This is a genomic window from Ignisphaera sp. (assembly GCA_038735125.1).
GTDB lineage: Archaea > Thermoproteota > Thermoprotei_A > Sulfolobales > Ignisphaeraceae > Ignisphaera.
The window spans coordinates 57672-145562 of sequence record JAVYNU010000004.1; the positions used below are offsets into that span (position 1 = coordinate 57672).

Genomic DNA, 87891 nt, shown 5'->3' on the forward strand with positions numbered 1-87891 from the left:
TCTTCAGCTGGCCATCCACGGCATCGGCGACAAGGCTATAGATGTCATTCTAGATATATACCAGGAGCTTCCAAATGCTAAGGCATATAGACATAGAATCGAGCATGCATCTGTTCTTAGAGAAGACCAAATAGATAGGATGGCTAGGCTGGGGATTGCAGCATCTGTTCAGCCGAACTTTGTCATATCTGATTGGTGGGCTTTGCAGAGGCTAGGTGAGGAGAGGATAAGATGGCTATACCCATTCAAGACAATGATTGAAAAAGGAATTGCTGTGGGCATTGGGACAGACAGTCCAGTTGAGCCGGCAAACCCATGGCAGACGATATATGCAGCGGTTACAAGAGGGAAACACGAAAACGTTAGACACTATAAGTACACAGAAAGCCAGAGGCTAACAATTGAAGAGACCCTCCATTACTACACATATGGCTCTGCATACATACTACACGAAGAGGAGAATCTGGGTACTCTAGAGCCAGGGAAGCTAGCAGATTTCATAATCGTTGACAGAGACCCTCTGAAAACAGATGAGAAGGAGTTGAAGGACATAAAGGTTCTAGCCATATACGTTGGAGGAAAGCATATATGGAGCAAACATTAGATCAGACGGCTGCGACAAACACATCACAAATCAGATGTGCCACGGCTCATCACAAGAAGAATAGATGTGGAGACAAGAAATAAACTTTCATTAAACAAAGACAGCGCTTGTTGGAGGTTGCGACAAGGGCTTTGGATTATTTGCCGCGACTTTTACACAATGGTCAAAACCATCAAGTATGCAGAACACAGAGCACCTTTTGTTTATTTAAACTATTTAAACTTATTCAAGAAAAGAGTTTAAATATTTAAATTGCATTCTTCTTAAAGTGTATCGCATAAAGGTGGGTGTTGTTTATATGAGGGTTAGAGACTTTGTGATAGCAATAGTTAATGCCGCTCTATACGCCTTAGTTGGCATAGCAACGACCTTTGGCATTTTTGCTATAGTTGTTGGCGGTGTTAGGTTCTGGCCCTCTGTTTTTGTACCCGCTGTTTTTGCAGAGGTTTTTGGCCCTGTTGTAGGTGGTTTGGGGGCTGCTATAGGGATTTTTATAAGCGATATGGTTGTACATGGAAATGCACTTGTTAGCTTATCTGTAGGTGTTCCAGCAAATTTCCTAGGCTTTTACATTCTAGGTCTTGTTGCGAGGAAGACTAGGAGGGATTCTAAAGCTTTGGGCATTATAGCCATAGCCCTCCAATTCATACCTGTAGCAGCCCTCTACTACCTATACACAATCAAATTCATTGATTTTACAACAGCCCTGGTATTCATATCTGTTGCCATTGTCTCAGGGGCTGGCGTAGCCATATCCATGGTAGTGCTCATGTTTAGAAGGAGAGGCTATGCATACCCGAATGAGTTGCTAGCTTACAGCCTTGGATTGATGATAGGATCTCTCTACATAGGCTTTGGCCTATGGGCTTACACCTATGTAGCTAAACTTGGTATTGCGGGTGTTCCTCCAGAGTTCCAGACCAGAGCACCATTTGCAGCTGCCCTAATGTGGTTTCTATGGACCTACTACACAGAGATACCCTTCATGATATACCTTGCCCCACCAATTGCAAGAGCTGTTGAGGTGTGGTTGAAGAGGTATAGGTGAGAATATTGATGAGGAGAGTAAGGTCAACTGCTTCAGCAGGTATATCAGGGTTCTTTGCACCGCATATAGCCTCAGATCTCAGGGAAACAGGGGCTGTTGGAGGTGGGCTGGGGGTAGCAAAGGCAATAGTTGTCGAGGTGTCTGTGGATCTAAGCCACAGTGACGGGCTTGTGGTTGTGAATAGAATCAACGGCTCTTACATAGATGGTTGCCTAGCTAGATACATAGCTGAAAGGATTTTTGCAATAGCTGGTAGGAAGGGTGGCAGGGTTTACATAGACCAGAGGATATCTGTGCCAATAGGAGGTGGATACGGTTCTAGCGGTGGATCAGCTGTTGCAATAGCCTTTGCACTTGCCAAAGCATTGGATATTCCAATAGACTTCGACGATGTTGCGGAGATAGCACATGAGGCGGATATAGTATGCAAATCTGGTTTGGGGACAGTGGTAGGGGTTCTAAAGCCTTGCGACGGGATTGTCCTGGTATCTAAGCCTGGTGGCCCTAGAATAGCAGAGGTTAGGTGCATACCTATGGAACCAAATCTAACCGCTTTAACAGCTTTCTATAGACCCATACCCAAAAACTCTATACTTTCCAGTTCTGATCACCTAGAAAAGGTGAGGGCAATCGGCTTAGAGACTCTAAAAAGGATAGAGGCTAGCCCAACCCCAGAGAACTTCATTAGAAGCTGCTACCAATTTGCATTGGAAACAGGGTTTCTAACACCAAAAATCAGGCAGGTTATAGAGCTTCTGCAAGAGATTGATGGTGTTATAGGCGCTTCGATGAATATGGTGGGGGAGGCCCTATTTGCAATAGTCTATGACTATGCTGTAGACAAAGCCCTTGAAATCATCGAGAAAACAAGTCCAGTGTGGGTATATAGGTGGAGACCAGGTGTCAACTCTGTTCAGGTCGAGGAGCTCTGGAGACAGTTGTAATCCTGTGGTCCGTGTTGACGATCTGTGGTTTGGATATGGAGAAGAATATGTTTTGAAGGGTATATCCCTACAGATTCGAAAAAGAGAGCTTGTATTGGTTCTAGGCCCCAACGGCTCAGGCAAATCAACATTTTTGAAGGTATTGGCAGGTATACTAAAACCTGTTAGGGGCCATGTATCCCTATGTGGCAGGGATATTACCAGTTTATCTGATACAGATCTAGTGAGGCTTATTGGATATGTGCATCAAAATCCGTGGCTATACATGTTCAACCCAAAGGTCTTTGACGAGATAAGCTTTGTTGCTAAGAACCTGGGTATAGACCATAACACAATAACTAAAAATGTTTTGGATATAGCCACAAGGCTGGATATCATCGACTTGCTAGATAGATCACCATTTAGCTTGAGTGAGGGAGAGGCAAGAAGGGTTGTCTTAGCCTCGGCTCTAATACACGAACCCCCCCTCCTTTTATTGGATGAGCCAACAGCAGGCCTTGACTACGGCCTTAAAAAGAGATTCATAGACATAATCAATAAGCTAAACGATCTACTGGAAACGGCAATTGTTATTGCAACCCACGACACTGATATAATCACTATGTTGCCAAGGGCTAAACTGATAATTCTCAACGAAGGCAGGATCGTTTTCAAAGGTTCTATAGAAGATGCCTTAGATAATCCAAGTATTTTTACCGAAAACAGTTTGGTGATACCAACAGAGGTGGAGCTGGCTAAACGGCTAGGGATTCGTTGGGACAGGGCCGCAGATTTAGATGATCTGCTACTTGAATTAGACAGGTTGAGGAAGGCTCTATGTCGTTAACAAGCATCTACCTGAGGAACTTATCCCAAATTTTTCTGTTCTATTCGGAAAAGAGTCTTCTGGGCAAGCTCCACCCCTTGACAAAAGCAGTTTTAATGTTTGCAGGTATAGCCATAGCCTTTATATGCAACAAGCTAGTTGTGTTGCTGTTTACACTAGCAACTTTTCTTTTAATGGCATTGTTGTCGATTAGTGTAAAGAGGGTGGTTTCTCTAATCACCTCTCTAATGATTTTCATATCGCCGATGATTCTATTCTCATACATCTACTCGATATTTAGATCCATGTCAACAGCATCACTAATAGAATTGTCTATCTCGTTAGCCACAGCCATAGTTAGACTGCTGATAATGTCCCTAGCTTTCTACATATTCTTCATAACAACTAAGCCCCAGTCCATCGCACGTATTCTAAGCAGGATCGGGATTCCATATAAGTATGGCTATGGGTTTGTTATAGCTCTTCGATTTCTATCGGTAATAGCCAGTGACCTGATTGAGATACTGCATATTCAGAAGACGAGAGGGCTTTTCATCAAAAGAAACTTTCTTGGCAGTCTCAGAAGCTCTTTCGCGATTTTTGTCCCGCTGATAATATCGGCGTTGAATAGAGTTGATGAAGTTACTATAGCGCTTGAGGTAAAAGGCTTTGGGTTAGGTGGCAAGAGGGGCTACCTGTATTCAGAGACCTTTGGGTTTAGAGATTCGATTGCTGTGCTTTTGTGTTTCGCCGGACTGGCTATGGCTATTCATTTCTGCATATAACGCTCTTTAGATATTCAATAGACTCCTCAACATTTCTGGCAACTTTGTTGAACTGTTTAGATATTTTGATGTAGATAGGCTCCTTAACTCCGTAGTCCCCTATATTAGTCTCACCCAAAACCTTTAGAGGAGGCCCATAGGCAACCACTTTTCTATTGAGTATTAGAAGCTTTGTTGCAAAGCCCAGCACATAGTCAAGATCGTGCTCGACAACAACTACAGTTGCTTTTCTATCTCTCCAATAGCTGTAGACATACTCGTAGAACTTCTTCTTCGTCATAGGGTCAAGATATGAGCATGGCTCGTCGAGGATAAGTAGCTCTGGTCTCAACGCTATTACAGATGCTAACACAACCCTCTGGATCTGCCCCATCGAAAGCGTGCTAACAAATCTATTCCTCAGACTATCCAACTCCATAACCTCCAGAGCCTCGTCAACTCTTCTACGAATCTCATCAGCCTCCAGACCAGCGTTCTCTAAAGGAAACGCCACCTCCTCTTCAACTGTAAGCGAGAATACTTGGTTAACAGGATTTTGAAGAACAACACCAACCCTTCCAAAAAGCTTGTTAAAACCATGCTTCAGAACATCCACATCTAAAACCCTGGCATCGCCCGCCACCCGCAGACTTTCTAAAACATCTCTAATACCAAGCAAAACCTTCAGCAATGTTGATTTGCCCCCACCGCTAGGGCCAGAGACAACGACGAAATCCCCACAATCTATAGATAGAGAAATGTTTTCTAAAATCTTAAATCCATTTAGAGCCTCAACAGATAGGTTAGACACCTCTACACAAGCTGCCATAACATGCAAAACCTCAGCTTCTATTGCTACTCCTATGCCTAAATACATCCTCAGACTCAAAATACAGCTTTGAACCGTTTAAAATTTTGATCATCTCACCACTTGTACAGTTGCATTATTTATCGCCTAATATTGTTTTGCCTTGTATATAGTCAAGGCGACTACCACTCCAGCCAAAATGTTCAATGCTGCTAGCGATATTGTTGTGGCAACAGGTTCGTTGAAGAATTTCGAAATTATTGTATATATATACGCTGATCTAATCCCCTCCACAAACTTGTTTATAGCTGTTATCAACTGGATTTCAAGCGGCTTTAAATCTTCGAGGGCACTTGGATAAGGCGTTGAGATAACGACTACAAGGTTTTCTGCATATGAGTATAGCCCCAAAATGGCAAGCATTATTAAAACAACCTTGTTTTCTAATCCAAGTACGAGCGGGGCTATTAGAAGAGGTGTTATTGTTGTTAGGAATCTCGGACCGTAGCAAAGCCCCCCATCCACATCATACCAACTAGAATACACTAAAATTGGAATGGCAATAGAAGCTACATAGACTATCTTATCATATGAACCGAGCCTCTTAAGAGCTTTTGGCATGTAGATAATTGCAAGAATGTAGAGCGGGTATAGAACTAGGAGACTCTTCCTAGGATCTACAAGCAATATGAACAACCCATATGGAATATCAGCTAGGTTGAACCCCTCAACACCTATACTTTTCAAATATATCTGCTCCGGAAACGTGAACATGTTACCTGTTGTATAGGCATTATAGATCAACTGCATCACTATAATTGGAGAGATAGATATTATGTATATGAGAACATATGTAAAGATCCTCCAAAGGCTTTTACGATCCTTCAGATAGTCTCTGATCGTCTTTGCCAAAACAGTTGCAGATGTGAAGAATATTGGTATAAATGTTGAGGGGTCTAAAACAATTGACATAGATGCTGAAAAACCTGCCAAAACAGCCCAAGGCTTTCCACCACCGCTACAGAGCTTGTTTAGCGACAGTATGTAGAGCATGTAGAAAAGTGTTAGAGGGGCCTGCGGAAAAACATGTGTTGAATATATGTATAGAGGTCCTGCCAAGCCATTGACTATAGCCACAGCAATAGCTCTTCTACTATCTCCGAAAATCGTTTCATAAAGTTTTGCAGAGATGTAAACTGATAGAGAGCCGAGGAAAGCCATTGCAAAGCCTGCAACTATCAAATCCTTTGCATTGAAAACGTCTGCTAGCTTCATCGGTATAGCAAGAACAATTCCAAGGCCTAGAGGGCCGACAAAAACACATCTACCATTAACATAGACTACATCAGCCCATCTATCAAAGCAGATCCAAGACTCAATATAAGGCAATGCACTAGTTATGCTTCTGGCAAGAGCCATAGCACCTATGGTATAGGGAGTATAGAAGACAGCATTAACAGAGAGAACATACAAGGCAAAAACCATGAGAATAACAAGCACGGTTCTAAATCCATGTCGAGAAACCTTTTTGATGATTATACCACAGATCAACGCCATCACTTTACAGAAAACGCTAAGGACTACTACAATTGCTGAGCAATAAAAGACTTAGTTATTTTAGGATGGAGCTTACCTACATATGCTTTTCAATAAAATTAGTCGGATTGAACCTCTAATCAATGCTTCACCTGAAATCTATTAACTTTGACATTTCTCTACAATCTTCAAAAGCTTTGAACAATGTAATCGGTTGTTCTATGACCACAACACCTTCTTTATATCTATCCTCAAAACATTTTTCGGAGTTTTTTCATCGAAGTTCATAACCCTTATCCCAATGGGCTCTGATATGGCGCCTATATACTCTCTAACCAGGTTTCTTATTGTTTTCAGATCCAGTTCCTCCTTTGATATTATTATCGGTGCTTCAAACCTTGCTTCATCTGGCGCTCCAACAACTATAACGTCTTTCCCTAGCTTCTCTCTCAAAATCTTTTCCACAGCACCTGGACTAAGCCTATAGCCACTCACCTTCATTACACCATCTCTTCTTCCGAGAACAAATACTGTGAAGTCTTTCTTCATATATGCATAGTCTCCTGTTCTGTAAAAGCCATCTTTCCAACTATCGAAGAATTCCTTCGGTGCTTCAACCGACATTGAGGGCCACGGCTTTCTCAGTACAAGCTCTCCTATAGAGTCTCTAATACTGTTTCCATGTTCGTCGACAACATCTATGTCGAAGCCCGGTATAGGCCTTCCAACAGATCCTGGCACAACTGGGGTGAATGTATAGTTTATCAGGTTTCCCAGCACAAATGTTGCTAACTCGCTCTGTATATACATGTTTAGAACTGGTATTCTGCCGGAGAGGCTCTCAGGCACAGATGTTATCATGGTCGTACCCCCAGTTCCTACAACGCTGTATGTCCACCACCAAACATCTTTCTCAAGAGGCTCTGCAGTTATGAGGATAGCTTTTAGCGTGTCTATGTTATGTGCCTTGACATGCTGGTCCCCAGCCTTGCTAAGCATTCTTAGTGCAGATCCTGTTGTCAGAAACAATGTCACGGCATACCTCTCTATAATATCCCACCATCTGTCGATTGATGGGTAGTCGAAGCTTCCTTCATATAGAACGATTGTTGAGCCTATCATTAGAGGGCCAAAAACAACGTATGTTATCCCTGTTATCCACCCAGGCCACACAGTACAGAAGTATGTGTCGTGAGGTCTCAAACCAATCCATCTGCTAGTAGAGTATGTCTGCACAAGGTATCCGCCAACACCATGTGTAATAGGCTTGTAGCCATCCTCATATGCTATGTGAAGTCCGAAGAGGGGGTGATCAGAAGGCCCTACAAAGTTATCTACTCTTTCTCCGCCAAGACTCTTCAGGCTATCGAAACTCATCTCGCTTTCCATAAGCTTGGCAGATCCAACTCTCTCTATAACCACTGTAGAACATCTATGCTTAGCATATTCAATTGCTCTTCTAACAGTTGAAACTGTGTCTATTACTCTGCCCCTCCTATAGAACCCATCGGTTGTAACCAACAGCCTTGGTCTCCTAGAGGCGATTCTGTTGCCAAGCTCGTAGAATCCGAAACCAGTGAAAACAACTTCAAATGGAGCTCCAATCCTCATGGAGGCTAGTATTAAAGCTATCGACTCTATTGTGGGTGGAACATAGAACATCACCCAATCCCCAGCACCAATGCCAAGACTCTTCAAAGCACTCGATAGCTTCTCGACTAGGTTGTGTAGACTCTCATAGGATATCGCCTCCACATCCCCCTGCTCACTCTCCCATATAATAGCCGGTTTACCCCATACCCATGTATCTTTATGTCTCTCTACAACATTGTGATAAGCACTTATCTCTCCACCAACAAACCACTTCACGTGTGGTGGCACGCCATCTACTATACTTCTCCACGGCTTTGCCCATACAAGCTTCTTTGCCTCCTCACCCCAGAAACCAGCTACATCACCTACACTCCTCCTGTAAACAGCTTCATACTCTCTGACATCTACATATTTCCACTTCGTTATAGGCGGTACTATAGATTCATCGCTGTATAGCTTCTCTAAAACCTTTTCAAGCAACTTAACCACACTACATAATAACTACCTGTGTGTATGGCTGGACAATGTCTCTAAAGGTGTACAAAAGGCTTTTATCCTCATAGTGAATTGGTATGGCGATAAATGGTCTAAGGCTCTTGACTACCTCTAGAGCCTCCTCGGGGCATAAAACATTTTTGCATCCAATTGGAATAAATAATATATCTATTTTAATATTAATATCTAGAACCTCTGGAACGAGGTCTGTGTCACCCATGTGATAAACCGTTATGTCATTGGTTTTCACGATATATCCAACTCCAAGCCCTTTTGGATGTGCAACCTCTTTACCTTCACCAATGTTGTATGCATCAATAGCTTTGATCGTGAATTCACCAAGAATAATTGTGTCGCCGGGCTCAATTCTGTGTAGTCCTATTGATGGAGAGACTGTTTTTCTGACATCTATCTTCTCTGTTCCTGGGAAGTGCCTGGGGTGCAGATGTGTGTACAGCAGATAGTTACAGCCATCCACATTTGCAACATCTATACATAGAGTCTCATTGTTTGTAGCAATCCTCACACCTGCAAACCCATCTCTGGAAACAGTTGTGGAGCCTATCCTAAGTCTCCTCAAGACCATGTACCTTGATCAGCATATTCTTGGCACTAGCTCCCCTCTTGGAGGCTCCAAAATTCTGTAGCCACCAACACTTGTTTTCATGAGTACATAGCCTTTGAATTTCTCGCTTGATCTAACCTCTCCAACGATCCTAGCGTTTTCAAAGCCAAGACTCTTCATATACTCGACAACCTCGTCAGCCACAGCGGGGTCTACCGAAAGTACCGCCACACCCTCTGACGCCAGATACAAGGGGTCTACGCCAAGCATTTCGCAGTATCTCTTCACAGAGTCTCTCACAGGTATAGAAGACTCTTCAACAACTATCACAGTTCCGGTTCTAGAAGCCCACTCATTTAGTATACCAGCCAAACCACCTCTTGTTGGATCTCTAGCAGCATTTATGTGATTAGAGAACCTCTCCATGAGTGGCAGCATGAGTCTTGTAAGTGGCTTTGCATCGCTTTTAAGAAGACCTTTCCCAAGTTCTTCAACATTCTTCTCCAAACCCATTTGAAGAAGCATTATAACGGCTCCGTGATCACCAACAAAATCGCTGACAATTATCTTGTCCCCTGGCTTTGGATTGTCAACAATAGGCTTCTTGGTGATGCCTATAGCGGCAGTGGTTATAACTATTTTATCTATACCCCCCTTCGGCATCACCTTGAAGTCTCCGCCAATCAAGGCAATGTTCTCGCTTTTCAGAACATCTATAAACGACTGCACAATTTTCTCGAGATCCTCTATAGGGAAGCCCTCTTCAACAACAATAGAGTCTAGAATGGCTATTGGCCTTCCACCCATCATCAATACATCGTTTATAGAGCCAGCAGCTGCAAGAGTTCCTATGTTGCCGCCTGGAAAGAACGGTGGGTTAACTGTGTATGCATCTATTGAAACCACTATGTAATCCCCAGTTGGAAGTGGTATTACAGCACCGTCATCTAAAACATCTATTCCAAATCCATTGCCAACTCTCTTCAATCTATCCTCAACACGTCTAAATATGAGCTTCTCGAGAATCTCAAATGTTTCTACACCGCCAGATCCATGTGCAAGTAGAACCCTATCCATTTCTAGCTTCACCTCTCAGAGACCTTGCAAGCTCAAGTAGCGTCTCATAAGCTTTTATAACCTCTTTAGCATCCTTACCCAGAACCTCCTCAAGAAACTTTATATGCTCCAAAACACCCTCATCAGAGAGTTTTGATATGACAACACCTGCATGAACAACTACGATATCTCCTCTAGAAATCCTCTCACCTGCTATGCCAATTAAAGCGTCTCTGACAATACCATCGCCATAGTTAACCTTGGCAACCATGCTATCCAAATCAACATCAACAACAACTGCAGGAGAGCCCCAGCACATGATATTAACCACAGACACCCTTTTATCGTAATCTACAATTCAGTCAAAGCAAATAAGTTTTACCAATGTGATTCCTGCAAAGCACAGGATATAAGAAATAAGAATTAGATTGTTAAGGAAAGCTCTTTTGCTATCTCTTCTGCCAAGCCTCCACTTCCAAACCTGGCCCATATAGCGCACGCCCCTTCTAAAGAGACCATGCATGGCCCATACGGCTTATCCGGTGTACACACCCTCATGAATAGTGGGCAATCTGTTGGTTTTGCCTTGCCAAGGGTTACCTCCGCACATCTGCACCCAGGTGGTAGGTCGTATCCCCACTCACCTGGCTTAATCTCTTTTACTCCAAGCTCCTCAAAAGCATCATATCTTCTATACTCTTCTCTCAATCTCAATCCACTTTTCGGTAGAAATCCTATTCCTCTCCAAGCATCGTCAACAACCCTAAACGTCTTCGCAACTATTCTCTGGGCCCTTATATCCCCATGCCATGTAACAGCTCTTTTGTATTCTATAACAGTTTTTGCCTCCCCCTTCACAAGTTGCTTCAATATTTCTAAAATCGATAATAAGACATCTATGGGCTCAAAACCCGATATAACAACTGGTATGCCATAGTTTTCAGAGACTACAGACCAGGCCTTGCCCCCTGTAATTGTCGATACATGCCCAGGTGCGATAACGCCCATTACAGGTGGTTCTGTTGGCTTCTCTCTTAATATCTCTAGGGAGTAGAACATGGCTGGTGGCGTTAGCTTGACAAGACTCATTATCTTGAGGTTTTCCGGTACCAACCCTTTCAAGATTGCTGATGCGTATCCAGGTGCAACGGTCTCAAAGCCTATTCCTATGAACACAGATTCCCTATTGGTTTTTCTAGCATCTTTAATGGCGTCGACAAGACTTGTAACGAGCTTTACAACACCCTCTCCCCTAACCTCGCTTAGAGATTTGTATCCCTTAACACTGTTCAGTGTCCTAAGCTTGTAGGTGTCTCCATAGGTGTAGACGGTTATGCCATCTAATGCAAGTTTTATTGCCTCTTCTATGAAATGTGATGGAGTTACGCAAACAGGGCATCCGGGACCTGCAACAAGTTCTATGTTCTTGGGTACAAGACTTCTAATCCCAAAGTGTGTAACCGTCCATTCGTGTGTTCCGCAAAAGTTCATTATCTTAAATCTAAAGTCCTTTCCATAGATGCTCTCCAAAACCTTGGAGTACTCATTAATCTTCTTGAGTATAGCTTTTACAAGCTCTCTATTCTCTCTAAAAGCCTTCTCAATTTTATCGGCTATGCTTAGGAAGTATCTAGTGCTCTCCTCCATTATTCAGAACCCTCTTAGAGGCTATAACTATTTGACCAAGTGCTATCCCCCCATCGCCTGGGGGAACCTTCCTAGGCAGTTTAACGCTTATCCCCTCACCCATCAAAGCCTCTTTAACCCCTCTCACAATATGTGTGTTTACAGCTGAGCCACCACTCAAAAAGACAGTGTTTACAGTGTTTCTTAGCCCCTTCAAACTCCTCAGCGCTATCATCCCTAACCCGATTCCGAGAGATCTTAGGATTGTCGCTGCCAAGTTGCTCTCCCTCTTATTCTCGTTGCTCAAAACCCAGTTGAGGAGATCGACAACATCTACCACTAGCCTACCATCAAACATTCTTATCCTTGGCTCATAGTCTAGATAGACACCGCCATCAGCTAAAGCCTCTAATCTAATGGGTGGCTCACCCTCATATGTTCTAATGGTGCACACCCTTAGAAGCGCCGAGAACGCATCTAGTGTTCTACCCATGCTCGTCACAATGGCTCCTCGACCACTTTTTGCAAGTATATACGTTATCTCAGCCTCTTTTTCTCTATATGGCAACGAGCTTATCAAATCCCTTTTCTCCAGTATCCTCATAGTCTCCTCCTCGCTGTAGCCAGCCAGCACTAGAAGTGCTATAAGCGGCTTTACTGGGTAGAGAGCTGCTGTGTCCCCACCTGGCAAGACAAATGGCTGTAGACTGCCTGTTCTGATAAAGTCTGTGTAGCTTGCTATCATCACCTCTCCACCCCATATACCACCATCAACACCATAGCCTGTTCCGTCAATTGCTATCCCAACAACCCTCTCATCAACAACACCATGCTCAGCCATGGCAGCTGCTATATGTGCATGGTGGTGCTGAACCTCTGTATACCCAGCTCCAAAATCTTTTGAAAGCTCTATAGCAAGCCTCTTATTATGGTACAGAGGGTGCATGTCAGCAACAACAGCAGCAGGCTTCAGCCCATAGATTTTTGCAAACCACATAAGCTCTCTCCTAAGATCATCTAGCTGAGCAGGTTCATCGACATCCCCTATGAACTGCGTCAATACAACCTTGTTCTCAAACGCCACTGCACCAGCAGTTTGGAGCTCTGCTCCAACAGCTATAGACTCGACCAAATCAAATGGAACCTCTATCCACTCTGGCGCATAGCCCCTAGCCCTTCTGAGAAAAACTGGCTCTCCATCAGCAAATCTTATAACACTATCGTCAACTCTGTGGACAATCTCCCTCTCATGCTCAACAACATAGTCAACAACTTTGCCAAGCTTTTCAAAAACACATTTGATGTTTGTGCACATGGGCTCTCCATGAACATTGCCGCTAGTCATTATTAGAAAACCGTCTGGAACCTCTCTCAGTAGAAGCACTTGAAATCCTGTGTAGGGAAGCATAACACCAACTGTTGAGAGACCAGGTGCAACGTATTTGGATAGCTTGGAACCTCTCCTCTTAGGCAATATAACTATTGGTCTTTGTGGAGACTCCAAAAGCTCTCTAGCCCCGTCGAAAGGCTCTGCAATTTCCTCAACAACACTGTAGTCCCTTGCCATGATGGCGAAGGGCTGTGCTGGCCTCCTCTTCCTCTTTCTAAGCTCCAAAACAACACTGTCATCAGATGCAAGACAGGCTATGTGGTAGCCTCCAACACCCTTGATAGCAACTATAGCCCCTTCCAAGATCTTCTCAACAACAAATCCAACAACATCTTCGACATCTATTCTCCTACCACTAGAATCAAAAACAAATGTCTTTGGGCCACAAACAGGGCAGCTAATGCCTTGTGCATGGAATCTCCTGATATTGTTGTGATCCCTATAATCAGCTTCGCAAGCAGGGCAGAGCTTGAAGACAGCCATAGAAGTGTTTTCCCTGTCATACGGAGTTTTAAACATCATAGAGAACCTAGGGCCGCAATTAACACAGCTATTCCAATAGTATCTATAGAACCTTGTACCAGGGTCTAGAATCTCCCTAACACAATCACTACAAATACCGATGTCGGGGGGTATAATACTCCTCAGAATCTGTATAGACCCACTCTCCCTAATGAAAAACCCTTTGAAGCCTGCCGGCTCAACCCAATCAACAAAAACCTTTTCAATCCTAGCATTAGGAGGCTTCTCAGAGTAGAGCCTATCGAGAAAAACCCTCAAAACATTTTCATCACCTTCAACAAAAACCTCAACCTCGCTACCACCCAAATTAACAACATAACCCCCCAAACCAAGTCCAGTAGCAAGTCTATAAACAAAAGGCCTAAAACCAACACCTTGAACAACACCAACAATTCTAATGCGAAGAGCCTTAACAACCATGTTAAACAATCCCTGTATAAAATCATCATTAATGTTTCATGGATTTGGCGCTTTCCATGCTTCATAACGTGACTACAGCTAATAAGGTTATGGAGAGTCCATGGATTCTCTGGATTCGCAGTCCAAAATTTTATGCATTTCTGTTATGCTACTATACGCTAATGAAAACTTAAAAAGCTTACACTAGATCGTATTGCTAGATCATAATGTTTGCGGAAATAATATGAGGTGTTATTTTTGTCAAAAATAAATCCATTTGTAATGTTTATATTGAAGAGACTGGGTATTATGGTGCTATCCTTTTTTGTTGCATCAACGATAATGTTTTTACTACCTAGGATAATACCTGGAAACCCACTTGCTGTAAAGGTATATCAAATACTTCAACAATCTGCGACAAACCCAGAGATGATTAAGTCTGTGGAGAAGATGCTTATGGATTACTTCAAGCTAAATAGACCATTGTATGAACAGTACTTCGACTTCCTTATTAACTTACTTCACGGGGATCTAGGAAAATCCATAACATATTTCCCACGAACAGTCAACGAGATTGTGGCAATGTATCTCCCATGGACACTCGCCCTGCTTGTCCCAGCAATAATTGCTTCATGGATTGTAGGTAACGTCATTGGTGTGATAGCCGCCATGAATAGGGGGAAGATAGTTGACAAGGTGTTGTTGCCTCTGCTAGCAGCTTTGCAGGGTACGCCAGCATATGTTTTTGGAATGTACCTTGTCCTGCTAGCAGTTGCCACAAAGTGGTTTCCAGCAAGTGGAGCTTATTCACCAAATGTGATACCTTCGTTTTCATGGAGTTTCATAGTTGACTACCTACACCACTATATACTTCCATTCCTCTCAATATTTCTAACATCACTTGGTGGTTGGGGGCTTAGCATGAGGAACATAGCTATACAAGAGCTATCAATGGATTATATGGACTATGCTAGGATAATAGGTCTATCACAGAGAAGAACACAGAACTATCTATTCAGGTTATCGGCTTTGCCGCAGATTGTTGGCCTGGCCATAGTGCTTGGGTGGAGCGTTGCAGGCTCCATAATAACTGAGATTATATTTGCCTATCCAGGTATTGGCAGAGCCCTCTGGACGGCGATACAAGCACAGGACTACATGCTTATCCAGGGATATTTCGTTATATTGATTGGAACTATACTCTTGGCCAACTTCATATCGGAGATAATATTTGCTGTGATAGACCCTAGGGTAAGGTACGCATATGCAGGTGAGTAGTGATGGGCATATTAGCAGATTTGTTTAGAATACCAAAGTTTACTGGAGGGCTAGCAATATTCTTGGCTATTGTAGCCCTCGGCTTGGCGGGTCCCCTAATATACAGGGTTTCTCCAACAGATATTGTGGGACCTAGGTACACCCCGCCATCGCCTGGTCATCCCCTTGGGATAGACGCCCTAGGCAGAGATGTTCTAGCGCAACTCCTATATGGCATAAGAGGCTCTTTACTTGTTGGTGCTGTTGCTGCCGGGATTGCGCTAGGTCTATCACTGGTTCTAGGAACCATGGCAGCTGTATTTGGCGGATTAGTTGATAGGGTGATTATGGTGGTGTCAGAGATATTCATTATCATACCGTCTCTACTCCTCATGATGGTTCTAGCAGCTTATCTGAGACCAGAGGCCAGAAATATATGGCTCGTAGGATTTGTCATCGGCATAACTTCCTGGGGTGGATGGGCAAGGGGATTCAGATCAAGAACTATGAGCATACTACAGTCAGAGTTCATTAAGATGGCTATACTGTCTGGCGCATCTAGAACCAGCATAATATTGAGGGATATCGTGCCAATAATATCGCCATATATATTAGCATCACTCGCAATGCTATTCACATCAGCTATAACAGCCGAAGTTGGTTTAACCATTGTTGGCGTTGGCATGACAAAGGACATTACGCTTGGACTCATACTCTACATAGCACAGCTATATGCAAACATTACACAAGGTATTTGGTGGACAGTTGTCCCGCCTACGTTAGTTATGATACTGATATACCTCTCATTATACCTAGTCGCAATATCCCTAGACGAGTACTTCTCACCAAAGCTTGGAACAGCATGAGGTAGGGACAATGGGATACGCAGTTGAAACAGTTGATCTAAGAGCATACTACATACTTAGGAGAGGCTCCGTCAAGGCTGTTGATGGAGTTAATCTCAGAATCGGTGAGAGAGAGATCGTTGGTGTTGTTGGGGAGAGTGGATGCGGTAAATCAACACTTTCAAGAGCTCTTGCACTAGACTTTGTCCCTCCACTAAAGCTTATTGGAGGAAAAATAATTATTGATGGAGAGGATGTAACTAGTATTCCCATATCAGAGGCTAGAAAGAGGGTTGCAGGTACAAAAATATCTCTCATACCACAGTCAGCAATGAATGCAATTATACCTGTTGCAAGAGTGAGGGACTATATCGTGGATGTTGTAAAGGAGAAGACTGGTATGCCAAAAGAGAGAATATTAGATATGGCTAGAAAGAGATTTGAGGAAATAGGTCTTCCCTCAGTAGCCCTAGACATGTACCCATTCGAACTATCAGGTGGTATGAGACAAAGAGTCTTGATTGCTCTGGCAACACTTCTAAATCCATCTCTTTTAATAGCAGATGAACCTACATCAGCATTGGATGTATCGACACAGAAAATGGTTCTAACAACTCTATACAATGTTTTCAAAATGGGCTTAACAAAGAGCATCATGTTTATAACACATGATATTGCCACAGTAAGGCAAATAGCGACTAGAATAGTTGTTATGTATGCAGGTAAAATAGTTGAGGATGGTCCAACAGAGAATCTTATACATAACCCATTACATCCATACTCCAAAGCACTAATGTATTCAATTCTAACACCAGAGCCAGAGATTAGAAAGAGAGTTGGGCAGACCGGTGGAATTGCAGGTGAGCCACCAAGTCTAATTAATCCACCACCTGGCTGTAGGTTTCATCCTAGATGCCCGTTTGCTATGGATATCTGTAGAAAGGAAGAACCACCTCTGGTAGAAGTTGATAAGAATCGTTTTGTTGCATGCTGGCTCTATGCAAAAAGTAGAGGTGGAAACTTATGAGTACAATTCTAGAAGTAGAGAACTTAACAAAGATATATGAGATTGGATACATAAGGAAAAGACGAATAACAGCTGTTGACAAAGTATCCTTTAGTGTAAGAAAAGGAGAGATAATCTCTTTGGTAGGCGAATCAGGATCTGGTAAAACAACAACTGCTAGAATGATTCTAAGGTTGATTAAGCCTACAAGTGGTGCTATAAAGTTTATGGGCAGAGATATTTGGAGAGATCTAAAGAGCAACTCTGACTTAAGATGGTATTGGAGAAATGTCAATGGGGTTTTTCAAGATCCTTTCTCATCATTCAATCCAACCCATAGAATTAGAGACTTTATGTACAGAGCATTCAATTTGTTTAACGAGAGGCTAGACACTAACGCTAAAGACAAGCTTGTAAGAGAAGCGCTCCAGATGGTTGGTCTAATACCAGATGAGGTTCTGAATAGAAGACCGTTTGAGCTATCTGGAGGCATGAGACAAAGGGTTATGATAGCAAGAATATTTTTGATAAGGCCTATGCTTGTTTTAGCAGATGAGCCAACGAGCATGATAGACGCAACATTGAGACTAGGGATACTAAAACTATTCTCAAAGCTGAGAGAAGAGATTGGAACAGCCATAATATTCATAACACATGACATGGGTTTAGCTTATTATATCTCAGACAGGATAATGATTATGTATAGAGGCAAAATAATTGAGGAAGGAACACCTGATGAGATTGTGAACAGCCCTAAGCATGAATATACGCGCAACCTGCTAGATTCTATACCAAAGCTATACACATCCTGGTTTGGATGACCAATTATCCAATGCAAAACATGATGTAGACTGAATATTAGGTCATGAACTGTTTTTACTTAATAATCTGTTTTTAATGTTAAATGTACAGCTAAAATTTTTAAACCTCTCACAACAGTATGTAGAATTCTAGTAGGTGTGTAGCTTGAGTCTCGGTAAAAAATCATATATGGTAATAGCAACACTAATGGCTCTAGTTATAATAGCATCGACAATTATGATATACGGACAGGCCCAGCAGGCACCCCCAAGACAGGACACAGTTATAATCTCTACGCAGTGGGGAACCCCAAGCGGCTTCAACATCTTGATACCAAACTATGCAACAGGTTCAAACTATTTGATGTACCCAGCTCTCTTTGTCTATGGCCCATATAGCGACGATTTTGTGCCCTACCTTGCAAATAGCTGGAGGTGGGTAGATCCCCTAACACTAGAAATAAAGATTAAGCCAGATGCTTATTGGTGGGATGGTCTGCCTATAACAGCTGATGACGTTAAATGGAGTTTTGATGTAAACAAGCTTTGCAGCACATCATTTAGCTATATATGGAACTATCTATCAAGCGTTGATGCGGTTGACAGCACTACAGTTAGATTTAAGCTAAATCCAAACAATGTTAACTACTTCAGAATAACAGATGTTCTAACAGTATTCGTCTTGCCCAAGCATAGATGGGAACAACTATACAACCAAATGGGCTGCAAGATTGCCACAGACTTCAAAGATGATGACCCAAGTAAAATAGTTGGAGGCGGACCATACAAACTATATTACTATACAGCAGACTCATGGACATTCATAAGAGTTGACCTGCTAGGCATCAAATGGTGGGGCGAGAAATACTTTGGATACCCAGCACCAAAGTATGTTATGCACATAACACCTCAAAGCGATGAGCAAGTAAGGCTTGCCTGGATCAATGGCGAAAGAGATCAGATGTCGCACTTTGTCGATAGGCTCTGGGAGATAATTCAGCAAAATCCAAAGAGAGGTACCTTCGATAACCACAATTGTCCACCATGCTTCTTCGGAGGTAGCGTAGTGTTCTTTGCATTCAACTTGAATAAGTATCCATTCAATGATGTGAGGGTTAGAAAAGCGCTGTACTACGCGTTGCTCGCAAACAATATGGAGGCATTGAAGCAGGCTTCACTAAATGCCTACTCAGGCTATCTCTTGCCAGCAAAGCTCTATCCAGTGCCTATAATACCCGGTATAGAGAGAACCGAGCACTACCTAGCCAAAGATCTTGTAAACGCATTCATGGCCAATGCTACACTAGACAATGCCAAGAAACTTCTTGACGAAGCTGGGATCAAAGACATAAACGGTGACGGCATTAGAGAACTCCCCAATGGACAGCACTTCTCATTCACAATATATGCTGTAACAGGCTGGGTCCCAGTAATAGGCTCTGCAAACATGTTTGCACAGTTCTGGAGAAGCACCCTAGGTGTTGACGCAAACGTTCAAACACTCGATTTCTCAACACTGTGGAATAAGATTGTGCAGGGAGACTACGATTCTGTTTGGTGGATGCACAGCACAAGACTTGGGCCTGCATCGCCATGGGTTAACTTCGATGTTGCCATGGACTCTAGACTACCTAGACAGCCATGGACAGGGCCAATATCTGGCTACAACAATTCAGAGGTAAATGCCATACTTGATCAAATTGGCAGAACATTTGATGATGCACAGAGGATTCAGCTATTCAGAAAACTGCAGGAAATATGGCTTAGAGACCTGCCAATGCTTATCTTAGGACAAGACCCACACTGGTATGAGTATTCAGAGGACTACTGGGTTGGCTGGCCAAACACAGATAGAATAGCTAAGTACGGCTCATTCTATGCAACAACATGGGATCCAGGATTCCTATTCGTACTATACGAGCTAAAACCAGCATCACAGGTAACATCACCAGACATAGACACTGTACCAGCATTCCTAAAGCCACAGAACAGAATACCGGCTGCAAAGTTCTTCGCAGATCTACAAGCTGTTGCAACACAAGCAACAACAACTGCACCACAAACACTACCACCAACACAAGTAGTTTTACCAACACAAACAGTTACAGTTCCATACACGATCACAACAACAGTAAAATCAACAATAACCTCGTTATCAACAACAGTATCTGTATCAACAACAACAATAGCTCAAACAAATTGGACTATGACAACAGTGTTAGCAGTAGTGCTTCTAGTAATCGGAATAGCCATTGGATGGGTTATAAAAAGAAAATAGAACCTTTTTATTAATTTTTTTATTAAATATCGTGTCTATTCTTAATCTGATCACAGAAAATATTTGCTCTCAACTTTGTAAAAAGAAAGTTTAGTGCTATACACCTCCAAGTCTTTTGTTTTTAGCAAAATCTTTGACAATTGGATTTACAGCGTTTGGGGGTTCCTCGCCTCTGAGAACACTTATAACATTCTTGGCGACTGTTATTGCCATAGCTCTTCTACAATCCTCTGTTAGCCATGCTATATGAGGTGTTAGTATAGTGTTTCTAAGTCTAGTTAATTCATCGTCTGATGGTATAGGTTCTACATAGAAGACATCGAGTGCTGCACCAGCTATTTTGCCGTTCTTCAGCACATTTACAAGAGCTTTGTGGTCTATTACGGCACCTCTGGAAATGTTGATTAGGATAGCGTTTGACTTCATTAAAGAGAATTCTCTTTCTCCTAGCAACCCCCTTGTTCTATTGGTTAGGGGAACAGACACAACTATGAAATCAGATCTTTTAAGTAACTCGTCTAGCTGAACATATTCAACTCCTAGTTTATTTTCATGCTCAAGCTTTCTCTCAATGTCGTAGTATACTATTTTGAGTCCAAAGCCCCTGGCCCTCTCAGCTATCCTAGAACCTATTCTGCCAAGACCTATAATACCCAGCGTCTTCCCCTTTAAGCCAACACCAACGAAAAACCTGCTTTCAAATGGGTTCTCAAACCATTTGCCAGACCTAACAAAATCGTCAGCCTCACAAACTTTCCTAGCCAGGCAAAGAAGCAATGCAATAGCATGATCTGCTACAGCATCAAAGAGCTCGTCAACAGGTGTTATGGTAACCCAGATGCCAAGCCTTGTAGCAGCATCAACATCAATATTATCGTATCCAACGCCATGTCTAGCTACAACAAGAAGTCTTTCAGAGCTCTCCAGAACTCTTCTAGTAAATGGCTCTACACCCATAGACACAACAGCATCAAAGTTTCTTATAGCATCGATTAGCTCATCCTCTTTTCTAAGAGGCTTTGAAGCTATAACAACTTCAGCTACATTCCCAAGTATGCTAATACCCTCCTCATGTATTGGAGCTGTTAGCAAAACTCTGGGCCTTCCCATTGCAGTTCACAAAATATGTTGGCAAAAGCTATAGCTTTAAATTTTTGGGGAAATAGCTAGCTAGTGGGTGAATAGATTGTCTAGGCTTAAGAAGATGCTAAAGAATAGAGAAGTGGCGTTAGGAACTTGGATCACTATAGGACATCCAGACGTTGTTGAAGCCATATCGACTCTTCCAATAGATTGGCTCGTATTCGATATGGAGCACGCACCATTAGATATCTCAACACTAGAGATTCTTCTAATGGGTTTAAGAAATCCTGATATAGCCTCTATCGTGAGGGTTCCATGGAACGACATGGTAATGATAAAAAGGGCTTTGGATGTTGGAGCAACAGGTATTCTAGTCCCATGGGTGAATACAAGAGCCGAGGCTGAAAATGTTGTTAGGTTTACTAGGTATCCTCCTGCTGGCATGCGTGGCGTTGGCCCTAGGAGAGCTGTTCTCTATGGCGCTATAAACTTCCTAGACTATTATAAGAGGTTCGAGACTGAGGATCTTGTTGTAGCAGTCCAGATCGAGACTGAAGATGCTTTAAAAAATCTAGAAGATATTGTGAGTGTCAACGGTATTGATGTGTACTATGTTGGGCCGATGGATCTAACAACGAATCTTGGGATACCTACTGAATATGACAATCCAAAATTCATTGAAGCTCTACGCAAAGTTTTGAAAGCTTGTGAAAAATTCGATAAGGTTCCAGGCATACATGCATTCGATGTAGACTCCGCGAAGAGGTTTATTGAAATGGGATTTAGATTCGTGGCTTTGATGACAGATATAAGTATATTGAGAAGCTCTCTTGCAAAGACCATAGAGCTTGTTAGACAAAAACATAATGATGTAGACAAAGGTTTTACACTTGGTATCTAGGTCATGGATGCAACATATCAGATTTTCATCCAGCTTTTTCTAGGTTCTGTTCTGGGCTGGCTGTTTAGAAGCACAGGCCAAAGCAGTTTCATCGGCTATGTTATTGGGGGTTTTGTAGCCTCCCTAATTATGCAACAAGGCTTCAGAAGCTCTTTTGTTTCTCAACTAGATTTTTTGAAGGGCCTTGGCTTAATGCTCTTCTCGTTTGAAATGGGGCTTTCAATAGGTATTGAAAGGCTTACCAAATCTTTGAGCAGAGTTGTCGTTGTTGAAATGGTTGCATATTCCATCATATGGTTTTTAACAGCATTGCTATCTATCGGAACATCTCTAAATACATTCGAAAGGATATTCCTATTCCTAGTTCTAATAGACTGCTCATCAGTAGCCATAAACCTAGTTAGTAGAATAGATGATGATGACATAAGATCTCTAGCAATAGTACAATCAAATTTTGAGGATCTTGCCCAGTTCATAGCATTTTCAATGATCTTCACAGCTGGGATTACAAAACCTGATATCATAGCTATATTAACTGATGTACTTAGGGTAGTAGGGTTAACAGGACTTCTAGCATATATTCTCAACTTAGCTATGAAGAGATCTTATATATGGATCAATAATATGGATAAACTATCCAAATCCATACTGTTTCTCTCAATAGCATTACTATACTCAACTCTTGTTCAAGGCCTTAACCTGCCTACTCTATTTGGAGCATTCATAGCTGGCATTGTGTTATCTAGCTATGTGAGAGGTGATGAAATCAGTATCATGAGTGGTTTGAGAGAGCTTGGACTCCTCCTCTACTTCTCTTCCATAGGAATGCAGATGACAGCCTCTACCTCAGCCAGTTTATTGAATATCATAACATATGGTTTTGCCTATGCGATTGCAGGTGTTCTTACACGATTCATATCTCTGTCCCTTGGTGCACTATTTATTACAATAAGAGCTGATGCCATACCATACTATGCAGCATCTTTACCATCTATTAGTGAAACATCAATAGTATTCGCAGACACACTTATACAGCAAGGTGCTCTAAACCCAGCATTTAAATCCATAACAATTATAACAGTCATTATATCGATGATCCTATCACAAATACTATTCAGTAATGCAAGTAGATTTAGCACAATCTTAACTAGCTTAGTACCACAGAACATCAAAACCTTCTTCATGACACTATCTCATTTGCTTCTAGAGAGTAGTGAAACTTCCATTAAACTTGGTTCAGAGTTAATCAAGTTCTTAATACCATCACTTCTAGCCACATATATTACATACGTAGCTTCTGCAATTCCAATGCCGACGCAAAACATACATATAGGAACAGCTGTGGCAACATCTATAGTAGCATACATTGTTATTGTCATAAACTTCTATAAAACATTGAATTCAATAATAAAGTTCCTGGATCTGAAATTTGAGCAGAGAATTCAAAACTGGAACGTAGTTTCATTGGCATCAAATGCCATAACCATTGTGTTAGTAGTTATATCTATAATTCTTCTCTTTAACGTCACCAATACAATGCTATCCGAAGACTTTGTCCAATCACCATTTCACAGATATCTAGTGGCATTGATTCATGTAATCACATTTATCTTGCTATTCTACCTAATTATAACCAGAATTAGGGTGAAAATACAAAAATCGCGGAATTAGATGACTATGCCCAGTTACATTTTTCGGATTCCTCAACAATTTTCTTAATCTGTGAAACATCCTCAGCAATTTTCTCTATGTTTACACCAACAGATTTTAGACGGGATTTCAAATCCTCTACCTTGTTTTTCAACATGGCGTTTTCTCTCTTTAGCTTCTTAACCTCTTCAAGGTATCAAGAGTTTTAGCTCGCCCTTTACAAGCATTTCATAAGTCTCCCTAACTAGTCTACCAGCCTTTGTCTCCTCCTCAAATGCTTCCTAATTGCCAGTTGTGTAAGCTGGATTGCCAAGGGGCTTCAAATGCCACTACCATAAGCCATAGCCAAAAAGCCTAACCAAAACTGTTCGCTAACTAGAGTAAAAGTGTGTAGAGAACCAGCTAAGCTGATATCAAATTGATATTAACTTTACATACTCTGTATATTATGTGATATACACAGGCCAGAGGCTCGATGCAGGCTCCGCGAAGAGATTTATTGGATGCAATATATCAGATTTGCATTTTCTTTTCTTAAGTCTTCATGTACTCGATCATCTAGAGTACGGCTATTATTATTAGTGAGGAAAAGTTTTATAATATTGTGAGATAAACTGAGGACTGTGTAACAGAAAAGCGTATACAATATCAAAAGAATTGTATCAAATAGACACAATCAGACACTCGGATATACTCACGAGGTGAGACAAGTAAATGGCTAGAGGTTATACCTCTAAAACAGATATATACATGGTTCTTTCTGTAACAACCCTAGTCAATTTTCTAACAGGGTTTAACGCAAGACTTGCTGTTGTTGGTTTGCCATCTATTGCAAGAGATTTAGGTGCTGATATATATCAAATTGTATGGATTGTTCAAGGATATATGCTTGGCTCGACAGTTATTCAACTCATTGTTGGGAGGTTATCTGATTTATTTGGAAGAGTTAGATTATTTAATTTAGGGATAGCAATTTTTGGTTTAGGAGCCTTTATTTCTGGTCTAAGCACTAGTCCAATACTATTAATTGTTTCAAGGTGCATACAAGGTGTTGGAGCTGCATTTTTAATATCATTAACTGTAACAATTTTAACAGATAATGTTCCCCCTAATAGGCTTGCAACATGGCTTGGGATAAACCAAGTCTCTTGGAGGGTGGGGGCACTTCTTGGATTAACTCTTAGCGGTTTTATAATTGATTATCTTGGGTGGAGATGGATCTTCTTAGTACAAGCACCTCTTAGTTTAGCAATTCTTTTGTGGAGTGCTAAGAAGCTTAAGGAAAGGTATAAACCTGTTGAGAAGCCATATATAGACTGGCTTGGATTTACATCATTTACAGCTGCTATTGCACTACTACTCATTGGGCTAACACTCTATGGATATGGATTCTCTAAGTATTCTCTATACACCATGATATCTGGCATTGCTCTACTATTATTTTTCTCTATATGGGAGCTCAACACAGGCCATCCAGCACTAGATCTCAGTATATTTAGGCTATGGCAATTTAGTGGGGGCATAGTCGCTCAGCTTCTATACTCAATAGGTTTCGGAGCATCGATGACGCTTTTAGCCATATACCTCCAATCGGTTAAGGGATTTACAGCTACCCAAACAGGTCTACTTTTGATACCATATGAGCTAAGCTTCTTAGTTTTCGGTGTTGTTGGTGGCAGGCTCTCAGATTCCATAGGCTTTGTTCCAGTTGCAGTTGCTGGCCTTGCTGCTGGCTCAGTAGCTCTCTACATAATTTCTATGGTTTCTTCACTTAATACATTGATTGTCGCAGAGCTTTTACTAGGTGTTGGAACAGGTCTTTTCGTTTCCCCAAATACAAGCTCAATAATGAACTCTGTGCCCCCACATAGAAGAGGCATCGCATCATCTATAAGAACCATATCATTTAATATAGGATTTGCGCTGAGTCTTAATATAGCCGTTCTATCACTAACACAGGTACTGCCATACGAAATAGTTTCAAAGCTAATCACATATGAAAGAGTACAAAACACAAGCGAAAGCAGTCTTTCAATAGAAATATCTATGCTCTCAAAAACAATTAAACACTCATTTAAGGTGCAATCAATTCTAATGGCAATAGCAATACCATTTACAGTTTCGCGCACTAGAAAAAGCCATGAAAAGATAGATACACTTTTTGAAGCATAGTAAAGTAAAATATGTTTTGGATTTAACATAAGAGATTCTTTAAAGAATCTTTTCCATAGTATTCTACCAGAATCTCTTTGTCATCATAAGCATTGATAGTATTGTTGCGTAAAGAGCTATAGAGTCTGTTAAAACGATAAAGGTGTCCCTATAGAATCTCCAGTATAGTAGACCTATTGCGGAGAGCACCAATGTATATAGAGCTGATATCCATATACCTCTATGCTTATACAAGATCATAAAAACGGCTAATACCATAGGACTAAACCATATTACATAATGTGGATATATAAATGGATTTAGCATCACAAGAAGAACTGTTGAGAATGCAGCGGAGATTGCTAAGGCCATGTCCTTACTAGTGCCTTTGTCTGCAAGAAATCTCTGAATGAAAAGACCAGCAACCATGGAGATCACCATTGATGCTATGCTCATGTACTGTATTCTAGGCATTAGAGAAAGTCCCTTGTCAAGTCTTTCAATGTGGAATAGAAACTGGTTTTGCAGAGACCTTTCAAAACATTTGAAAGAGAGCATATACTCTATGCAGAGAGAAACAACAGCTACAATAGCGAAATAACCCAAGGCCTTTTTGATATCCACAGATTTGAGAAAAGCTATGTTTGGTGGCAGGTAGATAAGGGGATAGGTTTTCGCTACAATAGCTAGAGAAAGAAGCAATGCAGATAGGGCGGCACCAAGATTTGAGAGCGTGTATATGGAGAGCATTGATAGGAGGGCTGGTATAGAGTCGAAAAGCCCATACCATGCAGAAGCAACAATCGCCAGCGGGTTTAGGGCCCATAGAAGGCTAGAGGCAATGGCAAGATTCTCATCACCTGTGAACCTTCTGACAACAAAGAAAATTGCTATTGTCAAGAGAGAGTCAAAAAGTATGGAGGCGAACTTATATCCAATAACATTCCAACCAAATATGATGATGCCAATCGATTGTATGGCTGAGTATAGGGGCGGATAGCTATAGTTCGCTAAGCAGTAGGGGGATCCAGTCAATAAAAAACTTCTAGCACCTTCTACATGGGCAAGAATATCTGTGCCGTGAATACCCTGCAAACCAACCAAAACTCTGATAGCAAGCCCTGTGAAAAATATCGCAAAGAGCTTTGTATACAGCTTCCGACTATGCATTGAAACAGCCCATCTCTATTCTAAAACACGAATATTTAAGTTTTGTGAAACCAGAGGCACTGCATAAAGAGCAGGTAAATAAATGAGTTCCTAACTATCCCCAGTCATCTAGGGCAGTTGAGTCAAAATTGCTTGGAGCAATTGGTATTCACATGTTCTTTGGCTATTGTGAAAACTGCTAACAGTGTTCCAATTGACGAGGCTATTAAATATGCTGTTAGTGCTGGTTTCATTGGTGCTGCTACTTTGTATGTGGCAATAACTATTGTTAGTATTGATGTACTTAATGCTTGTCCTAGGAATCTCATGGTTCCTAGGAATGCTGTCGCTGTTGCGTACACCTCTTTTGGTACTCTCCTAACAATCTGTGTTGTGTTTGGAGATGCGAAGAATGCAAAGCCTATCCCCACAACAACCAGTATAGTCATCAAAAGCCATTGCTGTGTGTATACATAGATTGAAGCTCCTATCCCCAGGGTTATCAAGCCCATGCCAAGTGCTACAAGAACTCCAGGATCCCACCTATCTGCTAAGTGCCCTGCTATCGGAGATAGGAGAGTTTGTGCTATGGGTTGTGACAAGAGGATTAAACCTGCTTGCCACGCGCTCAATCCCATCTCTGTTTGGAGGTAGTTGCTGAAGAGTATCGATAATGCAAAGGTAGAGACATAGTTGAATAGCGCAACCAGATATGCCAGAAAAACTCTCTTCTCAAAAATTTGTCTGGCAAAGACCCTTGGATGCTTGTACTCAATGATGAATGTGGCGATGAAGAAGGTGAGACCCATACCAAAAATTGTTGCACCACCAAAACTCTTTATATAAGCCGAGCCTGTTGAGACCATGGCCAAGGAAGCAACAAAGAGAGCTGGTGTTACTAGATCAGGTCTTCTCCCCAAATCCCTTTTGCCGAGATTGATGGATGTGAAAGCCAGAGCTGTGCTTGTCAAAGCTACGAAGCTTACAAAGATAAAGATCGAGGGCCAGCCGAGGAAACTTGTTAGGAAACCTCCTAGAACAGGTCCCAAGGCTGTGCCTATGTAAACAGCAGCGCTGTTTATCCCTATCACAAGACCTGTTCTCTCACGAAACATGCTAGCCAGAATTGCGACGGTTGTTCCAGAGACCATAGCGGCTCCCAAACCCTGGAGACACCTCAAAATTAGAAGAGCTGCAAAATCCTTGATATATGGGATAGCGGCAGAGGTTATGGCAAAGAGAATAACGCCTGAAACAAAAACACGTTCTCTACCAACATAATCAGCTATAACACCTAGGAGAAGAATTGTTGATGCCAAAGAGATTAGAAAGGCATTGGCAAACCAGTTAACTTGAGCCATATCAATATTCAAAGACCTTGCAATAGATGGAAGAGCAATGTTGACAGCTGAAGATATGAACGGAGTTATAAAAGAGGCCATGGTGGAAGAGACTAGAAAGAGTCTTTTCCTAATGGCAAAACCACCTCAAGCAGTTCTCATAATGTTCACCTAAATATATAGATGCACAATTAAACAAATGTTTTAGGACTATATAGAATTCAAATAGAATTCGATAATGTATCCCTAGACATGTCTTTGTCAGCCAATTAGAGAAGTTCTAGTGGGGAAAGTAGGTTTGCTGAGCTAAAGACGATTATTAGTTTTTACAGGGATATTTGTTTTAGTAGAGGTGCTGCTAAGGGGTTTTGGCTATGGGTGCACAAGTTAAAAGGGTTTGGAGAGATGTTGTTGACGGCATCGAAGTCGAGGTTATGGAGTTTAGCGATACTGTGGAGACTGTCGAAAAAGCTTCTATGCTAAGTGGCTATCCAAGATCGTCTATAGTGAAGACTCTTCTAATGAGGGCAGACAACGAGTATATTGTAGCTGTTGTAAGAGGTGATAGAAGGGTTGATGTTGAGAAGATACAGAGGTTGCTTGGAAAAAGGGTTGAGCTTGCCAAAAGCTGGGAGGTCAAACAGGTTCTCGGTGTTGAGGTTGGCGCGGTTACACCATTGTCGCCAAGGGTAAAGTCGTTAAGGGTGTTGATGGATCCTCAGATACTGTCTTTAGACTGTGTTATATGTGGTGGGGGATCTCTAAACAGGTTGTACAAGGTGAGGGTCCAGGATCTTCTGAGATATCTGAATCCCCAAATAGTGGATGTATTCAGGTAGAGCTGGTTTCACAATCCAAGCTCTGCAGAGATGTTCTTCAAGCTCTCTAGTGCTAGGCCTAGAAACTCCTCTAGCTTTAGACCAAGATGCTCTATCTCCATTATCCTGCCTCTGTCAACTCCTTTCGCAAAGTCCTTCGATCTAAACTTCCTCATCAGAGTCTCTAGTCTAATCTCAGAGATCTTTTTATTCGGCATGACAAGTGCTGTTGCTATTATCAGTCCAGATGCATGATCAGAGGCTCTCAGCCCGTGGAGAAGCCTCTTAGCCTTCTCACTTGTTACCACAAATCCGTTGTGTTCGTTGTGACCTGCTATAGCCTGTAAGGCATTGTCTGGGAGAAGACTCTTCAAAATGTTTAGTGCTTCAAGTCCATGTCTTTTCATGTCCCTGTCCACATAGTCGTAGTCTATATCGTGTAGAAGGCCTGTTAACCCCCACAGCTCCTCGTCCTCGCTTAGCCTCTTCGCCAAGTTTCTCATAATCGCTTCAACAGCTATGCAATGCTTTACCATCTTCTCATCTTTGAGATATCTCCTCAAAAGATTCAGTGCCTCTTCCCTTGAAATCATGTTGGACAACCTCTGCTGGGTATAGAACATCGTTTCAGCTAATTAACTCTTTTGCGTAGAAGCTATATCTGATAGTTATGAAAAGTTTTGATATTCCGGGGATTGGCAAGATCACTGTAGAGGAGATTGGTGCTACCTCGGCTAGGGTATGCGCGGATATAGCTGATTATGTAGAGGTCTGCGTTGTTTTGGAGTTGAAGCCTTTGAGAAGCGATGCAGAAAAGATAATCGGCGAGTTGTTTAAAAAGTATGAGGGTATTGTTGTAGAGGGTTTTGTAAAGGGGTTGCAAAATGTTGCTACATTGATTGGGGCTGAGAACAGGGCTAGCAAGTCTATTAATTATATGTGATGATAGAGGGAAGAGCTGATGAGGTGATGACCTCACCCTTTGCTGATAGATCTTCTGAACCTCTTCTTTATGTCTAGGAGAACATCCCCTGTTATCTCAACACCTCTTTGGATTAGCCTATACACCTCTTCCTCGAGGTCAAGCTCTGTGAATATGCCAAGCTCGTTGAGTCTTTTTCTTGCGCATTCAATGCTTTTGCAATTTTCGATGTCCTTCACAACTGGATTCAGTGATGCTACAATAGTTGAGTCTAGAAAGAAGGTCAGTAGATTTACTGGCGATATGAAGACTTCTCTGCTACCCTTTCTAATGGAAGCATAGCCCCAAACACCTTTAGCAGCTAGCAGTGTCGCCCTGCTAGCCTCACTCTCAACAAACTCAAGTATCTTCTCAAGACTCTCAACATCTTCTCTAGTAACACCCCTAGCCCCTAGATATCCACCATGCTCTGTTATGAGCGAAATCCTCTTCAAAACATAGTCTTGGGCTAGCTCCCCATCACCTCCAGGAGAATGAACAGCTACAACACCTTTTAGCTGGGCCACAGCCGCAAGCCCTGTGAAATCTGCTAGAGGACTCCACAAATCCTCTTCAAAACCTGTCGCAACAATATCTCCCCCAACATCAACAGCTACAACAGTTTCGCATCCAAAGTAATTTAACACTTCCTCCAAGCCTTTCCTAACACCGTGGACACCACTTATAAGATCAATAACAGCAATAGGTTCTCCAAGAACCTTAGAGACTCTAGCAGCCTGGAAAACAACCTCTCTACCACCTCTAAAAGCCTTGGAGTTACCATCAACAAACATAGAGAAATTGCCTATGGGTCTGCCTCTAGAGACCTCATCAAATTTAATAGGACCTGGAATAGGATCAACAACAAACCTCTCCCAGACCACACTAGCAACAAAAGATCTTAAACCAAGTCTTCTAGCAGCCAGCGCAAGCATAGACGCTGTCGCAACATCACCTCCACCACCAGCAGCAAAAAACAGTAGACACTTTTTACCGCCGAAAAATAGTTCCAACAAAATCACCAGTCAAATATGGAAACTATAAATAAATAATCTGATTAAGTACGGAAAATAAGCTAAGCACCTAATACAAAACATAGTGTCTCTTCGGCGATGATGTAACAGATAAAAATATAAAATAAAAAAGTTAGTTAATTTTTTATTTGTGTTGTTTGCTACTCGACTTCAGCACTAGTAGTTATTACTCCTATCGATGTTGTTATGACGATGTTTATACTTTTCTCTGATATAGGTGGGACAATGGTTACATTAACTGTTATTGTTTTCTCAGCTCCTGGACCAATATCTACATTCACAGTTTTTGGCGACATTCTCGGCATCATAATACCTATGCTCAATATCTTGACTATGCTATTTCCATTGTTCTTAATCTTTAGGACAAGGTTATAGTTGTAGCCTTTGACGTGTTCTAACTTTGCCTCTTTGACCTCTATGGAGGTGGCTTGCACAGGTGTTGTAGTCTCTTTGGAGGTTCTGATGAGCATGTTGTACAAGGGCTCTAGCTGTGCTTTGATTGTTTGTAGTATTGAGTAGGCTTTGTTTGCAAGTATCAGCGCTGTTACTTTGTTGCCAATGCTATACTGTTTAACGGCTTCGTTGATGAGGTTCTCCGCTGTGTTGATGGAGTTTTCCACCCATTTCATGAAGTTGATATCCATGAATTTGCATTGCGGAGGTGGCGGATAGATCTGTATACACACAACAGTCTTTGACTTGTTTGCCACGTAGTTGTACATCTCCTTTACCTTGGATAACGATTCCTTGGCTTTTTCAATCGTTGTATTGTAAGCCTTTTCAACATCTCTTGCTGGTAGGTTCTTTGGCGTTTCATTTATAACCTCCCTAATGATATTGGCTTTTGCTTTTATCTCTGCTAGGTCAGGCATCCACCTAGCCAAGTCTTCTACACTGGCATTGGCGATTCTCTGCTTTAGTTCCTCAATTCTCTGCAAGAGCTCGTCTATCTGTTTCATGACAGAAGTTGTATTGACCTCTATGGATATGTTCTTCAGGCTCTGCAACTCGTTTTCTAGTTCCTCCAGCTCCTCCAAAGCCTCCTCGGTCTTATTCTCAACGAGTTTTGAGATGACTTTGCTGATGTTCGCAGGTTTCTCAATAGCTATCTGCTTAGAGATGTTGGCGACGATGTTTCTAGCTTCAACAATTTTGCTGATAGCTAATCTAAGTGCTTGCACAGCTGTCTCAGATATGTTGGCTTTCTCAAGCCTCTCAACAGTTTTGTTCAGAATGGCCACAGCTATGTCCAGATGCTGCAAGGATTCCTCCAAGTCCTTTGCCGTACCCCTAGACAGCTCCACAGACGCTATGTTTAGTGTTGCATTGGCGAATCTATGCATCTTTTCATACTCGAACTGCTTTCTAAGCTCCTCTAAACACTTGTTGAACTCTCTTATGTCTCTAGCCCTCGACATGTTGGCTAATACGCTCTCAACAGGTAGTGTAGCATTGTATCTCTTCTCAAGCTCTCTAGCCCTATTCTCAATAGCTGTTCTAAGCCCATTCAAGAACCTCTCCAGAGCAACTCCAACAGCATACGCCTTTCCACCTACCCTAACCTCCTTACTGACATCTGCAAGAGCCTTAGATGCATTGACAACCCACTCTCTAAGCTCATCAACAGACAGCTGAGAGATGTTAACAGCTAGAAGCGCTGATATTTCTGACCTAAGCTCGGCAGATATGTTTAGAGACTGTGCCTTGCCAAGCATCTCCCTAAGTATAATCGCCTTCGCCAAAAGCACTTGATAGGCAATTTTAGTAGCAGTTGTAGTGGCATTTGTCTGACTAGCTTGCTGGGCAACTGCAAATGCCGGCAATGGTCCAAATTGCGGCATTATTGCTAGACCAACCATTGCTATGAAGAGTAGCCCCAACAGAGTTTTTACAGCATTTCTCATTTTTTGCACCTCGATATAGGGATACTGAATTATAGGTTTAATAAGGTCTAACATGAAGCACATGTTTCATTTAGTATAAACAGCTAACAGGTTGCATAAACAGTGAATAAAAGTATGATAAGCTTAACACGTGCTTATCATTGCATAGTTTATGTATAAATATCTTGGGATATGTAAACGTGGGGTTTATATAGAGTATTACACAATTAAAGTAAATGTGGTTAAAGTGTCGATGTTACAGCTTATCTACGAGGGTAAGAGCAAGCGCGTTTATGCTGTTGATGAAGACACCCTTGTGATGGAGTTTAAAGATGATGTTACGGCCGCTGATGGTCTTGTGAAGGCTATTGCCCTAGGCAAGGGTGTTCTAGCCGCTAGAATATCCATGTTTTTCTTCAAACTTCTTGAAGGCACTGGAATCAAAACCCATTTCATAGATTATGATGGTTCGAGAAGAATTAAGGTCAGAAGACTTGAGATGATACCTATAGAGGTTATTGTCAGAAACTATGCGTATGGCTCTCTAATCAGGAGAATGCCTCTTTACAAACCTATGCAAAAACTTGAGCCACCTCTCATAGAGTTTCATTATAAAGATGATGATCTCCACGACCCGCTTATCTTGGAGGAGGATGCTGTGCGGACAGGCATTTTAGACACTCGTGATATCGAAACTATAAAGAGTGTTAGCCTAAAGGTAAACGAGATTTTAACTAGATTCTTCGAGTCAAAAAATCTTAGATTCATCGATATAAAGCTCGAGTTTGGCAGGTCTAGATCTGGGGAAATAATTCTGGCTGACGAAATTTCTGGAGACACATTTAGAGTTGTTGACGAGAATAATAATCATCTTGACAAAGAGGTTTTTAGAAGGACTAGAGATGTTGGTCTTCTTCTAAAGGCCTATCTTCGTCTTGCCGAGGTTATTGGTGTAGGGATAGACAATGTCTACACATCTTATTGAGGTAATCATAACAAATAAGAAGGGGGTTAGGGACCCAGAGGGAGAGACTATACACAAGCACTTGATACTGAGGAGAGGCTATTCAATGGTTTCAAGAGTTAGAACTGGGAAGTACCTATTGCTAGAAGTTAATGCTAAGAATGCTGAAGAGGCTATGAAAATAGTCAAGGAACTCTGTGAAAAACTTAGAATATACAATCCAGTTGTACACGACATAGAGCTGAGGGTCCATGCCTAGGGTAGCCATACTGAAGTTTCCTGGAACAAACTGCGACGAAGATGTTCACCATGTTCTGAGAAATGTTATAGGCATTGAATCCTCTATTGTATGGTACAAAGACTTTGTGCTCAAGGATTGGGACGCAGTTATAATACCCGGGGGCTTTAGCTATGGCGATTGGCTAAGAGCAGGCGCCATAGCAGCTAGAACAAATGCTGTAGAAGAGCTTGGTAATGCCAGATCTAGTGGGGTGCCTGTGCTGGGCATTTGCAACGGTTTTCAAATTCTTGTGGAATCAGGTCTACTCCCAGGCGCTTTACTGCTAAACGAGACAAGCAAGTTTGTGTGTAGATGGGTTAGGACACGTGTTGAGAATCCTAAGGGGCCGTGGCTCAGCCTTGTCAGCGATGGTCAGACACTTGATATGCCTATTGCACATGCTGAGGGAAGGTACTACATAGATAACGAGTCATATAGTGTGTTGGTCAAGACATCTCCGATTATAAGGTATCTACCAGGCTTTAATCTAAATGGGAGTCTCTACGACATTGCAGGAATAGCTACAGAAGACGGTATGATCCTTGGTCTAATGCCTCATCCCGAAAGAGCCTCAGAGGATTTTCTAGCGCCGAGGGGGTTCAAGGCAGGTGGGAGGATAATATTTGAGAGTATAGCACATTCTCTTAAGAGGGGGTGGTAATGCCCCTAACAAATGAGGAGATAGATGAGATTAGAAAAATTCTTGGGAGAGAGCCTACAGTAGAAGAACTGGCAATGTTTGAGGCTCAGTGGAGTGAGCACTGCTCATATAAAAGTAGCAGAATTCTTTTGAAGCTTCTTCCAACAGATGGAAAACATGTTCTTGTCGGCCCTGGAAAAGATGCGCCAGCTGTAAAGATTTTCCGAGACTACGCCATAGTCTTCAAAATTGAGAGCCATAACCATCCATCGGCTGTAGATCCGTACGATGGAGCGGCAACAGGGGTTGGAGGGATAGTAAGGGACATTCTATCCCTTGGTGCAAAACCTATAGCGCTTTTAGACATGCTCTACATGGGCGACCCCAGAGACCCTCACGCAAATTGGCTGATCAGAGGCATTGTCAAGGGTATTAGCGACTATGGAAATAGGATAGGAATTCCAACCGTAGCCGGCGACACATGGTTCGACAGCTCATTCAATACACAGCCTCTAGTCAATGTGGCATGCGTTGGCATAGCAAATATCGACGACCTTGTGCTAGGAGCTCCAAAGCCTGGAGACCTCATCATAATTGCTGGCAATGCTACTGGAAGAGATGGGATACTTGGCAGCAGCTTTGCTTCAAAGCCCCTCTCTGAGGATAGAGACAAGGATATCGGGGCTGTTCAAGTTGGTGATCCTCTCACAGAGAAGCTTCTCATAGACGCTCTACAGTTTTTAGTTAGCAAAAAGCTTGTTAGGTACATTAAAGATCTTGGTGGAGGCGGATTAACAACAGCTATAAGCGAGACTGCTGCCGACCATGGTCTCGGAGCAGTTGTACACCTTGAGAAGCTTCATACAAGAGAGAAGCTGAGCCCCCTAGAGCTCCTCGTTTCCGAAAGCCAAGAGAGAATGCTGATAGTTGTCGACCCATCCAATTCCAGAACCGTTGAAGAGATTATCAAAAGATTTGATCTGCAATACAGCATCATAGGGTATTTCACAGACGACGGGATTATAAGGGTCTATTTCAATGGTAACAAGGTTGCTGAGGTACCTGCAAAAGAGCTTGCAAAACCCAGACCGATTAGAAGAGCTTCAACTCCTCCGCAAGATGCTTTAAAAGGACTAAAACCAATTTTTGTCCCTCCCCCGGAGCCCAAATATGAAGAGGCTATTCTAAAGCTTCTTGCGTCCCCCAACATAGCCTCTAAAAGGTGGATATACCAGCAATACGACCATGAAGTCGGTATTAGAACTGTTGTAAAGCCTGGTTATGGGGATGCAGCTGTTTTGAGGTTGTTGGATGGTAGTAGAAGGGGTGTTGCTGTAAAAGGTGATGCAAACCCCAGATACACATCTCTAGATCCGTTCAACGGAGCAGCCAATTCTGTTGGAGAGTGCTTTAGAAACCTAGTTGCTGTCGGTTCTAAGCCGATTGCAATAGTTGATGAACTCAATGCTGGCAACCCTGAGAAGCCAGAGCAGTTCTGGTACTTCGAGATGATGTTGAAGGGCGTTGCATGGATGGCTGAAGAGCTTAGGCTGCCCGTTGTTGGCGGCAAGGTAAGCTTCTATAACGAGGATCATATGGGGAGACAGGTAAAGCCGACAACAACTATAGTTGGAGTTGGTAGGGTAGACGACATATCCAAAGCAATGACCGTTGAATTCAAAGAACATGGATCAGCCATAGCCATTATAGGTGTTACATACCCTGAGTTAGGTGGGAGCGAATACCTCTATAGATTGTTTGGAATTGAAGAGGGTGAGATACCTAGACCAAGGCCTGTGTCCGAGATCAGGAATGCTAGGTTGATACAAAAAGCTATAAGACTTGGACTAGTCAACGCAGTTCACGATATTGGTGTAGGAGGGCTTATAGCATCCTTGGCTGAAATGGCTATCATGGGCCGACTTGGATTTAGCATCGATGTTGCAAATATCTATGCTAGGGGTGTTCAGAGAATAGATGAGTTGCTTTTCTCAGAAACCCAAGCAAGATATGTTGTTGAGGTTAGAGGAGATAGAGTTGACGAATTCGCCAAATTGGCGAGGAGCATGAATGTTAGGTTCAGTATTATTGGCAGAGTTGTCGACTCCAATAGGATTACAATAACAAGCAATTCTAAGACTGTTGTAGAGATAGATTTGGATAGAGTTGCTGATGTGTACAACAATTCATTGGAAGTGGAGCTAGAGGGCGAAGCATAGATGTGCGGAATAGCTGGCTATATGGGTTCAGGCGATGTGATAACAACAATTCTATCCCTTCTCATAGAACTTCAGCATAGGGGGCAGGAGTCAGCCGGTATAGCTGTTGCTACAAGAGGTGGCGAAATACATAGGGTGGTGGGGAAAGGTCTTGTTGTAGAGGCTCTAAACAATGAGAAAATCTCACAGCTGAGAGGTGTCGACGAGATTGTTGGGGGTATAGGGCATGTAAGGTACTCCACATCTGGTGGATACCTAGACTCGCAGGCCCAGCCAATTCTAGTAGGCGATGAGAATTTTAAAATGGCTGTTGCTTTCAATGGTACAATAGCAAACTTTTTTAGCATGGCAAAGCTCCTCGGGATTGCGGATGCTGATGGAGATGCCAAAGTTTTGACAGCATTTCTATTTAGGCTGGCTAAGGAGTTTGGAAACGATGTTGTCGAGGCTTTGAAGGTTCTTCCACACTATGTTGTTGGGGGATACAGCATTGTCGTATTGACATCTGAGCCGAGGATTGTTGTTGCAAGAGATCCGCATGGGTTTAGACCCTTAGCGATATTGCATACAGGTAGCGATTTCTATGTAGCGTCGGAAACAGCTGCGCTAGATATTGTTACCGGGCATCTGTGGAGGTGGAGAGAGGTTTTGCCAGGCGAGATCATATCTTATGATGGTTCCTCACTCGAGTTCACCAAATCACCAATTTCGACCCCAATATCTCCATGTGTTTTTGAATATGTCTACTTCTCTAGACCGGATAGCGTATTTAATGGGGTTAGCGTCTATGTTGCTAGGGTTAGAATGGGTGAGGAGCTTGCGAAAGCTGCTCCGGCAATGGGCGACGTTGTTGTTCCTGTTCCTGATAGTGGTAGAGCTGCTGCAATAGGTTTTAGCAGAGCTTCTGGGTTGCCGCTTGAGGAGGGCATTGTTGTTAACAAATATGTTGGTAGAGGGTTTATAGCGCCTCCAAGGTCTAGAGAGATCATATCTAGGCTCAAATACGGTTTTATAAAGAGTGTTGTGAGTGGTAGGAGGGTTGTTCTCATCGATGATTCTATTGTTAGGGGCACCACCATGCGGAGTATAGTGAGGAGGCTTAGGGAGACTGGCGCTAGCGAAGTACATGTAAGGGTTGCCAGCCCCCCATTCAGATACCCGTGCTTCATGGGCATAGATGTGGCCTCTAGAGAACAGCTACTGGCTTGGAGGGCAATGGGCTTAGACGAGATTGCAAGGGCTTTGAATGCTGATAGCGTTGGATACAACACTATAGAGGGGCTTAGAAAAGCTGTTGGAATACCTCTGATATGCCATGCCTGCTTCACTGGGCTATACCCATTCAAAGGGCTTGATGCTGATGCCCTAGAAAAGATGTTTATTAGGTGATGTGATATGAGTGGCCTCCTAACTATCTATGCATTCGACGAGCTTTGGAACCTCTCAAATATTCTAAGATATGGATTGATGGCTCTACAGCATAGAGGCTCCCAATACTATGTGGCCTGCACCAATGAGAGTAATAGCCTCAAATGCTACGAAGATGAAGATATTGATGTTGCAAAAAAGATTTCAAGCCATGTGACAATAGCCTCAACCTATAGCTATCAAACTGAGAATCTTTTCGATGTAAAGAAAAGCGATGGCTATGAAATTGTCGCTATTGTTGATAGGCCGTGGAGCGCCATAAGCGATTTTACATCTGCCCTAGTTTTGTCGTTGAAGAACAGCAGAAATAGGATTGATGCATTCAGAAATACTATAAAAACTTTCCAGACAGATCACAGTGTTTCAATTCCGTCGCTCATGGTTTTGACAAGCGATAGAGAGGTTTTTGTTTGGAGGGGCCCACAAGGATTTACAACATTTGCTTTGGGTAGCTATGGATTTGACATGGCTATAGCATCATCGGAAAGCGTTGCTATAGATATTCTTGGTGGTGATTTAAAGAGGTTTCTAGGGTGTGGAGAAGGTGTTTACATATCGAGGTACCTGTTCAAAACATTTTCAACAGATTTCAGCAATGGTCACAGTGGGGTTTGTCTCTTCGAGCTTCTCTACCTATCTCGACACGACTCCATTGTCCATGGCATTAGCGTCTACGAGTTTAGAAAAGCTCTTGGCACAGAACTTGCAAAATATCTTGATAGAGAAGTTGATGTTGTTGTTGGTGTTCCTGAAACGGCTTTGCCATATGCTATAGGCTTTGCAAACAGTATTCAAAAAGCCTTTGACATGGCCTTTGTTGCTACAGGTGGGAGAAGGAGATCCATGCTGGCAAGCGATCCCTTCGAAAAAATTGTTGCTATACACCTTAAGATGAATCCTATTAGAAGCTCGCTAGAGGGCAAGAGGATTGCAATAGTTGATGACAGCATGGTGACAGGATCTACCATGAAGACCGTTTCCCAGATCCTAAGATTCAGAGTTGGTGTAAAAGAGATCCACCTATTCATAGCATCTCCACCCCTGGTGCACGGCTGCCCCTACAACGTTATGAGGCTTGATGTACAGAATCTTCTAGCGGCGAATCTATCTAAGGAGCTTGCCAAAAGCTATCTAGAGGTTGACTCTCTTCACTGGCTCTCGAAAGAAGATGTTGACAGGGTTGCTAGGAGGTTTGGAATAAGATTTTGTGGAAAATGCTTTGGTGTAGACTATTTTGGGGGGTGAGAGATTTGAAGGTACTCATCATAGGATCTGGCGGAAGAGAACATGCCATAGCCAAGCTCATTAAAAGAAGTGGTTTGGGACCAAGAATATTTGTTGCTATGGACTATAGGAACCCCGGTCTAGAGAGAGAAGCCAGCGAGACTGGGGGTAAGTGGTTCATAGCGCCTACCACAAGCCCTGAAAAGATTGTTGGTGTGGCTGAAGAGGTATCCCCAGACCTAATAGTCGTTGGTCCCGAGGAGCCGCAGTTCGCCGGTGTTACAGATGCTCTAAGAAACAAGGGGTTTACAGTCTTTGGAGCATCAATGCGCTGCGCAGAAATTGAGAAAAGCAAGGTGTTTGCAAGAACCCTCATGTGGAAATATGGTATTGAAGGCAGGCTATACTTCAAGGCGTTTGCAGATGTTGAGGAGGCTAGGAAGTTCATAGAGTTTGCAGGCGATGTTGTCATAAAACCTGCTAGACAGGCAGGTGGAAAGGGTGTAAAGGTTGTCAGGGATACCCAGGCATATCTTTCTAGGGATAGGGCAGAGGTTAAGAGGAGCTACGTCGAAAAGCTGTTCAATGAAATGAGCAGTTATAGAGATATAGACTACAAGATTATTGTTGAGCAGAGAGTTGAAGGAGTTGAATACACAGCAATGGTTATAACAGATGGGGATACAGTACTACCACTACCTCTCATACAAGACCATCCACATGCCTTCGAATATGATACAGGCCCTGAGACTGGCGGTATGGGTAGCATACAGGGCCCTGGATGGACACTGCCATTCATAACAGATGAGGAGTATAGAAAGACCATAGAAATTGTCTCGAACGTTCTAAAGGCTCTGGCCAAAGAGATTGGAGAGCCGTACATAGGCGCTTTCGCTGGGCAAATGATGCTCACAGGTGTTTGGGGGCCAACAGTAATAGAGTTTTATAGCAGATTCGGCGACCCCGAGGCATCCAACCTTGTTCCAATAGTTGAAAGCGACTTTCTAGAGATTTTGGATAGAGCTGCTGAGAGAAGGCTTGCAGGCGCGAAGCTCAGGATAAACGAGGAGATTGTGACAATAGTCAAAGCTGTTGCACCCGCTGGGTACCCAGACGATAAACGCCTTGCTAGCTCTCATCCAATATCTATCGACGAGGCTAGGATAAGGGAGCTTGGTTGCGAGACCTTGTATGCAAGTGTTGAAATGAGGTCTGACGGGATCCTCTACACAAAGGGTTCTAGAGCCTTTGAAATTGTTTGCCATGGCAACAACTATGAAGAGGCATACAAAAAAGCTGAGAATGCTGTTACACACATCAGTACATTGGATGGGTGGCCACTGTTCTACAGAAGAGATATTGGCTCTAACGAGCTCTTGGAGGATAGGAAAAGAGTTGCAAACAGAGTTAGGCAAGTGTATATGGCTAGGGCAAAGAATGGTTTGATCGGCAAGATACTTGTTTGGGTTCCTGGTGAGGGTATATTGGAGAATCCCCTCATCGGTTTTGTGAGGTGATTCTATATGGGGTATAGGAAGAGAGAATATTTGTCTACACCACTGTTTGGAGAGTCTATAAAGATTATGCTTTTGGGTGGAGGAGAACTAGGCAAGGAGATAGCTATAGAGGCGCAGAGACTTGGTGTAGAGGTGGTTGTTGTTGATAGATACGACTGGGCACCAGCAATGCATGTTGCCCACAGAAGATATGTTATAGATATGCTAAACGCTAATGCTGTTAAAGCTGTTGCCGAAAGAGAGAAGCCAGATGTTATAGTACCCGAGATAGAAGCTATATCGTATGAGGCTCTAGAGGATCTAGAGTCCAGAGGGTTCTTCGTAGTCCCCAATGCCAACGCTGTCAGAATCGCTATGAATAGAATAGAGCTTAGAAGATTCGCTGCAGAGAAGCTTGGTCTCCCAACAACCAAATACGCATTTGCCGAAAGCCCTGACGAAGCTGTTGAGGCCTGTGACAAGGTTGGCTATCCATGTCTGCTAAAACCCGAGATGAGTAGTAGTGGCCATGGACATGTAAAGATCTCTGAGCCCAATCCAAAGCTTGTTAGAGAAGCTTATGAATATGCTGTAAGGCATTCTAGAGGCAAGAGCAGAAGGGTTATAGCCGAAGAGTTTGTCCAGCTAGAAACAGAGTTCACTATTCTTGCATACAGATTCGTTGGAGACAACGGAGTTGTTACAGAGTCTTGTGAACCTGTTGAGCATTGGAGATACGGGAAATACCATTATATAGAGTCTTGGCAACCATCACAAAAGCCTGTAAATGTCCTTGACAAGGCTAGGGAAATAGGCATTAGAGTAGCAGAAGGTCTGGGAGGACTAGGGATATTTGGCGTCGAAGTTTTCCTGACAAAAGACGGCAGAATATTATTTAGTGAAGTGGCTCCAAGACCCCACGACACCGGTATGGTCACCATGGCTAGTCAAGAGCTTAGTGAGTTTGCGATCCATGTTAGAGCCGTCCTAGGGCTTCCAGTGCCGAGACCAAGGATATTAATCCCTGCCGCATCAATTGCCATATATGCTGAGACCGACAATATGTGGGCTCCGAGGATAGCAGGGGTCTACGAGGCTATGAAGATAGAGGGTGTTGATGTGAGGTTATTTGGGAAACCGTTTACATATAGAGATAGAAGAATGGCTGTGATCCTCGCGAGAGGAAGAAGCGTTGAAGAGGCCCTGGAAAAGGCAAGAAAAGCAGCATCTTATATAGCTATTGTATAGTGGTTGTAATGTCCTCATGGACGTATAGCATGGCTGGTGTAGACCTAGATAAGCACAAGTCTATGCACAGATTTGTTCTCTCATTGATAGAGTCTCTCAATAAGGAGCTAGGGTTTGAGGTTAGTGGGATAGGGGGATACACAACATCAATCAAATACAGTGGGCTAAGCCTTTCTCTGCATGTTGATGGCGTTGGGACAAAAACTATTGTTTTGCAGAAACTGGGTAAGCTAAGGGTCGCCGGATGGGACTGTGTTGCTATGAATGTAAATGATGTTGTGTGCGACGGGGCCAAGCCCCTCGCAGTTGTAGATTATATCGCCATGCCAAAAGCAGATGAAGAGATGTTCAAAGATATTGTTGAGGGTGTTGTAGATGCTGCAAGAGTTACAAGAATAGCTGTTCTCGGTGGTGAAACAGCGATTCTACCAGACCTTGCAAACGGCATTGATGTTGTGTGTACAGTGCTTGCGGTAAGGGACAGTGGCTTCAGCAACAGTGCGCGTATAGGCGATGTTGTTATAGGTGTTTCGAGCTGGGGGCTTCACGCAAATGGCTATAGCCTTGTGAGAAGAGTTTTGGAAAGTAGAAACATAGGCTATAGCTCCACTATAGACGGTATCAACCTAGCTGATGAACTCGCCAAGCCTGTGGCCATATACTCTAATCTGGTTCGAGATCTAATAGACCAGAGGCTTGTAACAAGCGCTGCACACATAACTGGAGGAGCCTTCACAAAGCTGAAGAGGGTTACACCACCAAATGCAAACATGGTGCTCGACATGCCGAAACCGCCAAAAATATTCGAAGCCATTATGGAGCTAGGCAACATATCCGTCGATGAAATGTATAGGGTGTTTAACATGGGTGTGGGACTCATCTTAACAGCATCTAAAGAGAATATTCATGATATTGAAAGCATCATTAAATCACACAACTTTGAATTCTATGAGCTTGGTCGTGTTGTTGACGGAAGCGGCAAGGTGGTTTTGAATACAGTCTATGGAAAAACAATAGTATTTTAAAAATAGGCATGTTGTTGACAAACATTGTTTACGCGTCTTGCATGTTTTTCATATCAATATCTATTAGCATGACCTTCACCTCGTCAAAAGGAGTTTTCACAGTAAATGTTACAACACCTTTGAATATATTGGAAACAGCTCTCCACGCTTTTGCAAGATTAGATGACGACACCATGACAAACCTCTTTGATACTCTAACCAGCTGAGACACAATATCTATATACACATTCTCATCAATACCGCTACATAGCTGAACCGATAGTGATGTTGGACACGGCAAATATGGGGGGTTGGATAAAGCTAAATCATATGATTTTTTCCTTAGACAATGGCCAGAGGGGCATTGGACTATATCCAATCTGCTGAAAACACCAATTTTCTTAGCATTTATTTTAGAGATCTTAGTAGCATTCTCGTCAATGTCTATGACCACCGCATACAGGTTTTCAAATTCTTTAAGGAGCTCTATGGCTATGTATCCAGACCCGCCACCAACTTCGCAGAAACTCTTTATGCTAGACACATTGTTGAGAGCTTTAGCTGTTGTTGCAACAGCGTTTGATGAGACAAAGTAGAAGGGTATGAAGACTCCTTGAATCACATACCCCTTGATACTCTTCTTTCTCCATAGAAGCTTGTGGAGAGCCTTCAAAAACAAGGCTATGACGAAGGCTCTTATCAAGTTTAGATACCATGAATTTCCACAGCTATTCTCCTCACATGGTTGTAAACAGATCTCGTCTCCAGCAAATATATCCTCTCATCGTCACGCAGCATAATAGCCTCGTTTTCAACTGGGATAACAGCATTTGTCGATAGAACTGTTGAGATTAGATGTGCATATGCATTTCCGTGTCTCCAACCTTCAAATGGTATTAGCCTTGTTATGAAATTCAAGAACGCCTTTTCCTTGCCAACCTCAAGGATTGCAATGGCTGGTGTTGCCCCTTCAACTGAGATCCATATCAAACCGTTTTTGACGCCGCTTTCTTTAATACAGTCTGTTACAATATTAGTAATGTTGTGTAGCACCATCGGTCCATAGGTTTTGACTTCAACTACTTTTGAATACACCTTCAAGGACAAGCACCACAGACTTGCTTCCCTCGATTCTGGATATATCTACAAATACTATTCTCTTGAACTGGCCTAGAAACATGGATCCTTTTACAACAGGTACAAAGACGTTTTTCCCTATTATTACATTGCAAAGCAGCTTGTCTACACATCCAACCTTGTGGAGAAGCTCTTCGAGGTCTGCGAGTAGCTCAGGCTCATACTCTATTTCGGTAACGCTACAGCCCCTCTCATTGGTATATAGAACTGCTATTCCATTCACAAGACCACTCTCCCTAATAACATTAGCTATATGTGCTGTTATATCCTGTGCCTCGTAGCCTTTGCTCTCAAACGTTAGTCTATACACCTTCAAATCCACAAAAACCACCACAAAAATGTTGCTTGTTGGCAGCAATTAAAAGTGGTTGTTATGCCAAGTTGGTTCAGCCAAGGCTGACCACATCACTATTCAGAGTCGCCTGAGTTCATCACATTTTTCTGAAATGCGCTTTTCTTCTGGAACCTGATTCTAGATTCAGTAATATTTTTATGCATTACTATGTAACTAATATTCGCTGTGGTACGAGAAGCCATGTTGCATAGCGATCTTGATAGAGCTTCAGATGAGAGCTTAGCCGTCATAACTGTTATTGGTGCTGACAAACCTGGTATTGTAGCTGGCATAACATCTGTTCTAGCAAAATACAATGTGAATATTGTTGACATTTCCCAGACAGTTGTTAGAGGAATTTTCAGCATGATAATGATCGTCGATTTGTCTACAGGTAGAATCGACTTGCCTAAGCTTAGAGAAGAGCTTATTGCAAAGGGTAGGGATCTCGGTGTTGAGGTGAGCGTTAATCATATTGCTGTTTTCAGGGCTATGCAGAGGGTGTAGCGCTTGCCAAGGATATTCGCTCCTGAGGAAATTGGAGAAGTTGTTGAGATGCTACTTTTTCAAGATCTGGACATAAGGTCTGTAACACTTGGTTTAAGCATCCAGGATTGTATATCGCATAGCGTAGCAGACTCCATTGGCTGTATAGAGAGAAAGGTTGGTGTATATGGCGAGAAGCTGGTTAAAGCTGTTGACAAAGTTGCCAACAAATATGGTGTAAAGATAGTTACCAAGAGAATTGCGTTGACACCGATATCAATTGTTCTAGAGGCTATAGCTAAGAACAGTATCGACAAGGCTGTTGAGGCTGGAATAGAGATCGCTAAAGCAATTGATAGGATTGCCACGAGCATTGGAATAGACTATGTTGGTGGGTACTCAGCCTTTGTACACAAAGGCTTTACACATGGAGATATAGCTGTAATAGAGTCGTTTCCAGATGCACTAGCATCGACACAGACAATAGCATCCATGATTAACGCAGCATCAACATACACTGGGATAAACGTCGATGCGGTTAACACAGTCTCTAGAAAAATTGTTGACCTTGCCCACAAGACTCCGAAGGGAATTGGATGCACAAGATTCGCTGTTATGGCTAATGCCCCAGAGGACAACCCATTCGTACCAGGGGCTTACCACGGTCTCGGAGAGCCGGAAACAGTTGTCAATGTTGCTGTTAGCGGCCCTGGGGTGATAGAGGCTGTCATTAAGAGGCTTGGAGAAAAAGCTGATATGAGAACATTGCACGACTATGTGAAGAGGGCAGCATTCAAGATAACTAGGCTGGGTGAGCTTATCGGGAGAGAGGTTGCTAAGGAGATAGGCGCGCAGTTTGGTATTGTCGACCTCTCTGTCGCTCCATCGCCAAAGATAGGGGATAGCGTTGCAAGAATATTGGAGGCGATGGGCTTGGAGGTTGCCGGAGCCCCTGGCAGCATAGCAGCTCTCTATATATTGGTTGACGCGGTTAAGAAGGGTGGTGCAATGGCGACTTCGAGTATAGGGGGGTTGAGTGGGGCATTTATACCAGTTAGCGAGGACTGGGGGATGACTAGAGCGGCTATGCTAGGGGCTATAACGATAGATAGGCTAGAGGCCATGATGGCTGTCTGCAACACCGGAATAGACATGGTTGCAATTCCAGGTGATACACCGCCAGAAACAATAGCTGCTCTAATACTAGATGTTATGGCTGTTGGGATAGCACTCGACAAAGCACTTGGAGTTAGAATAATACCTGTACCAAATGCAAAACCAGGTGATGTGGTTGACTTTGGGGGGCTGCTAGGATCAACCGTAGTCATGAATGTGCCTAGATACAATACAAAAAAGTTTGTTGAAAGAGGGGGTCTAATACCCCCATCGATAAAGAGGCTTGACAAAGGCTAGAAAACAACTATACATACAGAATTTAATAGAAAAGCTTTTTTGTTTTCTCCACAGCTATCAAACCCAAGTTTGATGAATTATGAACTACGAGAATCTGGCTGGGTTGATAATAGTCATACTGCTTATAGCATCGCTCATAGCTAGAAGCCGCAGGCCCCAGACACCTGTGTGGAGCATAATGGCCTTTCTATCGTTTATAACAATTCTCTTCAGATTGGTTAAACCAGATGAGCTAGACAATGTTATCGACCTTGACGTAATACTGTTTTTAATTGGCATGTTCTCAATAGTTGGATTGGCCGAGGCATCGGGGGTTCTAGAAGCCATCTCCACATGGTTTATTGGTCGCTTCAAAAGCAGGTATGCGGTGATATATGCCTCATCTATATTGTTTGGCCTTCTAGCAGCTATAGCAATGAACGATACTGTAGCGTTCATGGGACCCCCAATAGCATACACTATTGCAAGAGCTATTGACGTCGATCCAAAGGCTATGTTCCTCCTACTCGCATTCTCGCTTACAATAGGCTCTGTTACAACACCCATTGGAAATCCGCAAAACGTTTTGATAGCTGAGAGATCTGGTCTAGAGGCCCCCTTCATAAGATTTGTGAATTATCTGATTATACCAACCATCATAAACCTCTTGGTAACGCCATACATAATCATAAAGTTTTTTAGGATAGAGAATAAGAGGACTCAACTTGCCTTAGTACCCCATGAGGCCATAAAGGATAGGAGAGAAGCGCTACTGGGGGTCATAGGGTTGCTATCCTCTATAGCAGCTCTTATAGTCAATGATGTTCTGCAGATAATGGGTCTGCCCTACATATCGAAGAGAGGGTTCATACCATTTATAATAGCGGCTGCTCTATACATAATGTCTAGGAATCCGAGAAGGGTTCTATCGAATGTTGATTGGGGAACAATAATATTCTTCATAACGATGTTTATAACTATGGAGGGGGTTTGGAGAAGTGGTGTTCTAAACCCACTTCTAAACATATTCATACCGAGGAAGCTCAGCGGCATAATGGATGTAATTTCTATAACAGCCGCATCTATAGTTGTAAGCCAGGTCATAAGCAACGTGCCTTTCACAAAACTGGTCATAGACTATATGAAAAGCCTTGGATATGCAAGCATCGATCAACTATCTTGGATAACACTGGCAATGGCATCTACAATAGCTGGGAACCTAACGCTTCTTGGCGCAGCATCGAATATAATAATAATTGAGTATCTAGAGTCAAAGATGAACACATCAATATCGTTTACAGAGTTTCTCAGGATAGGGGTTATCGTAACAGCTGTAAACACCTTGATATACCTCGCCCTACTGTGGGTACCAGCTATAGCCCTGCATTGAAGTCTATCCAATAGCTGTCAATATAACAGTTCTTACAGCATATATCTTTCCTCTAGATGCTCTATTGAAAGCTGATAGCGTTTTAATATCTGTGACGACATAGAAATTAGTATGGTGAAAACTTTTGAGTAGTGTAAGAAGAGATGCTTATGCGATTAGCATAACACCTGATCTAGCGCTAGAATCAGGTTACACATATGCGGGTGGTCTAGGGGTTTTAGAGGGAGACAAGTTTTATGCTGCTGGAAAAATGGGGATAAGATATGTTGTTCTAACGCTTCTCTATAAGAATGGTTATGTGGACTACGAATTCGACCCTGATGGCACTCCAAAGCCAAAGCCCCAGCCACAGCCCCAAGAATTTCTCATCATGCTAAAACCTGGCGACAAGTTTACGATAAAATTGAGAAACAATGATGTAACTGTAGAGGCCCTAGAGTACACATATGGAACTGCAAAAACAGTTTTCTTCAATGTTGTCAATCCTCCTTGGGCCAGTAAAATAGTTGATAGGATATACATTGAAGACTCTACAGAAGAAAAGTTCTACAAATACACATTATTAGCAAAGGCCGCGGCAGAGTACATCAGAAGAAACATTGGATTGGAGGACATAGCATATATAGATCTTCAAGAAGCGTACACAGCTTTGCTACCCCTCCAGCTTAGAATCCCTGGAAAATATAGAATGGTTATACACACTGCTGGTATATGGGGACACCCATCGTTTCCAAGAGATATGCTCTCACTAGAATACGAATATAGATTCATAGAGTCAGAGGTATACTTAACTGAAATAGGTCTTGCCGTCGCGGAACAGGCATTTGCAGTATCAGCTAAGCACTATGATGTGCTTCTTAAAATATTTCCACACTTTAGTGACAAGCTTAGCTATATAACGAATGGTGTAAACATTGATAGGTGGATGCATGAAGAGCTTAAGAAACTCTACTCTGCAACAACAATAAGTCTAGACGCGCTTGTAAAAATTAAAGAAAAGATTAAGAGCAACTTCGAGGCATTTCTCCAGCAATATAAAAAAGATGTAACAATAGACGACAAATTTGTTGTTATTTGGGCTAGGAGGATAACAGAATACAAAAGACCTTGGATGGCTATAAAACTTGTCAGAGAACTCAAAGATATGCCAATACTCTTCGTACTTGGGGGAAAAGCCCATCCCTATGATTATGTAGGACTTGAATACATGAAACTGTTTAAGAAGCTACACAACGAACTACCAAATGTTGTATACATACACGACTACGACATACAGAAGGCAAGAACAGTTCTATCATCTGGAGATCTACTGTTGTTTACGCCGTTCTCAGGACTTGAGGCATGTGGCACAAGCTTTATGAAAGCAGCCATAAACGCTGTTCCAACCCTTGCCTCAAGAGATGGTGGAGCACTGGAATTTATCGTTGATAATGTTAATGGATGGCTTTTTGGTGAAGATTTGAGAGAACCTATAGATGTTTATAGTGTTAAAGCTGGCGAAATAAATGAGAAAGAATATGCAGAGTTAAAGGCATTGCTTATAAAGATATTCAATCTATACAAAGATAATCCAGAACGATATTACAGCATCTCTTTCTCGGCGTTTAGATCATTTGTAACTAGAGCAAGTATGCAAAGGGTGTTAAAAGAATATTACCCAGATCTTGTAAAAGCACCTATAATCTAATTTCCTAGCATTGCCCTAGGTTTTAAACATCTTTAACTATTCTCAAATATTCTTCGAATCCCTATTTTTGGAAAAGCTGTAACAGCACCTCGCTTAAGGCATTGAAAACCTGCTATAACGTTTGATGGCTTTACAGATGCTTCAATATCTACATTTTCAAGAGTGCAAAATGTCATAAATACGGCTGTCCATGCATTTCTTACACCAGTTGTATCAATAGGGCTCTATCTTCATAGCCTCTTTTACATATCTCACCTTTTCTCATTTTACATACGCTTCTTGAGCTCCAAGTCTTATAGCAATTATTTCAACATATTCATATTTATCTAACAACTTTTCAGCGTCTTCTCTGATCCAATCATCTACATATCTATATGCATTCTCACCCATATACCTAAACCTGGTTAACCAAATAACGTGGTTAAAGCCCTTCATCTCAAAATCTAGTTCATCAAAATTTATTGTTACATACAATTACATCTTAAAGCTAAAAGAAGTTAAATTTAAAAATCTGTGTCGAGCTCTAGGTGCTGGCGATTTATATGTTAAGAATGCCCATAGTTTTTGTAGCTCCTGAAACAACCCCTGGAAGCTATACTGGTGCATTGGGTGGGCCTCCACTTATAAAAGAGTGGATTGAAAAAGAAAAAAGTAAGATCTTGTATAAGCTTTATTCGTCCCTTCCCCATATAGACTTTGTGCATTATACAGTTACCACAGTTGAGGAGGCTAGGAAAGTTGTTGAGATTGAAAAAGGGTCTATAGGTTTTGTTGTTATCTTATTGCATACATGGTCTAGGGGTGCCACAAGGGTTTTTATAGAAAGTGGAAAACCAGTAATACTTATTGCTGAAAGCTATGGTGGTGGAGGGGAATTTCTAATTGAATTTGGGAGGGCGTTAAGCGAGGGTAGAAGAGTTGTAGGAGTCTCTATAAGGGATTTAGCCGATGATATAGTGGTTGATAAGGTGAGGCTTCTAGAGACTTTGTATAGACTTGCAAGCACTAAGATAATTTTCATATTGGCTGATGGTCAAAAATTTGAATATATTAGAAGGGTTTTAAAAGAGTCTTTCAATATAGAAGCAATATACCTAGATGGAAGAGAATTTGCAGAGAAATATTACAAGGTAGTTGATGAGAATGAGGCTCGTAAGTGGGCTAATGAGTGGATCTCAAATGCCTCTAAGGTTTTTGAAGATCACCTTGAGGATATATTGAAAGCCGCCAAACTGTACCTAGCCATGAAGAAGGCTCTGCAAGACTATAATGCCATCGCCATAGCTGTTGATTGTATAAACCTCTTCGATAAGAAGGTGTTAGATGCGTGGCCATGCCTTGGATTCATGCAACTTTGGCTAGACGGATATGTTCCTGTTTGTGAAGCTGACCCCCATTCAGCAATAGCACTTCTTATAGGGTGGTATCTTGCCGGTAGACCTGGGTTTGTATCAGATCCTGTGATAGATTATACTAAGAACGAGATCATATACTACCATTGCTATAGCCCTATAAATCCATTTGGAGGAAACAAGAAGGTTCCATACATCATAACACCAGCTCACTTAGGATTAAAAAGGGCATCAATATACGTAGAGCTTCCAGTAGATGAGGAAATAATAGCTGTGCAGATATGGCCCGAACAAAAAACCATTGCAATTCATAGAGGTAAGGCTATAGGCAACGAATATGGGATACATGCATGCGCTACAAAACTTGTTGCAAAGGTGAATGCCAAGGTTCTTGCAAGAAATTGGAGGTGGAGCTGGCATAGAGTGGTATTCTATGGCAATCTAGCAGAGAATCTAAAGGATTTCGCAACTTTGATAGGATTTCATGTCCGTGAAGAGGATGTGGAATAGTTTAGCATTGAAATAAACCAAATTTTTATTAATTACTGTGCCTGTTCTACAAATGGGATTATGTAGGGACCTTCTGGAATAGCAATTATCTTCTCACATGGAGTTAATCTACATGCAATTTCCATAGCCTCTTCAGGTGCTGATGATGGTATAAGATTCATTTCTTCTAATACACTATGACTAATGTTTCTTGTTACAACAATAACTTTATTCTTTAGAAGAACTTGTACTAGTTTCTGAACCTCCCACTGATCTCTTAAAGGCTCGTTCCTCTCTATATATTCTAAAATCTTTTGTGGATCTTTACTTACAGAAGCTAAGTCCCTGAAATGTTCATGACCAACACCATCTACACATTCTGATAACATTATTATAACGCCTCCTCTTTTTGTGACTCTAGATGCTGTCACCATACCCTTTACAGCTTGGTATAGATCTCTATCTAGAGGATAACCACCATTTGTAACTATAGTTAAATCTGCTTCAAATGGAGCTTCAATTTTAACATATTTATCAAGTTCTTTAACACCGTATTCATGCGCTTTAAATGGATCTCCTGCAACAACATCAAATACCCTCTTTTCTTTATCTAGAAGGACGTGAACAATAAACTTATAGCTTCTAACACGTTTTGCAGCATCAATCATATCTTCGTGAACCGGATTCCCATCTAAATATCCATAATCTGCTTTCGGGTGGCTCAACATCTTATATCCATGATTTTGATAAACAGTTTTTGTTGCTGAGACACCAGGTAAAATAAGTTTCCTACCACCACTATACCCAGCAAAGAAGTGGGGCTCTATAAGACCTATACCAATAGTTAAATCTGATTCAACAACATCTTTATTAACCAGCACATCAGTTCCATAAACAGTTTTTCCAAGGTAAACCATATGTTCTTCATCATCGGAATTGTGACTATATACATTGAACTCCTTTGCAATAACCTCGCCAACCAACTCTATTATCTCATCTCTTCTATGTGGTTTATGAAGGCCTGTAGCAACAATTATATTAATGCTATCCCTTCTAATCCCCACCTCATCCAAAACCTTTAGAATCTGTTCTAGCAATAACCTATTTGGCGTTGCCCTAGTCTTATCTGTTATCAATATTGTTACCAGCCTAGACCTTAATGCTAGAACTCTAAGTGGTGAAGAATCTACAGGATTCTCTAATCTATTTCTAATTATCCTCCTTACCTCTTCTTCATTCAAACCTCTAGGAGCTTTGGAATATAAAACATGTGTTTTATGCGGTAAGTCAATCTCTATATATTTTCTACCATACGGAAAAAACACTTTCATAAAAATTCACTCAGGCAAAACCTTGTCTGGATTGAGGATATTATTTGGATCTAATAAATTCTTTATGCTTCTCATAGTCTCTATCCATATATCTCCAAGTATCTTTCTAACATACTTTCTCCTAATGTGTCCTATGCCATGCTCACCTGTTATAGTTCCTCCAAGAAGCAACGCTGCATCGTAAATTTCATCAACTATTCTCTCTAACAATTCTTTGCTAAATCCATTATATCTCATTACATGGACATGTATATTGCCATCACCTATATGTCCATACATTGGAAGCCAAATGCCATACCTCTTTTCAATGTCTATAACGTTTTCAACAAATCTATCTATAACCCCTATAGGAACAGTTGTGTCTAGTATATCAAATGTCTCATCTTTTAGCGATGAGAATATCTCGCTTCTAATCTTTAGTAGGTTCTTTTGCTCATCATCTCTTTGTGCAACAAAAGGCTCTGAAGCCCCCTCTTCTCTTATAAGTTTATCTATATTTTCTATCTCTACGTAAAGCATATCCTCTAAAGCCTCCGCCAATATAATCATTAAAAAGTAGTCGCCCTCTTTGACGGGCCAAGCAGTACCTAAATACCTTGCCGAAGTTTCTATAACTCTTCTATCAAAATATTCAAGAGCTAACGGTGTTATCCCCTCAAACAACATCCTTTTAGCTGCTCTAAAAGCCTCTACCCTACTCCTAAATGGTATAACAATTGTGGCTGTGTAATGCCACTTTGGATAGAGTCTTAGATAAGCCCTTGTAATTATCCCTAAAATACCTTCAGAGCCTATGAAAAGATGTGCTAGGTTATAGCCCATGTTATTCTTAATTGTCTTTCCACCTAGTCTAAGAATAGCTCCATTGGGGAGCACAACTTCTAATCCAAGAACATAGCTTCTCATAACACCTGTTCTCACAGCTCTTGAACCACCTGCATTGCAAGCTATTAGACCCCCTATGCTAGCACCTTCATCACCTGGGTGAGCAGGAAACATAAGATTGTATTTTTCTGCCTCTTCAATTAATTTTCCAAGTGTTACCCCAGCCTCTGCATCTGCGACCATGTTCTCAACATCTATAACAAGTCTATCCATTCTCTCAAGAGATAACACAATACCTGGTTTTGTGGGTATTGCTCCACCTACGAGTCCTGTTCCTCCACCTCTAACATAGATAGGAACTTTATATCTATTAGCTATTTTTACAATTTCGGAAACCTCATCTGCAGTACTAGGCTTAACAACTACAACATCTCTGATAGGTTCTGGTCTAACACCATATGCTGTTTCATCATATAAATACCTTTCAATTGCCTTAGCTTCTGTAACAACCCATTGAGATCCCACAACACTTTTTAAGTCTTGAACAACAGAATTAAAGTCCTTAAGCAACTGTTTCACCACTTCTCAATTTCTTCAATACATTTAAAAGGTTTTGAGCAATATAGTAGATATCCCCCACGACAAATAAATCGCTATACTTTGCTATTGGAGCGCTTGCATCAATATTTACAGCTATAACATATTTAGAATCTTTCATACCTGCTATATGTTGAGGGGCTCCAGAAATTCCAAATGCTATATAGATTTTTGGCTTTACAATATTTCCACTAAAACCAACCTGCCTATCTCTCTCCATCCAACCAGTATCAACTAATGGTTTACTGCATGCAAGTTGCGCATTAAGCTCTTTAGCTAAATCCTCAAAAAGCTTTATATCTTCCTTACTCTTAACACCTCTTCCAATAGAGACTATGATTTCTGCTTCCGATAGTCTAACCCTTTTCTCTTTAGCTATACCCAAAACCTTAATCTTATTAGAGGTCTCAAAACATCCTTCAGATTTATCTAAAGATCTTTTCTCAATCTCGCCACCTTTACTACTATCAGCTTTTGGAATTTGAAAAACGCCAGGTCTTATAGTTGCTATCACAGGATTTGTCAATGTCTTGATATGCGCAATTATATTGCCTGTAAAAGCTGGTCTAACCTGAACAATGTCATTTGAATCATCAACATATATATCAAGACAGTCAGCTGTAATACCGGTTCTAATATTAGCTGCAACTCTAGGCGCCAAGCTTCTCCCCCATGGCGTTGCAGGAAATAGGACGAGCTTTGGTTTTATATAGTTGATAGCGTCGATAATTATGCATTTATGTATCAAAGGATTGGATATCTCATTTTCATTAACTTGGTACAAAAGAACTTTGTCTGCTCCATACATTATCAAATCTTTTGCATATTTCTCAGCATCATCAGATTTAGAGACTATTGCCACTGCTGAGACAGCTCCACCAAGTTTTGAAACAACTTCTCTAGCTTTTCCAAGTAACTCAAAAGAGGTTTTTGAGATGCCTCTACCATAGTTTTCAGCATATATAAGCACTCCTTTCCATGACATTAGATAACACCTAATTCTCTCAAAGTCTTGATTATTGCGGTTATACCCTCATCTCCTTTAACTATCCTCGGATTCCTGCCTTTTTCAAGAGCATAATAAGCTTTCACAACTCTTGTTGGAGAACCTGAAAGCCCAAATCTATTTACATCAGCTACATCGTTTAAATGGTCAGCACTCCACACTTCTATCTTTGCCTTTCTAGCTTTCAAAACATCGCTTAATCTAGGTATTGATGGCTCTATAAATTCTCCAAGAAATGTAATCGGACGAGATAATGCTATTAAAGCTGGTAACCCAACCTCAACCCTATAATAAGCATCGCCAAAATCAGACTCAACAACAATTCTATCATTTTTAACATCTACTATACCAGTAACAAAAGATATGTGTGGAATACCTAGAAACTCTGCAACCTCTGGCCCAACATGAGCTGTATCTCCATCAACAGACTTCTCACCACATAGAATAATGTTAAAAAATCCAAGCTTTCTAATAGCAGAGGCAAGCGCATATGATGTAGCTAAAGTATCTGCACCAGCAAATCTTCTGTCACTTAACAAAATAGCTCTATCAACACCCCTTGCAATAGCATCTCGAAGAGCTGTTTCCGCATGAGGAGGAGCCATAGAGATGGATGTTATGGTACCTCCAAACATCTTCTTAATTCTTTTAGCAACCTCTATAGCATATAAATCAAATGGATTTATTTCTAATGTTGTTGACGCTCTATCAACAGCGCCTCTCTCAACATCAAATTTAGCTTTTGTGATATCTGGAGTAGGCTTGATCAGCACTATAATATTCATTTTTTAAGACCTACACTATAGTAAATAACCTCGTTAATAAATTTTACATAGTTGTTTTTTGTTGTGGTTTTTGTTGGGGGTGGTGTGGCTGGTTAAAAACTGTATTTGGTTTAATCAAGAAATATTCTTAGCTAAAATGCTTCGCCATCTCCTCATTACCAGGCATTCTAAGAATGGCGTCTATAACATCATTAACTTGCTGAATACTCTTTGTTCTAACATCAACTATCAGCCAATTGAATATTTAGCAAAGCCGTGGATTAGATTATGTCTCCAATCAATAATATCCATAAGCTAAATGTCAACTCTATTCCGTAGATCCTTATTAATTAGTATGTCCATAGCTATTCTGCTAGACCGAACAGCACCTTCAGCACCGATAAACGCTGTCTTAATTCTTTCCAATTAACTCTCCTAAGAATCGTACCAAAAGTTAAATTAGTACTATTAAACTGGCTATCTAAGATGTTATGTTTTTAAATACGTGGTTTTGGTTAGGCTTGCTACAGAGGTGTAGGTGATAGGAATTTGAATTTAGCTGATGCTGAGAGAAGGGTTTTTGATTTAATAGCGTCCTCTATTCTAAGAGTTGTAGATGTAAGTAAATGGGTTTATGGCGATAGAGAAATACAATTGCCATTCTATATCGAGACAGTACCTAGTAGAATTCATGTGTTTAAAACAAAGATTGAAGTACCTCAAACAAGGTTTAGCTGGTTTATGAAGTTTGTTATAAGTGGAAATGCTAGGGTTAGAGTTGATGGAGAGAGCTATGCAGGGATTGATGAGGCTCACACATACATTTCACTACTTCCTGGCACTCATGATATAGAGTTGATAGACTCTCCAAGAACTCTTTTTGGCTTACATGGATGGTCATTAACATTTCAAAAGGCGTTTCTAGTTGAAGTTGCTTGGGATGTTATGAAAACTGGGCTCAGGATTCTTGAGCTAATAAGACTTATTGAAAGCCTGCCTCAGAATAGCAATGTTAGAGAAAGTCTCCAAAATCTCTTATTCAATATAACATCTCTTCTAAGGCTAAACCCATCCTTAAGACAAATAACAATAGCTCTATCTTTGCTATACGAATCTAGTTTACAACCAATATATTTTAGAAGAAATGATTTGAGGCAGCCCTACGGAGATTATGCATGGCTTTCTAATGTATATGGAATAGGGGTTTTGAAGGGGTATCTAAATGATTTACCAGAGCAAAATATAGAGAAGGTTCTCGAGGAAGTTAATAGAATTAATAGTGAGTTAGAGAAGGGATTAGATGATCTCAGAAAAAGATACCCAAAAATCGGAACAATTCACATTATGGGTCATAGCCACATCGACGCTGCTTGGCTATGGCCTAGAAATGAAACTGTCGAGAAGGTTTTAAGAACATTCTCAACTATAGTAAGGCTCGCAAACGAATATGAATTTAGCTTCGTTCAGAGCTCTGCTCAATACTATAAATGGGTTGAGGAAATAGATAGAGGGTTGTTTGAAAAGATAAAAAGCTTAGTTAATAGTGGTAAATGGGTTATTGTCGGGGGTATGTGGATAGAGAGCGACACAAATCTAATTGATGGAGAGTCGCTCGCAAGACAGTTTCTATATGGTCAACGATATTTCTTAGAAAGGTTTGGTAGAATAGCTAAAATTGGTTGGATACCAGACAGCTTTGGGTTTTCAGGTAATCTCCCACAGATTATGAGGAAGAGTGGTATAGAGGTTTTCATTACACATAAAGTTATGTGGAACGACACAAACGAGTTTCCCTACCATTCATTCATATGGAGAGGTATTGATGGAACAGAGATACTTGTACAAATACTCATAACAAGCTACAATGAGACTATGACGCCCACATCAATTTACAGATACTGGGAAAGGTATAAACAGAAAGATACAATACCATTTACAGTGTATTCCTATGGATATGGAGATGGTGGTGGTGGGCCAACAAGAGAGATGATGGAATATATAGAGCTCGTTAATAAGCTTCCCTATATACCATTTGTTAAACATTTCAATGAGAGAGAGTACGTAGAGAATGTAAAGAAGACCAAGGATTTAATGCCTATTTGGAGTGGCGAACTTTATGTAGAGATTCACAGAGGTACATATACAACAAACATAGCTGTTAAAAACGCTATGGCTGAAGCTGAAAAGGCGTTAAAAGAAGCTGAAACACTATCAACTATAGCAAATATACTTTCTGGCCACCACATTAATAAAAGAATGGATTCTCTATGGCATCTCCTTCTATTTAATCAATTCCACGACATAATACCTGGCTCATCAATAAAAGAGGTTTATGATGATGCTGTGACTGATTTGAGAAAAGTAGTCGAAGAGTCGTATACTATATCATATAATGCTATAGGAAGTGTTATAGGCAAAAATAAGAAGGGAAAGGTTCTTGCAATAGCTAGTGTAGTTCCATGGAAATTTAGATCCGTTATTAAGATACCAAAGGGCTTTGGAATACCAACTAATGTGGAATGCCAAGAAGATGGAGATGGATATTACCTACTTGTCGAAACCATGCCGATGGGCATCAAATCTCATCGACTTGAAGAAAACATTTGTAGAAGTGGAGATGGCGCTAGGGTTTTTGAGGCAAATGGAATATATCTAGAAAATGAAGCATTAATTATTAAAATTAATGAAAAAGGTGATATAGAATCTATTAAAATTAAAGAAGGAGATATCGAGCTATTGAGAGAGCCAGCAAAGCTTGTTGTACATATTGACAAACCTGGAAGATTCGATGCTTGGGACGTTACAAGCGACTTTCTGCAACATGGAATCGAAATGAATATAGTTGAAAAACCAAAGATTGTGCTCAAAGGACCGTTAAAAGCTTGTGTAGAAGTTTCAAAGACTTTCGAAAACTCTAAGATAAGACAAAGAATATGTTTATATAAAGGACTTCCATACATAGTAATCGAAAATGATGTTAACTGGAGAGATAAGGGTGTTATGGTTAAACATTGGTTTAAAACAGTTGCAAAAGCCTTGAAGGCTGACTACGATATTCCATTTGGTGTTGTAGAGAGATCAACAAAAATGGAGTCGAACCGGGAGAAAGCAAAATTCGAAGTACCGGCTGTTAGATGGGCTGATATATCAGATGGTGAAAAAGGACTTGCCATAATAGCTCCATCAAGACATGGATATTCTGCTACAGGTAGCGACATAGCTTTAACTATAATTAGATCACCTCTATTTCCAAATCCATGGAGTGATATAGGAGACTACAACATAACATACTACATATATCCGCATAGAGGGGATTACCAACAGGCTGAGGTGCCTAAAATAGTCCAGGAAGTTATGTTTAGACCTTTGGCTAGAATCATCGATGGAGAAGAAACTGAGGAGAGCATACTATCTATAGACCCTCCAAAAGCAATTATATCAGCATTTAAACCTGCATATGATGGAAACGGGTATATACTAAGACTTTACAATCCATATAGAGACGAGGTAAAGGTAAAAATAAACCTGAGGTTCAAGGCACTTCAAATTACTGAAACAGATTTAGTAGAGCTTAGCAATCTAAATGAGCTAGGCAAGGACATCCCTGAGATAGAATGTAGGATAAAGCCATTCGAAATAAAGACACTTAGAATAATACAATGAATTGTATAACATCTCAAATTTTCCATAGAGTGATGCAAAAGTTTTTATAGATTAATTTTATTTATGTGAATGGTATCTGCATGGCTAGCACGAGCAAAGTCGTTATATTATTGGCTATTGTAAATGCTTTGCTCATGTTCATATCAGGCTTAACCTATCCATTAATACCCCTATACCTAGTTGGGCATAGAGGTTACTCCGCCTTTGTTTCAGGTGTTATAGCATCTCTATCATCTTTTATAAGCTTTGCTTTCAGTGTTGTATGGGGATATATTCTGAATAGGTTTAGGGGTAGAGAGGTATTTTTCTCTGGATTTGGAGGACTAATAACAGCAATATTCTTCAGCTTAGCATCTATTTCTACTAAAGATGTTTTACTTTTATCCATCTTCTTTTCTCTTACAGGTATTGGAACTTCGTGCACATTAGTTTCATCAACAACTTTGGTATCGTTAATCAGCTCAAGTAAAGATATTGGTAAGAGTATGGGAATCTTCTGGGCAGCAGGCTCATTAGGCTGGGCTACTCCATTAACCTTCTCTGGATATTTCTTGAATAGATTTGGAATTGAATCTATATTCTACATCGCTGTATTTGCATCTTTGCTAATAACCCCAGTATCGATTGCTTTAAACAAATATGTTAAAGATTTTAAAAAGCTGGTTAGTATCAAATATTTCAATGGTGCTAAGAAAAGGTCTTTTACGTTTTTAGGAAATAGGCTTTATCTATTGTTTTTCATCTCCACAATAATTTTTGGTGCTGCTGATGTTGCTAAGAACATCTATGTTCCCCAGTATTATGCCTATGAGGTTGGGCTTGGAGAGACCTGGGCAACACTGCTATTAAGTGTTGCAAGCTGGTTTGAAATCCCAATGCTCATAGCTTTTGGATATATTGTTGATAGATTTGGTTCGAGAAATGTTTATGTTTTTAGCCTAATATCTATGGCTATGTTCATGGCTTTAAATATTTTCATTGTAAAGAATGCCATAACAGCCTTTATTGTCATGGCTTTCTACAGCATTGTTTGGGGCTCTTACGCCTCATCAGCATATGTTTTAGCGGTTGAGTTAGCAAGAAATGAAAAATCAACCTCGCTGGGTTTATTAAATTCTAGCATACCTCTTGCAAGTATTATCTATAATCCTCTTGGAGGCTACATCTCCTCTTCTATGGGCTACAAAGCTAATTTTACATTTCTAAGCCTTTTATCGATAGCATCGTCTGCCACATTCTACTATTACTCTACAGAAAATCGAGGGGCAACTATAAAGTAAAGGTGATAATACATCTTCAACTAATCTTAAGGTAGCTTATTATTAAGAGTATTAAAATATCTTGAATAGTGATATGATGCAAAAATTCATTGAAAGCTTCATAACCTTAAAATCTCTGTCTCTCAAAAATGTCTAAGGCCGATTAAGATGCCGGGCAAATCGATTGCATTAATCGGCTTAGGGATACTTATATTCGTTATTGGATGGTCGCTATTGTTAAATGGTGTTGAGATTAAAACATGTTCAACATATGTTTATGTTCCCAAAGAATTTGTTGGAAGGATGAGTCCTAGATATAGTGAATGGTATTACTGGAGAATCGCTCCAGTTAATCTATCAAACATTGTAATTGAAGCTAGCAAATCATTTAACTACACATTTAGTGTGAATAACACTATTGGCTATATATACATAGAAATTGTTGGAAAGCCCAAAACCGAAAATTATGAAGGTTATGTAGCAATTCTAAATGCCTCAAATAATCAGACTGTCGTTTATTCTTCGTTAAGTCCACAGCAATCAATTTCTGGTAGAGGGCTAAATACAACACTTTTCTACCAAAATCCCTTAGAGCCTGGACTCTACAAACTTGCTCTAAGCTTTAATACAGATGTCAATATATCGAAGCTTTTGGTATACGGTCCCAGCTCAAAAGAAGTTGAGATACAAGCAATAGAAATAACCCTTGCACCATCCTCCGAATCATCTTATGAACAAATAAAAATAGATTACATATGTGGTGTTAGCTTCACCCAAGCTATAGCATCTTCAACAGCTGTTGGAGTAGGTATTTCAATGATTGTAGCTGGGGCTTTTATAGAATCTGCAAAAATACCCAGAATAGGCTTTGGCAAAACATCTCAGCTTAAACCCAAGAAAAAGTCTGGAAAGAAGAGATAAGGTGTTTTCTATTGTTAAACTAGTTTTTCTTGGTGTTGGGGGCTGGATTTCAGACCCCCTCCTCGGCTACACATCGTTTGCAGTGTTCAATTCGAGGGGTGACTGGATTCTTGTGGAGGCTGGTGAGGGGGTGTACAGATCCATGAGAGAATGCGGCTTGAGGTTGGATAGCAGTTTCAAGGGGGTTTTGATATCACATAGACATGGGGATCACATCCTTGGTGTTCCAACAATTCTTCAGATGACTAGGCACATGGGCATTGAAAGGATATCTATAGTGTCTATAGATGATGTTGTGAAGGCTCTTGCAGAGCTTCTAGATGCCTCTGGCTCGTGGAGTGTGGCCCACATAGCAAATTTCATTAGGGTAAATTTCAATGAGAGGTTTGTTCTAGACGGCTTTGAGATAGAGCTTATAGAAGCTGTGCACTCTGTGCCCACAGCATCGATTAAGATTTTGGTTGATGGTAGGTGTATTGTCTATAGCGGGGACACATCATATAATCCAAAGCTGATAGAGTTTGCCAAGGGTTGTGATGTTCTGGTGCATGAGGTGTCTACCTATGGCGATGAGGCTCACAGATATGGGCACAGCACATACAGAGACGCTATAGACGTTGCGATTAGAAGTGGTGTGAAGAGGCTTATCCTCATCCACTTCTACCAGTGGCCCCAGCCCATAAAAGCCCCTATACATGGGGACATAGAGATTTTGGTTTCGCAGCCATGTCAATGCATAGAAATTTAGATTTGTCTGGGCAGAGAAGGGTTGCAAGACTCTGGAGAAAACAAGGAGATTCTATTGTATGCATGGTCTGCGAAAGAAAATGCTCTATACCAGTTGGCAGGACGGGGATCTGCGGATCCTATAAAAATGATGGTGGGACCCTCATACATGTTGGCTATGGGAGGATAAGCGCTGTTGAGAGCAGGCCCATAGAGATCAAACCACTGTTTCACTACTGGCCAAATAGCACAGCACTAACATTTTCCACATGGGGCTGCAACTTCTATTGCCCCTGGTGCCAAAACCACCACCTGAGCTTCAGGCTGCCCAAAGAGGATGACGAGTTTATACCGCTGGAAAAGCTTTTGGAGATGGCTATCAGATTTGGTGACGAGGGTTTTAGCGCAAGTTTCAACGAGCCGACTGTAAACTTCGACTATCTAATTGATTTGGCAGATCTTGCAAGGAAAAGCAATATGTATTTCATGATCGTTACAAACGGCTATCAAACACTTGATGCTGTTGAAAAGCTTGTTGGTGCTGGTGTCGATGGCTGGAGCATAGACATAAAGGGTTGTCCGAAGATGAGAAGAGCTTTGCAGAGCATAGACCACAGCATAGTCTATAGAAATGCGAGAGCTGTTCTAGATCTAGGCGGGCATGTGGAGATGGTTTATCTGGTGGTCACAAACACAAATGATTTTGATGAGTGCATCGATTGGATCATAGATATGCATATAAGCAGGCTGGGAGAGAAGACACCCCTACACATAAACAGGTATTACCCAGCGCACAAATGGAATGAGCCTCCAACGCCAAAGGAAAAGCTTCTCAGTGTGGCTGAAGAGGCTAGGAGGAGCGGAATCGAGTTTATCTATATTGGAAATGTTGGGGATCCAGAGCTAGAGTCGACCAAATGCCCAAGGTGTGGCAAGACCCTGATCTACAGGAGGTGGTATAGGGTCTGGGAGTGGCATCTAGACAGAGATGACGGAAAGTACAAGTGTCCTAGATGCGGATATGAGATACCCATAAAAGGATTGTACATACCATGGAAGAAAACCCTCTTCTAATTATGTCACACTACTGGTATGACAGCCTTCAAAACCTTGTCAACTCTTACCCTAACCTGATACACATCCTCAATAACATTTTCGGTTAGCACCTCGTCTGGCCTTCCAATTGCGTAGACCCTCCCATTTTTCAGCACAATAACCTTGTCTGAGAACCTATATGCTTGTGTTAGATCATGAAGTGACATTATTACTGTGAGTCTCTTCTCTCTGCTAAGACTCTTAATCAGATTGAGTATCTCTATCTGAAACCTCAGATCGAGATTTGACGTGGGCTCGTCGAGTAGCAGCACCTTCGGCTCTGCTGCTAAGGCTCTTGCAATTAGAATCCTCTGCAACTCGCCACTACTCAACTCCGTCAAGTCCCTGTCAACAAGGTTGCCAGCTTTGACAGCTTTAAGCACATTCAACGAGATTTCAATGTCTTTTCTAGTTGGCATGAAGTCTATGTGTGGCCTTCTTCCGGTTAAGACAAAGTCTATTACCTTGATACCCGGTACCACATATGTAGACTGCGTCACTAGTGATACCTCCTTCGCAAGCTGCTTTCTAGGGATGTCGTCAACGTTTTTCATATCTATGTAGACTGATCCTTTCACAGGCTTTAGTATGCCATCCACTGTTTTTAGAAGTGTTGTCTTCCCCGATCCATTCGGGCCTACAACAGCTACAATCTCCCCCTCAAAAACGTCGAAAGATATGCTGCCCAAAGCCTTAACACTATCGTATCTAACCTCCACATCAACAACTCTTATAATAACCACTCTATCACCTCCTCAAAAGAAGGTATATGAGCAGAGGTGAGCCAATCAAAGACAGTGTTATCCCAACGGGTAGTGTGACAGGAGATAGCACAAACCTGCCAATAGCATCAGCCACCACGAGAAGTGTTGCCGCTACAAGCATTGACTGCGGAACGAGGTATCTATGGCTATTTCCAACAACTAGCCTTGCAATATGTGGCGAAACCAGGCATAAAAAGGCTATTACACCAGAGAATGCAGTTACAATAGAGGCTCCAAGTGCTGCTACAACCGAGGTTTCTAGTCTAACCCTCTTAGCATTTACACCACTGACATAGGCAACATCATCTCCAAGACTCATCAGGTCGAAGTCTAGGGACCTGGCGATGAAGTATATCGAGAGCGCAAAAGCGCTGATGAAGAGTATCTTCAGCTCCTCCCATCCAACCCTGCCAACATCCCCAAAGCTCCAAAAAACTATCAGTGCTATTTGAAGTTCGTTCAGCTTGAGATATTGGATGAGGCTTAGCAGCGCTTGGTAGAAGAAGTTCATTGCTATAGCAGCTAAAACTAGGGCTCTTTCACTCAACCCAGCTTTGTATGCTAAAAGCAAAACAATAGCTGTTTGAATTAATGCAAAAGCAAATGCAAATATGGGTATTATATATGGGTTTGAATATGAGAGAATCACACCTCTTACAGAACCTCCAAAACCTGTTAACAAGGCTATTGCGACCCCAAGTGCTGCAGCGCTGGATATGCCAAGTGTGAAGGGAGAGGCCATGGGGTTTCTGAGCACAGACTGCATTGCTGTACCAGAAGCTCCTAGGATAAACCCTATCAAAATCCCTGCTAAAACTCTCCTCAGTCTGATTAAGAGGACGCTTGTTGCGTCAGGCGATAGGCTATTGCCCCAAAATAGAAGCTTTAGCACGTCTAGATAAGTCACATTGTATGCACCCACGGAAAGAGAAAATGGTATTACAAGCAATAGTATGGCTATAGATACCAATATAAAGATTTTCCTAGCCCTAAAAATTCTCTCTATAACCATTTATATTCATCCACATGGAAACATATCGCTTAGATTCGCAAATCCTGGGTACCCGCCAGCGACAAACTCTTGGTATAGTGGCTTACCGAGAAACACCTTGAATATCTCATCTGCTTTGGCAACTGGATCCACATCAGCAAACCTGTTTGGGTAGAGTACCTTCCCAATGAAATAAGCATCTGCAAATGCTGTAGCAACATTTGTGTGGTAGTAGTTGAATGGCAGAACGCCGTAGACTCTCCCAGATCTAAAAGCATTCAAGCTACAGTACATCGACGAATCTTTCCTGAAGTCGCTTAAAACTGTATTCAAGTTATTTTCGTCTATGAATATGAAATCTGGCTGTTGCTTTACCAGATACTCGAAATCTATTGTTGTAAAACCCGCTTTACCAGCTACAGAATCTACAATCGACGGTGTGTTCAAAAGCTGTAGAGGGGCAAACCTGGCTTGCGTTGATGTGAATGGCTGTGCACCTTTATATGATATCGCGCCTACGTAGACCTTTGGCCTAGAAGCTATATCTCTAGTCCTATTATTTAAATCGCTTACCAATTGGTTGATATAGTTAACAAGTTCTTTAGCTCTCTCCTCTCTCCCCAAAACCTTTCCAAGGATCATCAAAGCGTTCTTGATTCCATCAATATCTAGGTATCCCGCAACCCCATAGTCGATTACAAAAACACTTGCATTAACCTCTTCAGCTAGTCTATCAGGTAGGTAGAGATCTGCATATGTCCTAGACATTATTATTAGCTGTGGCCTTACAGTCCTTAGCTTTTCTGGATCCGGCGGTCTATTGGGGCCTCCAGGCCCTATCACAAGTAGGTTCTTGAATATCGTGTTGTAAGCCATTGCATAGTCTCTTCCGACTGGGCTTTGACTCAGCTCGATCTCCTCTACGCCAACAAGAAGATTGGTTGCATTTAGATATGCTACTAGCCTAAGCGCTCCTGGACCTATGGCAACTACTCTACCCAGATTCTTCGGAATTTTAACGGACCTATTCAAAATATCTGTAACAATAAAGTATGCCTGTGTCTCTGCCTCTTCCTTGCTGGTTCTCCCCATATAGAGAAGCAGATAAGAAACTCCGATAATCGCTATTGCAATGGCTATGGCAATAACTATAACCAAAGTTGCTTTAGCAACTCTTCTAATGAGCATTGGGGGTCACCTTGAATGGGATTTTTGTATACGTTATACCCCTTCCTATTACAGCTAGAGCCTCTTTACCTGCACACTGCAGACATAGGGGCTTTCCATCAACATACACAATCCTTGGCGCCATCACAAGCTCGCCACATTTGGAACACCTAATGCTCTCGAATATCGGTGCCCTCTCTATCTCCTCAACAATTTCAACCTCTTGGACAACGAACTCCTCTTCTGGGATGTCAGCCATTCTATAGCCTATCTCAGTCCACAGCCTGTGCAACTTCTCAACATCTTCTCTACTACCTCTTCTCTCAGCTACAACCTTATGGAATAGTTCGAGAGCCTCTTTAGAGAAGTATTTCTCTCTAAGCTTTTGAGCGTCTATGTAGACCCTAACACCTCTCCTGTTACCCCTCCTAAAAAGCGTAAGAGCATTCTTCCCAGTATCTATATACATCAAAGAGTTGTTGCCAAGAGTGCAACCAGTCGCTATTTGAACTCCATCAGCAAAACAGTTATTGGCTTCAACAATAGCCACAATATCCTCACTAATAGTCTCTCCAACACCGGCTTTGCTAATACCAAGTCTTTTCATAGCTATTTCAGATGCTCTAAGACCCAAAACTAGAAATGGGCATATATGCCCGTGAAATTCTCTTGCCTTCTCTATAAGCTCTTTACTTACCATAAGGTGCACCAATCAAATTTACATGTGTACAACATGAAATTAGTGTAGCCAAATATTTAAAAGCCTTTCGTCTGCAAAATAGAGTAGTCTTGTGGTTAATATGCGTGTAGAAGAAGGCGTCTTAAATAATTTCAGAGTTCTGTTTATAGAGATGGGTAATCTCGTAGTTGGCATAGCAAAGGATATCGGACCACGCATTCTATACCTTGCTCGCAAAGACAAGAGAGACTTAAACGTTTTTGGAGTGGTTCCTGAAATTTCTTTGGAAACTCCTGATGGTGTTTGGAGAATATATGGTGGCCATAGACTGTGGACATCTCCGGAAGCTTTTCCACGCTCATATTCTACTGAGGATAAGCCTGTTAAGATATATATGAAAGAGGATGAAATAGTTGTTGAGGGTAATCCAGAACCACAAAACTGTGTGCTGAAGAGAATTATTATTAGAAGAGGTGCCGACGACAACAGCCTAGAGGTTGTGCACAAAATTGAGAATATTTGTAGATGGCCAATACAGTTCTCTTGCTGGGCTCTAACAGTAATGAGACAAGAGGGAGTTGCAATAATACCGATAAAGTCTAGATGCGTGGATGAGAAATGCCTTTTGCCAGACAGATCAATAGCTTTATGGCCATATACGAAACTAACCGATAAAAGACTTGTTCTAGGAGATAGATACATACTCGTTAAACAAGACCCTAAAACGCCAAATCCATTAAAAATAGGTGTAAATGCGCATGAGCCGTGGGCGGCCTACTACATTTATGAAAACCTATTCGTAAAGACAACAAAAAAGGTTTTTGAGCCCTATCCAGACTTCAACTCATTTATAGAGGTTTACACAAATGACAAGATTCTAGAGCTTGAAACTCTAGGACCTTTGAAAACGGTTAATCCAGGCGATGTAAATACTCATACAGAGGTTTGGAAACTCGTTCACATAGGCTCCATGGAGCTTAGTGAAGATGTTATAGATAGATATGTAACAAAGTTTGTGGTGTGGTAGAAGCTATATCTGGAACAGCTTACTTATCTCTGATGCACTGTAAATCCCCTCTACCCTGCCATCCCTAATTCCATATATTTTTGTACAGCCCCTAGCAACTAAAACATCGTGTGTTGCTATTATGAATGTTTGGTTATACTCTCTATTCAACCTTCTTATAATATTCATCAGCATTCTTGTGTTTTCGGTGTCTAGAGCAGCTGTTGGCTCATCCATTAAGATTATAGATGGGTTATTTGCAAGCGCTCTCGCTATTGCTACCCTCTGTTGCTCACCACCGCTTAGGGTGTCTGGCGTCTTGTCGGCTAGCTTTTCGAGGCCCACAGCCTTTAGAAGCTCCAATGCTCTCTGCTTCCTCTTCTCCTTATCTATTTTCGCTAGGTACATTGGCAACTCAACATTTTCAAGGACTGTCAGCGTTGGTATTAAATTGAATGATTGGAAGACAAAGCCAACCTTGTATAGTCTGTACATATTCAACTCTTTTTCGCTCAACCTTGTAATGTCCGTGCCATCAACTATAACCTCTCCGCTATCAGGTTTGTCTAGCCCACCTATGATGTTTAGTAAAGTTGTTTTTCCAGAGCCTGATGGGCCTACGATACAAACTATATCACCTTTTTGCACTGCTAGGCTCAATCCTCTCAACGCTTCGAAAAGCACCTTCCCATATCTATATACCTTGACAACGTTCTTTACTATCACAATGTCTGCTCTAGGCATATCTCAACGCCTCCACAGGTTTTATCTTCGATGCTCTATAGGCTGGGTATATCCCTGCTATAACCCCTACTGCAATCCCAAGCAATATAGCAATAGCTATGTTCATAGGTGTTATGGTGGGGCGCACTAAAAATGCTTGCTGAAATACTCCTCTAGCTGGAGCTACACCACCTCTCAGATTATATGACGCTAAAGGGGCTATGATATACGAAAGTACAACACCGATTAATATTCCAATGCCACCCCCTATAAGACCAATTAAAAATGATTCTAATAGAAATAGCATCAATATAAAGCCTTTGCTTGCACCAATGGCCTTGAGAATCCCTATCTCCCTAGTTCTCTCAACAACACTCATAATCATGGTGTTGGCAACGCCGAATGCGCCAGCAGTTACAGCTACAAGCCCTATCGACGAGAAGAACATTGTTATCGTATTTAGTGCTTGCTGAACATTTTGAATCATGCTAAGCGGTGAGAAAACTGCAAGTCCGGGGAAAGAGGACTGGATCGCTTGTATTACATCGGATAGGTATCTCGGATCCCTCAACTTAATCATTATTTGTGACACCTTACCCACACTATTTGTTATGTTCTGCGCAACTTCTATAGGTATGTAAACAGCGTATTCCTGGAACCTCTCTCCACTTTGGAATATTCCGACAACTGTAAAGCTCCAAGTGGAGTTGCCTACTTGAAGTGATATTGCATCCCCAACAGAGATGTTGTAGTCCTCTGAAAGGCTTTTTCCGATAATGGCCTGGAAAGCAGTTGGATTTTGTAGAAAAGTCCCCTCAACGATATCCAAATTTGAGATATTTCTATATGTGGATATGTCAACACCATATACAGTGACCATAGCGGCAGAATTTAGATATGCTCTAAACGATAGGAGAGGTGATATAATCTCGATTTCGGGTATCGCGCTAAGTGTATTAATTATGCTAAGATCGATTAGATTTGTTGGCATAGCTGTAGGGAAGAATCCTCCTATCCTTCTACCCACAAAACCTTGTTGCATAGCCCCTCTAGTAGCATTATAGATTGTTATATCAGCTCCGGTCAGCCTCCTAATGAGCTCAGCTGATCTTTGTGTGCCTGTAGCTGTTATTGATAGCAAAGAGAATGTGAGTCCAATACCAATTGCAATACCTATTATAGTTAATGTTGTTCTGATTTTTCTTCTACTAAAATTTCTTTGCACAATTGTCAGTAGGGTGACCAAATATCAGCACCTTTTTAGCAAAGTGGTAAACAAGCCTTATTTTAGGGTTTTCCTGAAATGCTTTTTCATATGCTTTTAATTGACCTTGACAAAGATTTTTAATTGCATTTAACCGCTTTTGACCCAGCTCAAAGGTTTTATGAAGTCTTTTCCGCCTGCTTCGAAGGTTCCTATTGTCAGTTGGTAGAATGTTTCGTTTCTTTTGATGTCTTGAACCTCCTCTACCTTTCCCATAGCAACTATTTCATCCCCTTCCCTAGCAATATCTATGTACAGACCCTCGTAGCTCACAATCCTGCTAATCTTTTTGGCCTCTTCAACACCTTCTATCACCTTCACATCCTCTACTAAATACGTTGCCGGCATGAATATAGAGTCTCTTGCGTCCACAACCTTTGCTCTAATTGTTGCAAGCCCCCTGTATCTAAACCTCTTTTGCTCCCACACCTCGTCAACCTCGTTTTCAAGTTTTACTGGGTGTATCGAGAACTGCCTCCCTTTATACAAAGCTCTATTCCATTTATATTTGCTGTATAGAATCTTCACCTCTTCAACTGTTAATGGGTGTATCCTAGATATTTCAGTAGCCCAAGACTCTAAGGTCTCTCCTGATGGTAGTGAGAACCCCGAGTTTTCACGGCTGTAAAGCCTCTTCAGAGCATCTCTAACTCTGTATGAGTTCTCAACTCCATATACAACAAGATCTATGTCGGAGTACTGGGGGTTGTGTATCTTTAGGAGTATAGAGCCTGTTACACCAAAGTTTTTCAGAGGAACCCCAGACTCGCCAGATATTCTAGATACGAGCTCTACAGCAAGCCTCTCCAGCTGATCGCCAGGCTCTTTAATCATTTGACTTAGTCTCTCCTCGGGCTTATAGTGAATCGAAACCCTGTTCTCCGGAACCTCTATAAGCTCCACACCCCTATACTCATCAAATACAACATACTCTGGATAGCCCCTCTTCAAATACTCTAAAACGCTCTTCACACCCACAGCACTATAGAACGGCAAAATCCTTCCATACATAACCCCGTTTCTAGACCACTTAACCCTTATCCCAGACTCTAGATTAGCCACATACTTCAAATAGCTGAGGATCCTACCTCTGGGATGAACATTTCCTATAACACACAATATAAACCCTTCAAAAGTTTCTATGAAGTCTCTATCTCTATAGCCTCTCATATCCAAGCCCATACCACAACGAGTTTCTCAACCAGCTCTCTAAACATCTTTCCCAACTACTTTTACCAAGAAGACTAGAAAAGCTTTTGAGCGCAGCTATAACCGTGCTTACCTGTCCGTTGCTTTCATCAACGATTTAAATAGCTAACATACCATCGTCATGTCTACCATCCATATAGAGACTAAATCTCCTTTATATATCTAAATAAACTACATATTTCCATAGTTTTCTGCCAAAACATGGACAACTCAACATTAGCTAAACAGAGAGGTATGTTAAAAGAAGAAATGCCTAAGGTACTGCAAGCATGTATTGGCTACATTTAAGAGAATCAATTAGAGAGATGTTTTGAGAGAAGGGAAAAGATCCATAGTGTTTTCGACTTTTCATTGCTATTGCTTCTAACGGTTATACAACAGCCTTGAACTTACATGGTCTTACAGCTTTGCCGTGAATAAAGCTTTTGACCACCTTGTATTGAAAAGATGGACTTTTAATATTAAACCTTTGAGATATACCATATAGGTTCAAATATTCAGGTCTACTAGAAATATATTGTGGTAATTGACAGTAGGTGTTTTTAGTGTGATCAAAGAGAAGATCGACAGATATAAGGATAGGGTTAACTGGGCTGAGGAGGTGAGGAGGTTCACGGAATCTAAACTAGAAGAGATTGAAGCTGAGAATAATGTCAGGAATGTTGTCACGATGCTTTCACATCTACCAATAGAGTCTCCTAGAGGTTCCTCAGCCGCATCTATGAGGAAAGAATCGTGATGGTCATTGACGCTTCCCTGCCAGCAACTTTTATTAGTAAGGAGCCTGATCGGGAAAGCTTGTTGATTACATGAAGCTATGTGTAACTATTGACTTGGCATTGAAAGGAGTGCTGAATGCTATATGGAAGGATACAACAATTAGGAAAACTATAAGCATTGAAACAGCTTTTAGTTGCATGAAATTCTCTTTTCTATGACAGACACCAACATAGAGTTAGAGCCCGAAGACAGATACCTTCAAAGGCATTTGAAATAGCCTTGAAAACTGAAAACTGGTGTAGCAGTTTATGACACTCTATACATCGCACTAGCTACATCAAACGAGAGACAAGCAAAAGATTGTTAAAGCCAATGGAGTAAAACAACCATGCCTTTCACCTAGCACACACACCACAAGAAAATGCATTGCTTAAATGTTAAGAGTTTGTTGCAATGCTCTTTCCTCAACTAGATAATGAAAAGAACTGTCTTCATATCTTTATGTCTCTAGAGATTGTTGTTCACTTTAATGCGACTCCATGGATCGACACTGTATTGAGTATATTCAGTTGATTTTCTCTCAATGAAACTTAATGTCGACTACTCTGAAACACACTAAAAGCGATATAAGCATATATAAACCATTTAAACTTTTAATAAGCCTCTAATTATAGCTGTAGAAGGTGTTAATAATGGACAGCTACTCGACAATAAAGATAACCAAAGTTTCCTTGAATGGTTATGAAGAGGTGGATGATGCTGTTGCTGAGGAAGTTGAGGGAAGGGTTTACGTAGACGGTGTCGAGGTTTTTAGGATTCAGACATCGCCTCATATGCTCAAATATCTTGGGATAGGATATGCAGTTACACATGGATTTGATCTGACAGAGGCTAGAACCATTGTCGAAAATAACAATGTTCTTCTTTTCTATGCAAAACCTTTTGCAAGAGAGGTAAACGAGTGTTCCACGGATTTGAAGATCAAGGTGAGGCCTCGAGACATTCTGAAGATGTTTGAAGAGGCGAGCAAAAACGCGAAGCTGTTTAGCATGACTGGCTGCTTCCATTTCTCGGCTTTGTTTACCTTAGATGGTGTGTTGATAGAGATTGTAGAGGATATATCTAGGCTCGGCTCTCTGCTCAAGCTGGTAGGAAAGGCTTATGAGGGTGGGGTCGACTTTAGAAAAACAGTCGTTGTTTTATCGTCTAGAGCAGGCTCGGAGATGGTCAAGGCTATTACTGCTATGGGCATACCCATAGCAGTATTCAGAGGTGCGCCAACGCGGAAAGCTATTGAGATTGCTAGAAGCTGTAACATGGCTTTAATAGGGCATGTTAGAGGGGATAGATTTAATGTATATAGCGGCTTTGAGCTATTCGAGTTATAGCTGTTGCCAAGACTTTCTAGGACTTGGCATATAGTGGGTGAATCTCCATCTTATGTGTTTTAGAGCCTCTCTTCGACACCATTACCCACAGGTATTTCATGCCTCTCATAGGGGTTGAGACATTGGGGTGGTATCCCCTAGAAACTAAAACAGCGTCATAGTCTCTAACTATGTATACACTCTCCTGAGACTCGTCGAATATTGTTTGAATGCCGAAATATGGGCTCAGATCAAAGTATATGAAGATCTCATACATATCATCGTGCCTGTGCGGGGGGTACGAGCCCCAGGAGCCTGGCTCGCAAAATGTGTAGCCAGCTAACATCCTCTCGCTCTCATCTTTCTCTCCTATCAATGTGTATCTAGTCCTGCGAGACCCAGCATCTTCTATAATGGTCTTTTCAGCTTCTCCAAACCTCTTTAGATATGAGCCAAATTTTCTTGAGGCCTTAGTCTGAACAATGTATGCTATGGCGTTTTCTGTGCACTCCATATCCATGTGGCCTACATCTGCTGGAATGTAGAGCAGGTCTTTTTCAAAGAGTTCATAGCCACCAACTCTGCATCTCCCTCTCAGCAAAGCCAAAACCTTTTCACAGTCTCTGCATAGATCCAAGCTGAACTTTGTTAGATTCTTTGTATGGATATGCAGAAGAGATATGTCGTCGAGTCTAAAAACCTCGACAGGTTTATCAAAGATATTCGGCTTTTTAAACAGCATTTTAGACACCTCTAACTATTTTCACATTTCAAATTCTTGCTTAACTCTGTTTGCAATCGACAGGCAGCTTACCACCGGTTCTCTGCATGCAATTTCGAAAACAGGTAAAATATCTCTTTTCCTTTTAATCAGCCCTATAACAGCGTTCCAGTCAACAGAGCCTGTGAATGGAGGTTTATGCTCGTCCCTAAAACCGTTATTGTCGTGGAGATGAAGCTCTATTATACTGTTCTCTAATGTTTTTAAGAACGCATCTAGGTTTTTATTTATGTTTGCATGGCCAACATCTAAACAGATCCCGATTCCTTCGCCAACGCTTTCAACAATGTTTTTGAGGTCTTCGGGCTTTGAGCCAAACAAGTTTTTCTCGAGTCTGTTTTCGACGGCGATTCTGATTCCCCTATCCATAGCCTCTCTAGCGATTTCCCTAAAGAAGTGTAGGTTTGTGTTTAGAGGGTCTGAGGATGTTTTTAGTGTATGGAAAACAGCTATTGAAGCCCCTATCTCATGTGCGAATCTAAGCCACTTGACCATTCTGTTTAGAATATGTTCAAATGGAATAGTATCAGCATCTAATTCGTCATATGGCATATGAACAGACTTTATATATGTCTTTCTAATCGACTGTATGCTGTCGAGAAACTTTTTGAATAGAACATCCTCCACATACCTACCTCCAAACACGAGGAAATTGTCGTAGCATACCTCAACGTGGAAACCGCTTTCAATGAGTTTTGCTGTAGCCTCAAATGGGTCGAGGTTCAGTAGCACCATTGTTGAAAAGGCTATCGTAAACCACACCCAAAGCTCTTTTCAGTAAAATCAATGAAGATTAAAATATGTTTTTGTCCAGGTATATTGTTGTGTGTCTAAAATGTGTGTTAAAGTCTATTCGAATAGCGATGTACTGAAGATCATAGGGTTTATACCGCCAAGCCACAGGCATATGAGATTGGCTATATTTTTCAAAGACCAGACAATAGTCTTGCAAGAAGCAACAGTTGCAGCAATTGCAAGAACATATCTCAACATAGTTGCCCACCCGACTAAGAAAGCCGTGGAGTGCATCCAGATGAAGGTTGATAATAGAAAGCCTGGCTATGCTGAGTTTCAGCTTATTGAAAGTAGCAGATCTGAGGAGGAGATAATGAAGGATGTAACTACAATACTTAAAGATGTGTTTGATGCCTAGCCTAGGTTTATTGTCATTGATAGATTATTCTATCAAAGCTATGAATATGTCATTAACATTTGTGCCAGTATAGCCTGTTATAATAGCCTTTCTGAGCTTCGCGAAGTAGGTGTAGCTATCGTTGTTCTCTAGATACTCTTGCGGATCTAAACCTTGTCTCAATCCCTCATAATATGTTTCGCCATCAACTATCGCTCCAGCGGCTGGGCTTATACCATCAATTCCATCTGTCCCCATGCATAATCCAGCAACATTTTTTATACCTCTAATCGATATTGATAATGCTAGGCAAAGTTCCTGGTTTCTGCCCCCGACCCCTCTGCCCCTAACAGTTACAACAGTTTCCCCACCAGCTAAAATAGCTGCAGGTTTTTTTATTGGCATATCATATATGTGAATGCTTTTCACTATTGATGCCAGCACCTTTCCGGCCTCCCTAGCCTCCCCCTCAAGCATGGAAGTTAGAATAAGCGTATTAAATCCTTGGCTTCTTGCCTTTTCTGCCATAGCATCTAAAACCAATTTATTGCTTGCAACAATAATGTTTAAAACCCTATTGAAAATATTGTCGCCTCTCTTCGGCGTATCCGCTATTCTTCCCTCTAGACCCATTTCCACTATTCTCTTCATAGAGTCTTTCATCTCATCCCAAATACCACGTCTCTTCAATATATTGTAAACATCTCGAAAAGTTGTGTCGTCAGGTGCTGTAGGTCCCGAGGCTATAGTGTCTAGCCTATCCCCAACAACATCACTTATTATCAGCGATATGACTTTCTTTGCCTTTAAAAATCTTATGAACTTCCCACCCTTAACCTTAGAAAACCTTTTTCTCACAGCATTCAATTCGAATATATCTGCACCTCTTTTCATAAGTTCTCTGGAAATCCAGGCGATATCATCTAGAGTTACACCGTCTTCTGGAACCTCAAAGAGTGCCGACCCACCTCCAGATACAACAACAAAGACAATATCGTTTTCAGAGACATTGCTGGATACATAGTCTAGTAGTTGCTGGGAAGATTCTAAGGTATCCTTACCCGGAATTGGGTGATTACCTCTAACAAGATTTATATTACCAACACTGCCAATTTCATCGGGGGTTATAACAACCCCACCAACTATCCTATCCCCCAGCAAATCATTTAAAGCCATAGCCATTCTTTTTGATGCTTTTCCAAAACCTACGACATGAAGTCTTCCAGTTAACTCGATAATTTCATCCCCAATATATATCCTCCCACCATTAACTTTCACATGGTTCTTCACAGCATTATAGGGATCGGCCACAGCTAATCCATAATCGGCTATCTCTAGAATTAGCCTATGTAAAGTTGATTTAGCTACTTCATTAGCATTTTTTATAAACATGTTTGAGGCCCATGCAACGAAATAGTTCATAGCGCTTAAAAATTTTCGTTTACACATCTACAGGGTCTTCTATCCTCCTGCAAAAAAGTAACGTTCTCTGTAGCTGCCCAAGTATGGTTGCTCATACTGTTTTAGAGCTGTTCATAGTTGCTTTACCAAAAGTTTTTCCAAATTGCATAGCTTATGCATAGACGTTTTCAGCTAGAAGCTTACATAGTACAGATAAAGGTGTTCGCCGCCTACATTTTTAATGAGGGAAGCGTTGTCTCTAAAACTCTAAGTTACTATGGACTTGTCCTAGCCACATATATTTTATATCCTCTTAGATATGGTAGGCCTCTTTGACTCTACTGTAATTAATGTGTTTTTACTGGTTTTGGTATTATGAATAATGGCTGTTCCTGTATGTAGTTTTTGCCTAGTTTAAGTGCCTCTTCGGCTTTTGCCAGTTCTGCTCCTAGATATAGTGCATGTGATACTTGCGAAACCAATTCTAGTTCAACTATTTTGTTTCTTATTGCCTTAGCTGTCCTTCCTCTTAACAATATCCTTCCTTTTCTTCCTATGTACAGAGCCTCTATATAGCCTTCTTCGTGGTTTACTCTTATTTTGAATATTCCCATTGGGTCTAGTCTATATGGCTTATCCTCATCTTCTACATAAACAACTTGTTCGTAACTGTCCATCGGTGTGTCGTATCTTCTCTTATCTTTTAGTATTAGAAGTGATATTCCGAGGTCTTTTGGTGGAACCCCCAACATATTTGCAATTGCCATCATTTGAGTGGCTATTTTAACCTCTTTTGTCGAGCCCTTCGCCTTGTTACTTTGCTCTACTGTGAGAACTATACTCACTCCTATCTCATGTGCTAACCCAACGAGGATTGCGTTTACCCCTACGCTATCAGCATCTATGAGCTCTGTGACATTTCCAATACCCATGAATAGTGGTATATCCTTTCTAACCTCCCTGAACTTTGCATAAGCTTGAAGAGACTTAAATGTGTTTCCAACTGGCTCCAGAATAGCATCTGCAAAAACCTTTTCGAATCCATGACTCTTAACAACATCTACTGTTTTCAGGAGAAGGTCAACTCTTTCTCTATAGTCTCTTGGTATTGAGTTGTCAATCGGGTTTCTAGGGATGACAACAACAGCTATGCTTTTATCAATTTCTTTCACATTTTCTATGTTGGTTAGATCTATGTTTATAACCATGTCAGCCCCCGCCTCAACACCTCTGAGAATTTCGCTTGGAATTGAGGTATCTATAGCTATTGGAACATCAAAAACCCTTTTAACAGCTCTAACAACTCTATAAACCTCATCTGGGTGAGGTTCCAAAGCCTCAAAGCCGAGGCTTATAATATCAGCTCCAGACTCAACTAAGTAGGAAACCCTTCTAATGAGCTCCTCATCAGTTAGCGTATAACTATGAAAAATCTCTGAGGCCACCCTAATTGGGGGAGGCTCCAAGGCTACATATATTCCTCCCACGATAAAGCCTTTCTCTAAAGCCATTCTCTCAACCTCCGTCAAAACCTTTCTACATCTCTCAATTCTGAGACTCTGCAAAACCTCGTCTGCAGGTTTGTCAGGCGATAAAGCTTCTAAACCAACTCTAAAAACATCCGATAGGTCAACAGCATTTATAGGTCCCTTGACTGTTTTGATGCCAGTTATAGCCTCTACAACTCTTCCAGAGCCTTTAACCAAGCCAGGTATGATAATATATTCATAGTCGCCTCTATGGACTCTTCCAGCAAGGAGCTTAGCAATATAGTCAACAGTCATGAAAGATGCTACATCAACAGGAGCGACAAAAACATCTACCTCATAACCACTAATAGAGGCTATTGTCCTTCTAACAATAGGCTCTGCAAGCCTACCAGTAACAACAAGTACTCTAGCCATACACACCACACTACAAGAACACATTTCTTCAAAGCTATATAGGTTTACACAAAATCTTTTCAAATAGAAGCTGTGTATTATGTTCAACGACATTGAATATTCTGTTGAACTTCAATACTTTGATTATGAAAGAACTTATTAGCATTAGACACAATATAACTCTTGGGTGACACAATTGGCTGAAAAGACTGTCCAGGAAATGCTCAAAAAATACTTTGGTGTAAGTGCCCCAAGGCTTGTCATAGGAGTGCTGATGATAATTTTTGGGATACTGATTATAGTGTTTCCAGAACTAATAGCATGGCTCATAGGCATATACTTGCTAGTATCTGGCATACTAACTGTTGTTGATGAGATGATGAGAGGCCGGAAGCTTTCAGAGGCGTCGAAATAGTCTTTGGACAACACTATAGGGTGCCTTCAGGAACAATTTCTATTTTTATTGTTTAGAAAGGATTTAAGCATTGCCGAATATCTTTGTGGGGTAGACTCTCTTTAGTGGTTATGCACATGATCTTCATGCTCCACAGGCTCTAGCACCTCGCTGATTCTGTTCTCTATGAGCATCTTTATAGCCTCCTCCAGATTGTACAACCCTTTTTCTCTCTTTGGCAAGACATAGATTTTCATCCCCAAGCTTCTCAGCTGGTAGAAGGCCCCCTGGCCAATGCTGGCAACAACCACAGCTTCTACTCCCTGTCTAGCAAGCTCCTCTATTATCAGATGTCCATGTCCTTGGCCGTGACCATGGACAACATGTTCGTTCTTGAGCATTTTTGCTACTCTAAAGCTATTCCCGTCTATCTCAACTATTGCAAAGAACGGTGCTCCGCCAAAATGTGGAAAAACATATGGGTTTTGGCCAGAGCCTGCCACAGGTATTGCTACAATAACTGTCCTCTTCATCTACTGCCTTGCCCCTTTCCCAAGAGCCTTCTAAGCTCCTCTATCCTAGCATCAATCCCTTTTAGCATCACATCGCTGATATATCTCCTCAGCTCTTCGAGATACCTAATCTCAGTCTCTGGATCAATGGGAGCTATTGGTACAGTTGGTGGTGGTGTGATTGGTGGCTGGTACCAGTATTTGCCTAGATATTGTAGCCAGTACCACCCTCCACCAAATAGCCATCCGGGTCTCTGCCACGGTGGTAGATGGCTCCAGGGCCCATTGCCTGGGTATGGGCCTCTCCAAAACCTATTCCACCAACTCATTTTCGTCACCAGTACTTGAAACCTGTTTCTCGGTTAATAAGCTCTTATTATCATCGACCATCTGCCTAGTTGAAACAAGTTTCATAGGCTTTCTCTCAGCTAGCGCCTTGGCAACCTTGAATCTAGCGCCCTCTAGAATTCTCCAAAAGGTTGCTTTTGACAGGCCCATTCTATTCGCAGCCTCCTCCATGGAAAGCCCCTCAACATGTATGTGGACAAGGGCCTCAACCTCGTAATCGTAGATCTCTATGTAGTCGCCGAAGCTCAGGCTTTCAACAGGTTTAACAGGTATGAATACAGTGTCTTCAATGGGTATACTACACCTTGCGGGGGGTGTTCTAACACCGAATCCACCCATCCAGCCTCTTCTGAATCGCCTAGGCACACAAAGCCACCGCTACCAAGAATGAATGCTTTTGCTGGTAGATTTTTGCGTTAGGAAATATTTTACTCTTTCTGATTGGCTGGTTAAACATGTTTGGCTAATGCTACACTGCTTATATTCTTCTCTTGCTCTTCTCCAACATCTTTGTAGAGCACATACTCGCTATCAACTATTCTAAAGCCCATCGATATAAGTGTTTTGAGTAGCGATGTCTTTGAAGAGTCTACTGGTATAACAATGCTTGTGTCTATGCCTCTATCAGCAAACCTCTTTACAGAGTCTATCAACACCTTTAGAGATTCTGTTGGTCTGTAGTAGGATAGTGCCAATCTCTCAACAACAATCTTGCTACTGGCGGTAGATAGCTGTGCAACCCCAGCTATTCTCCTACCCTTGTAAACTGTTATTATCGTTACCTCCTCTCCGCTAAGCCTATATATAGCTTCGTCTACATCCCATGTGAAGTTGTTCCACATGGTCAAATCAAGTAGTTTGACTCTTGGAATAGACGCTCTCTTGACGCTGTCAACGCTTATCCTAGTCCTCTCCAAAACCTTCTTATCTACGCTAATATCTATGCTACTTAGCTTTGCCTCTAGAACTAGAATGACATTTGATATTCTATAGCCGTTCTTTACATACATTCCAAGAGCCCTATTATTATGGTTTTTCACAGTTAGATAGATTTTCTCAACACCCTCACCAGCCAACGCCTCTTCAACGTTTCTAAGCAGGCACTCTCCTATTCCCCTCCCCCTAAACATCTCGTCTATGGCAAGGGCGTCGACATATGCCTTATCTCTCTTCTTATAAACTATGGCAAAGCCTGCCACACTCTTGTTGTGGATGGCAACATATATTCTGATCCTCCTGCTCCTCTTCCTAATAACACCGGCTATCCACTCTTTGCTCTCCAAATCGAGATACTGAATACTCTCGCTATATATCCTAAATATGTTGTCAACATCAGAAATTCTGGCTCTTCTAATGGAGATATCCAAACATTTATCGCTAGACGAATCATCTTCTGAATCTGAATCCGATTCCTCCATACAATCCCACATTCATTACATGTAGACTATGCGCTACAGAGTTTAAAAGCATTTGCATGTTAAAAGCGAGGCATGTGTATCGAAATGCTGTTACCTCTCATAAACAATCTCTCCATCGATAACAGTTTTAACAATGTCTAGCCTATCATCAACAACTACAAAGTCTGCCCTATAGCCTGGCGCAATATCTCCAATGTTTATCCCAAGCCTTATGCTCTTAGCGGGGTTGTAGCTAGCCATCATAGAGGCTTCTCTTAGTGTGTATCCAAGCGACACAATGTTTCTAAACGCTTTATCTATGGTCAGCGTGCTCCCAGCTAAACCACCTGTCTTCGCCAATCTGCATACACCCCTCTCAACAACAACTTCTAGACCACCGAGATTGTAGACGCCATCGCCAAGCCCTGTAGCCGCTATGGAGTCTGTAACCAGAACTATTCTCCTAGGCGTCGCATAGTCTACAACCATCTTAACGACTGCTGGGTGGAGATGTATGAAGTCAGCTATAATCTCTAGATAGACATTTGGAGACTGGATAAGGGCTAGAGCAACCCCAGGGTCTCTATGGTGAAACCGCCTCATGCCATTGAACAGATGTGTAGCCTTCGAAACACCTAGTCTAACAGCCTCTAAGCCAACCTCATAGCCAGCGTCTGTATGTCCAGCGCTAACGGTGACCCCCAAGCCCTTAGCAAACTCTATAAGCTTTGCAGCCCCCGGCAGCTCAGGCGCTATGGTAATCTGCTTCAGCAAGCCCCCAGACTCCTCGTAGTAGACCTTGAACTCCTCTACAGATGGAAGTCTAACAAACTCTGTGTTCTGGGCCCCAGCCACCTCACGACTGATATAGGGCCCCTCTAGATGTATACCAAGAACCCTAGAACCAATAGATGGTTTCCAAAGCTTTGAAGCCTCTCTAACAGCTCTACAAGCCCTTACAAGGGTTTCATGAGGTGCGGAAACAGTTGTTGGAAGAAAGCCCGTAACCCCATACCTCACAAACCTCCTAGCCATCTCAATAACAGTCTCAGGCAACGGGCTAGCAGTTATATCGAAACCTCCAACACCGTGGGTATGGGTATCGACAAAACCTGGCAAAAGAGTCAACCCTCTAAATCAACCCTCTCATCAGCATAGCCATCAAAGCGCCCAGAACCAACACCAACAACATTATTAGCTTTCGTCAAATGCTAGCTCAATGACCATACCGAGACAACGTAGTCTAAGAACAGAAAGACACTCACACTAGAACAATATGACATGTAGCCAGAATAACAGCCTCGCCCCCCAGCTGTGTGGATGACACACAAACATGGGCATACCAGGGTCAAGCCCCCTAGACAACCCCCAGGGCTTATCCCCTGAGAGCTGCCTAAGGAGCTGGGCCCCAGCATGCCATGTTTGTGTGTCATCCACACAGCTGGGGTTTGGCGCCCCGAGTATATAATATGCTCTGTGCTAGATATATACGGCTTTCTGCAGATAATACCTCTATTACTTTTAGTTATATGTATTATGGTATTGGTTTGGATAGCTATATTCAACCTGTTGCTAGTAATACTAGTGTAGCACTTTTTATAGAGGGTTTTTATTTTGTTGGATTTCCATAGAACTTGTACTTTCTTTGCCTACCGATGTGCACATATATGTTCTGCTTCAATTCGTAGTAGGGCTTTGGGTTTTGGTGTTGCTGGCTTGGATGAGAATGGTTTAGTCGAATCAGTTGTATCGAGGTTTAGGAGTGCTGGGTTCGATGTTTATAGGAATGTCGTTTTAGATGGTGTTGAGTTTGATGTTGTTGCTTTTGAGCCTTCTTCTGATCGTGTCTATGTCCATGTTGTAGAGGTTAAGAGGAGGCCTCGTGACAAGGTCTATAAGCAGATTTGGAGGCGTATTGAACTGACCGACTATCTCTATGTCGCTATTCCATACAGTTTCTACACATGGGCTTTGAGTAGAGTTGATCCGAGGGTTGGCATACTGCTTATAAGAAACGGTGATGTCATTGTCTTTAGAAGGCCTGTGTACCTAGGCAAGGGGATGACAATAGTCAGGAGCATGTGCAGATCCGCTATAGTTGCTAGCGAGCTTTTGAAAGGTGTTTGCAATAGGTTTGCAGAGCCTTTTCAGCACATACAATCTACTGCTTGATTGTTCTTCCACCCGCCCACAGGCTATCGAAGTAGTTTAGAAGGGTTCTGACGGCATCTGGACAGTCTATCTCTACAGATGCTTCGTGGTTGAGCTGAAGAGCACTCTCAGTCCAGTTGTGGCTTCCAAGAACAGCCGTTCTATTATCTACTATAACCAGCTTGGCGTGGGTTGTCCTACCACTAGACTCGTCGAGTCTAACACTTATGTTGTTTCTAAGCAGAAAGGCTATGGTATCTGGATAGTCCTTGTACGTCACATCATCCACCACTATCTTCACATCAACCCCATACCTACTCTTATTAACAACTATGTCGAGAAGCTCGTTGACAGGGTCGCCAGGCTCTGCAGGATCATATTTCATAGCATACATAACTATGTAGATACTTTTGTTGGCTCTTTCAAGAAGGCTTTGAACAGCCTGGAAATAGCTCTTATCAACCAGAACACCAACCCCACACCCAAACCCCACCGAAGACACAGAAGCGTTCACTATCGTGGCAAGCGACGCGACGTGGACAGGCGTTTGCAGCTCTACATACATTGCCTGGGTTTGAGTCAATGTCGCTACACACGTCTGTGTAGCCACAGCCCCTCGTTGCTCCACAACACGCATGGCTGCAAAGGCTATTGCAAATCCTATCAACAGCCCAAACACAAACACAACAAACATTTTCGAAGCCACAGCACTTACCACCTTTTAACAGCAAAACTTGAAATAGATCACAAGAGGTATTTTACCTTTATAGCTCACAAACCCAACTCCTCTACACAATGAACCAAGATCAGCAAAAACTCAGCAGCGGATAAGCCGCTATAACTGTGTTTCGCTATCCAACCCTATCAGCAATGAATATGAGAACAACTAACTGTGGCGCCAGATCAGCTCTCTGAGGATCAAGCTACGCAGATTCGAGACCAGGATTGCTACAACCAGCTCTGGATCAACACCTCCTCTCTTTATACATTAGCGCGCTGGCGTCTCCACATTCTATTGCTTGATTTGTTTGTTGTTCTAGGCGTGTGGTCGCCTCTATGCACTAATCTTGAATATTCTTGAGGAGTGCCAAATTTCTTGGGACAGGTGAATGGGATGAAGATGAGAACGAGACTGTTGAGGGGTATTGTGGGTATAGAGGCTGCTATAGTGCTAATAGCATTTGTCGTAGTGGCTGCTGCACTAGCCTTTGTAGCACTAAACATGGGCTTTTACACAACACAAAGAAGCAAAGAGGTCATGGCCCAGGGCCTCGCACAAGCAAGCAGCTCACTAGAAGTAGACGGAACAGTACTAGCAAAGGTAGGTACAACTAACCAAGAAGTAATATGTGTCATAATACCAGTTAGACTATCAGCAGGACAAAAAGACGTCGATTTGACACCAGGAAAAGCAGACATAGCAACATGGGTAATAAACAAGATAGCTGGCACAAACCTCTATAACGATACGAAGCAAGCAGTCACCAATCTTACTAAGGCAATTAATAACCTTGGAAAAACTGGGACTTACAGCTATAACATAACGAATCTCTGTATGCTAGCAGGACACGTGACCAATGGTGTTGCAGTAGTGTGGAGTCCCAACAACAACGGTGATACAGTGCTCCAGCCGGGTGAGAAAGTCTTGATTGTTGTCAACTTCACAAAGCTGGCTGAAGATCTTGGCCACGCAAGTATAAAGGGTCTCAACCCGTACGACGTCTTTAAGGTTGAGATTAAGCCTCCGATTGGTGCTGCTCTAACTGTTGAGAGGACTGTTCCAGCGTCTTTAGCGTATAGTGTCATAGATCTTGGCTAGCCTTGGGAAAGGCTGTTGATGTGATTGGCTTGAAATTTGAAAACAAAAATATTTTTTTACTCTCAAATACTTTTTCTGGTTCATCTTCTTCAGACCATTCTCTAATTATCATATTTTTTGAGTCTATAGCCTTCATCGTTATAGGCACTATTCTGCTCTACCTATCCACTTTTCAAAGCGATGTATTGTTTTATGTGTTTATTGGCTTGGCTGTTGCATGCCTCGCCATAGGCCTCCACATACTCTTCGCCCTAACACTACACCTAGCTAAATCCAGACACAGATAGACATATTCACAAATTCCAGACGCCTAGAAGCCCCAATACTAAACTTACAGAGACGCTCTCGGGTTGCCTATTGAGGCTTCGAAGAGCTCTAGAAAACATGCTCAACATCCAACTAGATATACCCCTCCGACTAGCCATAGGAACACTCTTTGTAGCGTTCTCCACATTGGTGCTCATAACCCTCTACACAATATCCAAAAGACAGGTTCGCTAAACAAAACCTGAGGAACGTGCAGTATCCCCTCCCACGATACTTTTTAGATAGTTCTTCAATATTTTTAGCTCCGCAAAAGAGATTAACCCCTGCTGTAGACTCGCTAGCTCCGCCCACAACTCACAAAGCTCCGTGAAGCCCAATACTGCAAGGCCCATCTATAGATTGAACCTCATCGCATCGCGGCTCACTGCCAAACAGAAAAACAGAGTTATTCAAAAGTATTCAAATCTATTCTATCGTTAAAAGGGAGGATACGTACCGACAGCATATCCGCAAATAGCCAACGCATTAAATGGGTTAGCAAACAATATACCAAAAGAAATAGACAAGCCAGTAGAAAAAGGATATGCACTAGTGATAGACTTTCCATGGCTACTAGTTGGAATAGTAGTTACAATAGTAGGATTGGTTACCATAGGCGTTGGTTACTTAGTCCGCAATAGCACTGTTGCATGCTTAGGACTTTATATAGCATCAGCCGGACTGTTCATGATGTCTGGCATAGCGGGATTTGTCATAAAGAGTATCAGTACTGCCATTAGCGTCAGCGTTGCTAGTTCACTTGGCGGAACACTTCTTTGGAATCTCTTTGGCTCTAACTGTAACGTTCTTTCACTACCTCCTGCAGGAAGGTAAAGTTAAAAATTTACAATTTTTTATTAATATTCAATATTTAGGTGGTGTTGTATGGTGCAGCAGGTCTCGGGGAAAGAGCCGTCTTTAAAGACTGCCATAATGTATATTGTAATAATTGTAGCTTTTTGTGCTTTCCTTGTTTGGTTTATGCCTTGGTTTTCATTGCTTTTGATAAAGGCTTTTGGGTATTTGACTGCATTTGTAGTGCTTCTAATCATGGCCATGATAATGGTGTATATACTTATGTTATTCTATTGGCTTGGAGCATGCCATAGAATTAGCTTGAATCTAGTCTTTTTAATTGTGCCTATCAGCGGCGTGATGGGGATTGCATGTGCATGGTATTCAAACGAGGTTTTGGAGATATTGCTTAACATAAAAATGGGATTCAATGCCATTGGGAACGCAATTATTGCGTTCATAACCTTTCAATTTGTTGTCACTCAATTGTTGGCTAGAAAGTACTGTGTTAGCTGATGTTATGTGTTTGCCTATCTGTGTTTTGGGATGTTTAGGTAGTTGTTTGGTGTTTCGTAACCGTTTGTTTGGTTTTTGACGGCCTTTTGTTTGGATGGTTGTGTATGCAAAAATACAAAAATTTTATATATGCTCTATATGCGTTGTTTGTGTGGTGGTTTGAGTGAGTGCGTCTGCTGTTGTTGTTAGGGATCTTGTTAAGGTCTATGGTAGGGGGTCTGTAGGTGTTGATGGCCTTTCTTTTACTGTTGGCGATGGTGAGATATATGCTTTGGTTGGGCCTAATGGGAGTGGTAAG

85 protein-coding genes (1 of these 85 cut by a window edge) are annotated in these 87891 nt (G+C 41.6%); 44 read left to right on the forward strand and 41 right to left on the reverse strand.

The window, feature by feature from the left end:
* From QW284_05800 to QW284_05820, 5 genes are all read left to right on the forward strand, one after another.
* Positions 1–604, forward strand: partial view of an amidohydrolase gene (locus tag QW284_05800; GenBank protein ID MEM0339180.1) — the 3' portion only. The gene continues 854 nt to the left of window position 1, outside the view; only the last 604 of its 1458 coding nucleotides appear in the window; the start codon falls outside the window, past its left edge; its stop codon occupies positions 602–604.
* Between the two features lie 298 nt (positions 605–902).
* Positions 903–1652, forward strand: coding sequence for a hypothetical protein (locus QW284_05805; GenBank protein MEM0339181.1), 750 nt, complete (start codon positions 903–905; stop codon positions 1650–1652).
* Between the two features lie 8 nt (positions 1653–1660).
* Positions 1661–2596, forward strand: a complete 936-nt coding sequence (locus QW284_05810) for a hypothetical protein (GenBank protein ID MEM0339182.1) — start codon at positions 1661–1663, stop codon at positions 2594–2596.
* Entirely contained in the window at positions 2553–3422 is an 870-nt protein-coding gene (locus QW284_05815; GenBank protein ID MEM0339183.1) for an ABC transporter ATP-binding protein, read from the forward strand. The genes QW284_05810 and QW284_05815 overlap by 44 nt, the downstream gene beginning before the upstream one ends.
* The gene (locus QW284_05820) at positions 3413–4186 is read left to right on the forward strand and encodes an energy-coupling factor transporter transmembrane component T (protein ID MEM0339184.1); all 774 of its coding nucleotides are present in this window, start codon (positions 3413–3415) and stop codon (positions 4184–4186) included. The genes QW284_05815 and QW284_05820 overlap by 10 nt, the downstream gene beginning before the upstream one ends.
* On the opposite strand, the gene QW284_05825 is transcribed toward QW284_05820, so the two are convergent.
* The 8 genes from QW284_05825 to hypF all read right to left on the reverse strand — a co-directional run bounded on the left by QW284_05825 (position 4167) and on the right by hypF (position 14176).
* Entirely contained in the window at positions 4167–5042 is an 876-nt protein-coding gene (locus QW284_05825; protein ID MEM0339185.1) for an ABC transporter ATP-binding protein, read from the reverse strand. The genes QW284_05820 and QW284_05825 overlap by 20 nt on opposite strands.
* 78 nt (positions 5043–5120) lie before the next feature.
* Entirely contained in the window at positions 5121–6530 is a 1410-nt protein-coding gene (locus tag QW284_05830; GenBank protein ID MEM0339186.1) for a hypothetical protein, read from the reverse strand.
* A 198-nt stretch (positions 6531–6728) separates the two neighbouring features.
* Positions 6729–8582 (reverse strand): AMP-binding protein, encoded by a 1854-nt coding sequence (locus tag QW284_05835; GenBank protein ID MEM0339187.1) that lies wholly within the window; start codon positions 8580–8582, stop codon positions 6729–6731.
* 10 nt (positions 8583–8592) lie between these two features.
* The gene (locus QW284_05840) at positions 8593–9177 is read right to left on the reverse strand and encodes an MBL fold metallo-hydrolase (protein MEM0339188.1); all 585 of its coding nucleotides are present in this window, start codon (positions 9175–9177) and stop codon (positions 8593–8595) included.
* Between the two features lie 15 nt (positions 9178–9192).
* Entirely contained in the window at positions 9193–10239 is a 1047-nt protein-coding gene (gene hypE, locus QW284_05845) for a hydrogenase expression/formation protein HypE (GenBank protein ID MEM0339189.1), read from the reverse strand.
* On the reverse strand, positions 10232–10549 hold the full coding sequence (locus tag QW284_05850; protein MEM0339190.1) for a HypC/HybG/HupF family hydrogenase formation chaperone: 318 nt from the start codon (positions 10547–10549) through the stop codon (positions 10232–10234). Before QW284_05850 ends, hypE begins: the two co-directional genes overlap by 8 nt.
* Positions 10550–10641: 92 nt before the next feature.
* Positions 10642–11865 (reverse strand): hydrogenase formation protein HypD, encoded by a 1224-nt coding sequence (gene hypD, locus QW284_05855; protein MEM0339191.1) that lies wholly within the window; start codon positions 11863–11865, stop codon positions 10642–10644.
* Positions 11849–14176: a carbamoyltransferase HypF gene (hypF, locus tag QW284_05860; protein ID MEM0339192.1), complete on the reverse strand. Its 2328-nt coding sequence runs from the start codon at positions 14174–14176 to the stop codon at positions 11849–11851. Before hypF ends, hypD begins: the two co-directional genes overlap by 17 nt.
* 237 nt (positions 14177–14413) lie before the next feature.
* Between hypF and QW284_05865 the strand changes: the two genes are divergently transcribed.
* From QW284_05865 to QW284_05885, 5 genes are all read left to right on the forward strand, one after another.
* Entirely contained in the window at positions 14414–15433 is a 1020-nt protein-coding gene (locus tag QW284_05865) for an ABC transporter permease (protein MEM0339193.1), read from the forward strand.
* A gap of 2 nt (positions 15434–15435) precedes the next feature.
* On the forward strand, positions 15436–16278 hold the full coding sequence (locus tag QW284_05870) for an ABC transporter permease (GenBank protein MEM0339194.1): 843 nt from the start codon (positions 15436–15438) through the stop codon (positions 16276–16278).
* Between the two features lie 10 nt (positions 16279–16288).
* Positions 16289–17284: an ABC transporter ATP-binding protein gene (locus QW284_05875; GenBank protein ID MEM0339195.1), complete on the forward strand. Its 996-nt coding sequence runs from the start codon at positions 16289–16291 to the stop codon at positions 17282–17284.
* On the forward strand, positions 17281–18084 hold the full coding sequence (locus QW284_05880) for an ABC transporter ATP-binding protein (GenBank protein ID MEM0339196.1): 804 nt from the start codon (positions 17281–17283) through the stop codon (positions 18082–18084). Before QW284_05875 ends, QW284_05880 begins: the two co-directional genes overlap by 4 nt.
* A gap of 145 nt (positions 18085–18229) precedes the next feature.
* Entirely contained in the window at positions 18230–20341 is a 2112-nt protein-coding gene (locus QW284_05885) for an ABC transporter substrate-binding protein (protein ID MEM0339197.1), read from the forward strand.
* A gap of 96 nt (positions 20342–20437) precedes the next feature.
* Here QW284_05885 and QW284_05890 read toward each other — a convergent pair whose 3' ends face one another.
* A complete protein-coding gene (locus QW284_05890; protein ID MEM0339198.1) occupies positions 20438–21451 on the reverse strand; it encodes a D-glycerate dehydrogenase in 1014 nt (337 codons plus the stop codon).
* A 76-nt stretch (positions 21452–21527) separates the two neighbouring features.
* Between QW284_05890 and QW284_05895 the strand changes: the two genes are divergently transcribed.
* The 3 genes from QW284_05895 to QW284_05905 all read left to right on the forward strand — a co-directional run bounded on the left by QW284_05895 (position 21528) and on the right by QW284_05905 (position 26147).
* Positions 21528–22325: an aldolase/citrate lyase family protein gene (locus QW284_05895; GenBank protein MEM0339199.1), complete on the forward strand. Its 798-nt coding sequence runs from the start codon at positions 21528–21530 to the stop codon at positions 22323–22325.
* Between the two features lie 3 nt (positions 22326–22328).
* Entirely contained in the window at positions 22329–23996 is a 1668-nt protein-coding gene (locus QW284_05900; protein ID MEM0339200.1) for a cation:proton antiporter, read from the forward strand.
* 693 nt (positions 23997–24689) lie between these two features.
* Complete coding sequence (locus QW284_05905) at positions 24690–26147, forward strand: MFS transporter (protein MEM0339201.1); 1458 nt, start codon at positions 24690–24692, stop codon at positions 26145–26147.
* Positions 26148–26210: 63 nt separating this feature from the next.
* Here the strand turns inward: QW284_05905 and QW284_05910 are convergent, their stop codons facing one another.
* On the reverse strand, positions 26211–27296 hold the full coding sequence (locus QW284_05910; GenBank protein MEM0339202.1) for a hypothetical protein: 1086 nt from the start codon (positions 27294–27296) through the stop codon (positions 26211–26213).
* Positions 27297–27418: 122 nt separating this feature from the next.
* Positions 27419–28717: an MFS transporter gene (locus tag QW284_05915; protein ID MEM0339203.1), complete on the reverse strand. Its 1299-nt coding sequence runs from the start codon at positions 28715–28717 to the stop codon at positions 27419–27421.
* A 272-nt stretch (positions 28718–28989) separates the two neighbouring features.
* Between QW284_05915 and QW284_05920 the strand changes: the two genes are divergently transcribed.
* Positions 28990–29454: a YbaK/EbsC family protein gene (locus QW284_05920; protein MEM0339204.1), complete on the forward strand. Its 465-nt coding sequence runs from the start codon at positions 28990–28992 to the stop codon at positions 29452–29454.
* A gap of 8 nt (positions 29455–29462) precedes the next feature.
* Here the strand turns inward: QW284_05920 and QW284_05925 are convergent, their stop codons facing one another.
* Positions 29463–30026 (reverse strand): HDIG domain-containing protein, encoded by a 564-nt coding sequence (locus QW284_05925; GenBank protein ID MEM0339205.1) that lies wholly within the window; start codon positions 30024–30026, stop codon positions 29463–29465.
* Positions 30027–30103: 77 nt separating this feature from the next.
* Here QW284_05925 and QW284_05930 point away from each other — a divergent pair, with 77 nt between their 5' ends.
* Complete coding sequence (locus QW284_05930) at positions 30104–30376, forward strand: hypothetical protein (GenBank protein MEM0339206.1); 273 nt, start codon at positions 30104–30106, stop codon at positions 30374–30376.
* 32 nt (positions 30377–30408) lie between these two features.
* On the opposite strand, the gene QW284_05935 is transcribed toward QW284_05930, so the two are convergent.
* Both QW284_05935 and QW284_05940 read right to left on the reverse strand, forming a co-directional pair.
* Positions 30409–31407 (reverse strand): DUF1152 domain-containing protein, encoded by a 999-nt coding sequence (locus QW284_05935; protein MEM0339207.1) that lies wholly within the window; start codon positions 31405–31407, stop codon positions 30409–30411.
* A 161-nt stretch (positions 31408–31568) separates the two neighbouring features.
* Entirely contained in the window at positions 31569–33332 is a 1764-nt protein-coding gene (locus tag QW284_05940) for a hypothetical protein (GenBank protein MEM0339208.1), read from the reverse strand.
* A gap of 232 nt (positions 33333–33564) precedes the next feature.
* Here QW284_05940 and QW284_05945 point away from each other — a divergent pair, with 232 nt between their 5' ends.
* From QW284_05945 to purM, 9 genes are read left to right on the forward strand one after another with little or no spacing between them, the layout of a single operon-like run.
* Positions 33565–34296, forward strand: a complete 732-nt coding sequence (locus QW284_05945) for a phosphoribosylaminoimidazolesuccinocarboxamide synthase (protein ID MEM0339209.1) — start codon at positions 33565–33567, stop codon at positions 34294–34296.
* Positions 34277–34534, forward strand: a complete 258-nt coding sequence (purS, locus tag QW284_05950) for a phosphoribosylformylglycinamidine synthase subunit PurS (GenBank protein ID MEM0339210.1) — start codon at positions 34277–34279, stop codon at positions 34532–34534. The genes QW284_05945 and purS overlap by 20 nt, the downstream gene beginning before the upstream one ends.
* Positions 34527–35216 (forward strand): phosphoribosylformylglycinamidine synthase subunit PurQ, encoded by a 690-nt coding sequence (gene purQ / locus QW284_05955; protein MEM0339211.1) that lies wholly within the window; start codon positions 34527–34529, stop codon positions 35214–35216. Before purS ends, purQ begins: the two co-directional genes overlap by 8 nt.
* Positions 35216–37414 (forward strand): phosphoribosylformylglycinamidine synthase subunit PurL, encoded by a 2199-nt coding sequence (gene purL, locus QW284_05960; GenBank protein MEM0339212.1) that lies wholly within the window; start codon positions 35216–35218, stop codon positions 37412–37414. Before purQ ends, purL begins: the two co-directional genes overlap by 1 nt.
* Positions 37415–38803: an amidophosphoribosyltransferase gene (gene purF / locus QW284_05965; GenBank protein MEM0339213.1), complete on the forward strand. Its 1389-nt coding sequence runs from the start codon at positions 37415–37417 to the stop codon at positions 38801–38803. It abuts the gene before it with no gap.
* A gap of 6 nt (positions 38804–38809) precedes the next feature.
* Positions 38810–40087, forward strand: a complete 1278-nt coding sequence (locus QW284_05970; GenBank protein MEM0339214.1) for a phosphoribosyltransferase family protein — start codon at positions 38810–38812, stop codon at positions 40085–40087.
* A gap of 5 nt (positions 40088–40092) precedes the next feature.
* Positions 40093–41583 (forward strand): phosphoribosylamine--glycine ligase, encoded by a 1491-nt coding sequence (gene purD / locus QW284_05975; GenBank protein ID MEM0339215.1) that lies wholly within the window; start codon positions 40093–40095, stop codon positions 41581–41583.
* 6 nt (positions 41584–41589) lie between these two features.
* Positions 41590–42810, forward strand: coding sequence for a formate-dependent phosphoribosylglycinamide formyltransferase (purT, locus tag QW284_05980; protein MEM0339216.1), 1221 nt, complete (start codon positions 41590–41592; stop codon positions 42808–42810).
* An 8-nt stretch (positions 42811–42818) separates the two neighbouring features.
* The gene (gene purM, locus QW284_05985) at positions 42819–43835 is read left to right on the forward strand and encodes a phosphoribosylformylglycinamidine cyclo-ligase (protein ID MEM0339217.1); all 1017 of its coding nucleotides are present in this window, start codon (positions 42819–42821) and stop codon (positions 43833–43835) included.
* A gap of 28 nt (positions 43836–43863) precedes the next feature.
* Here purM and QW284_05990 read toward each other — a convergent pair whose 3' ends face one another.
* The 3 genes from QW284_05990 to QW284_06000 are packed head-to-tail and all read right to left on the reverse strand — an operon-like array spanning position 43864 to position 45273.
* Positions 43864–44517 carry a methyltransferase gene (locus QW284_05990; GenBank protein ID MEM0339218.1) on the reverse strand — a complete coding sequence of 218 codons (654 nt, stop codon included), beginning with the start codon at positions 44515–44517 and terminating at the stop codon, positions 43864–43866.
* A gap of 2 nt (positions 44518–44519) precedes the next feature.
* On the reverse strand, positions 44520–44909 hold the full coding sequence (locus tag QW284_05995) for a YjbQ family protein (protein ID MEM0339219.1): 390 nt from the start codon (positions 44907–44909) through the stop codon (positions 44520–44522).
* Entirely contained in the window at positions 44890–45273 is a 384-nt protein-coding gene (locus QW284_06000) for a YjbQ family protein (GenBank protein ID MEM0339220.1), read from the reverse strand. Before QW284_06000 ends, QW284_05995 begins: the two co-directional genes overlap by 20 nt.
* 213 nt (positions 45274–45486) lie before the next feature.
* Here QW284_06000 and QW284_06005 point away from each other — a divergent pair, with 213 nt between their 5' ends.
* The 4 genes from QW284_06005 to QW284_06020 all read left to right on the forward strand — a co-directional run bounded on the left by QW284_06005 (position 45487) and on the right by QW284_06020 (position 50240).
* Positions 45487–45792, forward strand: a complete 306-nt coding sequence (locus tag QW284_06005; protein ID MEM0339221.1) for an ACT domain-containing protein — start codon at positions 45487–45489, stop codon at positions 45790–45792.
* Positions 45793–45795: 3 nt separating this feature from the next.
* Positions 45796–47184: a PFL family protein gene (locus QW284_06010; GenBank protein MEM0339222.1), complete on the forward strand. Its 1389-nt coding sequence runs from the start codon at positions 45796–45798 to the stop codon at positions 47182–47184.
* 79 nt (positions 47185–47263) lie between these two features.
* The gene (locus QW284_06015; GenBank protein MEM0339223.1) at positions 47264–48553 is read left to right on the forward strand and encodes an SLC13 family permease; all 1290 of its coding nucleotides are present in this window, start codon (positions 47264–47266) and stop codon (positions 48551–48553) included.
* Positions 48554–48677: 124 nt separating this feature from the next.
* Complete coding sequence (locus QW284_06020) at positions 48678–50240, forward strand: glycogen/starch/alpha-glucan phosphorylase (GenBank protein MEM0339224.1); 1563 nt, start codon at positions 48678–48680, stop codon at positions 50238–50240.
* A gap of 32 nt (positions 50241–50272) precedes the next feature.
* On the opposite strand, the gene QW284_06025 is transcribed toward QW284_06020, so the two are convergent.
* Positions 50273–50416 carry a hypothetical protein gene (locus QW284_06025; GenBank protein MEM0339225.1) on the reverse strand — a complete coding sequence of 48 codons (144 nt, stop codon included), beginning with the start codon at positions 50414–50416 and terminating at the stop codon, positions 50273–50275.
* A gap of 85 nt (positions 50417–50501) precedes the next feature.
* Positions 50502–50675, reverse strand: a complete 174-nt coding sequence (locus tag QW284_06030) for a hypothetical protein (protein ID MEM0339226.1) — start codon at positions 50673–50675, stop codon at positions 50502–50504.
* A gap of 107 nt (positions 50676–50782) precedes the next feature.
* Here QW284_06030 and QW284_06035 point away from each other — a divergent pair, with 107 nt between their 5' ends.
* A complete protein-coding gene (locus QW284_06035) occupies positions 50783–52102 on the forward strand; it encodes a hypothetical protein (GenBank protein ID MEM0339227.1) in 1320 nt (439 codons plus the stop codon).
* 32 nt (positions 52103–52134) lie between these two features.
* On the opposite strand, the gene larA is transcribed toward QW284_06035, so the two are convergent.
* Genes larA through QW284_06055 form a run of 4 tightly spaced genes read right to left on the reverse strand, consistent with a single transcriptional unit; the run spans position 52135 to position 56625 of the window.
* The gene (larA, locus tag QW284_06040; protein MEM0339228.1) at positions 52135–53412 is read right to left on the reverse strand and encodes a nickel-dependent lactate racemase; all 1278 of its coding nucleotides are present in this window, start codon (positions 53410–53412) and stop codon (positions 52135–52137) included.
* 6 nt (positions 53413–53418) lie between these two features.
* Positions 53419–54807 carry an FAD-binding oxidoreductase gene (locus tag QW284_06045; protein ID MEM0339229.1) on the reverse strand — a complete coding sequence of 463 codons (1389 nt, stop codon included), beginning with the start codon at positions 54805–54807 and terminating at the stop codon, positions 53419–53421.
* Positions 54800–55819, reverse strand: a complete 1020-nt coding sequence (locus QW284_06050; protein ID MEM0339230.1) for an electron transfer flavoprotein subunit alpha/FixB family protein — start codon at positions 55817–55819, stop codon at positions 54800–54802. Before QW284_06050 ends, QW284_06045 begins: the two co-directional genes overlap by 8 nt.
* Complete coding sequence (locus tag QW284_06055) at positions 55819–56625, reverse strand: electron transfer flavoprotein subunit beta/FixA family protein (GenBank protein MEM0339231.1); 807 nt, start codon at positions 56623–56625, stop codon at positions 55819–55821. Before QW284_06055 ends, QW284_06050 begins: the two co-directional genes overlap by 1 nt.
* Positions 56626–57153: 528 nt before the next feature.
* Here QW284_06055 and QW284_06060 point away from each other — a divergent pair.
* From QW284_06060 to QW284_06080, 5 genes are all read left to right on the forward strand, one after another.
* Positions 57154–60267 (forward strand): glycoside hydrolase family 38 C-terminal domain-containing protein, encoded by a 3114-nt coding sequence (locus QW284_06060; protein ID MEM0339232.1) that lies wholly within the window; start codon positions 57154–57156, stop codon positions 60265–60267.
* Between the two features lie 80 nt (positions 60268–60347).
* Positions 60348–61547, forward strand: a complete 1200-nt coding sequence (locus QW284_06065; GenBank protein MEM0339233.1) for an MFS transporter — start codon at positions 60348–60350, stop codon at positions 61545–61547.
* A gap of 147 nt (positions 61548–61694) precedes the next feature.
* A complete protein-coding gene (locus QW284_06070; GenBank protein MEM0339234.1) occupies positions 61695–62447 on the forward strand; it encodes a hypothetical protein in 753 nt (250 codons plus the stop codon).
* A 1-nt stretch (position 62448) separates the two neighbouring features.
* Positions 62449–63195 carry an MBL fold metallo-hydrolase gene (locus QW284_06075; GenBank protein ID MEM0339235.1) on the forward strand — a complete coding sequence of 249 codons (747 nt, stop codon included), beginning with the start codon at positions 62449–62451 and terminating at the stop codon, positions 63193–63195.
* Complete coding sequence (locus tag QW284_06080) at positions 63174–64247, forward strand: radical SAM protein (GenBank protein MEM0339236.1); 1074 nt, start codon at positions 63174–63176, stop codon at positions 64245–64247. Before QW284_06075 ends, QW284_06080 begins: the two co-directional genes overlap by 22 nt.
* Before the next feature lie 5 nt (positions 64248–64252).
* Here the strand turns inward: QW284_06080 and QW284_06085 are convergent, their stop codons facing one another.
* From QW284_06085 to QW284_06100, 4 genes are read right to left on the reverse strand one after another with little or no spacing between them, the layout of a single operon-like run.
* A complete protein-coding gene (locus QW284_06085; protein ID MEM0339237.1) occupies positions 64253–65011 on the reverse strand; it encodes an ABC transporter ATP-binding protein in 759 nt (252 codons plus the stop codon).
* A gap of 4 nt (positions 65012–65015) precedes the next feature.
* Positions 65016–66044: an iron ABC transporter permease gene (locus QW284_06090; GenBank protein ID MEM0339238.1), complete on the reverse strand. Its 1029-nt coding sequence runs from the start codon at positions 66042–66044 to the stop codon at positions 65016–65018.
* A gap of 6 nt (positions 66045–66050) precedes the next feature.
* On the reverse strand, positions 66051–67211 hold the full coding sequence (locus QW284_06095) for an ABC transporter substrate-binding protein (GenBank protein MEM0339239.1): 1161 nt from the start codon (positions 67209–67211) through the stop codon (positions 66051–66053).
* On the reverse strand, positions 67201–67890 hold the full coding sequence (locus tag QW284_06100) for an FmdE family protein (GenBank protein ID MEM0339240.1): 690 nt from the start codon (positions 67888–67890) through the stop codon (positions 67201–67203). The genes QW284_06095 and QW284_06100 overlap by 11 nt, the downstream gene beginning before the upstream one ends.
* A gap of 100 nt (positions 67891–67990) precedes the next feature.
* Between QW284_06100 and QW284_06105 the strand changes: the two genes are divergently transcribed.
* Complete coding sequence (locus tag QW284_06105) at positions 67991–68896, forward strand: hypothetical protein (protein ID MEM0339241.1); 906 nt, start codon at positions 67991–67993, stop codon at positions 68894–68896.
* Between the two features lie 3 nt (positions 68897–68899).
* Here the strand turns inward: QW284_06105 and QW284_06110 are convergent, their stop codons facing one another.
* From QW284_06110 to QW284_06120, 3 genes are all read right to left on the reverse strand, one after another.
* Positions 68900–69619 carry an ABC transporter ATP-binding protein gene (locus tag QW284_06110; GenBank protein MEM0339242.1) on the reverse strand — a complete coding sequence of 240 codons (720 nt, stop codon included), beginning with the start codon at positions 69617–69619 and terminating at the stop codon, positions 68900–68902.
* On the reverse strand, positions 69612–70844 hold the full coding sequence (locus tag QW284_06115; GenBank protein ID MEM0339243.1) for an FtsX-like permease family protein: 1233 nt from the start codon (positions 70842–70844) through the stop codon (positions 69612–69614). The genes QW284_06110 and QW284_06115 overlap by 8 nt, the downstream gene beginning before the upstream one ends.
* Before the next feature lie 108 nt (positions 70845–70952).
* On the reverse strand, positions 70953–72032 hold the full coding sequence (locus QW284_06120; protein ID MEM0339244.1) for a hypothetical protein: 1080 nt from the start codon (positions 72030–72032) through the stop codon (positions 70953–70955).
* A 586-nt stretch (positions 72033–72618) separates the two neighbouring features.
* Between QW284_06120 and QW284_06125 the strand changes: the two genes are divergently transcribed.
* Complete coding sequence (locus QW284_06125; protein MEM0339245.1) at positions 72619–72810, forward strand: CopG family transcriptional regulator; 192 nt, start codon at positions 72619–72621, stop codon at positions 72808–72810.
* Positions 72811–73483: 673 nt separating this feature from the next.
* Positions 73484–74179 (forward strand): formate dehydrogenase accessory sulfurtransferase FdhD, encoded by a 696-nt coding sequence (locus QW284_06130; protein MEM0339246.1) that lies wholly within the window; start codon positions 73484–73486, stop codon positions 74177–74179.
* Positions 74180–74195: 16 nt separating this feature from the next.
* Here the strand turns inward: QW284_06130 and QW284_06135 are convergent, their stop codons facing one another.
* The gene (locus tag QW284_06135) at positions 74196–74900 is read right to left on the reverse strand and encodes a 5-deoxy-glucuronate isomerase (GenBank protein MEM0339247.1); all 705 of its coding nucleotides are present in this window, start codon (positions 74898–74900) and stop codon (positions 74196–74198) included.
* Between the two features lie 21 nt (positions 74901–74921).
* Entirely contained in the window at positions 74922–75701 is a 780-nt protein-coding gene (locus tag QW284_06140) for a sugar phosphate isomerase/epimerase (GenBank protein ID MEM0339248.1), read from the reverse strand.
* Positions 75702–75774: 73 nt separating this feature from the next.
* Between QW284_06140 and QW284_06145 the strand changes: the two genes are divergently transcribed.
* Complete coding sequence (locus tag QW284_06145; GenBank protein ID MEM0339249.1) at positions 75775–76092, forward strand: hypothetical protein; 318 nt, start codon at positions 75775–75777, stop codon at positions 76090–76092.
* A 24-nt stretch (positions 76093–76116) separates the two neighbouring features.
* On the opposite strand, the gene QW284_06150 is transcribed toward QW284_06145, so the two are convergent.
* Both QW284_06150 and QW284_06155 read right to left on the reverse strand, forming a co-directional pair.
* Positions 76117–77493, reverse strand: a complete 1377-nt coding sequence (locus QW284_06150; GenBank protein MEM0339250.1) for a glycerate kinase — start codon at positions 77491–77493, stop codon at positions 76117–76119.
* 326 nt (positions 77494–77819) lie between these two features.
* Complete coding sequence (locus QW284_06155; protein ID MEM0339251.1) at positions 77820–79376, reverse strand: dihydropteroate synthase-like protein; 1557 nt, start codon at positions 79374–79376, stop codon at positions 77820–77822.
* A 166-nt stretch (positions 79377–79542) separates the two neighbouring features.
* Between QW284_06155 and QW284_06160 the strand changes: the two genes are divergently transcribed.
* Entirely contained in the window at positions 79543–79770 is a 228-nt protein-coding gene (locus tag QW284_06160; protein ID MEM0339252.1) for a DUF3096 domain-containing protein, read from the forward strand.
* A gap of 101 nt (positions 79771–79871) precedes the next feature.
* Here QW284_06160 and QW284_06165 read toward each other — a convergent pair whose 3' ends face one another.
* The 5 genes from QW284_06165 to nagA form a co-directional block, all read right to left on the reverse strand.
* Positions 79872–80282 (reverse strand): NifB/NifX family molybdenum-iron cluster-binding protein, encoded by a 411-nt coding sequence (locus QW284_06165; protein MEM0339253.1) that lies wholly within the window; start codon positions 80280–80282, stop codon positions 79872–79874.
* Positions 80279–80590, reverse strand: a complete 312-nt coding sequence (locus QW284_06170; GenBank protein MEM0339254.1) for a hypothetical protein — start codon at positions 80588–80590, stop codon at positions 80279–80281. Before QW284_06170 ends, QW284_06165 begins: the two co-directional genes overlap by 4 nt.
* Positions 80574–80975 carry a DUF134 domain-containing protein gene (locus QW284_06175; protein MEM0339255.1) on the reverse strand — a complete coding sequence of 134 codons (402 nt, stop codon included), beginning with the start codon at positions 80973–80975 and terminating at the stop codon, positions 80574–80576. Before QW284_06175 ends, QW284_06170 begins: the two co-directional genes overlap by 17 nt.
* A gap of 83 nt (positions 80976–81058) precedes the next feature.
* The gene (locus QW284_06180; protein MEM0339256.1) at positions 81059–82027 is read right to left on the reverse strand and encodes a GNAT family N-acetyltransferase; all 969 of its coding nucleotides are present in this window, start codon (positions 82025–82027) and stop codon (positions 81059–81061) included.
* Between the two features lie 90 nt (positions 82028–82117).
* Complete coding sequence (nagA, locus tag QW284_06185) at positions 82118–83125, reverse strand: N-acetylglucosamine-6-phosphate deacetylase (protein ID MEM0339257.1); 1008 nt, start codon at positions 83123–83125, stop codon at positions 82118–82120.
* A 597-nt stretch (positions 83126–83722) separates the two neighbouring features.
* Between nagA and QW284_06190 the strand changes: the two genes are divergently transcribed.
* On the forward strand, positions 83723–84178 hold the full coding sequence (locus QW284_06190) for a hypothetical protein (protein ID MEM0339258.1): 456 nt from the start codon (positions 83723–83725) through the stop codon (positions 84176–84178).
* On the opposite strand, the gene QW284_06195 is transcribed toward QW284_06190, so the two are convergent.
* Positions 84168–84875 (reverse strand): phospholipase D-like domain-containing protein, encoded by a 708-nt coding sequence (locus QW284_06195; protein MEM0339259.1) that lies wholly within the window; start codon positions 84873–84875, stop codon positions 84168–84170. The two genes, QW284_06190 and QW284_06195, sit on opposite strands and share 11 nt — an antisense overlap.
* 396 nt (positions 84876–85271) lie before the next feature.
* Between QW284_06195 and QW284_06200 the strand changes: the two genes are divergently transcribed.
* Entirely contained in the window at positions 85272–85976 is a 705-nt protein-coding gene (locus tag QW284_06200; GenBank protein ID MEM0339260.1) for an archaellin/type IV pilin N-terminal domain-containing protein, read from the forward strand.
* Here the strand turns inward: QW284_06200 and QW284_06205 are convergent.
* Entirely contained in the window at positions 85960–86112 is a 153-nt protein-coding gene (locus QW284_06205) for a hypothetical protein (GenBank protein ID MEM0339261.1), read from the reverse strand. The two genes, QW284_06200 and QW284_06205, sit on opposite strands and share 17 nt — an antisense overlap.
* 221 nt (positions 86113–86333) lie before the next feature.
* Here QW284_06205 and QW284_06210 point away from each other — a divergent pair, with 221 nt between their 5' ends.
* The 3 genes from QW284_06210 to QW284_06220 all read left to right on the forward strand — a co-directional run bounded on the left by QW284_06210 (position 86334) and on the right by QW284_06220 (position 87593).
* Entirely contained in the window at positions 86334–86477 is a 144-nt protein-coding gene (locus tag QW284_06210) for a hypothetical protein (GenBank protein MEM0339262.1), read from the forward strand.
* 357 nt (positions 86478–86834) lie between these two features.
* Positions 86835–87116, forward strand: coding sequence for a hypothetical protein (locus QW284_06215; GenBank protein ID MEM0339263.1), 282 nt, complete (start codon positions 86835–86837; stop codon positions 87114–87116).
* Positions 87117–87167: 51 nt separating this feature from the next.
* The gene (locus QW284_06220) at positions 87168–87593 is read left to right on the forward strand and encodes a hypothetical protein (GenBank protein ID MEM0339264.1); all 426 of its coding nucleotides are present in this window, start codon (positions 87168–87170) and stop codon (positions 87591–87593) included.
* Positions 87594–87891: the final 298 nt, after the last annotated feature.

Bases quoted from the DNA above. Each gene is read 5' to 3' on its own strand.
- QW284_05915 (MEM0339203.1), bottom strand. From the start codon at position 28,717: ATGGCCTCTTTTATAACTCCGTTCATATCTTCAGCTGTCAACATTGCT.
- QW284_05930 (MEM0339206.1), top strand. From the start codon at position 30,104: ATGAAAAGTTTTGATATTCCGGGGATTGGCAAGATCACTGTAGAGGAG.
- QW284_05945 (MEM0339209.1), top strand. From the start codon at position 33,565: ATGTTACAGCTTATCTACGAGGGTAAGAGCAAGCGCGTTTATGCTGTT.
- QW284_05820 (MEM0339184.1), top strand. From the start codon at position 3,413: ATGTCGTTAACAAGCATCTACCTGAGGAACTTATCCCAAATTTTTCTG.
- purM (MEM0339217.1), top strand. From the start codon at position 42,819: ATGTCCTCATGGACGTATAGCATGGCTGGTGTAGACCTAGATAAGCAC.
- QW284_05870 (MEM0339194.1), top strand. From the start codon at position 15,436: ATGGGCATATTAGCAGATTTGTTTAGAATACCAAAGTTTACTGGAGGG.
- purF (MEM0339213.1), top strand. From the start codon at position 37,415: ATGTGCGGAATAGCTGGCTATATGGGTTCAGGCGATGTGATAACAACA.
- QW284_06110 (MEM0339242.1), bottom strand. From the start codon at position 69,619: ATGCCTAGAGCAGACATTGTGATAGTAAAGAACGTTGTCAAGGTATAT.
- QW284_05905 (MEM0339201.1), top strand. From the start codon at position 24,690: ATGGCTAGAGGTTATACCTCTAAAACAGATATATACATGGTTCTTTCT.
- QW284_06145 (MEM0339249.1), top strand. From the start codon at position 75,775: ATGTGTGTTAAAGTCTATTCGAATAGCGATGTACTGAAGATCATAGGG.
- QW284_05830 (MEM0339186.1), bottom strand. From the start codon at position 6,530: ATGGCGTTGATCTGTGGTATAATCATCAAAAAGGTTTCTCGACATGGA.
- QW284_05920 (MEM0339204.1), top strand. From the start codon at position 28,990: ATGGGTGCACAAGTTAAAAGGGTTTGGAGAGATGTTGTTGACGGCATC.
- QW284_06050 (MEM0339230.1), bottom strand. From the start codon at position 55,819: ATGTCATGGAAAGGAGTGCTTATATATGCTGAAAACTATGGTAGAGGC.
- QW284_06170 (MEM0339254.1), bottom strand. From the start codon at position 80,590: ATGAGTTGGTGGAATAGGTTTTGGAGAGGCCCATACCCAGGCAATGGG.
- hypD (MEM0339191.1), bottom strand. From the start codon at position 11,865: ATGGAGGAGAGCACTAGATACTTCCTAAGCATAGCCGATAAAATTGAG.
- larA (MEM0339228.1), bottom strand. From the start codon at position 53,412: ATGAAAGTGTTTTTTCCGTATGGTAGAAAATATATAGAGATTGACTTA.
- QW284_06070 (MEM0339234.1), top strand. From the start codon at position 61,695: ATGCCGGGCAAATCGATTGCATTAATCGGCTTAGGGATACTTATATTC.
- QW284_06220 (MEM0339264.1), top strand. From the start codon at position 87,168: ATGGTGCAGCAGGTCTCGGGGAAAGAGCCGTCTTTAAAGACTGCCATA.
- QW284_05825 (MEM0339185.1), bottom strand. From the start codon at position 5,042: ATGTATTTAGGCATAGGAGTAGCAATAGAAGCTGAGGTTTTGCATGTT.
- QW284_06165 (MEM0339253.1), bottom strand. From the start codon at position 80,282: ATGAAGAGGACAGTTATTGTAGCAATACCTGTGGCAGGCTCTGGCCAA.
- QW284_06030 (MEM0339226.1), bottom strand. From the start codon at position 50,675: ATGAAGGGCTTTAACCACGTTATTTGGTTAACCAGGTTTAGGTATATG.
- QW284_06150 (MEM0339250.1), bottom strand. From the start codon at position 77,493: ATGAACTATTTCGTTGCATGGGCCTCAAACATGTTTATAAAAAATGCT.
- QW284_06205 (MEM0339261.1), bottom strand. From the start codon at position 86,112: ATGAAGGCTATAGACTCAAAAAATATGATAATTAGAGAATGGTCTGAA.
- QW284_05970 (MEM0339214.1), top strand. From the start codon at position 38,810: ATGAGTGGCCTCCTAACTATCTATGCATTCGACGAGCTTTGGAACCTC.
- QW284_06025 (MEM0339225.1), bottom strand. From the start codon at position 50,416: ATGACATTTTGCACTCTTGAAAATGTAGATATTGAAGCATCTGTAAAG.
- QW284_06130 (MEM0339246.1), top strand. From the start codon at position 73,484: ATGGACAGCTACTCGACAATAAAGATAACCAAAGTTTCCTTGAATGGT.
- purQ (MEM0339211.1), top strand. From the start codon at position 34,527: ATGCCTAGGGTAGCCATACTGAAGTTTCCTGGAACAAACTGCGACGAA.
- QW284_05875 (MEM0339195.1), top strand. From the start codon at position 16,289: ATGGGATACGCAGTTGAAACAGTTGATCTAAGAGCATACTACATACTT.
- QW284_05880 (MEM0339196.1), top strand. From the start codon at position 17,281: ATGAGTACAATTCTAGAAGTAGAGAACTTAACAAAGATATATGAGATT.
- QW284_05810 (MEM0339182.1), top strand. From the start codon at position 1,661: ATGAGGAGAGTAAGGTCAACTGCTTCAGCAGGTATATCAGGGTTCTTT.
- QW284_06120 (MEM0339244.1), bottom strand. From the start codon at position 72,032: ATGAGAGGCTATAGAGATAGAGACTTCATAGAAACTTTTGAAGGGTTT.
- QW284_05890 (MEM0339198.1), bottom strand. From the start codon at position 21,451: ATGGGAAGGCCCAGAGTTTTGCTAACAGCTCCAATACATGAGGAGGGT.
- QW284_06100 (MEM0339240.1), bottom strand. From the start codon at position 67,890: ATGGTAAGTAAAGAGCTTATAGAGAAGGCAAGAGAATTTCACGGGCAT.
- purL (MEM0339212.1), top strand. From the start codon at position 35,216: ATGCCCCTAACAAATGAGGAGATAGATGAGATTAGAAAAATTCTTGGG.
- QW284_06065 (MEM0339233.1), top strand. From the start codon at position 60,348: ATGGCTAGCACGAGCAAAGTCGTTATATTATTGGCTATTGTAAATGCT.
- QW284_06180 (MEM0339256.1), bottom strand. From the start codon at position 82,027: ATGGAGGAATCGGATTCAGATTCAGAAGATGATTCGTCTAGCGATAAA.
- QW284_06080 (MEM0339236.1), top strand. From the start codon at position 63,174: ATGTCAATGCATAGAAATTTAGATTTGTCTGGGCAGAGAAGGGTTGCA.
- QW284_06135 (MEM0339247.1), bottom strand. From the start codon at position 74,900: ATGCTGTTTAAAAAGCCGAATATCTTTGATAAACCTGTCGAGGTTTTT.
- QW284_06200 (MEM0339260.1), top strand. From the start codon at position 85,272: ATGAAGATGAGAACGAGACTGTTGAGGGGTATTGTGGGTATAGAGGCT.
- QW284_06005 (MEM0339221.1), top strand. From the start codon at position 45,487: ATGTTGCATAGCGATCTTGATAGAGCTTCAGATGAGAGCTTAGCCGTC.
- QW284_06055 (MEM0339231.1), bottom strand. From the start codon at position 56,625: ATGAATATTATAGTGCTGATCAAGCCTACTCCAGATATCACAAAAGCT.
- QW284_06155 (MEM0339251.1), bottom strand. From the start codon at position 79,376: ATGGCTAGAGTACTTGTTGTTACTGGTAGGCTTGCAGAGCCTATTGTT.
- hypE (MEM0339189.1), bottom strand. From the start codon at position 10,239: ATGGATAGGGTTCTACTTGCACATGGATCTGGCGGTGTAGAAACATTT.
- QW284_06035 (MEM0339227.1), top strand. From the start codon at position 50,783: ATGTTAAGAATGCCCATAGTTTTTGTAGCTCCTGAAACAACCCCTGGA.
- QW284_05910 (MEM0339202.1), bottom strand. From the start codon at position 27,296: ATGCATAGTCGGAAGCTGTATACAAAGCTCTTTGCGATATTTTTCACA.
- QW284_06015 (MEM0339223.1), top strand. From the start codon at position 47,264: ATGAACTACGAGAATCTGGCTGGGTTGATAATAGTCATACTGCTTATA.
- QW284_06095 (MEM0339239.1), bottom strand. From the start codon at position 67,211: ATGCTCATTAGAAGAGTTGCTAAAGCAACTTTGGTTATAGTTATTGCC.
- QW284_05940 (MEM0339208.1), bottom strand. From the start codon at position 33,332: ATGAGAAATGCTGTAAAAACTCTGTTGGGGCTACTCTTCATAGCAATG.
- QW284_05805 (MEM0339181.1), top strand. From the start codon at position 903: ATGAGGGTTAGAGACTTTGTGATAGCAATAGTTAATGCCGCTCTATAC.
- purT (MEM0339216.1), top strand. From the start codon at position 41,590: ATGGGGTATAGGAAGAGAGAATATTTGTCTACACCACTGTTTGGAGAG.
- QW284_05900 (MEM0339200.1), top strand. From the start codon at position 22,329: ATGGATGCAACATATCAGATTTTCATCCAGCTTTTTCTAGGTTCTGTT.
- purS (MEM0339210.1), top strand. From the start codon at position 34,277: ATGTCTACACATCTTATTGAGGTAATCATAACAAATAAGAAGGGGGTT.
- QW284_06105 (MEM0339241.1), top strand. From the start codon at position 67,991: ATGCGTGTAGAAGAAGGCGTCTTAAATAATTTCAGAGTTCTGTTTATA.
- QW284_05925 (MEM0339205.1), bottom strand. From the start codon at position 30,026: ATGATTTCAAGGGAAGAGGCACTGAATCTTTTGAGGAGATATCTCAAA.
- QW284_06090 (MEM0339238.1), bottom strand. From the start codon at position 66,044: ATGGTTATAGAGAGAATTTTTAGGGCTAGGAAAATCTTTATATTGGTA.
- hypF (MEM0339192.1), bottom strand. From the start codon at position 14,176: ATGGTTGTTAAGGCTCTTCGCATTAGAATTGTTGGTGTTGTTCAAGGT.